Source organism: Collimonas sp. GW821-FHT02H07, from assembly GCF_059421505.1.
Genome location: NZ_JBWKVC010000003.1, coordinates 115343 through 230685, shown reverse-complemented (window position 1 = coordinate 230685; position 115343 = coordinate 115343). Strand labels below are relative to the sequence as shown.

At 60.1% G+C, this 115343-nt stretch carries 99 protein-coding genes, 1 other RNA gene and 1 pseudogene (2 of these 101 running past the window's edge); 55 read left to right on the top strand and 46 right to left on the bottom strand.

All coding sequences use genetic code 11. The features are described 5' to 3' along the window. The 3 genes from AC07V8_RS07140 to AC07V8_RS07130 form a co-directional block, all read right to left on the bottom strand. A protein-coding gene (locus AC07V8_RS07140; RefSeq protein ID WP_494679047.1) for an MdtB/MuxB family multidrug efflux RND transporter permease subunit crosses the window boundary here: on the bottom strand, positions 1-562 show its 5' end (the start). 2582 nt of this gene lie to the left of the window's left edge; the window shows 562 of its 3144 coding nt (coding positions 1-562); the start codon lies at positions 560-562; the stop codon falls past the left edge of the window. Positions 563-584: 22 nt separating this feature from the next. After that, positions 585-2003 carry an MdtA/MuxA family multidrug efflux RND transporter periplasmic adaptor subunit gene (locus tag AC07V8_RS07135; RefSeq protein ID WP_494679048.1) on the bottom strand — a complete coding sequence of 473 codons (1419 nt, stop codon included), beginning with the start codon at positions 2001-2003 and terminating at the stop codon, positions 585-587. Between the two features lie 378 nt (positions 2004-2381). Continuing rightward, positions 2382-2888 (bottom strand): Spy/CpxP family protein refolding chaperone, encoded by a 507-nt coding sequence (locus AC07V8_RS07130; RefSeq protein ID WP_494679049.1) that lies wholly within the window; start codon positions 2886-2888, stop codon positions 2382-2384. A 355-nt stretch (positions 2889-3243) separates the two neighbouring features. Here AC07V8_RS07130 and AC07V8_RS07125 point away from each other — a divergent pair, with 355 nt between their 5' ends. Both AC07V8_RS07125 and AC07V8_RS07120 read left to right on the top strand, forming a co-directional pair. Then, positions 3244-3966: a response regulator gene (locus AC07V8_RS07125; RefSeq protein ID WP_199110733.1), complete on the top strand. Its 723-nt coding sequence runs from the start codon at positions 3244-3246 to the stop codon at positions 3964-3966. Positions 3967-4021: 55 nt separating this feature from the next. Further along, a complete protein-coding gene (locus AC07V8_RS07120; protein WP_494679050.1) occupies positions 4022-5371 on the top strand; it encodes an ATP-binding protein in 1350 nt (449 codons plus the stop codon). A 187-nt stretch (positions 5372-5558) separates the two neighbouring features. Here AC07V8_RS07120 and AC07V8_RS07115 read toward each other — a convergent pair whose 3' ends face one another. From AC07V8_RS07115 to AC07V8_RS07105, 3 genes are all read right to left on the bottom strand, one after another. Beyond that, a complete protein-coding gene (locus AC07V8_RS07115) occupies positions 5559-6950 on the bottom strand; it encodes a GntP family permease (RefSeq protein ID WP_494679051.1) in 1392 nt (463 codons plus the stop codon). 241 nt (positions 6951-7191) lie between these two features. Continuing rightward, on the bottom strand, positions 7192-7761 hold the full coding sequence (locus AC07V8_RS07110) for a glycine zipper family protein (RefSeq protein ID WP_494679052.1): 570 nt from the start codon (positions 7759-7761) through the stop codon (positions 7192-7194). 12 nt (positions 7762-7773) lie between these two features. Then, complete coding sequence (locus AC07V8_RS07105; protein WP_494679053.1) at positions 7774-8118, bottom strand: hypothetical protein; 345 nt, start codon at positions 8116-8118, stop codon at positions 7774-7776. Between the two features lie 268 nt (positions 8119-8386). Between AC07V8_RS07105 and AC07V8_RS07100 the strand changes: the two genes are divergently transcribed. Further along, positions 8387-9610 carry a CaiB/BaiF CoA transferase family protein gene (locus AC07V8_RS07100; RefSeq protein ID WP_494679054.1) on the top strand — a complete coding sequence of 408 codons (1224 nt, stop codon included), beginning with the start codon at positions 8387-8389 and terminating at the stop codon, positions 9608-9610. An 18-nt stretch (positions 9611-9628) separates the two neighbouring features. Here the strand turns inward: AC07V8_RS07100 and AC07V8_RS07095 are convergent, their stop codons facing one another. From AC07V8_RS07095 to AC07V8_RS07080, 4 genes are all read right to left on the bottom strand, one after another. Next, positions 9629-10225 (bottom strand): phosphatase PAP2 family protein, encoded by a 597-nt coding sequence (locus AC07V8_RS07095; RefSeq protein WP_494679055.1) that lies wholly within the window; start codon positions 10223-10225, stop codon positions 9629-9631. Positions 10226-10474: 249 nt separating this feature from the next. After that, positions 10475-11608, bottom strand: a complete 1134-nt coding sequence (locus tag AC07V8_RS07090) for a porin (protein WP_494679056.1) — start codon at positions 11606-11608, stop codon at positions 10475-10477. A gap of 191 nt (positions 11609-11799) precedes the next feature. Beyond that, a complete protein-coding gene (locus tag AC07V8_RS07085; protein ID WP_494679057.1) occupies positions 11800-13224 on the bottom strand; it encodes a sensor histidine kinase in 1425 nt (474 codons plus the stop codon). Beyond that, positions 13214-13888 carry a response regulator gene (locus AC07V8_RS07080; RefSeq protein WP_211445033.1) on the bottom strand — a complete coding sequence of 225 codons (675 nt, stop codon included), beginning with the start codon at positions 13886-13888 and terminating at the stop codon, positions 13214-13216. Before AC07V8_RS07080 ends, AC07V8_RS07085 begins: the two co-directional genes overlap by 11 nt. Before the next feature lie 292 nt (positions 13889-14180). On the opposite strand from AC07V8_RS07080, the gene AC07V8_RS07075 reads away from it, so the two are divergent. Next, positions 14181-15035, top strand: coding sequence for an amidohydrolase family protein (locus AC07V8_RS07075; RefSeq protein ID WP_494679058.1), 855 nt, complete (start codon positions 14181-14183; stop codon positions 15033-15035). Here the strand turns inward: AC07V8_RS07075 and AC07V8_RS07070 are convergent. Continuing rightward, positions 15032-15859, bottom strand: a complete 828-nt coding sequence (locus AC07V8_RS07070) for a ferritin-like domain-containing protein (protein WP_494679059.1) — start codon at positions 15857-15859, stop codon at positions 15032-15034. The genes AC07V8_RS07075 and AC07V8_RS07070 overlap by 4 nt on opposite strands. Before the next feature lie 139 nt (positions 15860-15998). On the opposite strand from AC07V8_RS07070, the gene AC07V8_RS07065 reads away from it, so the two are divergent. Both AC07V8_RS07065 and AC07V8_RS07060 read left to right on the top strand, forming a co-directional pair. Further along, positions 15999-16232, top strand: coding sequence for a hypothetical protein (locus tag AC07V8_RS07065; RefSeq protein ID WP_494679060.1), 234 nt, complete (start codon positions 15999-16001; stop codon positions 16230-16232). Positions 16233-16303: 71 nt separating this feature from the next. Beyond that, entirely contained in the window at positions 16304-18733 is a 2430-nt protein-coding gene (locus tag AC07V8_RS07060; protein ID WP_494679061.1) for a penicillin acylase family protein, read from the top strand. A 34-nt stretch (positions 18734-18767) separates the two neighbouring features. Here the strand turns inward: AC07V8_RS07060 and AC07V8_RS07055 are convergent, their stop codons facing one another. From AC07V8_RS07055 to ugpB, 4 genes are all read right to left on the bottom strand, one after another. Further along, on the bottom strand, positions 18768-19847 hold the full coding sequence (locus AC07V8_RS07055) for a sn-glycerol-3-phosphate import ATP-binding protein UgpC (RefSeq protein WP_494679062.1): 1080 nt from the start codon (positions 19845-19847) through the stop codon (positions 18768-18770). Position 19848: 1 nt separating this feature from the next. After that, the gene (gene ugpE / locus AC07V8_RS07050) at positions 19849-20700 is read right to left on the bottom strand and encodes a sn-glycerol-3-phosphate ABC transporter permease UgpE (protein WP_494679063.1); all 852 of its coding nucleotides are present in this window, start codon (positions 20698-20700) and stop codon (positions 19849-19851) included. Between the two features lie 42 nt (positions 20701-20742). Continuing rightward, positions 20743-21627, bottom strand: a complete 885-nt coding sequence (ugpA, locus tag AC07V8_RS07045) for a sn-glycerol-3-phosphate ABC transporter permease UgpA (protein ID WP_494679064.1) — start codon at positions 21625-21627, stop codon at positions 20743-20745. A gap of 154 nt (positions 21628-21781) precedes the next feature. After that, complete coding sequence (gene ugpB, locus AC07V8_RS07040) at positions 21782-23095, bottom strand: sn-glycerol-3-phosphate ABC transporter substrate-binding protein UgpB (RefSeq protein WP_494679065.1); 1314 nt, start codon at positions 23093-23095, stop codon at positions 21782-21784. 370 nt (positions 23096-23465) lie between these two features. Between ugpB and AC07V8_RS07035 the strand changes: the two genes are divergently transcribed. The 5 genes from AC07V8_RS07035 to AC07V8_RS07015 all read left to right on the top strand — a co-directional run bounded on the left by AC07V8_RS07035 (position 23466) and on the right by AC07V8_RS07015 (position 28907). Next, positions 23466-24605 carry an acyl-CoA dehydrogenase family protein gene (locus tag AC07V8_RS07035; RefSeq protein ID WP_494679066.1) on the top strand — a complete coding sequence of 380 codons (1140 nt, stop codon included), beginning with the start codon at positions 23466-23468 and terminating at the stop codon, positions 24603-24605. A 59-nt stretch (positions 24606-24664) separates the two neighbouring features. After that, entirely contained in the window at positions 24665-25594 is a 930-nt protein-coding gene (locus AC07V8_RS07030) for an SDR family oxidoreductase (RefSeq protein WP_494679067.1), read from the top strand. 17 nt (positions 25595-25611) lie between these two features. Beyond that, positions 25612-26763, top strand: a complete 1152-nt coding sequence (locus tag AC07V8_RS07025) for a CaiB/BaiF CoA transferase family protein (RefSeq protein WP_494679068.1) — start codon at positions 25612-25614, stop codon at positions 26761-26763. Positions 26764-26858: 95 nt separating this feature from the next. Next, positions 26859-28517, top strand: a complete 1659-nt coding sequence (locus tag AC07V8_RS07020) for an AMP-binding protein (protein WP_494679069.1) — start codon at positions 26859-26861, stop codon at positions 28515-28517. 72 nt (positions 28518-28589) lie between these two features. Further along, entirely contained in the window at positions 28590-28907 is a 318-nt protein-coding gene (locus tag AC07V8_RS07015) for an SCP2 sterol-binding domain-containing protein (protein ID WP_494679070.1), read from the top strand. A gap of 64 nt (positions 28908-28971) precedes the next feature. Here AC07V8_RS07015 and AC07V8_RS07010 read toward each other — a convergent pair whose 3' ends face one another. Continuing rightward, entirely contained in the window at positions 28972-31104 is a 2133-nt protein-coding gene (locus tag AC07V8_RS07010) for a 3-hydroxyacyl-CoA dehydrogenase NAD-binding domain-containing protein (protein WP_494679071.1), read from the bottom strand. Between the two features lie 106 nt (positions 31105-31210). After that, positions 31211-32416, bottom strand: a complete 1206-nt coding sequence (locus AC07V8_RS07005; RefSeq protein WP_494679072.1) for an acetyl-CoA C-acetyltransferase — start codon at positions 32414-32416, stop codon at positions 31211-31213. 176 nt (positions 32417-32592) lie between these two features. Between AC07V8_RS07005 and AC07V8_RS07000 the strand changes: the two genes are divergently transcribed. Then, complete coding sequence (locus AC07V8_RS07000) at positions 32593-33234, top strand: TetR/AcrR family transcriptional regulator (protein ID WP_494679073.1); 642 nt, start codon at positions 32593-32595, stop codon at positions 33232-33234. 34 nt (positions 33235-33268) lie between these two features. Further along, positions 33269-34675, top strand: coding sequence for a CoA transferase (locus AC07V8_RS06995; protein ID WP_494679074.1), 1407 nt, complete (start codon positions 33269-33271; stop codon positions 34673-34675). Positions 34676-34790: 115 nt separating this feature from the next. On the opposite strand, the gene sodB is transcribed toward AC07V8_RS06995, so the two are convergent. Both sodB and xseA read right to left on the bottom strand, forming a co-directional pair. Next, a complete protein-coding gene (sodB, locus tag AC07V8_RS06990) occupies positions 34791-35378 on the bottom strand; it encodes a superoxide dismutase [Fe] (protein WP_494679075.1) in 588 nt (195 codons plus the stop codon). Positions 35379-35570: 192 nt separating this feature from the next. Then, the gene (xseA, locus tag AC07V8_RS06985; RefSeq protein WP_494679076.1) at positions 35571-36932 is read right to left on the bottom strand and encodes an exodeoxyribonuclease VII large subunit; all 1362 of its coding nucleotides are present in this window, start codon (positions 36930-36932) and stop codon (positions 35571-35573) included. A 119-nt stretch (positions 36933-37051) separates the two neighbouring features. Here xseA and AC07V8_RS06980 point away from each other — a divergent pair, with 119 nt between their 5' ends. The 8 genes from AC07V8_RS06980 (at position 37052) to AC07V8_RS06945 (ending at position 44389) form a co-directional block, all read left to right on the top strand. Further along, a complete protein-coding gene (locus AC07V8_RS06980) occupies positions 37052-37441 on the top strand; it encodes a hypothetical protein (RefSeq protein ID WP_494679077.1) in 390 nt (129 codons plus the stop codon). 219 nt (positions 37442-37660) lie between these two features. Then, the gene (locus AC07V8_RS06975) at positions 37661-38266 is read left to right on the top strand and encodes a MotA/TolQ/ExbB proton channel family protein (protein ID WP_098493474.1); all 606 of its coding nucleotides are present in this window, start codon (positions 37661-37663) and stop codon (positions 38264-38266) included. 111 nt (positions 38267-38377) lie between these two features. Beyond that, positions 38378-38812: an ExbD/TolR family protein gene (locus AC07V8_RS06970; protein ID WP_098493473.1), complete on the top strand. Its 435-nt coding sequence runs from the start codon at positions 38378-38380 to the stop codon at positions 38810-38812. Further along, positions 38799-39842 (top strand): tetraacyldisaccharide 4'-kinase, encoded by a 1044-nt coding sequence (lpxK, locus tag AC07V8_RS06965; protein ID WP_494679078.1) that lies wholly within the window; start codon positions 38799-38801, stop codon positions 39840-39842. The genes AC07V8_RS06970 and lpxK overlap by 14 nt, the downstream gene beginning before the upstream one ends. Continuing rightward, positions 39823-40017, top strand: a complete 195-nt coding sequence (locus tag AC07V8_RS06960; RefSeq protein WP_061942518.1) for a Trm112 family protein — start codon at positions 39823-39825, stop codon at positions 40015-40017. The genes lpxK and AC07V8_RS06960 overlap by 20 nt, the downstream gene beginning before the upstream one ends. A 15-nt stretch (positions 40018-40032) precedes the next feature. Further along, positions 40033-40797, top strand: coding sequence for a 3-deoxy-manno-octulosonate cytidylyltransferase (kdsB, locus tag AC07V8_RS06955; protein ID WP_494679079.1), 765 nt, complete (start codon positions 40033-40035; stop codon positions 40795-40797). Between the two features lie 204 nt (positions 40798-41001). Further along, entirely contained in the window at positions 41002-41658 is a 657-nt protein-coding gene (gene adk, locus AC07V8_RS06950; protein WP_494679080.1) for an adenylate kinase, read from the top strand. 265 nt (positions 41659-41923) lie between these two features. After that, positions 41924-44389: a sodium-translocating pyrophosphatase gene (locus AC07V8_RS06945; RefSeq protein ID WP_494679081.1), complete on the top strand. Its 2466-nt coding sequence runs from the start codon at positions 41924-41926 to the stop codon at positions 44387-44389. Between the two features lie 177 nt (positions 44390-44566). Here AC07V8_RS06945 and AC07V8_RS06940 read toward each other — a convergent pair whose 3' ends face one another. After that, positions 44567-45493 carry a hypothetical protein gene (locus AC07V8_RS06940; protein ID WP_494679082.1) on the bottom strand — a complete coding sequence of 309 codons (927 nt, stop codon included), beginning with the start codon at positions 45491-45493 and terminating at the stop codon, positions 44567-44569. Between the two features lie 153 nt (positions 45494-45646). Here AC07V8_RS06940 and AC07V8_RS06935 point away from each other — a divergent pair, with 153 nt between their 5' ends. From AC07V8_RS06935 to AC07V8_RS06920, 4 genes are all read left to right on the top strand, one after another. Continuing rightward, positions 45647-46483 carry a M15 family metallopeptidase gene (locus tag AC07V8_RS06935; RefSeq protein ID WP_494679083.1) on the top strand — a complete coding sequence of 279 codons (837 nt, stop codon included), beginning with the start codon at positions 45647-45649 and terminating at the stop codon, positions 46481-46483. A gap of 217 nt (positions 46484-46700) precedes the next feature. Beyond that, positions 46701-50639, top strand: coding sequence for a type VI secretion system membrane subunit TssM (gene tssM, locus AC07V8_RS06930; RefSeq protein ID WP_494721452.1), 3939 nt, complete (start codon positions 46701-46703; stop codon positions 50637-50639). Beyond that, on the top strand, positions 50636-51622 hold the full coding sequence (gene tagF / locus AC07V8_RS06925) for a type VI secretion system-associated protein TagF (RefSeq protein ID WP_494679572.1): 987 nt from the start codon (positions 50636-50638) through the stop codon (positions 51620-51622). Before tssM ends, tagF begins: the two co-directional genes overlap by 4 nt. A gap of 3 nt (positions 51623-51625) precedes the next feature. Then, complete coding sequence (locus AC07V8_RS06920; protein WP_494679571.1) at positions 51626-52408, top strand: OmpA family protein; 783 nt, start codon at positions 51626-51628, stop codon at positions 52406-52408. Between the two features lie 23 nt (positions 52409-52431). On the opposite strand, the gene tssA is transcribed toward AC07V8_RS06920, so the two are convergent. Continuing rightward, a complete protein-coding gene (gene tssA, locus AC07V8_RS06915) occupies positions 52432-53547 on the bottom strand; it encodes a type VI secretion system protein TssA (RefSeq protein WP_494679570.1) in 1116 nt (371 codons plus the stop codon). A 550-nt stretch (positions 53548-54097) separates the two neighbouring features. Here tssA and AC07V8_RS06910 point away from each other — a divergent pair. The 6 genes and pseudogenes from AC07V8_RS06910 to AC07V8_RS06885 all read left to right on the top strand — a co-directional run. Continuing rightward, on the top strand, positions 54098-54664 hold the full coding sequence (locus tag AC07V8_RS06910) for a hypothetical protein (RefSeq protein ID WP_494679569.1): 567 nt from the start codon (positions 54098-54100) through the stop codon (positions 54662-54664). A gap of 335 nt (positions 54665-54999) precedes the next feature. Continuing rightward, positions 55000-57243 (top strand): type VI secretion system Vgr family protein, encoded by a 2244-nt coding sequence (locus tag AC07V8_RS06905; protein ID WP_494679568.1) that lies wholly within the window; start codon positions 55000-55002, stop codon positions 57241-57243. A 22-nt stretch (positions 57244-57265) separates the two neighbouring features. Beyond that, entirely contained in the window at positions 57266-58915 is a 1650-nt protein-coding gene (locus tag AC07V8_RS06900) for a hypothetical protein (protein ID WP_494679567.1), read from the top strand. A 13-nt stretch (positions 58916-58928) separates the two neighbouring features. Continuing rightward, complete coding sequence (locus AC07V8_RS06895) at positions 58929-63605, top strand: RHS repeat-associated core domain-containing protein (protein WP_494679566.1); 4677 nt, start codon at positions 58929-58931, stop codon at positions 63603-63605. 9 nt (positions 63606-63614) lie between these two features. Continuing rightward, a complete protein-coding gene (locus AC07V8_RS06890; protein WP_494679565.1) occupies positions 63615-64175 on the top strand; it encodes a hypothetical protein in 561 nt (186 codons plus the stop codon). Positions 64176-64279: 104 nt separating this feature from the next. Next, positions 64280-64467 (top strand): annotated as a pseudogene (locus tag AC07V8_RS06885) (transposase); the annotation flags it as partial. A 58-nt stretch (positions 64468-64525) separates the two neighbouring features. Here the strand turns inward: AC07V8_RS06885 and AC07V8_RS06880 are convergent. From AC07V8_RS06880 to AC07V8_RS06840, 9 genes are all read right to left on the bottom strand, one after another. Continuing rightward, entirely contained in the window at positions 64526-64894 is a 369-nt protein-coding gene (locus tag AC07V8_RS06880) for a hypothetical protein (RefSeq protein ID WP_494679564.1), read from the bottom strand. A gap of 14 nt (positions 64895-64908) precedes the next feature. Beyond that, a complete protein-coding gene (gene tssH / locus AC07V8_RS06875; RefSeq protein ID WP_494679563.1) occupies positions 64909-67611 on the bottom strand; it encodes a type VI secretion system ATPase TssH in 2703 nt (900 codons plus the stop codon). Positions 67612-67635: 24 nt separating this feature from the next. Then, a complete protein-coding gene (gene tssG, locus AC07V8_RS06870; protein ID WP_098493454.1) occupies positions 67636-68718 on the bottom strand; it encodes a type VI secretion system baseplate subunit TssG in 1083 nt (360 codons plus the stop codon). Further along, complete coding sequence (tssF, locus tag AC07V8_RS06865; protein WP_494679562.1) at positions 68682-70526, bottom strand: type VI secretion system baseplate subunit TssF; 1845 nt, start codon at positions 70524-70526, stop codon at positions 68682-68684. Before tssF ends, tssG begins: the two co-directional genes overlap by 37 nt. A 1-nt stretch (position 70527) precedes the next feature. Then, positions 70528-71019: a type VI secretion system baseplate subunit TssE gene (gene tssE / locus AC07V8_RS06860; protein ID WP_494679561.1), complete on the bottom strand. Its 492-nt coding sequence runs from the start codon at positions 71017-71019 to the stop codon at positions 70528-70530. A gap of 66 nt (positions 71020-71085) precedes the next feature. Then, complete coding sequence (locus AC07V8_RS06855; RefSeq protein ID WP_038491337.1) at positions 71086-71577, bottom strand: Hcp family type VI secretion system effector; 492 nt, start codon at positions 71575-71577, stop codon at positions 71086-71088. Between the two features lie 24 nt (positions 71578-71601). Beyond that, positions 71602-73089, bottom strand: coding sequence for a type VI secretion system contractile sheath large subunit (gene tssC / locus AC07V8_RS06850; RefSeq protein ID WP_211445074.1), 1488 nt, complete (start codon positions 73087-73089; stop codon positions 71602-71604). A gap of 1 nt (position 73090) precedes the next feature. Then, positions 73091-73600 (bottom strand): type VI secretion system contractile sheath small subunit, encoded by a 510-nt coding sequence (gene tssB, locus AC07V8_RS06845; RefSeq protein ID WP_211445075.1) that lies wholly within the window; start codon positions 73598-73600, stop codon positions 73091-73093. A 68-nt stretch (positions 73601-73668) separates the two neighbouring features. Further along, entirely contained in the window at positions 73669-74223 is a 555-nt protein-coding gene (locus AC07V8_RS06840; RefSeq protein WP_494679580.1) for a tetratricopeptide repeat protein, read from the bottom strand. A 302-nt stretch (positions 74224-74525) separates the two neighbouring features. On the opposite strand from AC07V8_RS06840, the gene tssJ reads away from it, so the two are divergent. From tssJ to AC07V8_RS06790, 10 genes are all read left to right on the top strand, one after another. Next, positions 74526-75125, top strand: coding sequence for a type VI secretion system lipoprotein TssJ (gene tssJ / locus AC07V8_RS06835; protein WP_494679560.1), 600 nt, complete (start codon positions 74526-74528; stop codon positions 75123-75125). A gap of 58 nt (positions 75126-75183) precedes the next feature. Next, positions 75184-76530, top strand: a complete 1347-nt coding sequence (gene tssK / locus AC07V8_RS06830) for a type VI secretion system baseplate subunit TssK (protein ID WP_494679559.1) — start codon at positions 75184-75186, stop codon at positions 76528-76530. After that, positions 76527-77318, top strand: coding sequence for a type IVB secretion system protein IcmH/DotU (gene icmH / locus AC07V8_RS06825; RefSeq protein WP_494679558.1), 792 nt, complete (start codon positions 76527-76529; stop codon positions 77316-77318). Before tssK ends, icmH begins: the two co-directional genes overlap by 4 nt. Before the next feature lie 143 nt (positions 77319-77461). Beyond that, entirely contained in the window at positions 77462-78670 is a 1209-nt protein-coding gene (locus AC07V8_RS06820; protein WP_494679557.1) for a patatin-like phospholipase family protein, read from the top strand. A gap of 177 nt (positions 78671-78847) precedes the next feature. Then, a complete protein-coding gene (locus AC07V8_RS06815) occupies positions 78848-79210 on the top strand; it encodes a guanyl-specific ribonuclease (RefSeq protein WP_494679579.1) in 363 nt (120 codons plus the stop codon). Then, positions 79211-79669 (top strand): barstar family protein, encoded by a 459-nt coding sequence (locus tag AC07V8_RS06810; protein ID WP_494679578.1) that lies wholly within the window; start codon positions 79211-79213, stop codon positions 79667-79669. It abuts the gene before it with no gap. A 48-nt stretch (positions 79670-79717) separates the two neighbouring features. Continuing rightward, the gene (purN, locus tag AC07V8_RS06805) at positions 79718-80341 is read left to right on the top strand and encodes a phosphoribosylglycinamide formyltransferase (RefSeq protein WP_494679556.1); all 624 of its coding nucleotides are present in this window, start codon (positions 79718-79720) and stop codon (positions 80339-80341) included. A 123-nt stretch (positions 80342-80464) separates the two neighbouring features. Beyond that, complete coding sequence (locus AC07V8_RS06800; RefSeq protein WP_494679555.1) at positions 80465-81718, top strand: RsmB/NOP family class I SAM-dependent RNA methyltransferase; 1254 nt, start codon at positions 80465-80467, stop codon at positions 81716-81718. 94 nt (positions 81719-81812) lie between these two features. Beyond that, positions 81813-83183, top strand: a complete 1371-nt coding sequence (locus AC07V8_RS06795) for a mechanosensitive ion channel family protein (RefSeq protein ID WP_494679554.1) — start codon at positions 81813-81815, stop codon at positions 83181-83183. A 134-nt stretch (positions 83184-83317) separates the two neighbouring features. Then, entirely contained in the window at positions 83318-84511 is a 1194-nt protein-coding gene (locus tag AC07V8_RS06790) for a DesA family fatty acid desaturase (RefSeq protein WP_199110726.1), read from the top strand. Positions 84512-84717: 206 nt separating this feature from the next. Here AC07V8_RS06790 and rpmG read toward each other — a convergent pair whose 3' ends face one another. The 3 genes from rpmG to radC form a co-directional block, all read right to left on the bottom strand. Beyond that, the gene (gene rpmG, locus AC07V8_RS06785) at positions 84718-84885 is read right to left on the bottom strand and encodes a 50S ribosomal protein L33 (RefSeq protein ID WP_009667251.1); all 168 of its coding nucleotides are present in this window, start codon (positions 84883-84885) and stop codon (positions 84718-84720) included. Positions 84886-84907: 22 nt separating this feature from the next. Next, positions 84908-85144 (bottom strand): 50S ribosomal protein L28, encoded by a 237-nt coding sequence (gene rpmB, locus AC07V8_RS06780; protein WP_006463730.1) that lies wholly within the window; start codon positions 85142-85144, stop codon positions 84908-84910. A 136-nt stretch (positions 85145-85280) separates the two neighbouring features. Continuing rightward, positions 85281-85955 (bottom strand): RadC family protein, encoded by a 675-nt coding sequence (gene radC, locus AC07V8_RS06775; RefSeq protein ID WP_494679553.1) that lies wholly within the window; start codon positions 85953-85955, stop codon positions 85281-85283. A gap of 98 nt (positions 85956-86053) precedes the next feature. On the opposite strand from radC, the gene AC07V8_RS06770 reads away from it, so the two are divergent. From AC07V8_RS06770 to AC07V8_RS06745, 6 genes are all read left to right on the top strand, one after another. Continuing rightward, the gene (locus AC07V8_RS06770) at positions 86054-86509 is read left to right on the top strand and encodes an FKBP-type peptidyl-prolyl cis-trans isomerase (protein ID WP_061942446.1); all 456 of its coding nucleotides are present in this window, start codon (positions 86054-86056) and stop codon (positions 86507-86509) included. Positions 86510-86534: 25 nt separating this feature from the next. Continuing rightward, a complete protein-coding gene (ispH, locus tag AC07V8_RS06765; protein ID WP_494679552.1) occupies positions 86535-87467 on the top strand; it encodes a 4-hydroxy-3-methylbut-2-enyl diphosphate reductase in 933 nt (310 codons plus the stop codon). 599 nt (positions 87468-88066) lie between these two features. Further along, positions 88067-88996 carry a branched-chain amino acid ABC transporter permease gene (locus tag AC07V8_RS06760; protein WP_325670816.1) on the top strand — a complete coding sequence of 310 codons (930 nt, stop codon included), beginning with the start codon at positions 88067-88069 and terminating at the stop codon, positions 88994-88996. Positions 88997-89009: 13 nt separating this feature from the next. Continuing rightward, positions 89010-90224, top strand: a complete 1215-nt coding sequence (locus AC07V8_RS06755) for an ABC transporter permease subunit (RefSeq protein ID WP_494679551.1) — start codon at positions 89010-89012, stop codon at positions 90222-90224. A gap of 9 nt (positions 90225-90233) precedes the next feature. Then, positions 90234-91004 carry an ABC transporter ATP-binding protein gene (locus tag AC07V8_RS06750; protein WP_211445090.1) on the top strand — a complete coding sequence of 257 codons (771 nt, stop codon included), beginning with the start codon at positions 90234-90236 and terminating at the stop codon, positions 91002-91004. After that, on the top strand, positions 91004-91726 hold the full coding sequence (locus tag AC07V8_RS06745) for an ABC transporter ATP-binding protein (protein ID WP_494679550.1): 723 nt from the start codon (positions 91004-91006) through the stop codon (positions 91724-91726). Before AC07V8_RS06750 ends, AC07V8_RS06745 begins: the two co-directional genes overlap by 1 nt. Positions 91727-91945: 219 nt before the next feature. On the opposite strand, the gene AC07V8_RS06740 is transcribed toward AC07V8_RS06745, so the two are convergent. Beyond that, complete coding sequence (locus tag AC07V8_RS06740; RefSeq protein WP_494679549.1) at positions 91946-92992, bottom strand: transglycosylase SLT domain-containing protein; 1047 nt, start codon at positions 92990-92992, stop codon at positions 91946-91948. Between the two features lie 491 nt (positions 92993-93483). Here AC07V8_RS06740 and ubiD point away from each other — a divergent pair, with 491 nt between their 5' ends. Both ubiD and ffs read left to right on the top strand, forming a co-directional pair. Continuing rightward, complete coding sequence (gene ubiD / locus AC07V8_RS06735) at positions 93484-94968, top strand: 4-hydroxy-3-polyprenylbenzoate decarboxylase (protein ID WP_494679548.1); 1485 nt, start codon at positions 93484-93486, stop codon at positions 94966-94968. A gap of 111 nt (positions 94969-95079) precedes the next feature. Further along, an RNA gene (gene ffs / locus AC07V8_RS06730) (signal recognition particle sRNA small type) lies at positions 95080-95178 on the top strand. A gap of 117 nt (positions 95179-95295) precedes the next feature. Here ffs and AC07V8_RS06725 read toward each other — a convergent pair. From AC07V8_RS06725 to AC07V8_RS06700, 6 genes are all read right to left on the bottom strand, one after another. Further along, positions 95296-96693, bottom strand: a complete 1398-nt coding sequence (locus tag AC07V8_RS06725; RefSeq protein ID WP_494679547.1) for a heavy metal sensor histidine kinase — start codon at positions 96691-96693, stop codon at positions 95296-95298. Then, positions 96690-97403, bottom strand: a complete 714-nt coding sequence (locus AC07V8_RS06720) for a heavy metal response regulator transcription factor (RefSeq protein ID WP_211470360.1) — start codon at positions 97401-97403, stop codon at positions 96690-96692. Before AC07V8_RS06720 ends, AC07V8_RS06725 begins: the two co-directional genes overlap by 4 nt. Before the next feature lie 78 nt (positions 97404-97481). Continuing rightward, on the bottom strand, positions 97482-100667 hold the full coding sequence (locus tag AC07V8_RS06715; RefSeq protein WP_494679546.1) for an efflux RND transporter permease subunit: 3186 nt from the start codon (positions 100665-100667) through the stop codon (positions 97482-97484). Continuing rightward, entirely contained in the window at positions 100664-101884 is a 1221-nt protein-coding gene (locus AC07V8_RS06710) for an efflux RND transporter periplasmic adaptor subunit (protein ID WP_494679545.1), read from the bottom strand. Before AC07V8_RS06710 ends, AC07V8_RS06715 begins: the two co-directional genes overlap by 4 nt. Positions 101885-101904: 20 nt before the next feature. Next, positions 101905-103392 (bottom strand): efflux transporter outer membrane subunit, encoded by a 1488-nt coding sequence (locus AC07V8_RS06705; protein WP_494679544.1) that lies wholly within the window; start codon positions 103390-103392, stop codon positions 101905-101907. Between the two features lie 166 nt (positions 103393-103558). Further along, positions 103559-104986: an MFS transporter gene (locus AC07V8_RS06700; RefSeq protein ID WP_494679543.1), complete on the bottom strand. Its 1428-nt coding sequence runs from the start codon at positions 104984-104986 to the stop codon at positions 103559-103561. A 268-nt stretch (positions 104987-105254) separates the two neighbouring features. Here AC07V8_RS06700 and pyrG point away from each other — a divergent pair, with 268 nt between their 5' ends. The 4 genes from pyrG to ftsB all read left to right on the top strand — a co-directional run bounded on the left by pyrG (position 105255) and on the right by ftsB (position 109625). Further along, complete coding sequence (pyrG, locus tag AC07V8_RS06695) at positions 105255-106907, top strand: CTP synthase (RefSeq protein WP_494679542.1); 1653 nt, start codon at positions 105255-105257, stop codon at positions 106905-106907. A 9-nt stretch (positions 106908-106916) separates the two neighbouring features. Next, complete coding sequence (gene kdsA / locus AC07V8_RS06690; protein WP_211445099.1) at positions 106917-107771, top strand: 3-deoxy-8-phosphooctulonate synthase; 855 nt, start codon at positions 106917-106919, stop codon at positions 107769-107771. A 121-nt stretch (positions 107772-107892) separates the two neighbouring features. Next, positions 107893-109176, top strand: coding sequence for a phosphopyruvate hydratase (gene eno / locus AC07V8_RS06685; RefSeq protein WP_211445100.1), 1284 nt, complete (start codon positions 107893-107895; stop codon positions 109174-109176). 68 nt (positions 109177-109244) lie between these two features. After that, the gene (gene ftsB, locus AC07V8_RS06680) at positions 109245-109625 is read left to right on the top strand and encodes a cell division protein FtsB (RefSeq protein ID WP_098493421.1); all 381 of its coding nucleotides are present in this window, start codon (positions 109245-109247) and stop codon (positions 109623-109625) included. 91 nt (positions 109626-109716) lie between these two features. Here ftsB and hslO read toward each other — a convergent pair whose 3' ends face one another. Both hslO and AC07V8_RS06670 read right to left on the bottom strand, forming a co-directional pair. Then, on the bottom strand, positions 109717-110679 hold the full coding sequence (gene hslO, locus AC07V8_RS06675; protein ID WP_494679541.1) for an Hsp33 family molecular chaperone HslO: 963 nt from the start codon (positions 110677-110679) through the stop codon (positions 109717-109719). 49 nt (positions 110680-110728) lie between these two features. After that, complete coding sequence (locus tag AC07V8_RS06670) at positions 110729-111253, bottom strand: gamma carbonic anhydrase family protein (RefSeq protein ID WP_494679540.1); 525 nt, start codon at positions 111251-111253, stop codon at positions 110729-110731. Between the two features lie 108 nt (positions 111254-111361). Here AC07V8_RS06670 and AC07V8_RS06665 point away from each other — a divergent pair, with 108 nt between their 5' ends. Beyond that, a complete protein-coding gene (locus AC07V8_RS06665) occupies positions 111362-112207 on the top strand; it encodes a ferritin-like domain-containing protein (RefSeq protein WP_494679539.1) in 846 nt (281 codons plus the stop codon). A gap of 39 nt (positions 112208-112246) precedes the next feature. Here the strand turns inward: AC07V8_RS06665 and AC07V8_RS06660 are convergent, their stop codons facing one another. From AC07V8_RS06660 to AC07V8_RS06645, 4 genes are all read right to left on the bottom strand, one after another. Then, a complete protein-coding gene (locus tag AC07V8_RS06660; protein ID WP_494679538.1) occupies positions 112247-112744 on the bottom strand; it encodes an RDD family protein in 498 nt (165 codons plus the stop codon). A gap of 65 nt (positions 112745-112809) precedes the next feature. Beyond that, on the bottom strand, positions 112810-113544 hold the full coding sequence (locus tag AC07V8_RS06655; RefSeq protein WP_494679537.1) for a DUF3106 domain-containing protein: 735 nt from the start codon (positions 113542-113544) through the stop codon (positions 112810-112812). Then, entirely contained in the window at positions 113541-113975 is a 435-nt protein-coding gene (locus AC07V8_RS06650) for a DUF3619 family protein (protein WP_494679536.1), read from the bottom strand. Before AC07V8_RS06650 ends, AC07V8_RS06655 begins: the two co-directional genes overlap by 4 nt. Beyond that, on the bottom strand, positions 113972-114541 hold the full coding sequence (locus AC07V8_RS06645) for an RNA polymerase sigma factor (RefSeq protein WP_061942403.1): 570 nt from the start codon (positions 114539-114541) through the stop codon (positions 113972-113974). Before AC07V8_RS06645 ends, AC07V8_RS06650 begins: the two co-directional genes overlap by 4 nt. Before the next feature lie 647 nt (positions 114542-115188). Here AC07V8_RS06645 and AC07V8_RS06640 point away from each other — a divergent pair. After that, positions 115189-115343, top strand: the 5' end (the start) of a protein-coding gene (locus tag AC07V8_RS06640) for an acetolactate synthase 3 catalytic subunit (protein ID WP_494679535.1). Its footprint extends 1573 nt past the window's final position; 155 of the gene's 1728 nt are visible here — the first part of the coding sequence; its start codon is at positions 115189-115191; the stop codon falls past the right edge of the window.

Below are 115343 nucleotides of genomic sequence, written 5' to 3'. Positions count from 1 at the left end.
GCAGCCGCACGGCAGGCCGCTGGCCGCCCGACAGGCTGACCAGGCCCACGCCCGGCACTTGCGAAATCTTTTGCGCCAGGCGAGTGTCGATCAGATCCTGCACCTTCGGCAGCGGCAGGGTCTTGGAGGTGATCGCCAGCGACAGGATAGGGGTGTCGGCCGGATTGACCTTGTTGTAGATCGGCGGCGTCGGCAGGTCGGACGGCAGCAGGTTGCCGCCGGCGTTGATTGCCGCCTGCACTTCCTGCTCGGCGATATCCAGGCTCAGGTCCAGGCTGAACTGCAGCGTGATGACCGAAGCGCCGCCGGAACTGGTCGACGACATCTGGTTAAGGCCGGGCATCTGGCCGAACTGCCGCTCCAGCGGCGCCGTCACAGAGGAAGTCATGACGTCAGGGCTGGCGCCGGGATACAGCGTCACCACCTGGATGGTCGGATAATCGACTTCCGGCAGGGCCGAAAGCGGCAGCTGCTTGTAGGCGACGATGCCGGCCAGGAAAATCGCCAGCATCAACAGGGATGTGGCGACCGGCCGGAGAATAAACTGGCGTGAGGGATTCATGCGTTCCGTTCTTTACAGCCGGTTATTGGCTGTTGCTCTTGTTGGCGGCGGCGGGTGCGGCAGGCGCATCGCCAGCGGCAGCGGCGTCCTGGCGATGGCGGTGGCCGCCCTTGTGGGCGCCGGCGCCGGAGGCGTCGGCAGAGGCTGTCGCCGCGGCAGGAGCGCCGCGCACCACAGGTTCCACTTTGGCGCCTTCCTTGAGTTTGTCGATGCCGTCGATGACCACGGTTTCGCCAATGGCGATGCCTTGTTCGATGGCGGTCGATTCGCCTTCGGTCGGACCGGCCGTTACCTGGCGGATGGTGACGCTATGGTCGGGCTTGACGACATACACGAAAGTGCCTTTGGAACCGCGCTGGATGGCGGCGTTCGGAATCACGATGGCGTCCTTGCGGGTATCAAGCAGCATGCGGGCGTTGACGAACTGGCTGGGAAACAGGGCGTAATCGGCGTTCGGCGTTTCCGCCTTCAGCTTGACGGTGCCGGTCGTGCTGTCGACCTGGTTGTCGATGGTCAGCAGGTGGCCGCTGTCGAGCTTGTTCTTCTGGTCGCGGTCCCAGACGTCGGTCGGCAGTTTCTTGCCGGCCTGGATCTGCTTCATGACGCTGGGAATATTATCTTCCGGGATGCTGAACACGGTCGTGATCGGCTGCAGCTGGGTGATGATGACGATGCCGTTGGCGTCGCTGGAGTGCACTACGTTGCCAAGATCGACCTGGCGCAGGCCGAGGCGGCCGCCGATCGGCGCGGTGACGCGCGAATAGGTCAGCTGCAAGCGGGCGCTTTCGAGCGAACCCTGGTCCGACTTGACCGTGCCTTCATACTGCTTGACCAGCGCCGCCTGGGTGTCGACCTGCTGGCTGGCGATAGAGTCCTGGGCCAGCAAGGTGCGGTAGCGCTGCAGGTCGATTTGGGCTGCCTTCAGCAGGGCGGTGTCCTTGGCCAGTTGGCCTTCGGCCTGCATCACGGCCACCTGGTAAGGGCGCGGATCCAGTTCGGCCAGCAAGGCGCCGGCTTTCACCACCTGGCCCTCCTGGAAATGCAATTTCATCAATTGGCCGTCGACCCGGCTCTTGACCACGGCCGTGGCTTCGGGAGTGACGCTGCCCAGGCCAGAAATATAGATATTGATATCGCCGCTCTTGGCGGCCGCAACGCCGACCGGCAATGGTCCGCCGGCGCCGGCGAAGGCGCCGCGCTTGCCGCCCTTGCCGCCGCCTTTGGCGCGGCCGTTTGCGGCTTGCCCTGCCTGGTCCGGCTTTCCTGCGGCATCTGCGGCCGGATGAGTGCGGCCCCAGATCAGGTAGGCTGCCAGGGCCAGCACCGCGACGGCAACCAGCCACAGCCAGCCGCGCTGAAATCCGCCCTGGCGCTGGTTGGGAAGCCGGGCAGGCCGGCGCTGGCTGGGTTGGTCGATTTTTGGAGTCGGTGTAGTAGTCATCGCAGGCAGGAGGTCAGTCAGAGTGTGGTCGGATGCAATGCATGGATCCGCTGGAATCAGGAATCAGGAATCAGGAATCAGGAATCAGGAATCAGGAATCAGGAATCAGGAATCAGGAATCAGGAATCAGCAGATTGTTGAAGTGTAATTACATGAGTTTAGCGAGTAAATTTTACCGCCGTGTGTATTTATTAGAAATTGTTTCAATTTAATGAACGGCTTCCGGCAGTGTATCGGCATGCGATGCCAACGGCAATTGGCGCTGCCGCGCGCCAAAAGCAGGGCGGCAAATGATGAAGCCGCAGGGTTGCGCACTTGTGATGCGCGCAACGTCTACGGCTTCGCCATTTGCCCGGCAGGCGGGATCCGGCTCACGCGTTATGGGCGGCCTTCCGGAGCGCCGTCAGGGCCGCCGCGGTGCCCGCCGTGATGGCCAAAACGGCGTTTTTCCAACTGCTTGAAGTGCTCGTCAAAGACCTTTTGCTGCGCTGGCGTCAGGACGGCATAGAATTCCTTGACCGCGGCGGTATGCTCGGCCAGGCGGGTTTCAGCGCGTTTCAGGAATTCCATCCGGTGCTCCAGGCGTTCAGGGGCTGTCAGTTTGTCCCACTCTTCCTTGCTTGGGCGCTTTGGCGGCTCGGCTGGCCTGACCGGTTTGATCTTGCCGATGAAAGTTTGCCAGGCGGGTTCCTGCGCCGCGGTGATCTTCAGGTCGTCATGCCATTTGGCCTGCATTTTTGCCATGTGGTCGGCAAATTTGGCTTGCTGTTCCGGTGTCGGCGGGCCCTTCCTGGCGCCGTCGGTCTGGGCGTGGGCGGTCAGGCCCATGGCGGCGATGCTCAATGCGGTCACGCCGATCAGTAATTGTTTGCGAAGCTTGAACATGGTGGAGTCCTTCTATGAATGTGAGTGCAATCCGCACAGTTCGCATTGGAACGCGCTGGTGTATCGCCGGTTTTTCATAGAGCCCAAGCTTTGTATCCGCGTGTATGGCCTCAAGTTTGCTTTGTATCCTAAAGTGTCGAGGGGCGAGGCGGATATGCCAATATACAAATTACTATCGTCTTTCTTGCGCCGGCTTGCCATAATCCTGAAAACGGCAAATACTTGCTGCCGTTGCGTATCGGCTATAGTTTGTCTTGAATGCATCGTTATCAACGACGATGACCGGCATGGATAGCCTGAATTTTGGATTGGCCGTACTTCCGGTCTTACTGCAGCTACTAGGATAATCAAGCACATGGAAACCGCTGCTCATATATTGGTGGTCGACGACGACCACGAAATCCGGACTTTGCTGGCCGAATACCTGGATGCCAACGGCTTCCGCACCCTGATGGCAACCAACGGCAGCGACATGCGCAAAGTGCTGGCGGAAACACGGGTCGACCTGGTGGTGCTGGATCTCACCTTGCCGGGCGAAGACGGCTTGACGCTGTGCCGCAACCTGCGCGCCGATTCGAATATCCCGGTGATCATGCTGACCGCGCGCGGCGAGCCGCTGGACCGCATCCTGGGCCTGGAAATGGGCGCCGACGACTATCTGTCGAAGCCGTTCGAGCCGCGCGAGCTGTTTGCCCGCATCCGCAGCGTGTTGCGCCGTACACAAGCCTTGCCGCCGAATATGGCGTCGCCGGAAGCCCAGCAGATCCAGTTCGGCCACTGGACGCTGGACCTGATCGCGCGTCACCTGGTCAACCACGACGGCCTGGTGGTGGCTCTGTCGGGCGCGGAATATCGCATTCTCAAGGTGTTCCTCGATCATCCGAACCGGGTGCTGAACCGCGACCAGCTGCTGGAACTGACCCAGGGCCGCGAATCCGATCCTTTCGACCGATCGGTCGACATCCAGATCAGCCGCCTGCGCCAGAAGCTGGGCGACGATGCCCGCACGCCGGTGATCATCAAGACTGTGCGCAACGAAGGCTATGTCCTGGCCACCGCAGTGACAGTAGAGTCGTGATGCGGCTGCGTGATCCAATCGCGACGGCCGCGTGGTAGAAAAAGGAATACTGTCAGTGAGAAATTTCTTTGGCTCGGTGGCGAACCGGGTATTCCTGATTCTGCTGGCGGGGATCCTGGTTGCGGTCGGCAGCACCGGCTGGCTGGCCGATAGCGAGCGGCGCAAGAATTTCAAGGAATGGTACGAGTCGCGGATTGCCGACCGCATCGAACAGATCGTCATTTCAATCGATAATGTCGGTCCCGATACGCGCAGCATCGTGCTGCAGACCAGTGAAAAATTCGGCCTCGAATCGAGCCTGGTCAACGAAACCGAACCGACGGTCAACGACAATCCCTCGCTGACGAGCGCGATAAAATCCAAACTGGGCAGCGAACGCCGCGTGACGGTCGTCAAGCAGAAGGATTGCAAGCTGCGTGAGCGCAGGGGCCAGGATCCACGCCATTTCGATGAATGCCAGGCGGTGTATGTCGCCCTCAAGGACGGCGCCGTCCTGAAGGTCAAGCTGCGCGTGATGCGCGAGCCTGGCGCGCCTGGCGGCCGTCCACCCGGTATGCCCTTTCCTTCGCTGTATTTTGCCTTGTTCATGGTGCTGATCGCGGTGCTGGCGTTTGTCGTCGCCAAGATGACGGCGCGGCCGATCCAGCTGCTGGCGAATGCCGCCGGCGAACTGGGCAGCGATATCGACCGGCCGCCGCTGGATGAAAGCGGACCGACCGAAGTGCGGCAGGCTGCGACCGCTTTCAATGCCATGCAGGCGCGCATCAAGCGGCAGATCCAGCATCGTACTCACATGCTGGCGGCGATCACGCATGATTTGCAGACGCCTTTGACGCGCTTGCGCCTGCGCCTGGAAAAAGTGGGCGACGGCGAGTTGCGCCAGAAATTGCTGGAGGACCTGGCGGTCATGCAGAGCATGGTGCGCGAGGGACTGGATCTGGCGCGCAGCATGGATTCGGCGGAGGCGATGCAGAAGCTGGATATCGATTCCTTGCTTGACAGCGTCTGTGCCGATGCGGTGGATGCGCGGCAGGATGTCACGCTGGAGGGGCGCACCCGGGCTTCGATCGTGGCGCAGCCTAACGCTTTGCGGCGTTGCCTGACTAACCTGGTGGATAACGCGACCAAGTACGGGCGTTATGCCCGTTTGCAGCTGGGGCGGGAGGGTTCTGATATCGTGATCCGGATCCGGGATGGCGGGGCGGGGATTCCTGCGGAATTGCTGGAGACGGTGTTTGATCCATTCTTCCGCCTGGAGACTTCGCGGTCGCGGGATACTGGCGGCACGGGCCTTGGGTTGACGATTGCGCGCAATATCGCGGAGAATCACCGGGCCACTTTGCAGTTGCGGAACCACCCTGCCGGCGGCCTGGAAGCAACCTTGCGTTTGCCCGCTCTGAACTAGCATTTCCGCCAAGCCAGCGCTGTAAATCACCCGCTAAGCAGTCAAATGGGGTCAGTTTTTTTTCGCGGCTTTTTGCGAAAATTACTCTGACCCCAGTTGACGAGCTACGGAGTGCGTGCGGTGGCAGACATGCACTTTCTTTTGCTTGCGCGTTAAGTCAAAACAACATCTACGGCAGTGCGCCTTTTTAGACTATCCCCGTCAGATAGTAAGTCCCAATCACCACAAACACCGCCGCCGTCTTGATCAGGGTCACTACGAAAATATCCTTGTACGACTGCCGGTGCGACAATCCTGTTACTGCCAGCAAGGTAATCACTGCGCCATTGTGCGGCAAGGTGTCCATGCCGCCGCTGGCCATGGCGGCGACGCGGTGCAGGACTTCCATGGGGATGCCGGCGGCCTGGGCGTTTTCTATGAAGGTGTGCGACATGGCGGCGAGGGCGATGCTGAGGCCGCCGGAGGCGGAGCCGGTGACGCCGGCCAGGGTGGTGACGGTGACGGCTTCGTTGACCAGCGGATTGGGGATGCTTTTCAAAGCGTTGGCGATTACCACAAAGCCTGGCAGGCCGGCGATGACGGCGCCGAAGCCGTATTCGGAGGCGGTGTTCATCGATGCCAGCAAGGCGCCGCTGACGGCGGCCTTGCTGCCTTCTGCGAATTTTTCCTTGACGGTTTTAAAAGCGAACAGCAGCACTGAAAAAATCCCTATCAGCAGGGCGGCCTCCACTGCCCAGATCGCCACCACGCCCGACACCTGGGTGATGATCGGCTTGCTGGCGCCGGCCAGCGTCATTTCATGGCTGGCGCCGTAGACCGTGGGGATCCAGCTAGTGAATAATTTGTTCATGACGCCGACCAGCACCAGCGGCAGCAGGGCGATCAAGGGATGCGGCAGCTTGCCGTCGGCTACCGGCTCCGGCTCGTTCAGCAGTTCGGTGCCATAGCCTTCGCCATTGGCGGCGGCCTTGCGGCGGCACCACTCCAGGTACAGCAGGCCGGTGACCAGGATGAAGACGGCGCCGATCACGCCCAGCCAAGGCGCGGCCCAGGTCGTGGTATTGAAAAAGGTGGTGGGAATGATGTTCTGGATCTGCGGCGTGCCTGGCAGGGAATCCATGGTGAAGGTAAACGCGCCGAGGGCGATGGTGCCAGGAATCAGGCGCTTCGGGATGCCGCCCTGGCGGAACATTTCCGCGGCAAACGGATAGACCGCAAACACCACTACAAACAGCGATACGCCGCCGTAGGTCAGCAGTCCGCATACCAGCACGATGGATAGCATGGCACGCTGCCGTCCGACCACCTGGATCACGCTGGAGACGATGGACTTGGAAAATCCGGAAAGTTCGATCACCTTGCCGAATACCGCGCCGAGCAGGAACACCGGGAAGTAGAGCTTGACGAAGCCCACCATCTTTTCCATGAAGACGCTGGTGAACATCGGCGCCACCATGCCGGGGTCGGTCAGCAGCACTGCGCCGAGAGCGGCGACCGGCGCAAACAGGATAACGCTGTAGCCGCGGTAAGCGACAAACATCAGGAACAGCAAAGCCAGAATAACTACGATGAAACTCATCCTCTATCTCCTTGGGATTGAAACAGGTCGGCGCCACGGGATGGCATATTGCCATGGACTGAATGGCGGCGTGTCATTGTCAATATTGTAACTTGAGGCAGGGCCGGGCCGAAGGCAAAAGTCGCGTTGCTTCTGAGCCGCTGGAGGAGGAATTCGAGGCGGGCAGCTGCAGAAATGCGTGCCCCGGAATGCACAAAGACATGCCGCAGCATGTCTTTGTGGTGGTCGCGATCAGCCAGGATCAGTAGGGCGCGTAGTCTGGCGGAGGGCCGTAGTTGCCGCGTTGCGGCGGGTAGTAGTCGGGCGGCACCGAGTACTGCGGCGCCGGTGCGTATTGCGGCGGCGCATACTGGCGGCGGCTGTTGGCATAGCCGCCGGAGACTGGCACCTGGTTGCCCTTGGCGTACATGCATTGGGTGTACACATTGTTGTACTCACGCTGCATGCCGTAGCTGCTGCGCGCAGCCGAGTCGCCGGCGACCGAGCTGCCAGCCAGCAAACCGACACCGCCGCCGATCGCCGCACCGGCGCCGGCGCGGCCGGTTGCCGCACCGATCAGGGCGCCAGCTGCTGCGCCGATGACGGTGCCGGCTGCCGCCGTGCCGACGGCATTATCTGCCGCCGCCTGCGGTGCATATGGACCGATGCGGTCTTGCGCTGCGCGCTGGCAGGCTGCTTCGTCATTGCGGAACTGTTCGTAGCTCTTGCCGGCGCCAGGCAGCGCCATCACATTGGGACCGGTCGGCGCGGTCACGCAGCCGGACAGCAGGACGGCCATCGAGACCGCGAATATCTTGATTGTACTGTTCATCGTCACACCGCCTTATCGAGGTTGAGCTTCATCCGGCAATACTTTCATCCAGCCTTTGGGGCAGCGCGGGATCTGCGGATAATAGCCCGCCGGACTCGGGCAGTAATAAGCGTAGTTAGGGGCTTTTTCTATATAGGTTTGCGGTTCAGGCTGGACATACACCGGGGGCGGTGCGTAATAGACCGGCGGCGGCGCGTAGTACACCGGCGGCGGGCCCCAGTACAGCGGTCCGCCTATGGTGACGCCGAAGCGCGGGCCGTAGAAGCCGCCATGTCCGTAATAGCCGTATGCAAAGCTGGCCGAACTGGTCGCCATCAGGGCCGCTGCAGCCAGTACCATCAGAACAATTTTCTTCATGATATATCCCACGCATTTCTTAGTGATTAAATAGTAGACCGGGCGCCTGCAGCAGCAAAAAGGAGTTACTTCTGGTTGCACATGTTGCGTGGCGCTACATGCTATTCTAACCCGTAGGCGGCGGCCAGCCGCAAGGGGCCTGGCGATGCGCGCGATTGTTGCGTTGCGGCATATGTTTTTCTGCCGAAGCCGGGGCTGGCGCCGTTCTTGTCCGTGCATGCGCGGACATATCCTATAATCGGCGATCCGCAGCCAGCAGATTACAGACATGAACCAGCCATCCGCAGAACAGCAATCCTCCCTCCAGGGCGTCAAGGTGATCGAACTCGGCACCTTGATTGCCGGCCCCTATGCCGCCAGCCTGCTGGGCCAGTTCGGCGCGGAGGTCATCAAGATCGAGTCGCCCGGCGACGGCGATCCGCTGCGCAAGTGGCGCAAGCTGCACAACGGCACCTCGCTGTGGTGGTATTCGCAAAGCCGCAACAAGAAATCGGTGACGTTGAACCTGAAGTCGGAGCAGGGTCAGCAGATCGTGCGCGATCTGGTCAAGGATGCCGATATCGTGATCGAGAATTTCCGCCCCGGTACGCTGGAGGGCTGGGGCCTCGGCTGGGAGCAACTGTCGAAGATCAACCCGAACCTGATCATGGTGCGCGTTTCCGGCTACGGCCAGGACGGTCCCTATCATGCGCGTCCGGGATTTGCCGCGATTGCCGAGTCGATGGGCGGCTTGCGCAACCTGGCCGGCTATCCGGACCGGCCGCCGGTGCGGGTCGGCGTCAGCATCGGCGACACGCTGGCGTCCTTGTATGGCGTGATCGGCGCGCTGCTGGCCATGCATCACCTGAAGGCCAATGGCGGCAAAGGGCAGTTCATCGATATCGCCCTGTATGAAGCGGTGTTCGGCGTGATGGAAAGCCTGATTCCCGAATACGCTGAATTCGGCTTCGTACGCGAACGCACCGGCGCCAGCTTCCCCGGAATTTCGCCGTCCAGCACCTATCCTTGCCTGAGCGATGAGCGGGGCGAACATTATGTGATCATCGCCGGCAACGGCGACAGCATCTTCAAGCGCCTGATGCATGCCATCGGCCGCGGCGACCTGGCCGAAGATCCGCGCCTGGCGCGCAATGACGGCCGCGCGCAGAACAACGATATGCTCGACGCCGCCATCGCCGAATGGACTTCACGACATGCGCTGGAGCACGTGCTGCAGGTGCTGGAGCAGGCGGAAGTGCCGAGCAGCAAAGTCTATACCGCGGCCGACATTCACCAGGATCCGCATTTCCGTGCGCGCGGCATGATCCAGCAGCATACGCTGCCGGATGGCCAGCCGATCGACCTGCCGGGCATCGTGCCCAAGCTGTCGGCGACGCCGGGCCAGACTAACTGGGTCGGTCCCGAGCTGGGCCAGCATACCGCCGAGGTATTGGCGGGTATCGGCAGAAGTCCGGAGCAGATCGCCGCGCTGCGCGAGCAGGGTGTGATCTGAACCGGGTTTGGGGAAGCGTTACTTCATCATCCAGCCGCGCCGGATCAGCGGCGCAAACAGGAAGCCGTAGATGGCGGAAGCGCAGCGGAACAGCGGCGCCATGAACCAAGGCGCGCAGCGATGGCAGATGATGGCGCTGACCGCGGCGACCGCGGCGGCGCCCGCCATGTCGAATGGATAGTGGACGCCCAGATACATGCGCGCCCACGCCATCGGCAAGCCGAGCAGGCTGTACGCCAGGCCGAGAGTGCGCAATCGCTTGTGCAGCAGGAAGCTGAAAGCGACGCTCCACTGCAGCGTCAGGTGATCGCTGGGAAACGACGAGTCCGGGCTGTGCGCCAGGAAGTTGGTGCCGAGGCCGATCGCGAAAGGCCGCGGATGCTGCCAAAGCATGCCGCACAGCATGCTGATAGAGAGGCCGACGATGCCGGCCACGACTGCTTCCAGCATCAGCTTGCGGGTGGCTTCGGAGCCGCGCAGCCAGCCGGCCAGCAGCGAAACCGGAATCAGGTAAATGAGCAGTTCTGCGGCAAACATCGCAATGCTCAAGGTAATCGGATTGGGGTGTGCGCTGGCGTTGAACAATAGAAACAGCGATTGATTGAATTCTTCCATGGGGCCTTTAAGTTTCAGGATCCAGCGAGATGCCGCTGCGTCAATTTGGTCGTTTGAGACTTGCTGGCGACAGGATAGTTGCAAATACTTAGCGCTGGCTGAGGAGGCGGAATGGATAGTTCTGTACGGGAAATCGTGCCTGAAGCCGGCAACAGTTGCCGGCAATAAAAAAACTGGCAAGACCGTGGAGTCCTTGCCAGCTTCAAGTTTTACGGCAGTCCCGGCTAATTGCACCGGGTTCAAACAGGGTTAGAAACGGGTGCGCATGCCCATCGCGAATTCAGTCTGGTTCTTGAAGCCGTTGGCCGAACCGACGCGATAGCCGTCGCTAAGTTTCATATAGTCGGCAGCCACATACAGTTCGGTACGCTTCGACAGATGATAGAAGGTCGAACCGTACAGGGTTTTCTTGTTGCCGCTGCCGGTGGCGGTCGAACCGCTGGCGTCGGCGTAGGCGTTCAGGGTGCTGGTGCCGGCTGCGTTGTAGGCAGCGTTGTCAGCCTTCATCACCTGGTAACCGATTTCATAGTCAAACGAACCTTGCGGCGTGAACTTGGCCGATACGGTATACGCATTGTCCTTGCGCTGGCCCAGTGCGCCCTGGTCGGCGGTGTAATGGAAATAGCCGGCGTTCAAGCGCACCAGATCGAAAATGTAGCTGCCGCCGAGCGAATAGGATTTGTGTTTTTCCAAGCTGGAATCAATGCCGTTGCCAACGTCGGCTTGATTGATAAAGGCGGAAACGATGAAGTTGGGGCCGTTGTAGCCGATGGCTGCAGATTTGGTCGTGTTGTGCGCGAACTGGCCAGCGACGTTACCGAACTGATAGCCCAGGCCGGCCACCACGCCGTTGCTGAATACTTTCTTCCAGACCAGGCCATTATCATAACGGGTGCCGGTGGCGCTGCCCGAGTAGAAAATCAATTGCTTGAAGTTGTTGTTGTTGGTGTAGCCGCCTTCTTCCAGGCCGAGCTTGGAGCCGTAGGCATCGCCGTAGACTTGGGAAAAATCGCGCGCCAATGTGTTTTGGCGGCCCAGTGTGATCTGGCCGAAGGTCTGGTCTTGCAGGCCGACCCAGGCGTCGCGGTTGAACAGCACGCCCGGCGTATCCATCTCACCGGTGCCGACCACGAACTCCGCTTCCAGCTTGAAAATGGCTTTCATGCCGCCGCCCAGATCTTCGGCGCCGCGGAAGCCGAGGCGGTTGCCGCTGAACCATGCGACCGGAATCCCGGTCAGGCGGTCGCCTTGCTTGTCAGCGTGGTTGACGGTGCTGATGGTGGCGTCGATCAAGCCATAGATGGTGACATTGGATTGGGCATGGGCAGCATTCACGGATCCCAGGGTCGCAAGAGCGGCCAGCGCCAGCAGCGATTTTTTCATTTGTGTCTCCAGATATTTATAGTTAAATTTGCCGATCGCGTGGATCGGTCGCCAGACTATAAAATTCGCAAGCTTACTAACTGCTTTCAGAGCGCAAATCAGGATGCATCGACTGTGGAAACCGCGCCACAGCTGAGGTCAAATATATCCCGGATTTGAAAGCTGGCTGTAAGTTTTCTTCCGAAAAAGCCTCACTGTGTTGTTTGCGATCCACCTGCGGCCGCCGGGATAGGGCTGGCCAGGGGCGGAAAGCTGATCGTCACCAGCAAGCCGTTGCCGCAGGGTGGTGTCGATAATGCAACTTCAGCCTTGCTGGCCGCTGCAATTTCGCGGACGATCGCCAGGCCCAGGCCGCTGCCGTCGGAACGGTCTTCCTGCAGGCGATAGAAGCGTTCGAAAACACGTTCCCGTTCAGCTTCGGGAATGCCGGGACCGTTGTCTTCCACCCGCAGCAGCGTCCCGTGCTCGCTGCCGTCGACGGCAAGCGTCACGATGCCGCCGGCCGGCGTGTAGCGCAACGCATTGTCGAGCAGATTGGCCACCAGCTCTTCCAGCATGGATGGGGTGGCCCGCACCATGACCGGATTGTCGCGGAATTCGAAACCGAGATCGATGCCTTTGCTCTGCGCCAGGGTGGCCAGTTCTTCGATCACTCTTTGCACCACCTCGATCAGGTTGACGTCGCTTTGGCGCAAGGGATGGCCGGTGCCGGTTTCGGCGTTGGACAGGGTCAGCAGCTGGTTCACCAGCCGGATGCCGTGCTGTATGCCCTTGTTGATCGCGCGCAGCGCGGCATCCTTGCTGGCGCTGTCGCTGCTGCGCAAGCCATAGTCGACCTGGGTGTTGAGCACTGTCAGCGGCGTGCGCAGCTGATGCGATGCATTGGCCAGGAAGCGTCCCTGCGCCGACATATGCTCGTCCAGCCTCTGTACATAGTCATTGATGGCGTGCACCAGCGGCACCAGTTCGGAAGGCACCGGCGCGGTGTCGAGCTCTTCCAGGGCGCCCGGCTTGCGACGCTGCACGCGGTCGCGCAAGCGCATCATCGGCGCCAGTCCATGGCGCAAGCCCAGCAGCAGCAGCAGGCCCACCAGCAGCAGGATGACCAGCTGCTCCTGCACCGTGTGTTCCCACATGCGGTCCGACAGCGCGTTGTAGGAATGCTGGGTTTGCGCGACTTCGATGATGACCGGCGCGCGTTCCGGGTTGCCGACCACTTGCTGGAAAAAAGCGACGATGCGCACCGGTTCATCGCGGAACGTCGCATTGAAATAGACGGCCTCCTCGTTATGGCTGGCTTTCGGCGGCTCCGGCAAATCGGGTTGTCCGGCCAGCAGTGCGCCATGCGCCGTCACCACGCGGTAGTAGATCAGGTCATGCGAATCGGACTGGAACAGTTCCAGCGCCGCCGGCGGAATCGTCACCTGCAAGGTCTCGTCTTCATAGCGTATCTGTTCGGCGATGATGCGCGCCGAACCCAGCAGCATGCGGTCGTGCACCACAGTCGCCATCTCGATGGCGTTGTTGTAAGTGACCCAGGCATTAAAGCCGACGAACAGCACCAGCGGCACCAGCAGCCACAGCAGCAGCTGGGTGCGCAGGCTGTTAAACCACATGCTGGTGCTGCAGCAGGTAGCCGAGTCCGCGCAAGGTGATGATGGCGGCGTCGCCGTGCTCCAGTTTCTTGCGGATGCGGTGGATATAGACTTCGATGGCGTCTTGCGACACTTCTTCATCCATGGCGTACAGGCTTTCCGCCAGCGCTTGCTTGCTGACGGTCTTGCCCATTTTCATGATGAGGGTCTCCAGCACGGCGTGCTCGCGCCGCGTCAGGGTGAGCGCGACGCCGTCTATCGAAAAGATCAAGCTGTTGCTGTCGTAGCTGAGCGAACCGCATTGCAGGACCGGGTTCTTTTGCTGGCTGGCGCGCCGCAGCAGGGCGCGGATGCGCGCCTCCAGTTCGTGCACATCGAACGGCTTGGCCATGTAGTCGTCGGCGCCGCTGTCGAGGCTGCCGATGCGGCCTTCGACCGAATTGTTGGCGGTCAGGATCAGCACCGGCACATTGTTGTGGCGCGCACGCAGCCGCCTGAGCACCTCGCTGCCTTGCAGCTTGGGCAGGGACAAGTCAAGGATGACCAGTTCATATTGCTGGGTCAGCAGCAGGTGATCGGCGTCGGCGCCGTTATACACGCAGTCGACTGCATATTTGTTTCGGTGCAAAGTAAGCGCTAGCCATTCGGACAGTGGCCTGTTGTCTTCTACCAGCAAAATTCGCATATTCGTTTCCGCCAAGGGGATGCCGCATGTTTATCGCCATGCGATCACGCGAATTATAAGTCCGCAAGTGCGGCTGCGGGGCATGCCGCTTGGCAGGGCGAAGATTTAGCGGGATTCCAGGAGGTTTTCAATTGCCCGGTCAAAATTGTGCATGCTATTATTGGTCCAGCCAATAGACCTTTTTGGGCGGCCGCAACGAAACCCGATCAGCGGCTTAATATAGCAAACCAGCCGTTACCGGCGGAAAGCCGGAAACGTGCTGCATTGATTGTCGCAGGAAGGATGAAACGCAATGGTTCTTGAAAACGGCGGCGCCATGCGCATCGATGCCCATCAGCATTTCTGGCTGCTGGCCAACCGGGCAGGGCAATGGCCGCCTCCTGAGCTGGCGGCTATCCACCGCGATTTCCTGCCGCCCGACCTGGCGCCGCTGCTGCAACAGCACGGCATAGGCGGCAGCGTGCTGGTGCAATCCTTGCCGAGCATGAGCGATACCTTGTTCATGCTCGGCCTGGCGGAACAGAACCCGTTTATCCGCGCCGTGGTCGGTTGGACCGACTTGAAGTCAGCGCATGCCACGCAGCAGATCGCTGTGCTGGCGAGCCATTCGAAAATGCGCGGCCTGCGGCCCATGCTGCAGGATCTGGCCGACGACTGGATAGACGATCCGCAGCTGGCACCGGCGATCGCGGCCATGCAGCGTCATCGGCTGAGCCTGGATGCGCTGGTCTTGCCGCGTCATTTGCCGTCCTTGCTGGCGTTTGCCAAGCGCTATCCGGAACTGCCGCTGGTCATCGACCATGCTGCCAAGCCGCACATCGCGGACGGCCGGATGGAGCCGTGGCGCTCGCTGATCAGTCAGCTGGCGGCCATGCCGCAGGTGTACTGCAAATTATCCGGCCTGGTGACGGAGGCGGCTGCCGGCTGGCGAATCTCCCAGCTGCAGCCCTATGCTGCGCATGTGCTGGAAGTTTTCGGGGCGGAGCGGGTGATCTGGGGCAGCGACTGGCCGGTGCTCAATCTGGCGGCGGACTACGGCCGCTGGCTGGAGGTTACCGAGGCGCTGCTGGCGAGCCTGGAGCCCTGGCAAAAGCAACAGGTCATGGGAGGAAATGCACAACGCTTCTATCGTTTGCAGCGGCGCTAGCGCAGGAACACTTTGTTCATGATCTGCGTCACCGGATAGGCCACCATCGTCTGCACGGTTGGCGGCAAATCCAGCGGCCGCATGATCATCTTGATGGTCATGTCGGCGGACAGGTGAGCGCGGATGGTCGTGTTCATTTTGCTGTGTATCCGCTGCAGCATGGCCTGGTCATCGGCATGCGACGGCGCCCTGGTGCCGAGCACGTGGCGCAAGGCGCAGGCGGCGTCTTCGTTTTTCATTTCCATGGTGCGGCGGCGCAAGGCGCCAAAGATGCGGTGCCGGCGCAAGCCCTCGTTCTGGCGGAAGCGCCGGAAGTAGCGGAAGAAATGCTTGTAGTGATTCACTTCGTCCTTGGCGATGCGCGACGCCAGGTCTTTCAATACCGGCTCGCTGGTGCTGCGCGACAGCGCACTATAGAAGGTGGCGGTGCCGGCTTCCACCACGCAACGCGCTACCATTTCCAGTCCCTTGCTGGGTTCCAGCAACTCAACCTTGCAATAGCTGGAATACTCGCTCAGGAAATTGGCGTAGGCGGCCGGCCAGTCGAATTCCGGCCAGATATGCTCAACGTAGGCACGCAGAGCCTGGCCGTGCTGCAATTCTTCGACTTCCCATTGTTCGCGCAGCCAGCTGGAAATTTCCGGCTCGTCGCCATAATAATCAACCAGATTCTGCGTATAGAGATCTGAACCGCTCTCCACAAACGAGGCGCAGGCAACCAGGTAAAACAGGTTTTCATCGGGGCGTACTTGCGCGATATCGATTTTTGAAAAATCCAGATCGGCGATTTTCCAATGCGTACTCTCTTCGCGACCTTTGTGCATGATCAATCTCTCCAGTTGGTTGTGACTGATGAAGGTATGACGCATTCCTCGGCAATAGGTTCAAGGTACACGATTTTTCAGCAATGTGCGTATTTGCGGCTCATGCTAGCATTACCCTTATTTGTAGCGAGGTGAATGTATGAGCGATCAAAGCAGCCAGAACGTCGAATATCGCGGCTACGTCATTGTGCCGAAACCTGTGCAGGGCCATGACGATCTGTGGCACGACGGCTATCAGATAGTGAAAGGCGGCGCCAGCGTTTCCAGCCGCACCAATACCGAAAGCGCGCACAGCACCCTGCATGCGGCATTTGACAGCAGCGTCGAATTTGCCAAGATCGAGGTCGATAACCTGGTCGCCCTGACCGGGTAAGGCTGCGGCCGCCGTGCCGCGCATTTTTGTCTGCCTGTGGATATTTTATAAATAAATTATAAAAACTGCTTATGCGACCAGCTTTGTCCTTGCCCACTCCTTATGCGCTGGCTTTGCTGGCAGTACTCGCAAGCGTGCCCGTCCACGCCCGCGAGCCCGTTGCGCCGCCTGTAGCGAGCCAAGTTTTCCATGCCGCCGGCTTGAAAAAGCCGGCGGAAATATTGGTCGACCAATGGGGCGTACCGCACATGTATGCGGCGAATCAGGACGATGCCTTTTTCGTCCAGGGCTTCAACGCCGCGCGCGACCGTCTGTTCCAGATCGATTTATGGCGCCGCCGCGGCCTCGGCCAGCTGGCGCAGGTGTTCGGTCCGGCCTATGTGCAGCAAGACCGCGCCACCCGGCTGTTCCTGTACCGCGGCGACATGCAGCGCGAATGGCAGTCCTACGGCCCGCATGCGCAGCAGGTGGCGACTTCTTTCGTGGCCGGCATCAATGCCTATGTCGCCTACCTCAAGGCTAATCCGGACCAGCTGCCCTTTGAATTCAAGAAGCTCGGCTATGCGCCGGCCAAATGGCAGGCGGAAGACGTGGTGCGCATCCGCAGCCACGGCCTGACGCGCAACCTGGATAGCGAAGTGGCGCGCGCCAATGTCGCTTGCAAGGCCGATCTCAAATCCGATGAAATCCGCGTCGGCCTGACGCCGCAGTGGCAAACCTCGCTGCCTGACGGTCTCGATCCCTGCCTGCCCAAAGATCTGCTGAACGTATTCAAGCTGGCGACCCAGGGCGTGAAGATCAGCAAGGACAGCCTGGCTGAGGGCGGCAAGGCCGATGCAGTGGTCATGGCCGCCGCCGAAAATCCGGAAGAAGTCGCAGAAGGCAGCAACAACTGGGTGATTGCGCCGGCCAAATCCGCCACCGGCCGCGCCATCATGGCCAACGATCCGCACCGCGCCTACTCGACGCCGTCCCTGCGCTACATCGCCCATCTCCATGCACCGGGGCTGGACGTGATCGGCGCCGGCGAACCGGCGCTGCCGGGGATTTCGATCGGCCATAACGGCAGCGTCGCCTTCGGCCTGACGATTTTCAATATCGACCAGGAAGATTTATACGTTTACCAGCTCAATCCCGAGCATGAAAACCAGTACAAATACCAGGGCAAGTGGGAGCCGTTCAATATTATCAAGGAGCAGATCGAGGTCAAGGGTGCCAAGCCGGTCGAAGTCGAGCTGACGTTCAGCCGGCACGGCCCGGTGATCTTTGTCGAACCGGGCAAGAATCGCGCCTTCGCGGTGCGCTCCGGCTGGCTGCAGCCAGGCATGGCGCCGTATTTCGGCAGCATAGAATACATGCGCGCCACCAGCTTCGCCCAGTTCAAGCAAGCGCTGCTGCATTGGGGCGCGCCGACCGAGAACCAGGTCTATGCCGACACCAAGGGCAATATCGGCTGGGTGCCGGGCGGACTGGCGCCGATCCGGCCCAACTGGGACGGCTTGCTGCCGGTGCCGGGAGATGGACGCTATGAGTGGGCCGGCTTCTGGCCGGGCGACCAGCTGCCCTCCAGCTACAATCCGAAACAAGGCTGGTTCGCCTCGGCCAACCAGATGAACCTGCCGGCCGGTTATCCTTACCGCGAGCGCAAGCTGGGTTTCGAGTGGACCAATAATGCGCGTTTTACCCGCATCAGCGAAGTGCTGTCATCGCTCAACAAGGTTTCGCTGGAAGACTCCATGCGCCTGCAAAACGACGATCTGTCGATACCGGCGCGGCGCCTGGTTGCCCTGCTCAAGCCTTTGTCCTCCGGCGATGCGCAGACGCAGGCCGCCCTCAAGCTGCTGGCCGGCTGGGATGCGGTGGAGCGCGCCGATTCGGCACAGGCTGCCTTGTTCGAAGTGTGGCTGTCGCGCCATCTGGGCAAGGCCTTCAAGGCTGCGGTGCTGAGTCCGGCTGCGGCCGAAGCCATGGGCGCACCGGATACCGCGGTGCTGCTGGATACGCTGGAGCAGCCGCAGGCGCGCTTCGGCCAGGATGCGCTGCAAAAGCGCAACCAGGTTTTGCTGGCGAGCCTGACGGCGGCCTATGCTGAAATGGAGAAATTGCAGGGCAGCGACAGTGCCCAATGGCAGTGGGGCAAGCTGCACCACAATCTGATGGAGCACCCGCTGGCAGCGGCCGTGGATGAGGCGACGCGGGCCAAGCTGAATGTCGGACCGATGTCAACCCATGGCGGCGCCTATTCGCCCAACCAGTCGACTTACCGCAGCAGCGATTTCCAGCAAACCAACGGCCCTTCGTTCCGGGTGGTGGTCGACGTCGGCAATTGGGACAACTCGCGTGCAGTCAACTCGCCCGGACAGTCGGGCGATCCGGACAGCCCGCATTATCGCGACCTGGCCGACAAGTGGCTGAAAGGCGAATATTTCCCGCTGCTATATTCGCGCGCAGCGGTGGAGAAGGCCACGGTCGAGCGCATCAGTCTGCAACCGGCTGATTGAAGGCGGCCCGGACAGTGTCCAGCCGGGCTGCCTGTCAGCCAAATTCGATGCGCTGGGTGGTCTCAGGATTAAACCAATGCAAGGCCGCGGCATCGAAGCCCGCCGTGATTGCCTGTCCGGCTTCGACCGCAGTCGCCGCCGGCACCCGCATCACCAGCAGCTGGTCGCCGATGGAGGCGTGCACCAGCAAGTCGGCGCCCAGCGCTTCCACCAGTTCCGCCCGCAGGCTCAAACCGGGCTGGCCAAAGATCAGCTGCTCCGGACGCAGGCCCATGATGCAGTCGTGGCCGGCGATCGGATGGCAGCTGAACGGCAGGCTGACGGCCGCGGCATTGTCGATGGCGAAGCTGTTGCCGTCATCCGCCACGCGGCCGCGCAGCAGGTTCATCGGCGGCGAGCCGATAAAGCTGGCGACAAAGGTGGTGGCCGGGCGCGCATAGACTTCCGCCGGCGTGCCGATCTGCTCGGCGCGGCCGCCGTTCATGACGATCATGCGCTGGCCCAGGGTCATGGCTTCGACCTGGTCGTGCGTCACATACAGGCTGGTGGTGCCGAGGGTGCGGTGCAGCTTCTGGATTTCCAGGCGCATCTGCACGCGCAGCTTGGCGTCCAGGTTGGAGAGCGGCTCGTCGAACAGGAATACCGCCGGCTCGCGCACGATGGCGCGTCCCATCGCCACCCGCTGGCGCTGGCCGCCCGACAGCTGGCGCGGGGTACGCTGCAGCAGCGCGCCCAGTTCCAGGATCTTGGCCGCCTTTTGCACGCGCGTTTCGATGTCGTCCTTGCCGAGTCCGCGTATCTTCAGGCCGTAAGCCATATTCTCGTAGACGCTCATGTGTGGATACAGCGCATAGTTCTGGAACACCATGGCGATGTCGCGGTCCTTCGGCTCCAGCTTGTTGACCACGCGCTCGCCGATCACGATATCGCCCGAGGTGATATCTTCCAGCCCGGCCACCATGCGCAGCAAGGTCGACTTGCCGCAGCCGGAAGGGCCGACCATGACGATGAATTCGCCGTCGGCGATATCGATCGAGATGCCGTGGATGACATCGACGGCCTTGGGCGCCTTGCCGTAGGTTTTCTTGACGTTCTTCAGATGTACTTGTGCCATATCACTTCTCGGAATCAACCAGACCTTTAACAAACCATTTTTGCATCACGACGACCACCAGGCCCGGCGGCAGCATCGCCAGCACCAGGGTGGCCATCACCATATTCCACTCCACCGCGGAATCGCCGCCGACAATCAGGGTCTTGATGCCGATACCGATCGGATACATGTCCTGGTTGGTGGCGATCATCAGCGGCCACAGGTACTGGTTCCAGCCGTAGATGAACATGATCACGAACAGCGCGATGATATTGGTGCGCGACAGCGGCCAGATCACGTCCTTGAAGAAACGCAGGGGGCCGGCGCCGTCGATGCGGGCCGCTTCCGCCAGTTCATCCGGTATGGTCAGGAAGAACTGGCGAAACAGGAAGGTCGCGGTAGCCGAGGCGATCAGCGGGATGGTCAGGCCGGCGTAGGTGTTGAGCATATGGAAGTCCGACACCACCTGGTAGGTCGGCGTGATGCGCACTTCCACCGGCAGCATCAGGGTCATGAAAATCATCCAGAAGAACAGCGAGCGTCCCGGGAAGCGGAAGTAGGTCATGGCAAACGCCGACAGCATCGAGATCGAGATCTTGCCGATGGCGATCGCCAGCGCCGACACCAGGCTCACCACCAGCATGCGGCCTACCGGCGGCGCCGAGACGTTGCCGGAGCTGCCCTTGGTCAGCAGCGCGCTGTAGTTTTCGATGAAATGGCTGCCGGGCAGCAGCGACAGCGGCGCGGCAGCTGCCTGTTCCGCGCTCTGCGTGCTGGCGACGAACGCCACGTAGAGCGGGAAGGCGATGATGATCACGCCCAGGATCAGCACCAGGTGGCTGACCATGTCGAGGATGGGGCGGCGCTCAATCATGGGCGCCTTTCATTGCATTGTTGATGATGATCTTCATGCTCTTCATGCGTATTGGACTTTCTTTTCAACATACTTGAACTGCACCACGGTGAGGACGATGACGATGGTCATCAGGATCACCGACTGCGCGGCCGCGCCGCCCAGATCGCCGCCCTTGAAACCGTCGTTGAAGACCTTGTAGACCAGGATCTCGGTGTCCTTGCCGGGGCCGCCCTGGGTGGTGGCTTCGATGATCGCGAAGGTGTCGAAAAAGGCGTAGACGATATTCACCACCAGCAGGAAGAAGGTGGTCGGCGACAACAGCGGGAAAACGATGGTGGCGAAGCGCTTGACCGGCCCGGCGCCGTCGATGGCGGCAGCCTCGATCAGCGATTTCGGAATCGATTGCAAGCCGGCCAGGAAGAACAGGAAGTTGTAGCTGACCTGTTTCCAGACCGCGGCGATGACGATCAGGATCATGGCGTGGCGGCCGTTGAGCACATGATTCCAGTCGATGCCGATGTAATGCAGCCAGTGGGAGACGATCCCCAGCGTCGGGCTCAGCATGAACATCCACAGCACGCCAACCACCACCGGCGACACCGCATACGGCCAGATCAGGAAGGTTTTGTAGACGGCGGCGCCTTTCGCCACGCGATCGGCAAACGCGGCCAGGATCAGCGACAGCGACAGGCCGAGCACCGCGACCAGCACCGAGAATATAGCCGTGGTCTTGAACGCGCCGAGGTAATTGCTGTCGGCGAACAGGGTGCGGAAGTTGTCGAACCAGACGAATTCCGAATAGCCGCCGAAGGCGTCCTGCAGCAGCATCGACTGGTACAGGGCCTGCACCGCCGGCCAGACGAAAAACAAGAGGGTGACGACGATCTGCGGCGCTACCAGCGCATAGGGCAGCCAGGCAGATTTGAAGCGAGCGCGTTTTTCCACGATGGGACTTTCTATCGTCCGCGGCGATGCGGGGTATCAGGGTAAGACGGAGCTGCAATTCCCGCAGTGTAGGTGAACGCTGCGGGAAAGACCAACTATTCCAATGTTGCTGAAACCGAAGCCGTGCGCGGCTCCGGGTCAGCGTGCGAGACGGTTACTTGTTGGTTTTTTCAAAACGTTCCAGCAACAGGTTGCCGCGTTCCACTGCGGTGTCCAGCGCCTGCTTGGCCGTGATTTTGCCAGTCCAGACATTTTCCAGTTCTTCATCGATGATGGTGCGGATCTGCGGCATGTTGCCGAGGCGGATGCCGCGCGACTTGTCGGTCGTCTTGGTGATCATCTGCTTGACCGGGACGTCGGTGCCGGGATTGCGGTCGTAGAAGCCGGATTTACGGGTAATGTCGTAAGCGGCCAGCGTGGTCGGCAGGTAGCCGGTCTCCTGGTGCCACTTGGCTTGCACTTCAGGCTTAGACAGGAACTTGAAGAACTTGGCCACGCCCTTGTAGTCCTCGGTTTTCTTGCCGCCCATGACCCACAGCGAAGCGCCGCCGATCATGGTGTTTTGCGGCGCGCCCGCGACGTCGTTGTAGTACGGCAGGGTGGCGATGCCAAACTTGAACTTGGAATTCTTCGCGATATCCGCATAGCTGGAAGACGAGCCGGTCAGCAGGCCGCATTCGCCGGAATAGAATTTCGAGGTCGCCTCGTCCTTGCGGCCGGCATAGGTGAACAAGCCTTGCTTGGCCCAGTTGGCCAGGTTCTCGATATGCTTGACGTGCAGCGGGCTGTTGAACTTCAGGCGCGTATCCAAGCCGTCGAAGCCGTTGTTCTTCGATGCGAACTCGACGTTATGCCAGGTCGAGAACGATTCCAGCTCTACCCACGACTGCCAGGTCGTGGTGTAGCCGCACTTGGCGCCGCTGGCTTTCAGCTTGGCCGCATCGGCCGCCAGCTCGGTCCAGGTGACCGGCGGCTTGTTCGGATCGAGGCCGGCCTTGGTGAACATGTCCTTGTTATAGAACATCACCGTGGTTGAGCTGTTGAAGGGCAGCGACAGCAGGCCGGCGCCCTTGGGTGCGGCATAGTAGCCGCCGATGGCCGGTACGTAGGAGGCCGGATCGAAAGGTTCGCCGGCCAGCTTCATGACTTCAGAGACCGGCTTGATGGCGCCCTTGGAATACATCATGGTGGCAGTGCCGACTTCGAATACCTGCAGGATGTCGGGAGCGTTGCCGGCGCGATAGGCAGCGGTTGCCGCGGCCATCGCTTCGTCGTAGGCGCCCTTGTAGACCGGCACTACCTTGAATTCCGTCTGGCTCTTGTTGAACTCGTCGGCCAGGCCGTTGACGCGGTCGCCGAGGGCGCCTGCCATCGAGTGCCACCACGATATCTCGGTAACGGCATGCGCCGACACGCTCGCGGTCGCGAGCGCGCAGGCAATGGCTAGTGCGTTGAATTTGAATTTCATGGGGCCCCCGTAAAATTTTTGATGGTAGCGAATCGTTATGACGACCGCATGACTTTGCTGACTGGTCCTGGATCGGGACTCTGTAAAGCCGGATTCTATAGGTGACTTTATGGGCGGCGCAATGTTTGTTTTACCAATTAGCAATGACAGCCTGAATATGCACGCTTTCGGTCGCCAGCCTTTGCCGGTCGTCGTTTGGGCTAAAGCAAATCCTATGTGTAATAAATATTACCTTATGGTCGAGGCGCAGTACTAGCTTTAAGATTGACAAGCGATAAATCCTTAAATACCATCGATTGGGTGTTTTTTTCATCCGAAATCAATTTAAGTGTAAAAAAAATTACACGCAATAAGAATATCAGGAGAGTCAATGATCCCGCGTCAGTTGTTCAATGCCGACCACGAAGAATTCCGTCAAAACCTGCGCCGCTTCCTCCATGCCGAGGTCCTGCCGCGCCACGCCGCCTGGGAAGAGCAGGGCTTTGTCGACCGCGATATCTGGCAACGCGCCGGCGAGTTGGGTTTCCTGTGCACCAACATGCCTGAAAACTACGGCGGTTCCGGCGTCGATCGCAAGTTCAGCACCATCGTGCTGGAAGAGCTGGCCAGCAGCAACGCCTCCGGCATCGGCTGGCCGCTGCATTCGGACATCGTGGCGCCTTATTTGCTGCGCTACGGCAGCGAACAGCTGAAACAGGCCTGGCTGCCGAAGATGGCGGCGGGCACGGCGATTACCGCGATCGCGATGTCGGAGCCGGGCACCGGCTCGGATCTGCAGGCGATACAGACTACCGCCGTTGAAGACGGCGATGACTATATCGTCAACGGTTCCAAGATTTTCATCACCAACGGCTATAACAGCGACATGGTGATAGTGGCGCTCAAGGTGGGCGACAAGGCGCGCGGCGCCAAGAATGTCTCGCTGCTGGTGATCGAGGCCGATCGGCCTGGTTTCAGCAAGGGCAAGCCGCTGAAGAAGATCGGCATGAAAGCGCAGGATACCTGCGAGCTGTTCTTTGACAACGTGCGGGTGCCGAAGACCAATATCGTCGGTGAGGTCGGGGCCGGCTTCAGCATGCTGATGCAGGAGCTGGCCTGGGAGCGCCTGCTGATCGCCATCACTTCGGTGGCCAACGCGGAAGCGATGCTCGATGTCACCATCGAATACACGCGCGAGCGCCAGGCCTTCGGCCGTTCGGTGTCGTCGTTCCAGAATACCCGCTTCAAGCTGGCCGAGATGAAGACCGAATTGCAGATTGCCCGCGTGTTCGTCGACCGCTGCGTCGAGCTGGAAGTCAAGGGCGAACTGCAAGTGGACGCTGCCGCGGCCGCCAAGTACTGGTGCTCGGATCTGCAAGGCAAGGTGCTGGATCAATGTTTGCAACTGCACGGCGGATATGGTTTCATGCAGGAGTACCCGATTGCGCGCGCCTTTATCGATGCGCGCGCTCAGCGCATCTATGGCGGCACCAATGAAATCATGAAAGAGATCATTTCCCGCACCATCTGATTGCAGGATGGCCGGAGCAGTTTTTTTAGTTGAATAAAAATTGAATAAAGATAGAAATCATGGCAAATGAATTACGAAATGAATTGCGCTATGACGGCCGCGTGGCGATTGTCACCGGCGCCGGCAATGGCCTCGGCCGCGTGCATGCCTTGCTGCTGGGAGCGCGCGGCGCCATGGTCGTGGTGAACGACCTTGGCGGCGACGTCCATGGCGGCGGCAAGTCCAGCGCCGCTGCCGACCAGGTGGTGGCGGAGATCGTCGCCGCCGGCGGCACGGCGGTAGCCAATTATGATTCGGTGGAAGCCGGCGGCCAGATCGTGCAGACCGCGCTCGATCATTTCGGCGGCATCGACATCGTCATCAACAATGCCGGCATCCTACGCGACAGCAGCTTCGCCAAGATGAGCGAGGACGACTGGGATCTGATCTACCGCGTCCACGTGCTGGGCGCCTTCCGCGTCACCCACGCGGCCTGGCCGCACATGCGCAACAAGGGCTACGGCCGCATCGTCATGACCACTTCGGCCGCCGGCATCTACGGCAATTTCGGCCAGGCCAACTACAGCATGGCCAAGATGGGTTTGATCGGCATGGCCAATACGCTGGCGGTGGAAGGCGCATCCAAGAATGTGCTGGTCAACACCATCGCGCCGCTGGCCGGTTCGCGCATCTCCGAAACCGTGATGCCGCCGCAGATGCTGGAAGCGCTCAAGCCGGAATACGTTGCCCCGCTGGCAGCCTATCTGTGCCACGACAGCTGCAAGGAAAGCGGCAGCCTGTTCGAGGTCGGCGCCGGTTTCCATGCCAAGCTGCGCTGGGAGCGCACCCAGGGCCATCATTTCCGCGGCCAGGCTTTCGGTCCCGAGGAAGTGGCGGAGCGATGGGCCGAGATCGGCGATTTCAGCGAGGCTACTTACCCCAAGACCATCGGCGAATCGCTGATGTCGATACTGCAAGGCGTCAACTCGCCGTTCGGCCAGAGCAAGTAGCGAAAACCTGACCCGCCATGGCTAACCCGCTCCTGTCCGGCATCCGGGTGCTCGACCTGACCCGTTTGCTGCCCGGTCCTTTTTGCAGCTTTTACCTGGCGCAACTAGGCGCCGAGGTGATCAAGCTGGAAGAACCTCAGGGCGGCGATTATGCCCGCTTGCTGGCGCCGGAACTGTTCACGCTGGTCAACCGCGGCAAGCAATCGGTCACCCTCGACCTGCGGCAACCGCAGGCGGTGGAGCTGCTGAAGCAGCTGGTGGCCGAGGCGGATGTCCTGATCGAATCGTTCCGGCCCGGCGTGATGGACAAGCTGGGTTGCGGTTATCAAGTTCTGAAACAGATCAATCCACGCCTGGTCTACGCGGCGCTGACCGGCTACGGCCAGACCGGTCCCTATAAAGACCGCGCCGGCCACGACATGAATTACTGCGCCTATGCCGGCTTGCTGGACCAGACCGGCGCTGCCGATGGCGCGCCGGTGCTGTCGAATTTCCAAAGCGCCGACCTGGCCGGCGGCGCACTCACTTGCGCCCTCGGCATCCTGGCCGCTGTGATCGGCGCGCGCGCGTCGGGGCAGGGCACGCTGGTCGACGTCGGCATGCTGGACGGCACGCTGGCGCTGCAGGCGCTCTCGCTGGCCACCATCCGTACGCTCGGCGAGAGCAAGGCGCGCGGCAGCGATGTGCTGAGCGGCGCCCTGCCCAACTACAGCATCTATGCCTGCGCCGATGGCAAGCACGTGGCGCTGGCGGCGCTCGAACCGAAATTCTTTTTCAATTTCTGCCAGGCAGTCGAGCGGCCCGACCTGGCCGTCTTGCCGCTGGCGGCCGGACCGGATGGGGCAGCGTTACGCCAAGCCCTGGCCGATCTGTTCAAGACACGCAGCCGCGATGAGTGGGAGCTGCTGCTGGCGGAGCGCGACTGCTGCGTGTCCGGCATCTACAGCCCGGACGAAGCGCTCGCCAATCCGCAGGTCAAGGCCCGCGGCCTGATCCGGATGGAAGGCGGCAAGCCTTTGTCCGACCTGCCGATCCGCTTCAGCGATACTGCTGTCGCGGCGGCTGGCGCCTGTCCGGCCTTGGGAGCGGATACCGCCGATGTGCTGGCGAGGCTGGCCGGCATCGATGACAAGCAGCTGGCTGCCTTGGCGGCGCGCGGCGCAATCTGATATAGACGAAATCAATGCAAGGCGATTACCGGCAAGATCGAAGAAAATATAAAAACCAGCAGCAATTTTCCTGAACTTCGTGCGAGGAGACACCCGTGGACGAACAAAAGAATTCGGTGCAAATGATGTTGCAATGGGCCGCCGCCAAGCCCAATGCGCCCTGGCTGTTCCAGCCGGTTCTCGGTGAATGGGAAGTCACTGCCTGGGCGCAGGGCAGCGACCAGGTAAGGCGCATGGCGGCAGCGCTGAAGGCGATGGACTGGGAACCTGGCAGCCGCATCTGCATCTCCGGCCGCAACACCGCGCATTGGATCATGGCCGACCTAGCGATTTCCATGGCCGGCCACGTCAGCGTCGGCATGTATCCGAAACAGGCGGCGGCCACCACCCGCTATATCTTCGAGCATAGCGAAGCCAAGGCGGTGTTCCTCGGGCCGATGCCGGACGCGGACGATTTCACGGGAGCGATCCCGGCCTCGATGCTCACCATTTCCTTTCCGTATCGGGATGCTCCGGCAGGGCAGCTCAGCTGGGATGAATTGGTCACAGCCAACGCGCCCATGGCCATCGAAGACTATCAGGCGCCGCCGCCCGAGGCGCTGATGACCCTGATCTACACCTCGGGCACCACCGGCAAGCCGAAGGGCGTGATGCTCAGCTACGGCAACGTGCAGTTTGCGGTGTACAGCATCATGAACCTGGCGCCCTCGCTCGGCCAGGAGCGTTATTTTTCATACATGCCGCTGGCGCACGCCTTCGAGCGTTTCGCGATTGCGCTGCCGAGCTGCTACAACGGCGGCGAAGTGCACTTCCTCGAAAACGTCGACAAGATGGGCGAGCAGCTGGCGCAGGTCGCGCCCACCCGTTTCTTCGGCGTGCCGCTGGTCTATGGCCGCATCCAGACCGCGATCCTGCACAAGATGCCGCAGCAGAAGCTGGACCGCCTGATGAAGATACCGCTGTTGCGCACCATCGTCCGGCGCAAGATCCGGGTCGCGGTCGGCCTGCAGCATGTGCGCTTCTGCCTGTCGGGAGCGGCGCCGATACCGGCGGCATTGCTGGACTGGTACCAGCGCAATCTCGGCCTGACGGTGCTGCAGGGTTATGCGCCCACTGAGGCCTCGGTCTATTCCAGCGCCTGCCTGCCCGACCAGAACCGCGTCGGCTCGGTCGGCAAGCCGCCGCAGAACGCCGGCTTCAAGCTGTCCGGCGACGGCGAAATCCTGTTCAAGCATCCCGGCCTGATGATGGGCTATTACAAGGATCCGGAGAGCACGCGCGCCGCCTTCACCGAGGATGGCTATTTGCGTACCGGCGACCAGGGCAGGGTGGACGAGGACGGTTACCTGTATATTACCGGCCGCGTGAAAGACATCTTCAAGACCGCCAAGGGAAAATACGTGGCGCCGGCGCCCATCGAATGTTCGCTGGCGCGCAATGCCGATGTGGAAAACCTGCTGTTCATCGGCAGCGGCATGAATCAGCCGGTGATGGCGGTGACCCTGAACGCGGCGGCGCGCAGCAAGCCGCGGGCCGAAGTGGAGCAAGGGCTGATCGACGACATGGCGGCGGTCAATGCGACGCTGGAGCCGCATGAAAAGATCGCCAAATGCGTGGTGCTGAAAGATGCCTGGAGCATAGACAACGGCTTGATGACGCCGACCATGAAGGTCAAGCGCAGCGAAGTGGAAAGGCGCTACGCCGGCCTGATGGAGCGGGAACTGCTGGTGCGCAGCGCGGTCGGATGGGAATGACGGGGCAATCCCGAGCCTGGTCAACTATAGCAATAGTAGCAACAGATTTTTAAAAACAACCCGAGGATAAAAATGACCGTTAACGACATCATCAAACTCATGCCGAGCGCGCTGGATGCAGCCGCCACGCTGAACATGAAGAACAGCATCCAGTTCGATATCTCGAAGCCGATGTACCTGCTGATCGATCACGGAAAATGTACTGCCCACGAAGGCGTGATTGATGAGCCAGATGTCGCGCTGACGATGGCGGATGACGACCTGAAGGCATTGCTGAAAGGCGAGCTGAACGGCGCCATGGCCTTCATGAGCGGCAAGCTGAAGCTGAAAGGCGACATGATGCTGGCGCAGCGCATTCCTTCCCTGTTCGACGCCAGCAGGATCTCCTGATCGGATTGTGCGGATCCAGCCTGGATTGCGTTGCCCGCATCCAGGCTGTTTTTTTATGCCCGGCTTATTCGAACTGCTTGTCTTGTTCCGCCATCTGCACCAGGATTGCAGCCGGCGCAAAGTAACTGCCGAACTGCTCCGCCAGCTGCCGCGCCCGCTTGACGAAATTGGCGACGCCGTAAGCATTGATGTACTGTAGCGCGCCGCCCTGGAACGGTGCAAAGCCCCAGCCGAAAATGCTGCCGATATTGGTGTCGGCCACGGTCAGCACGACCTTCTCTTCATAGCACTTGGCCGCTTCATTGGCCTGCACGAACATCATCCGTTCGATCAAATCCTTTTGCGGCAGCTGCGCGGCTGCCAGCGGAAATGCTTGCTGCAAGCCTGGCCACAGGTGTTTGCTTTCATTTTCCGGATAATCGTAAAAACCCTTGCCGGCTTTCTTGCCCTTACGGTCCAGCTCGGTCACCATTTTTTCCAGTCCGGCATCGGCCGGGTGGCCTGCAAAAGGCTTGCCGGCTTCGGCAAAGTCCTTGCGCGTCTGTTGCAGTATGTGCAGCGACAGCGACAGGCTGACTTCATCGTGCACCGCCAGCGGTCCTACCGGCATGCCGGCCTGCAAGCCGGCCATTTCGATGGCGCGCGGATGCTGGCCTTCCATCAGCAGCTGCAAACCTTCCATCACATAGGTGCCGAACACCCGCGAGGTGTAGAAGCCGCGCGAGTCGTTGACCACGATGGGTGTCTTCTTGATCTGCTGCACATAGTCGAAGCCGCGCGCCAGGGTTTGCGGGCTGGTATGTTCGCCGACAATGATTTCCACCAGCGGCATCTTGTCTACCGGCGAAAAGAAGTGCAGGCCGATGAAGTTGGCAGGCCGCACGCTGGCCTGCGCCAGGCCGGTGATCGGCAGGGTTGACGTATTGGAAGCGAAGACGGCGTCGGCGCTGATCAGCGCTTCGGTCTTGCGGGTCACGTCGGCCTTGATGGCGCGGTCTTCAAACACCGCCTCGATGATCAGGTCGCAGCCGGCCAGGTCGTTGAAGTCGGTGGTGGGCTGGATGCGCGCCAGCAGGGCGTTCTTGCTGTCTTCGGTTTGCTGCTTGCGGCGGATGGCCTTGTCGAGCAGCTTGGCGGAGTAGCTCTTGCCGTTTTCCGCATTTTCCAGGCTGCTGTCCAGCAGCACCACGCCGATGCCGGCTTTCGCCGATGCGTAGGCAATCCCAGCGCCCATCATGCCCGCGCCCAGAATGCCGACCTTGCTGACTTTGGACGGCGCAAAGCCCTCCGGACGCGACTTGCCCTTGTTGATGGCGTTGAGCTGGAACCACAGCGTGCCGATCATGTTCTTGGCCACCGGCGACAGGGCGCAATTGACGAAGTAGCGCGATTCGATTTCGCAGGCAGTATCGAAATCGACAATCCCGCCTTCGAACACGCAGCTCATGATGTTGGTGGCGGCCGGATAGTTGCCGAAAGTCTTGGCGCTTGCCATCGACGGCGCAACCGACCACAGCTGGCCGTTGCCCGGGCTGCGCGAATCGCCGCCGGGCCAGCGGAATTTCTTGTCGTCCCAAGGCTGCTTCGCCTTCGGGTTAGCCAGGCACCAGGCCTTGGCTTTGGCCAGCAGGTCTTCCTTGTCGCTGGCCAGCTCCTGGATGATTCCTTGTTGCAGCGCTTCTTCCGCGCGCAGTTCCTTGCCTTCCAGGATCAGCTGCAGCGCGCTCTGGATGCCGATCATGCGCGGCAGGCGCTGGGTGCCGCCGCCGCCCGGCAGCAGTCCTAGCTTGACTTCCGGCAGGCCGAACTTGGCTTTCGGATTGTTGATGGCGATGCGGTGATGGCAAGCCAGCGCCAGCTCCAAGCCACCGCCCAGCGCCGTGCCGTTGAGCGCAGCCACCACCGGCCGGCCGCATAGTTCCAAGCGACGCATGAAGCCTTTGAATTCCTGCACCAGGTCGAAGGCCGCTTGCGCTTCGGTGATCTGGTACAGCTTTTCGATATCGGCGCCGGCCACGAAATCGGCCTTGCCGGAGGTGATGATGACGCCGGCGATAGTGGCATCCGCTTCGATGGCGGCAATCGCCTGCATGAACGGCGCCGTCAGCGCCTCGTTCAGCACATTCATCGAACGGCCCGGCATGTCCAGGGTCAGGGTGACGATGTTGTCGCTGTCTTTGTGAAAATTCACACTCATGATCTGTACCTCTGAAGTGTTGATATCTAGTCAGTTGGGGACAGAGCCGCACGGGGAGTGTAATTCGCCACGCTGCGGTGGCTCTTAAACTCTGTCCCACAATAAATTAAACTCGTTCAATAATAGTGGCGATACCCATGCCGCCGCCGACGCACAGCGAGATCAGGGCCGTCTGCTTGCCGCTGCGCTCCAGTTCGTCGAGCGCGGTGCCTAATATCATGGCGCCGGTGGCGCCCAGCGGATGGCCCATGGCGATCGAACCGCCATTGACATTGACCCGCGCCGGGTCGATATCGAGGTCGCGGATGGCGCGCATGACCACGGCGGCGAACGCCTCATTGATTTCAAACAGGTCGATATCCTTGACCGACATTTTTGCCTTGGCCAGCGCCTTGCGCGCCGCCGGGGCGATTCCGGTCAGCATGATGGTCGGCTCGGAGCCGGTGACGGCGGTGGCGACGATGCGGGCGCGCGGTTTCAGTCCCAGCTTCTGGCCCATCTCCTTGCTGCCGACCAGCACCAGCGCGGCGCCGTCGACGATGCCGGAGGAATTGCCGGCGTGATGCACATGGTTGATTTTTTCGACCGTGGTGTACTTGCGCAGCGCAGTCGCATCGAAACCCATCTGGCCGATCTGCTCGAAAGCCGGATTCAAGGCGGCCAGGTTTTCGATGGTGGTCTGGGCGCGGATGTATTCATCGTGATCCAGCACCACCAGGCCGTTCAGGTCGGTCACCGGCACCAGCGATTTACTGAAGTAACCTTCGGCGCGCGCATGGGCCGCCTTTTTCTGCGATTGCAGGGCGAAGTGGTCGACGTCGCTGCGCGAGAAATTTTCCAGCGTGGCGATCAGGTCGGCGCCTATGCCCTGCGGCGCAAAGCCGGTGCTCTGGTTGACGCGCGGATCCATGAACCAGGCGCCGCCGTCCGAGCCAATGGCCCAGCGCGACATGCTCTCGACGCCGCCGGCCACCACCAGCTGCTCCTGGCCGGACATGACCTTCATCGCCGCCAGGTTGACCGATTCCAGGCCGGAAGCGCAAAAGCGCGATTGCGTCACGCCCGCGACCGACTGGTCCCAGCCGGCGTACAGCACGGCGGTGCGGGCGATGTCGGCGCCTTGTTCGCCGACCGGCGTCACGCAGCCGAGCACGACGTCGTCCACTTGCGAGGTATCGAGCCGGTTGCGTTGCTCCAGCGCGTGCAGCAGCTGCGCCAGCAGATTGACCGGCGTCACCTGGTGCAGGCTGCCATCCTTCTTGCCCCTGCCGCGCGGCGTGCGTACGGAATCGAAAATATAAGCTTCAGTCATAGCGTCTCCGGCTTGTATGTTTGCGTAATAATTATTACACTTTGCGTGTGTCTGATTGCAGCTGAATACTTACTTTATTGAAAGCGGTGACAAGCGTCAATTGGTAAGGCACTCTAAATCAGGCAATTACGGTGCAGGTGGATGTGCTGGTAATTTTAATTACACGTATGACAAAAATGACAAAGATGACAAAAACCATGGCTGTGGAAAAACAGAAAATCCTCCTCGACCGTGCCTTGCTCAAACCGGTGATACGGCAAAGGATAGAAAGCGCGGTGCTGGATTTGTTTTCGGAACGCGAATTCCACAGCGTCAGCTTTGGTGAAATCGCCGCTGCCGCCAATGTCTCCTTGCAGACCATTTATAAATACTACGGTGGCAAGGAAGCGCTGCTGTTTGCTTGCCTGGAAACCTGGCTTGGCGCGCTGGCCTCGCGCATGCTCGATCACTTGCAAGGCATAGAAAGCTGCCAGGACAAGCTGCGCAAGGTGTTCTGGGTAGTATTGGAATTCTTCGACCGCAATCCCAAGGTGAGCCAGCTCATCATGAGCTCGCTGCAGATCAGCGCATGGGGCCGCGACCGCACTTTCCGCCAGCCGGAAATGATGGAAGTCCTGATGAAGACTTTGACTGACGGCAGGGCGGAAGGCGTCCTGACGGATGAGGTGGATGAAAAAATCCTGCTGGATTATTTCATCGGCATCCTGGAGCGGCTGGTGCACATGCATACCATGCGCGGCGAGAAAGAGCCGCTGGCGCTGCAGGCAAATGCGCTGTTCAGGATGCTGTGGCGGGCGATCGCCAGGCCCGCGAATTAATCCGGGAAATCGAAGGACACTAATAAGGACGATCATGCAAGCCGATTCCACAGTCGATCAATTGATCAACACGCTCTGGCATCTCGCCGGCCAAGCGCCGGACGCCCTGGGGCAGCTCAGTTTTTCCAATCTGGCGCGGCAATTGCCTTCGCAGTTCCAGGTCGGCGCGCTGGCGTCCGCCACCATCGGCGCACAGGCGCTGGCGGCGGCCGAGTTCTGGCGTTTGCGCGGCGGCCCCCGGCAAAGCGTGACGCTCGACCAGCGCCATGCGCTCGCCATCTTCCGCAGCGAGCGCTATCTGCTGATAGACGGCAAGCCGCCGGCCGATCCCTGGAGTCCTATCGCCGGTTACTACCAGGCCGGCGACGGCCGCTGGATACAGCTGCATACCAATTTCCCGCATCACCGCGACGGCGTGCTGCGGGTCCTGCAATGCGCCGGCAACCGCGCCGCCGTGGCTGCCGCCATCGCCGGCTGGCAGGCCAGCGAACTCGATGTGCGCCTGGCGCAAGAGGGCATGTGCGCAGCGCTGATACGCAGTCCCGCCGAGTGGCTGGCCCATCCGCAGGCGGCCGCCATCGCCGGCTTGCCGTTGTTCGAAATCGAACGCATCGCCGACAGCGCTCCCGAACTGCCGCGCGGAAGCTTGCAACGTCCGCTCAGCGGCGTGCGGGTGCTCGATTTGTCGCGCGTGATTGCAGCGCCGGTGGCGGGGCGCACGCTGGCCCAGCATGGCGCTGAAGTGCTGGCGATAGGCGCCGCGCACTTGCCGAACATCCCGACGCTGGTGATCGACAACGGCCGCGGCAAGCGTGCCGCCCAGCTGGATTTGCGCAATGAGGCGGGGCGCCAGCGCCTGCGCGAACTGATACGCGGCGCCGATGTTTTCCTGCACGCATACCGCCCCGGTGCGCTCGCCGCGCTTGGCTTCAGCAGCGAAGAATTGCAGGCGCTGCGGCCCGGTTTGGTCGAGGTGCGCCTTTCTGCCTACGGCCATGCCGGTCCATGGGCCGAGCGACGCGGCTTCGACAGCCTGGTGCAGTCGGCTACCGGCATCGCCAGGGAAGAGGGACAGGCCGCAAGCAGCGACCAGCCTGGCAAGCTGCCTTGCCAGGCGCTGGATCATGCCACCGGTTACCTGGCGGCCTTCTGCGCCATCACTGCGCTGCAAAGGCGGGCGACAGAGGGCGGCGGTTGGCGGGCGCAGGTATCGCTGGCGCAGACCGGCCGCTGGCTGCAGTCCATGCCGCGCCTTGCCGACGGCTTGCAGCATGCCGATCTCAGCGCGGCCGAAGTCGATCAGTGGCGGCAGACGATGACGTCTACCTATGGCGAAATCAGTGCGGTCGCGCCGGCTGAACAAATGTCGGAGACGCCGCCGCATTTCGACCTCCCGCCTTCGGCCCTGGATGCCTATGAGGCGAGCTGGCAGCAAGGCTGACAAGAGGCCGTTAACAAAAAAAAGCGCTTACCGTGAAGTAAGCGCTTTTCAGATGCGTGCCGCCCAGTCTTTTATTCCTGAGCGGCCAGGACCAATGGTTTGTTATGCGAAATTGTTATGCGAAGTTCTTCGAAGCAAATTCCCAATTCGCCAATGCCCAGAATGCTTCCAGGTATTTTGGACGGGCGTTGCGGTAGTCGATGTAGTAAGCATGTTCCCAGACATCGACGGTGATCAAAGGCTTAGCGTCGGTGGTCAGTGGAGTAGCTGCGTTGGAAGTCGACACCAGGCCGAGCGAACCGTCGGCATTTTTCACCAGCCAGGCCCAGCCAGAACCGAAAGTGCCGACTGCAGTCTTGGTCAGTTCAACCTTGAAGTTGTCGAACGAACCCCACTTGGCGTTGATCGCATCTGCCAATGCGCCGGTTGGTGCGCTGCCGCCGCCCTGTGCTACCGGCGACAGGCTGTGCCAGTAGAAAGTGTGGTTCCAGATTTGCGCTGCGTTGTTGAAGACGCCGCCGGACGATTTCTTGACGATGTCTTCCAGGGATGCGTTTTCGAATTCTGTGCCTGGGATCAGGTTGTTCAGGTTGGTCACATAGGTCTGGTGATGCTTGCCATAGTGGAATTCCAGAGTCTCTTTGGAAATGTGTGGAGTTAATGCATCCAGAGCATACGGCAGGGGCGGGAGAGTGTGTGCCATGTTGTGCGTCCTTCCTATAGTTTTATTGGGATTACAAAGAAGCTGTTGCCTATACAAGTACAAGTGATGAACAGTTTCCAGGAAAGAGCTATTGTAAAGCGCTTAGCTATTCCATGCAGCATGCTTGCGCTTTCCGGCGCCTTTTTATTCGACCCGATATGCGGCTTGCGCCGCTTTCTGTGAAGCCCGTACTCAGTCGAGCGTTGCTTGCACGCTGTCGATGCCGACCCTGGCGCTGCCTTCGGCTAGCTGGACAGTGACGAAATGCCGCGGCTGCAAGGCTTGCGGCGTGCGGATCACATGTCCCTTGGCATCGGAAACGATGGCGTAGCCGCGTTCCAGCGTGCGCTGCGGATTCAGCAGTTCGAGTTGCGCATTGAGCGCGGCCAGCGCCTGCCGCCGGTCCCTGTTTTTTGCCGCCAGCGCGCTGCCGAGACGGCGGCTCTGCTCCAGCAGTGCGCTGCGTGGCGCCGCAGTATCGGGGATCTGTGCCGCCATGCGGGTGCGCAGGTTGAGCAGGGCGTAGCGCGACTGCGTCAGCGGAATGCGGGTGGCGTGCAGCAAGCGGCTGTGCAGGCTTTGCAGCTTGACCCGTTCATGGGCAATGGTGGTGGCCGGGCTGCTCAGGCGGCGTCCCAGCCAGTCGAGCGTCTGGCTGGCTTCTCCCAGCTGCCGGCGCAAGGCGCGGGTGAGGTCGTCGGCGTGCGCTTCCAGCGTCGCCAGCCAGTCGCCGCGCGGTACTGTAGCCAGCTCGGCAGCAGCGGTCGGCGTGGCGGCGCGCAGGTCGGCGGCAAAGTCGGCAATGGTGAAATCGGTTTCGTGGCCGACGCCGGAAATCACCGGCATCGGCGCCGCCACGATCGCGCGCGCCACCGCTTCGTCATTGAACGACCACAGGTCTTCGATGCTGCCGCCGCCGCGGCACACCAGCAGCAGCTCGCATTCGGCGCGCGCCGCCGCGGTGTTGATGGCGCGTGCGATCTTTTCCGCGGCGCCGTCGCCTTGCACCGGCGTCGGGTACAGGATCACGCGCACATGCGGCGCCCGGCGCGCCAATGCGGTCAGGATGTCGCGCAGCGCCGCCGCCTGCAGGCTGGTGACGATGCCGATGGTTCGGGCGAACGGCGGCAGCGGCCGCTTGCGCGCCGGATCGAACAAGCCTTCCGCGTTGAGTTTTTCTTTCAGGCGCAAAAACGCTTCGTACAGATTGCCGACGCCGGCGCGCCGGATCGCTTCGACATTGAGCTGGTAGTCGCCACGCGCGGCGTACAGGGTTACCAGGGCCCGCACTTCCACCTTGTCGCCGTCGCGCGGGGTAAAGCCGGCATGCTGGGCGCGGCCCTTGAACATCACACCGCGCACTTGCGCTGCATCGTCCTTCAGCGTGAAGTACCAGTGGCCGGATGCGTAGCTCTTGAAATTCGAGATTTCGCCTGAGACCCAGGCCAGTGGAAAACTGCGTTCCAGCATCCGCGCAACGGCTTGATTCAAGGCGGAGACCGTCAACATCTGCGGTCCGTCGGAACGATTATCGGGAGGGCTGGAGAGATTCATGCGGGCTTTCGATTCAAATGATTACCTGGTCCGCTGCGGCGAGCGCAGCAGGAGCGCTGACATTGTAAAGCACAGCCGCTGCACAGCAATGGAAAAGCGAAACAAATCAAGGGCTTGTCATGAAAGCAGTGGGCTTGCGCACAAGCTTATCCACATATTCTGTGGGTAACTGTGGATTTCTGCCGGCTTGTGGATATGCGCCGGATATGCGCCAGGCAAGCATGGCAAAACGATCACGGATGATGGTGAAAATCCTTCTCGCCGTCCGCAGATACGCGTTTCAGGCGCATTTGCAGCATTCCTTCACACTGGTGAAAATGCATTTCCAATCAATGACTTCAGATGAACCCAGCGCGCTTGTGCACAAAGTTATCCCCAAAATCTGTGGAAAACTTTGCGCGTGTGCCGCCGGCAAAATCTGCCTGTTTTTTAAGCGGCGGGAAAAATTCCTTTTAAATCATGGACTTCAATATCGAGTTCGCTACTTGTCCACAATCTTGTTCACATAATGTGTGTGAAACTACGAGAAGCGTTTTATCAACATGGAACACAGTGGAAAACACCGCGATAAAAATTTCTGCTCAGCAATGCTTGTCGCGCTTGCCCGCAAGCCGTCAACAAGTTACATTCTGCATCCATGCCGATGAACCCCCTCATCTGCATTTGTCTCGGCGACCCCGTCTCACCGATACGCTCTACTGTATTAGTACCTCACCAAGGAGTTTCTTTTGTTTGCCATTATTCAAGCTGCGGGCTGGCCGATCTGGTTATTGTTAATTGCCTCAGTCATTGCCACCGCATTGATTATCGAACGTCTCGTTTATTTGCGCCGCCCGCGGATTCTGCCGCCGCAACTGTTGCAGGAAGTGATACGGGTTTATCACAACGGCAAGATCAATGACGACGTCTTGACCAACCTGGCTTCCAATTCGCCGCTGGGCCGGGTGCTGGCTGCCGGCCTGCGCAACGTCGATGCGCCGCGCGACCTGATGAAGGAATCGATCGAAGAGGCCGGCCAGGCGACTGCGCATGACCTCGAACGTTTCCTGACCACGCTGGGCACGATTGCCTCGCTGGCGCCGCTGATGGGCTTGTTCGGCACGGTGGTCGGCATGATTGAAATTTTTGGCGCGACAACCGGCGCCGGCGCCGATCCTACGCAGCTGGGCCATGGCATTTCGGTGGCGCTGTATAACACCGGCTTCGGCCTGGCGATCGCCATGCCTGCCTTGATTTTCTATCGCCATTTCCGTGCCCTGGTGGACGGTTTTGTCGTCGATATGGAGCAGCAGGCTGTAAAATTTGTCGATACAGTCCATGGTGCCCGTAAGTAAAATAATTGTGGGACAGAGTTTAAGAGCCACCGTAGCGTGGCGAATTACACTCCCCGTGCGGCTCTGTCCCCAACTGACTAGAAAAACAGTCAAAATCACAAAGAAAAGTATATGAATTTCCGTAAAGGCAAGGGCCGCGAGGACCCTGAAATCAACCTGATTCCGTTCATCGATGTCTTGCTGGTGATCGTGATCTTCCTGATGGTGACCACCAGCTACAGCAAGTTCACCGCGCTGCAGATCACCTTGCCGACTGCCGATGCCGACAAGGCCATGACGCAGCCGCAGGAGATCAACGTCGCGGTCAATCCGCAGGGCCAGTACGCTGTGAACAACGTGCAGGTGTCGTCCAAGGATGCGGCGTCGCTGGCGCTGGACCTGAAGAATGCGGTGCAGGCCGATGGCCAGTCCAAGGCGGATCCGGTAGTGATCATCAATGCCGACGCCATGGCGACCCATCAGACCGTGATCAATGTGCTGGAAGCTGCGCGTCTGGCGGGTTTCGACAAGATCACGTTTGCCGCGCAGACTAGTGGCCACAAGTAAAAGCTCGCTTGAATCGACCCTGAGCGCCGCCTGGCAGCGGCGCGGCTTGCTGGCATGCCTGCTGTGGCCGCTGTCGCTGCTGTTCGGCTTGCTGGCGGCGTTGCGCCGCCGGCTCTATGCCGCCGGCTGGCAGGCCAGCATCCGTCTGCCGGTGCCGGTGATCGTGGTCGGCAACATCTTTGTCGGCGGCACCGGCAAGACGCCGCTGACGATCTGGCTGGTGCAAGCCCTGCGCCAGGCCGGCTACGTGCCGGGCGTGATCTCGCGCGGCTATGCGGCGCAATCTTCCGACGGAAAATCACAGGTACGGCAGGTGAATGCCACTTCGCTGGCGGCCGAAGTCGGCGACGAACCCTTGCTGATCGCCGACCGCGCCCAATGTCCGGTGGTGGTCGGGCGCGACCGGGTGGCGGCGGCGCAAGCCTTGCTGCAGGCGCATCCTGAGGTCAACCTGATCTTGTCCGACGACGGCTTGCAGCATTACCGTTTGCAGCGCGATATCGAAATCGTCCTGTTCGATTCCCGCGGCGCCGGCAACGGCTGGCTGCTGCCGGCCGGGCCCTTGCGCGAACCGGCTTCGCGCCGGCGCGACTTTACCGTGGTCAATGCCCCCGCGATTCCTGCCTCCATGCCGGCCGATTCGATCCGCATGCAGCTGGTGGGTGAGCAAGCCGAACGCCTGGCCGATCCGGCGCAGACGCGGGCGCTGGCCAGCTTGCGCGATCCGGCGCTGAAGATTGCCGCGGCGGCCGGGATAGGCAATCCGCAACGCTTTTTCAGCATGCTGAGCGCGGCCGGCCTGAAGTTCGAGACGCTGGCCTTGCCCGATCATCATGATTTTTCCGACAACCCGTTTACCGCCCTGCAGGCAGAGCTGATCCTGATCACGGAAAAGGATGCAGTAAAATGTCGGCAAATAGCTTCTATTAAAAACGACCCGCGCATCTGGGTCGTTCCGGTGACGGCGCAGATTGACGCCGCACTGTCACATCAAATTCTGGAGAAACTCCGTGGACACTCAACTGCTTGACATCCTGGTCTGCCCGATCTGCAAAGGGCCGCTGCATCACGACAAGAAAGCCCAGGAACTGATTTGCAACGCTGACAAGCTGGCTTATCCGATCCGCGACGGCATCCCCATCATGTGGGCCGACCAGGCGCGCGACCTCAACGCTCCGGCCGCCGGCGCGGCTCCTGCAGCCTGAGTGGCGGGAGACACTGTGAGTCATAGCAAGCCTTTCACGGTCATCATTCCGGCGCGGCTGGCTTCCACCCGCCTGCCCAATAAGCCGCTGGCCGATATCGGCGGCAAGCCGATGATCGTGCGCACCGCCGAGCGCGCTGCGCAGTCCGGCGCGGCGCAGGTGATCGTGGCCACCGACCATGCGGAAATCCTGGCGGTTTGCGCGCAACATGGGATTGCCGCGCGCCTGACGCGCGCCGACCATCCCTCCGGCACCGACCGCATCGCGGAAGTGGCGGCGGCGCTGGGCTTGGCGGCCGATGCCGTGGTGGTCAACGTGCAGGGCGACGAACCGATGATCGATCCGGCCCTGATCGCGGCCACTGCCGCCCAGATCAGCGCCGAAGTGCCGATGGCGACCGCGGCGCACGCCATCGATGCTGTCGCCGACGTATTCAATCCGAATGTGGTCAAGGTCGTCCTGAACCAGGCCGGGCGCGCCCTGTATTTTTCACGGGCGACGATTCCCTGGCACCGGGACGGTTTTGCGCAAACGCAGCAGAGCCTGCCGGCCGGCTACCAGCCCTTGCGCCATATCGGCCTGTACGCCTACAGCAATGGTTTTTTGCAAACCTATCCGACTTTAGCTGTGTCGCCGCTGGAACAGATTGAAGCGCTGGAACAGCTGCGGGTGCTGTGGCACGGCTATCCGATCGCGGTGCATATTGCGCCGGCGGCGCCGGCGCCCGGCGTCGATACGGCGGAAGACCTGGAGCGGGTGCGCCGTTTTTTCACTGCATGAAATACCAGGAAATGATAGAAAATCATCGTTGAGCCAACAGAAATCGTGCCCAAATCATGGGCAAAGCGCGCTGTTTGGTAAAATTGTATGGTAAGTTTCATGCAAAGATAGCGTGATATAAATAAGCATCTCAGGAGACGTCGCTGCCAGTTCGCTGTGCGCCGTCGCCACAATCAATTCACAAACTCACCTTAGGACTTCAACATGCGCCTCATCCTTTTAGGAGCGCCTGGTGCCGGTAAAGGCACGCAAGCGACTTTCATTAAAGAGAAATTCAACATTCCGCAGATTTCCACGGGCGACATGTTGCGCGCAGCAGTCAAGGCTGGCACTCCGCTAGGCATTGAAGCGAAGAAGGTGATGGACGCAGGCGGCCTGGTCTCCGACGACATCATCATCGGCCTGGTCAAGGACCGCCTGAAACAGTCGGATTGCGCCAACGGCTACCTGTTCGACGGCTTCCCGCGCACCATTCCGCAGGCGGACGCGATGAAAGAGGCGGGAGTGGCTATCGACTACGTGCTGGAAATCGATGTTCCCGACAGCGCCATCATCGAACGCATGAGCGGCCGCCGTGTGCATCTGTCCTCGGGCCGCACTTACCACGCCAAGTTCAATCCGCCGAAAGTGGAGGGCAAGGACGACGTCACCGGGGAAGACCTGATCCAGCGCGACGACGACAAGGAAGCAACCGTCAAGAAGCGTTTGTCCGTGTATCACGAACAGACCGAGGTGCTGGTCAATTACTACGGCGACTGGGCCAAGGCCGGCTTGCCGGGCGCGCCCAAGTATCGCAAGATCGCCGGCGTCGGTCCGGTCGAGCAGATACGCGATAGCGCGTTTGCGGCATTGGAAGCATAAAGAAAGCGGACTTCGGTCCGCTTTTTCTTTTAATCAATACTTTCCGGCAAAGTCATTTAGAATAAATCCAAGCGCCAATCTTCAGGCAGCAACCTGTCAAAGCCAGCCCAAGCATCTCACTGAAAATAAAAGGGCAACGAAAAATTTTGCATTACGCGGTATCGGCCGGGAATCGCAGGCGCCAGGTTGGCGTCGCGCAGACCGGTGAAATGGTGTGATTGTCTTATTTTGTCGTGCAGCCGTTCGAAAAACAGGAGGAGTCAACATGGCATCAAGTCTATGGTTTGCCGTTGCTTGCGGCATCATTGCCGTTATCTACGGGCTGGTTTCACGCAGTTGGATATTGAAGCAGGATCCCGGCAATCCACGCATGCAGGAAATCGCCGCCGCGATCCAGCAGGGCGCCGCTGCTTACCTGGCGCGCCAGTACCGCACCATCGCCATCGTCGGCGCGGTGCTGTTTATCGTGATTGCCATACTGCCGGGACTGGGGCTGGTGACCGCCGCCGGCTTTCTGATCGGCGCGGTGCTGTCGGGCGCCTGCGGCTTCATCGGCATGAATGTCTCGGTGCGCGCCAATGTGCGCACCGCCCAAGCCGCCACCAAGGGCATGGGGCCGGCGCTGAACGTCGCCTTCCGCGGCGGCGCCATCACCGGGATGCTGGTGGTGGGCCTTGGCTTGCTCGGCGTAACCTTGTTTTTCCTGTGGCTGCTGGCTTTCACCGGCCCTGCCAGCGCGTCGCTGCATGATGTCATCCGGCCGCTGATCGGGCTGGCCTTCGGCGCTTCGCTGATTTCGATTTTCGCCCGTCTCGGCGGCGGCATCTTCACCAAGGGCGCGGACGTCGGCGCCGACCTGGTGGGCAAGGTGGAAGCCGGCATTCCGGAAGACGACCCGCGCAATCCGGCGGTGATCGCCGATAACGTCGGCGACAATGTCGGCGACTGCGCCGGCATGGCGGCCGACCTGTTCGAAACCTATGTGGTGACCTTGATCGCCACCATGCTGCTCGGTTCGCTGCTGGTGCATGGCGCTGAATTGCAGGCGGTGCTGTATCCGCTTGCCCTGGGCGGCGTCTCCATCCTGGCCTCGATCATCGGTTGTTCCATGGTCAAGGCCAAGCCTGGGAAGAAAATCATGTCGGCGCTGTATACCGGCCTGTGGTGGGCGGCGATCCTGAGCCTGGCCGGTTTTGCGGTAGTGACCTGGCTGATCCTGCCGGAGCCGATGCGCGTGCCAATGATGAGCTCGGCCTTCATCGGCATTGTCCTCACCGGCTTGATGGTCTATATCACCGAGTATTACACCGGCACCGATTTCAAGCCGGTGCGCCACATTGCGCAAGCTTCCACCACCGGCCACGGCACTAATATCATCGCCGGTCTCGGCGTCTCGATGAAATCGACTGCCTATCCGGTGCTGGCGGTGTGCGTCGCCATCCTCGCGTCTTACTGGCTGGCCGGCCTGTACGGCATCGCCATCGCCGCTACCGCCATGCTGTCGATGGCCGGCATCATCGTGGCGCTGGACGCCTACGGTCCGATCACCGATAACGCCGGCGGCATCGCCGAAATGTCGGGCTTGCCGGATTCGGTGCGGGCGATTACCGATCCGCTGGACGCGGTCGGCAATACCACCAAGGCGGTCACCAAGGGCTATGCCATCGGCTCGGCCGGCCTGGCGGCGCTGGTGCTGTTCGCCGATTACACCCATGCCCTTGATTCGGTCGGCAAGAGCACCGTCTTCGATCTCTCCAATCCGCTGGTGATCGTCGGCCTCTTCATCGGCGGCCTGATCCCTTACCTGTTCGGGGCGATGGCGATGGAAGCCGTGGGCCGCGCCGCCGGCGCGGTGGTGATCGAGGTGCGGCGCCAGTTCCGCGACATCAAAGGCATCATGGACGGCAGCGGCAAGCCGGAGTACGACAAGGCGGTCGACATGCTGACCTCGTCGGCGATCAAGGAAATGATCATCCCGTCGCTGCTGCCGGTGGTGGTGCCTATCCTGGTCGGCCTGATCCTCGGTCCGGCGGCGCTGGGCGGCCTGTTGATGGGCACCATCGTCACCGGCCTGTTCGTGGCGATCTCCATGACCACCGGCGGCGGCGCCTGGGACAATGCCAAGAAATATATCGAGGACGGCAACCATGGCGGCAAGGGTTCGGAGGCGCACAAGGCGGCGGTGACCGGCGACACGGTCGGCGATCCCTACAAGGATACGGCCGGTCCGGCGGTCAATCCGCTGATCAAGATCATCAACATCGTGGCCTTGCTGCTGGTGCCTTTGCTGCCGGGGAGCGGCATGAACCAGGCGGTTGCGGGGCCTGAGGTGATCCTGGTGCCGGCGCCGGTTACGGCGCCCGCAGCTGAAACGGCCAGCCCCGGCAGCGCCGCAGCAGCGGCGACTGCGCCGGCTTCGGCGCCGTCCGCGGTGATTTATTTCGAATCGGGCAAGTCGGAGGCGCCGGCCGACACCAGCGAAAAGCTGGCGCCGGTCATCGAAGCCGCCAAGGCCAAGAGCGACGCCAAAGTGGTGGTGAGCGGCTTCCACGACACCACCGGCGATGCGGCCAAGAATGAAGAAATCTCCAAGGAACGCGCCAAGAGCGTCAAGGCGCTGCTGCTGATCGGCGGCGTGGCGGAAGACGCGATCGTGCTGGAGAAACCGCAGGTGACTACCGGCAGCGGCGACAACGCCGAGGCGCGGCGGGTCGAGGTGAGCGTACGCTGAGGCGGGGCCGGATTGGGCAGGGCGGCAGCGGCAGGCCGCCTTGCGGATTCCTAATCAGGTGTCCGCTCAGATGTGCGCAGCTGACTGCTTGCGCCACGCGTATCAGAATGGGATAGCCACAATGAAAAAGGACATCACGCGATGTCCTTTGGTTTTTTTGATGCGGTTGGCAAGCGCTTAGCGATTGACCTTGCACGCCGTATCGGTATCCCAGCGCCCGGAGCAAATGCGCCAGCGGCACAGTTCGCCTTCGATCATGCCGAGCTGGTGGCAGCGCTGCAGCAGGCCGGCGGTGCTGTCGCCGGCTTTGCGCTCAACGATATCCGGTCCGTCGGCGCTGTTTTGCGCCAGCACCGGTTCGGCAGCTTTCTTTTTGGCTTGCTGCTTGGATTTCGCGGTCTCTTTAGGCTTGGCCGGTTCACTCACGCTGTCGCCGTGCGACACCAGCGCGGTCAATATATTCACGTCGCTGTCGGGCGGCGTGCTGGCGGCTTTTACCGGTTTCTGCGCAACTGCTTTTTTGTCCGGCACATTGCGATTCACCAGCGGCGCGTTCACGCTCTTTGCGACAGGTTTCGCCTTTGCCGGCTTCGGTTCTTCCAGCGCGCTCTTCAGCGAAGTGGCAGTCACCGGCACGCCGGCTTCCAGGCTCTCGGTCAGCTTGGCGCGCGGATCGGCAGGCGCCTGGTCGGCGGCTGCGTCGGATTTGTCAGCGTGGACGGCCGGATCGTTTTCGATGACCGCCGCTTGCGATTCGGCTTTTTCAGGCGCGGACGTATTGGCGGCGAGGATCGGAGTGCTTGACGGCAATTCTTTCGGCGCGGCCGGCGTAGGTGCAGCCGGCGTGCTGGCCGCAGTGGCGTCGGCAAGCTGGCTGCTGCGTTGATTCCAGGCAAAAAAACCGCCGGCCCCGATCGCTGCCAGCAAGGCCAGCACGACAGCGCCGCGCACTACGCCGGATTTCTTTTGCGCAATGCCTTTCGCAGGAGAGTCCTTGCCCTCCAGAGCGTTCAGGATGCTCCCGCTGCGATTGTCTGCCGACGTCGAACCCGATAGCAAATTCGGTTTTACAGAGCCGCGCGCAGTTTCTTCTGATGGTTGCAAGACACAGTTCTCCAAATGTCAGGTATTAAACACAGACCGACGTGACGCCCAGTTTGATAAGGTATACTCTCTGACAACTAAATATGTCAACTGGCAATATATTACCAAAAAAGTACAATTTTTTTTTGGTAATATTAACGAAAGGTATTTGCGTTGGTCTTAGCCGTTGCTCTTTATTTCATACTCGCCTGCGGCATCTCGGGTCTGCTGTTGTTTCCGGCTGCCCGTGAAATTGTATTTTCGGCACTGCTTAGAGGGCGGCAGCAACTCGGCGCCCAGGTCCAGAACTGGAAAGAACGCCGGTCGAGGACAACAAAATCCTTTACGCAAAACCTGCAAGCGTCGAGACTCTCGACTTGGCAGTTTATTAAAAAACATCATTTGATTCTACTCGCAGGAACGGCGGTTGTGCTGATTCCACCGTTGATTGCCTGGATGTTGAGTGGAAAAGCGATGCTGGGCAGCTATGATGATTCAGGGCAAGTTGTGAACCAGCAGATCGCCGCGCTGCTGGAAGGAGAGCAATTAGTACCGCCGCCACCGTTGCCGCCTGAGGTCTTTACTACCCAGGAAGTGGCGCAGGTGCGGCCGATGCTGGATAGCGCCAGCCGCAACTGGCAGCAGCTGGATGCCGATTTCACCCAGCGCCTGCTGATGACTTTCAAGATCATGAAAGAGCAGCATGGTTATGACATGGTGATTATCGAAGGGTACCGCAGTCCGGAACGGCAGAATGCGCTGGCGCAGATGGGGGGCAGCGTGACCAATGCCAAGGCATTCCAGAGTTACCACCAGTATGGCCTGGCCGCCGATTCGGCGTTCATGCGCAACGGCAAGCTGGTGATTACGGAGAAAGATCCGTGGGCCATGCGCGGTTATCAGCTGTATGGCGAAGTGGCTGAATCGGTGGGGCTGACCTGGGGCGGCCGCTGGAAAATGATGGACCTGGGGCACGTGGAGTTCCGCAAGCCGGGTGTAATGAAAAAATGAAACAGCTGTTTTGCAGTGCAATCCAGATTTACCGTTTAGGTTGATGCAGTCAGGCGCGGATGTCCGTGTCGAACAGGGCAGATTTGCTGTTGCGTAAAAGCAACAGCGAGCAACAACCTGCAGTCGTGACGCTGAATCGGCTATCGTCATGGCTGCCGGTGGAAATTGCCGTTTTGCATCACTTTCAAAAGAATCAATTACTTAATTACTGATACCTATGCAACGAATTTGGCAATTTTTGACGAATGCACGCACTCTGGCAATCGTCGGTTTTGTGGCCCTGGCCTGTTTTCTCTTTCTTGCCGCGGATGCCCTGCAGGTCGACGGCATCTGGGTTGTGATTTTCCTGGTCGCGGTCCTGCTGGTCTGGGGCCTGGTCTGGCTGTACCGCAAGCAGCGTACTAAAAAGGCGTCGCAAAACCTGAGCGACATGCTGGAAGGGCAGGCTGAGAAAGCCGCCGACAAGCCTAGCGCTGTCGGCCGCGACGAGACTGAGACCATCCGCAAGCGGATGCTGGAAGCCATTTCCACCATCAAGAATTCCAAGCTTGGTGAAAAATCCGGCGCCACCGCGCTGTATGAATTGCCGTGGTACATGATCATCGGCAATCCTGCCGCCGGCAAAAGCACGGCGGTCGCCAACTCCGGCCTGCAGTTCCCGCTGGCCGACAAGAACAGCAACATCGTGCAGGGCATAGGCGGCACCCGCAATTGCGACTGGTTCTTTACCACCGACGGCATCCTGCTGGATACCGCAGGACGCTATTCCGTCCATGAGGAAGATCGCGCCGAATGGTTCAGCTTCCTCGGCCTGCTGAAAAAACACCGCAGCCGCGCGCCTATCAACGGCATCATCATCGCCGTCAGCGTCGCCGAGCTGGCCGGCAACCGTCCCGAGTTCGGCATCAACCTGGCCAAGAATCTGCGCCAGCGCGTGCAGGAGCTGACCGAGAAACTGGAAGTCTTTGCGCCGGTCTACGTGATGTTCACCAAGGCCGACCTGATCACCGGCTTTACCGAATTCTTCGTCGACATGGACCGCGGCGAAAAGGACCGCGTATGGGGCGCCACGCTGCCGTACAACAGAAAGACCAGCAGCCAGGATGTGCTGGCGCATTTCGATGAACGCTTTGACGAATTGTTTGACGGCCTGAAGGAAATCAGCCTGGCCAACATGGCCCTGAACCGCGGCGACCGCCTGCCGCCGGGCGTGCTGACTTTCCCGCTCGAATTCGCTGCGGTGAAGAGCTCCCTGCGCGCGTTCATTGCCACCCTGTTTGAAGAAAACCCGTTCCAGTTCAAGCCGGTATTCCGCGGCTTCTATTTCACCAGCGCCTTGCAGGAAGGCAGCGGCATCAGCAGTTCCTCAGAACGGATCGCCGACCGTTTCGATCTCAAGCTGCAAGCGCTCGAGCGTCCGGAAATCCACTCCAAGCATGGCTTCTTCCTGCTCAATCTGTTCCGCAAAGTCATTTTTGCCGACAAGGACCTGGTGTCGCAATACGCCAGCCGCCACAAGACGCGCCTGCGCTACACCATGTTCTTCGCCGCGACCGCCTTCGTCGGCCTGGCATTGGCAGGCTGGAGCTGGTCCTACATCGGCAACCGCCAGTTGACCGCCAACGTCCAGGCGGACCTGGACAAGGCCATCAAGCTGCAGGAAAAACGGATCGACCTGCAATCGCGCTTTGAAGCGATGGAAATCCTGCAAGACCGTATCGAGCAATTGCAAAAGTATGACCACGGTCGTCCGCTGTCACTGGGCTTCGGCCTGTATCAGGGCGACCTGCTGCAGCAGAAGCTGCGGGAAGAATACTTCGCCGGCGTCAAGGACATCATGCTCAAGCCGGTCACGGCGAATATCGAATCCTTCCTGTCTGAAATGAATGCGCATGCCGGGCAGCTGGAACCGATGTCGCATCCGGTGCAGCTGACCAGCGCGACGGCGCCGGCGGCGGGCGCAGCAGCCGGGCAGCCGGGCCAGCCCGCGGCTGGCGGCGCCGCGCCGGGTGCCAGCGCCCAGACAGCGGCTGCGACAGGCAGCAGCGGCGCTACCCAGCAATACAAGGATTCCTCGCCGACCAATGTCGAAGACGGCTACAACGCCCTCAAAACCTATCTGATGCTGAGCGACCGCCAGCGTGCCGAGTCGAGCCATCTGAACGATCAGCTGACCCGCTTCTGGCGCGGCTGGCTGGAAAGCAACCGCGGCAACATGACGCGTGAACAGATGATCCGCAGCGCCGAGCGCCTGATGAGTTTCTACCTGTCGCAAATCAGCGATCCGTCCTGGCCGACCATCGAAAGCAAGCTGACCCTGGTCGACCAGTCGCGCGACAACCTGCGCCGCGTGGTGCGCGGCATGGCGGCAAGGGATCGCGTGTATGCCGATATCAAGGCGCGCGCCTCGACCCGTTTCCCTTCGATCACTGTGGCCAGCATCGTCGGCGACCAGGACAAGGAACTGATCGTCGGCAGCTATGCGATTCCAGGGACTTTCACACGCGACGCCTGGGAGAAGTTCGTCCAGGGCGCGTTCAAGGAAGCTGCCAACAAGGAACTGCAAAGCGCGGATTGGGTGCTGAAGACCGCCTCCAGCGACGACCTGACGCTGGAAGGCAGCCCGGAGCAGATCCAGAAGGCGCTGGTCACGCAGTACAAGACCGAGTACGCCAAGGAATGGCAGAAGTTCATGCAAGGCGCGAATATCGCCGACCTCGGCGGCTTCGACAACGCGGTCAAGGCCATGAACCGTTTCGGCGATCCGTCCACTTCGCCGATCAACAAGTTCGTCAGCGCGGTGTATGAACAGACCTCGTGGGATAACCCTTCGCTGATCAACAGCAGCCTGGGACGCGCGCAAAGCGGCGTGGTCGCCTGGTTCAAGCAAACCATCCTGCGACAGGCGCCGTCCGGGGTTAACGTGAATGTCAACGTCAATGCCAGCCCCGACGCCGCTGCAATGCCGATGGGACCGGTCGGCAAGGAGTTCGCCGGCGTGGCGCGCATGGTAAGCGCCAAGGACAATAACGCCACGCTGATGCGCGGCTACATGGAAACCTTGTCGAAACTGCGTACCCGCTTCAACCAGATCAAGAACCAGGGCGATACCGGTCCGGGCGCCAATCAGCTGATGCAGCAGACCTTGAACGGCAGCGGCTCGGAACTGGCGGATGCGCTCAAATATGTCGATGAGCAAATGCTGGTCGGCATGAGCGATTCACAGAAACAGGCGATCCGTCCGATCCTGGTGCGGCCGCTGATCCAGGCTTTCGCCGTCACCATCAAGCCGACCGAGGCTGAGATGAACCGTACCTGGGCGGCGCAGGTGTACGCGCCGTTCGAGAAAACCCTGGCCGAGAAATATCCGTTTGCCGCCAATTCGAAGATCGAGGCGACCAGCGCCGAGATCGGCCAGACCTTCGGCCCGGACGGCAGCATCGCGAAATTCGTGAATGCCTCGATGGGACCGTTGGTGGTACGCCGCGGCGATACGCTGGCGGCCAAGACCTGGGCCGACATGGGCATCACCTTGTCGCCGACCATGGTGTCGAGCTTCGCGCGCTGGGTTGCGCCGCTGGGCGCCAGCAGCGCCGCGGCGGCTGGCGGCGGCGGGGCTGCGGCCGATGCGCAAACCGTGTTCCAGATCCAGGCGCTGCCGGCTGCCGGCACCACCGAGTACACCATCGAAATCGATGGCCAGCAACTGCGCTACCGCAATACCCAGGCGCAGTGGACCAACTTTGTCTGGCCTAATCCGCAAGGCGTGGCAGGCGCCCGCATCACGGCGGTGACGTTTGACGGCCGCACCGTCGAAATCGCCAACCAGCCTGGCCGTTTCGGCCTGGAACGCCTGATCAACACGGCGGTGCGCAAGCGCAAGGACGGTAACTTCGAACTCAGCTGGACCAATGAAAATATTACCGTGCCGATCAACCTGAAGATCATCAGCAGCCCGCAAGTCAGCGCCAAGGCGCCGGACGGCGGCGCCCAGCAAGGGCAGGGCTTCCGTGGCCTGAAACTGCCGGAGACCATCGTCGGCAGCGCCGCCAGCCCGGCCGGCAATCCGGCTGCGGCGTCACCGGCGGGAGCGGCAGGAGCAGCAACGGCGGCCACTGCGGCAGGCGTAGCAACTGCAGGAGGGGCAGCACAATGAGCGTTGGAGAAAAGTTGGCGAATATCGGTTATTTCGGAAAAATCCCCAGCCGCGGCGATTTCATCAAGGCTACCGACAACATGCCGCTGGTATCGATTCTCGACGAGTGGCTGGCGCAAGCCATGGACCTGCTGTCGGCCGAGCCGCGCTGGAAGATCGCATACGACGCCGTCAGTCCGCTGCACTTCGCGTTCATCGGCCCGCGCAGCCGGCGCGCCATCGCCGGCCATCTGATCGCCAGCAACGACCAGGCCAACCGGCGCTTTCCCTTCCTCGCCGTCAGCACCATGGAAATCGACGAGCCGCAGGATTTCACGGCGAAGAGTCCGATGGCCTTTTCGCGTCTGTGGAACCGCATGGAGAGCCAGGCATCCGAAGTGGTGGCGGCAACCGATCCGGCGATTTCCCTGCAAAACCTGACCGCTACCGGCATTCCTTTGCAGCTGGGCAGCGGCGCTTATCACGCGGCGTTCACCGATTTCATGGAAATCCAGACCGTTGGCGGACTGGAGAACATGTTGCGCAGCACCGGCTTCAAGGGTTCTTTGCGGCACCTGATCCTGGCGCTCGGCATCCTGTTGCAGCCCGTGATGGCGAGCGCTTCCTCGCGCCTGGAAAAGAGCCTGGTGATGCCCTTGCCCGAGGATCCGCTGTACCGCAACCTGGTGGCGTCCTACTGGCTGCACCTGATCACGCCTTTCCTGTTGCGCGGCAATTTCGAGCTGGCGACCTTCGTCACCCGTTTCAACGACCGGCCAGCGATGGTGATCGGCTTCAGCGGCGCTTCGCCGCGCACCCTGCAAGCCATCATGGATCCGCAAGTGGCGCTGGAGCATCACATCTCTTTCGAGGACGCCAACTGGGTCGAAGAACAGGTCAGCACGGACTACAGCATCACCAAAATCGCCAGCTACCTGGCGCAACCCACCTTATCGTTAAAATCGGCTCATGACTCGTTTCGTGAAGCATTTATTGGAGCCTGACGCATGCGTTATCTGAGCATTGCCCTGACATCGTTATTGCTGTCGAACCTGGCGCTGGCACAAAATGTCGCGCCCCCGGTGGCGACACCCAAACCCGGCCAGATCCTGGTCAGCGGCACCGTGCCGGACGAAGCCAGCAAACAGAGCGCGCTGAGCAAGTTGCAGGAACTGTACGGCGCCGACCGCGTGGTCGACCAGATCTCGGTCGGTTCAGTAGTGGCGCCGGCCAACTGGAACGGCTATGTGCAAAAGCTGATCAATCCCAGCCTGAAACAGGTCAGCCGCGGCCAGCTGAAAATCGACGGCAATACTGTCAGCATCAACGGTGAAGTCAGCAACGAAGCGCAGCGCCAGCAGATCGCCAGCGAAATCGCCGGCAATTTGAATCCGACCTACACGGTCAAGAACGGCTTGCGGGTCTCGGCTTCGGAACAGGGATTGCTGGACCAGACGCTGGCCAACCGCACCATCGAATTCGAAAGCGGACAAGCGACGCTGACGCCTTCCGGCATGCGCATCCTCGACGAAATGTCGGCGGCGCTGTCGACGCTGAAGGACAAGAAGGTGGAAGTGATCGGCCATACCGACAACCAGGGCCTGCGCGCGCGCAATATCGCGCTGAGCAAGGCGCGCGCCGATGCGGTCAAGGATTATCTGGCGCAGAAGGGCATCAATGGCGACCTGATCGTCACCTCGGGGCAGGGACCGGACCGGCCGATCATGACCAACGATACCGCCGACGGCCGCTCGCGCAACCGCCGGATCGAGTTCCGGGTATCTCAGTAAATAAAGAGGCTGGGTTCGGGGCCTCAGTTCTGGTCGTGCGACTGGTTGTCGCCCTGCAGTCCCAGCAGTTCTTCCACATGCGCCAGCGATCCCGGATCCTTGATGACCGTGCGCAACCAGTGATGCAGCGGCAGCTCGCCCCAGTGGGCGGCCTTTTCCGCGAGATAGGCGACCGGGCTGTGCGGCTCGGTGCGGCGGAAGAAATCCGCCACGTGGCGTAGTTGCATCAAGGCCTGGGTGCGGTTCTGGATCGGGCCGTTGAGGCTGTTTGCTTGCGGTTCCTGCTGCTCCACCTTATTCACCTCCGGTTGTACCTTGGCTGCGTTCTGTCCTGCATTTTGTCCATTCGCGGCATGCGTGTCGGCGCCATTCGCCTGGGGCGCAGGGCGGGTATTGATCCCGGCTTCCTGGGCGAAACGGGTAATGGTCGAAATCACGCTTTCCAGCGCTTCCTTGACCGCGGAAAAAGCGGGGCCGTCCTGGCCTACCCGGAAATCGATCGACTTTTCCAGCTGCAGCAGCGCCTGCTGGCAGGCGTTGGCGTCGGCCAGCAGTTTTTCGTAGTAAGCGGGAGAGGATTTGCGCCGTGCCGACTCCACATCCGCCAGCTTGACGCCGTCGCCGCCATCGCTGTTGCCGCGTTCTTCATTGGCGGCGCGGATGCGCGCGGATTCGAAATCGATGGTGGAAAATGCCGTGCCGCGGCCTTCGGTGAGCGGGATTTCGCGCACCAGCTGCACCGAGCGCGACAGCAGCCAGCCGACATTGCCGATGCGCAGTTCCTGGTCGTCATCGTCCGGTATCGGATACAGCATGTCCCAAAAGCGGTCGCTCAAGCCGGCCAGCAGCAGATAGCCATCGGCCAGCCCGCGGAAATGGCGCACCTTGGCGTTGGCTTCGCTCAGCCAGACCGCCAGGCGCAAATCCTTGCTCTGGGTTTCGATCAGGCGCGCGCAGTTGTCGACGACAAATCCCCAGTCGGCTTCTTTCAGTTCGGTGATCCACTCGCCCTGGTCCAGCGACGGGTCGTCGAAACGGCGTGCATGGGCGATGGCGTCGAGGTCGCTGGAAAAGGACAGGTCGGCGCCGCAAGGTGCGGAGTCACTGATTGGATTAAGTAATTGTTCGACAGAAAACATAAAAGAAAACCCACAAAAATAATTCAAGCTAAGAAAGGTCGCGGCCGCAGGATCGAGGAGAAACCCGCTGCCGCTCCTGACCGGGAATATATCGGAACGGTAAATAAAATCTTGCCAATACATTACATGAAACGCCGGGCAAATGTTGGCATTTCCTTGGTGCAATCATACTCCAGTGTTTCCCCGGAGCTCCAAAAACGATAGGTAAATTGCCAATGTCGCCAGTTGTGGTTTTTCTGCAGTTTGCTTTCGATGCAGGTGTCAAAAAGGAAAAGGATATGTTTCCGTAGTAACATGTGTCCCCAGAGCATGCATTGATAAGTTGCCGTTGCCCGCCATGCGATGCCGGTGCCCGGATTGTTATCGGCAGGTGAAAACGATGGCCCCATATTGAAAAAATGATCGTTTCATCTGCGTGAATTGTCATTATTTGTTAATTAGACGGCAATAGCCGTAGCGGCGGTTGATAGCCGATTATGATTGTCATATGAGAAACGGCTGTGCCGTGCTGCCCCGGTTTTAATATTTTTAAGAAAGTGAGTAAGGGACTATGAATCATTGGAAAAACAAACTGATCTGCAGCGTTGCCATGAGCTGCCTGATGCTGCCGCTCGCCGCATCGGCCGCTGCCACAGCGCCTGCCGTGGCGGATACAGCGCAGAAGAACAGCGCAGCCGACCAGGAAATCAAAGTGCTCAAGGATGTGGCGCAGGCCCGTCCAACCGAAAAAACGCCATGGTTGCGCATGACCCAGATCAAATACGATGCCGGCAGCTATGGCGACGCGGTTGCCTACGCACTGGAAGTGCTGCAACGCGATCCGGCCGACAAATATGCGCGCGGCGTGGTCGCCCTGGGCAGCCTCAAGCTGTCGATCAAGGCCTTGAATGACCTGAACGCGCAGAGCGATTTGAACGGCACGGTGCTGACGGACGCGCAAAGTCAGACAAAACTGCTGCGCGAAAGCCTGGGAGAAACCGTGGTTGATCCGTCGGCGGTGGCGGAAGCCAAGCCTAAGGCCAATCATCCATTGCGCAAGAAAGTCGTGCGTGCCGCCAAAGCCGCAGCGCCGGCCGATGCCGGCGGCGATGCCAAGCCGTTTGGCGCGCTGCAATAACGCACGGCAATAACGTACTGCAGTAATTCACACAGGGCGATGCCAGGCATCGCCATTCGGCTTTTCCCCCGCAAGTATCTTTCCGCAGCCGGCTACCGGCTGGCTGCGCAATTACCCGGCGTCATCCGCCGCTAATTCCACCAATGTAAATTATTGTCGCGGAATGTCGCATCGTCCTCAAATCCCGATATAATTGCATTCCGGCAATAGTGTTGCCACTCGGTAATTCAATGAAGTGTCCACGCGCGCCAGTGTCCGCGCCTAACTCATTCGGGATCGTGGCTTGAATAGCTATCCTCAGCAGAGCCATTCCTTTTGCGAAACGGAGAATGTCAATGTATCCAAACGCCTCTGCGATGCTGGCCCGCGTCGGCCGCTTCAACCAGGATCGCCGCCTGGTCCGTATCAAGACGCCGCTGGATGCCGACCTGCTGCTGGTGCACCGTTTGCACGGCACGGAAGCGCTATCTAAACCCTTCGACCTGACGCTGGAATTATTGTCGCCTTACGAGCAGCTTGAGCTAAAGCAATTGGTTGGCCAGCCGCTGCTGCTGACCATGCAGACCAAGTCCAGCGAACGGCATTTCCATGGTTTCGTGCGCGAATTTGCGCGCACCGGCAGCGACGGCGGCATGGCCACTTACCAGGCGCAGCTGGCGCCCTGGTTTTCCTTCCTCGACTACGCCAGCAACTGCCGCGTGTTCCAGGACCTGTCTGTGCTCGACATCGCCCAGGAAGTGTTCCACAAGTACGGCCAGCTGGCCGACTATCGCTTCGACCTGATCGCCAGCCGCTATCCGAAACTGTCTTACTGCGTGCAATACAACGAATCCGATTTCAGCTTCGTCTCGCGGCTGCTGGAGGATGCCGGCATCTACTATAGTTTCGAGCACAGCGAGAGCGGCCATAAGCTGGTGCTGGCCGACGATTCCACCCAATCCCTGCCGTTGGAAAACGATGCGACGGTGCGCTTCCAGCCGAACCCGGAACTGCAGGCCAGCGACGTGCTGGACGACTGGCGGCCGCGGCGCCGGGTCGGCGCCACCGTGCACAGCATCAAGAGTTTCGATTTCAAGCAGCCGCGCAACCCGCTGGCGGTGGAGCAGAAAACCGATGTCCCGCGCGGCAACCTGCCGCAGTTCGAACGCTATGCCTACGACGGTTCCGCCAGCTATGGCAATAGCGCGGTCGGCGAACAGCTGAGCGCGGTGCGCGCCGAGGAGGCGGGCTGGCAGACCAAGCTGTTCGAAGGCTCCGGCACTTATCGCCAACTGGTGGTCGGCCGTTATTTCGATCTGCAAGGCCATTTCGAACATGAGAGCGACGACGCCACCGAGCACCGTTTCATCGCCTTGCAGATCACGCATGATGCACGGAATAATTTCGCCAGCGATTTCAGCACGGCGCAGGATTGCATCTACCGTGTCGAAGTCACCGCCTTGCGCCGCAAGATTCCTTTCCGTCCCTTGCGCGATACAGCCAGGCCGCGGATGCCCGGACCGCAGACCGCGACCGTGGTGGGACCGAAAGGCGAAGAGATCTGGCACGACAAATACGGCCGCGTCAAATTGCAGTTCCACTGGGACCGGCTGGGCCAGTTCAACGACCAGAGCTCTTGCTGGGTGCGGGTCGCCAGCCCGTGGGCCGGGGCCGGCATGGGCGGGGTATCGGCGCCGCGCATCGGCCAGGAAGTGGTGGTCGATTTCCTCGATGGCAATCCGGACCGGCCCATCATCACCGGCCGCGTCTACAACGCCGACAACATGCCACCGTTCGGCCAGGAAGTCAGCGGCATGCGCTCCAAGACCGTGCGCGGCGGCGGCTTCAACGAAGTCACCATGCACGATACGGCCGGCGGCGAACTGCTCAACATGCACGCCCAGAAGGATATGGCGGTGACGGTGCTGAACGATCACAACAGCACGGTCAAGAACAACAAGGCGACCACGGTCGCCGTCAACCACAGCCTGAATGTCGGCGCCAACCAGGATATCTCGGTGGGCGGCAACCGCGGCGCGACGGTGACCGGTACCGATACCCGCACGGTGACCGGTGCCTCGACCGCCACGGTGACCGGCGCGGTGACACAAACCTATCACGCCGGCCAGACGCGGACCATCACTGCGGCGGGCTATACCGAAAACATCACCGGCAATCACAGCAACACGCTGATCGGCAACTATAGCGGCAATACCAACGGCGACTGGAAACACGATATCAGCGGCACGCTCACGCACACCGTTACCGGCGCCGTCAGCCAGACCATGCATACCGGCCGCGAAGTGACGGTGACCGGGCTCGATAAGCGTACGGTCAATGGCGAGATAAAGGATAGCAATATAGGCCATCGTTTGCTGTCGGTGGACGGCGATATGCAGCATGAAGTCTCCGGCACCCACACCGTGTATTCCGGCGCCAATCAGAAAATGAGCTCCGCCACAAAGGTCGAACTGGTCGTCGACGAGGCAGGCATCAGCATCGACGGCGGCGAAATCACGATCAAAGCAGGCGGTTCGATCATCAAGGTCAACGGCAGCGGCGTGTCGATCAACGGCAGCAAGATCAACCTGAACAGCTAAGCATTATTGAGAGGGGGCCAGCATGGCTAAGAATCCTGTCGAAAAAAGAGTTGCGACCCTGCGCGATCTGTGGCTGGAACACACCCAGGATCCGCGCATGAGAGTGCTGGTATGGCGCATTCCCGCCAATGCCGACCGCATGCTGCAAGCTTTCTTTGAAATACAGCAGCACCCGGGGGACTGGACCACGCCGGACCTGTTCCTGCGTTTTGATGCTGCTTTCGACACCGGCTTCGGCTACAGCCGCGCACTGCGCCAGTCGTTGGCGGAAAACTATATCGACAGCAAGGACAGCCTGCGCGAGCAAGGCGTGAGCACCGACTGGTCTGTTGCGCAGACGCCGCAGCACGATTCGGCCGCCGGCGTGATGGCTACGCTGGCGTCGTTTGCGCGCTACCATCAGGCCCAGCTGGAACATCTGCGCTACGTGGCGGCAGTGCTGGCGCCGCATCCGGTCACCAGCCAGGAAGCGTGGGAAGCTTGGCTGGATGCCGCGCTGCGCAGCCCCGCATTGACGGCGGATGGCGCCGGCGTGCGGCTGGTGCTGGTCGATACGGTCACCGATCAGCGCTGGCAAGCGCTGGCGCAACGCCATGGCGACCGCGTGCGCGTGGTCGAAGCACCCATCGACATGTTCGACATCGCCCGCGAAACCGTGGCCCAGGCCGGCGGTGCAGGCCCCACCGTGGCTTACCGCCAGTTGCTCACCGACGTCATCACCCTGGTGGAAAAGGGCAGCGCCGCGCAAACCGCTGCGCGCGCCGAAAAAGCGATGGAGATCGCGCAGCGCGAGCAATGGCCGGACCAGCAGGTCGTGCTGCAGATGGCGGTCGCCGGCGCCTACCTCAAGGAAAAGAATTATGCCGACGCCATCAAGCGCTATCGCGACGCCCGCGCATGCGCGACTCAGGCCGAGCAAAGCAAGCATCCGATGGGCGCCGACCTGATCATGCAAACCTGGTTCGGCGAAGCCGGCGTATGGCTGGTGGCAAAAGAACCCGAGCGCGCGGCGCAAGCCTATCGCAGCGCGGCCGAACAGGCGCAGCGCGTGCCCAATCCCATGTTTGAAATCGAAGGCTTCCGCATGGCCGCATACTGCTATGCGCAGAACGGCCAGCTGCAACCGGCACGCGACCACGGCGCATTGGCCTTGCGTGCCGCCAAGGCAGTGAGCCCGGCCGAACGCCCGCTCACCACCATGGCGCTGGCGCTGCACGATCTGCTGCGCGTGCAGGACCCGGCGCGCACCGCAAAACTGGAACGCAGCGCGACCGATTACCAAGCCGCCATCTCCACCGCGCATTTGCACGCCGAACAGCAAGCTGCCAAGCTGGGCGCACAGCCGCAAGCCAGCGATCTGGAAAAGATCGAAAACGCCATGCATATACGTTTTGAAAGCAGCTTCCAGCGCCAGCGCCAGGAGCGCGAACAACTGATCGCTGGCGGCGACGAATATTTCCGTAAAGTCGTGGCATTGGCGCGCGAGCTGCTCAATCCGCTCTGGAACGGACTGCCCGAGGTCAAGCATCCGCTCGACAAGGATGTCCCGCAATGGAGCGAGCCGCCGCAATTCACCAAGCTGCCCGATTCCTCAGGCGTGATCGATGGCCCGCTTGCCGCCAATCCAAACGCGCATGCCGCGGAGCCGCTGGGCGCCGCCGCTACAGCCTGACAGGAAAGCGCCCATGACCAACGCCGCCAAACATTTCGATCCGCAGATCGGCATCGATATCCACATGTACGAGATGCCGCCGGGGCCGCTGCCGACCGCGCATATTTCGATTGTGCTGGATCCGTTCGATTACCTGCCGTTCATCGGCGCCACGGTACAGGTGGCCGGCGTCAAGCGCGCCACGGCAGGCACCCAAGGATTGTCGGTCCACATCCCCCTGGGAATGTGGATGCCGCCGTTGCGCGCTCCCGAAGGGCCGCAGTTTGACGACCAGATCTTCATGGGCAGCAAGACCGTGCTGGCCGATGGCTCGCCATTTTCGCGCCTGGGCATGCCGGTGCTCGATTGCAGCGTGGTCGGCATGGTGCCGCCGTTCCGGCTCAAGAAATCGGCCGAGCCGCATATGTCGATGACCCTGCCGACGTCGGTCAACCTGGCGATACCCGACACCGTCTTCATCGGCGGCCCGCCGAGTATCATGGAGGCATTGGAGGGAATCGCCGCCCAGCTGGCGCTGGCTGGTTTGGCCAAAGGCCTGGGCAAGGGTTTAAAGGCTCTGCGCGGGACCAAAGCTTTCAAGCGCGCTGCCGATGCCTTAAAAAAGAAATACAAGAAGCTGTTCGAGAACATGGAGTCGGGCTTCCTGAAGTGCAAGATACTGCGCGCCGAACCGGTGGATATTCGCGATGGCAGCGTCGCCGTATCGCATAAAGATTTTTCGATACCGGGTCGCTTGCCGTTGAGCTGGAGCCGCGACTATTCATCGGCTAATAACCATGACGGCATGTGCGGCCACGGCTGGCAGAGCCCGGCCGACTTCCGCCTGGAAATCGACGCTGACGGCACTGTCCTGTTCTTCGAAGCTAACGGTGCCGCGGTCTTTCCGCAGCTGCCCGCCGCCATCGGCGCCGAACATGCCGTGACCGAATTTGTCGACGGCGCAAGGCTGATCTGGGCGCAGGAGGGCGGCGCTGATGTATTGCAAGTGCTGACCAAGGACGATCTGCGCTACGTCTTTGGCAAGCCAGCCGCCAACATCACGCCACTGCATCAAGCCCTGCACCTGCAGATCGAACGGATCGAAGGCCTGTGCGGTAATCACTGGCGCTTCGAACGTGCCGACGGCCATCTGACCCGCATCGTGGAAAGCGGCATCGACGGCTTGCCGGGCCGCTTCATCGAAGTGCATGAACTCGATGGGAAAATTCATCAATTAAGCTTGCATGATCCCGCCACCGGCCTGACCCACCCGCTGGTGACGTACAAATATCAGAACCGGGACCTGGTCGCCGCGCTCGATGCGCTCAACGCCGCCCGTACTTTTGAATACGACCGTCACCACATGGTGCGTCATGCAGACCGTTTGGGCCTGTCGTTTTACTACGCCTACGACTGCGAATGGCGGGTGGTGCACGCCTGGGGCGATCGGGGATTGCACGATTACCGGTTCGCCTATAACGAGCTGCTGCGCGAAACCGAAGTGACCGATTCCCTAGGCCACACCTCGCTGATCAAGTTCGATGAGAACAATCTGCCCTTGTGCGAAATCGACCCGTTGGGCGGCGTCACGATATTTGAGTATGACGAGGTGGGACGCACTACCGCGGTAGTCGATCCGGTCGGCGCGCGCACCGAGTTTGACTATGACGAGCGCGGCAATCTGCTCAAGGTAGTGCAAGCTGACGGCACCGCCACCGTCATGGCCTTCGATGAAGCCAATCACATGATCGAGGTGGTCGACCCGCTTGGCCAGCACTGGCGGCGCAGCTGGGACGAGCGCGGCTTGCTGCGAGAACAAAGCACCCCGATGGGTGCGCGATCGCGCTTTACCTATGATGCCAATGGTCAACTGGCAACCCACATCAACCCCCGTGGCGCTACAACGGCACTGGCTTTCGATCGCTACGGCAACCTGGCGCAGCTGACCGATGCCCTAGGTCATCGCATTCATTTCGCGTATGACGCCCTTGGTTACCTGAAGCGCCGTACCGATCCTACCGGTGACGTCACCGAATATCACTACGACGCCAAAGGCCACCTGCTGCAGACCCGCCAGGCCGACGGCGCCAGCGTCTATTACGACTACGACGCGGAAGGCCAGTTGATCAGCTACGCCGACCAGAACGGCACCCGGACGAAGCTGGAATATGTCGGTACCGGCCGGCTCGCCAAGCGCGTGCAGGCGGACGGCCATGTCATGCAATATCTTTATGATACCGAGGAACAACTGATTGGCTTGGTCAACCAGCGCAAGGAAAGCTACCGGCTCAAGCGTGACGCGCTGGGCCGCATCGTTGAAGAAGTCGATTATTGGGAGCAGTCGCGCCATTATCGCTACGACGCCGCTGGTAATCTGTTAAGCGCCGTCGATCCGCTGGGTCGCATCATCACCTACACTACCGACAAGCTGGGTCGCATCACCCAAAAGACCTTGCCTGATGACGACAATCCGACTCAGCAGATCCACGAAACCTTCAGTTATGCCAAGAGCGGCGCCCTGATCGAGATGCGCAATCCGAATCGGCACATCTTGCGCAAGTTCGACGCCGACTGGCGTCTTTGTGAAGAAGTGCAGGATGGCTTCCAGATCGCATGCCGCTACGACGAAGTCGGCAACCGCTTGTCGCGACAAACCAGCGCCGGCAACCAGGTCGTCGCCACCTACGATCTGTGCGATCAGGTGGCGACCATCGCCATCAACGACGAGCCGCCGATCCTGATCGAGCGCGATGCATTGGGGCGCGTTGTCAAAGAGCAATTGAGCAACAGTGTCCGGCGTCAGATGCGCTATGACACGGCAGACCAACTGACTGCCCAGACCGTGCTGCGCGATCAGATACCGTTGTTCGCCACCAGCTACGAATACGACCGCGCCGGCAACCAGACCCGGCGCAGCGACAGTGAACATGGCAGCGACCTGTACCACTACGATCCGCTGGGCAACCTCCTGCGCCACACCGATACCGCCGGACGTGTCACGGACTTCCTCAACGACCCGGCCGGCGACCGCTTGCACACGCGGGTCCGCCAGATGGAGATGAAACAGGCCGCAGGCGCTGAAAGCCAAGCTGAGGTCATGTGGAGCCGCGAAGGCAGCCATGAAGGGACGAACTACGTATTCGATCGCGCCGGCAACCTGATCCGGCGCGGTCCAAGCGAAGCGCCATCGGAAAAACAATCGGCCACCGATCCCACCTTGCAATTGCGCTGGGACGCCAACCAGCGCCTGGTCGAAAGCAGTCAGGCCGGACAGACGACCCGCTACGGCTACGATCCGCTCGGGCGGCGGGTGTTCAAGCGCAACTTAACTCACACCACCTGGTTCTTCTGGGATGGCGACGCCTTGCTGGGAGAAGTGCAGCAAGCCAACCAGTCCCAGAGCGCCGATATCTGGACGGCCGGCAATATGGCCGATTTCATGGCGGCGCGCAAGCGGCTTGCTGCGCTGAAGACGCTGCATGCACAGGCAAAGGAGTATGTCTATTATCCAGGCGCGTTCGTGCCGCTTGTATTGATTGATCGGCAGGCCAAAGTCGCCAAACGGCCTGCACGTGTCGCGGCAAAACAAGTGGCATCCCATCCTGTTGCGCAGATGCAGGTAACAGCTGTTCCTGTAGCAAGACCGCAACCCCAGTTTTCACCAGACTCAAGGGCAGTTGCTACCGGGGGTATCGGCGGCATGGGTGCGTTAGGCAGCCTGGGCGGGTTAGGTGGCATGGGAGGATTGGGCGGTGTCAGGCTCGGCCCGCAAGGCGAAGCAGCTCCGTTGATCTCAGAGGGCAATAGTCAAGCCAGTCTTGCCGATACCCGTGGATCGGGCCATGCTAGTTTGGGAGTAGGGATGCAGTTGGGTGGCAGTTCCAGCGCATCGCCACCCATGTTTACTCCAGCAATCGTTGCGCCAAGAGTAGTGGCAAGCATTCCACCGGAGATCACCACCAGCGATGCGGAGCCGATCGTTGAAGATGAAGAGACTGGCAGCGGCGTTTTTCATTATCACAACGACCGCAATGGGTGTCCGATCAGATTGACCGATAGTTGCGGACAGATTGTATGGTCTGTCAGCCATATGCCATGGGGAAAGATACAGCGACTGCATGTAGATGCGGTAGATAATCCGATCCGGCTTCAGGGGCAGTATTTTGATGTTGAGACCGGATTGCATTACAACCGATACCGCTATTATGATCCTGCTATCGGGCAGTTTGTTGGGCAGGATCCAATTGGATTAGCGGGAGGGGAAAACCCTTACCAATATGCGCCTAATCCAATGGGGTGGCTTGATCCATTGGGGTTGGCAGGATATGAAGTTACTTCTAACTCGGCTGGAGCAGATACCGTAGGTAGAGGCGTTCATGCTAATGTGACCGGTCCTGGCTTGCCTAAAAAAAGTGGACATGTCGGGCTTGTACCAAATTCCAGTAGCACTGGTTTAGATCTCGTTCCCTCAGATCCAGGAACTAGAGCTTTGGCAAATTCGAATAGTGCCAAGGAAAAAGCGCAATGGGCACAAATTCAAGAGGCTGTTAGAGCTCACCTTGACGATCCAACCAACAGAAATACATTAGCATTGCAAGCAAAAAGTGGGGTAGATCATTACCCTGACAAACATAGAACGCCCGAGTTGAAGGCAGTCGGAAGAATCTTTAGACAACGTAAAAACACCAACCCGTGCAGGCCAAAGGAATAACATTAACCCATGCAGATCAAAGAAGATGAATTTAGCTGCCAGCTAGTGGCAGTTGCAGAAAAATATCCGAAAAATATTTTTTCTCCAGGACTCTGTGCGCTCGATTCCGAGGATGAATCATTCGCCAGATATTTCATAGAAAATAGTCTGTCGCTTGACAAAAAAAACGCGAATTTAGAGATTGTTTTCACAAAAGAACCTACTGTAAAAATATACGGGCATTACATCAGATATTACAATCTGCATAAGAGAGTAGGGGGCATATTGCGGGAAATTGAATGTAAACTTGGAACGCCCACGATATATCTTTCTCGGAACTTCGCTGAAGGGGCAATAATTAGTTCTGACGAGAGATTTTTTCTTCGTTTGCAAAGAAGAGAATTAAATTTCTATCTCACACATCTTTCAATACTTTTTGACGATAACGAAAATACGCATGCCTCGTTTATTAAAGAGGCAAAAAATAATTTTTCCCCAATAATAAAAATTCCAAAAAATGACAAAAATAGTGAAAAGGCGACGAGAAAATTGCTTGATAAAATAAATAAAAAAAATGCCAAATGCTCTTGATATTTCTTGGGAGGGGAATTTGCCGGCGCGTACAATCAAGGGTGGTTTTGTTGCATAAATCAACCCACCTGCCGCTCGAAAGCTCCATCAGGCAAGCTGGCGGCATGACCAAACCTGCTTGCCTGAGATACCGAACGACGAATTGGAAAGAGTACAACGCAGCGCTCAAGACGCATGGCTCGCTGCTGATCTGGCTGGACAAAGAAATGCACTGGCATGGCAGCGCGAATGGCAAGCAGGGCCGAGGCCGAAGTTGAGTGACGCCGCCAACCAGTTTTGCCTGACGATCAAGTGCTGTTGCATGCGCTGGTGCAAATAACTAAGGTGGTATTTACTGGACCGTTGTTGAGTTATCCTGTGATCTGAATAACATGCAACCCCGGCTGCTCCTTGCACCGCAAGTGATAACTCTTATTCCCCACCTTCAGCGTAATGTGCAGATTGTTATCCACCCCGCGCTGATCCCCAATCCCACCCTCATGCGCCGTCGCTGAAGGCAGCCAAGGCCACCCTTGCATCAGCTGCAGCAAACGCCGCGCCGGTGCACGCGCAGCCGCCGACGCCGTATCCAGCAAGTCGACGATATCCGCCGGCGTCAGCTTGACGTAGTTGCGCACATCGGTCGCCTTGTCCTGGTACTGGTGCCTGCGGCTGTATTTCTCGTCGAAGCGCTTCGAATAGCACTGCTTCAAAATTTTCTGTTTGGTTGCTGCATCCATGATTTCTCCTGGTCTTATTTGATTGCGTACTTGAATTGTCCCTGCTTGTTGGCAGTGACCTTGATTTTGGCGATGCTGCCGCCTTCGGCCATCCGGGCCAGCACGGTTTCGGCAATTTCCGGCAACAGCGTGCCGTTGAGGATATTGTCGACGTTGCGGGCGCCGGAATCGACTTCTGTGCAGCGCGCCAGCACGGCTTCGACCAGCGGCTCGTCGTAGCTGAATTCGGCCTTGTGGTTGATGGCGATGCGTTTCTGGATACGTCCCAGCTTGAGGTTGATGATCTCCGCCAGCACGTCGTCCGAGATCGGGTAGTAGGGGATTACTTTCAGGCGGCCGAGGAAGGCCGGCTTGAAGGCTTTCACCAGCTGCGGCCGGATCGCTTGTTCGAGGTCGTCGGTGCTCGGAAGTTCCGCTGCGGCCTTGTTCAGGCAGCTTTGCATGATGAGGCTGGAGGCGACATTGCTGGTCAGGATGATGATGGTGTTCTTGAAGTCGATTTCGCGGCCTTCGGCATCATCCAGCACGCCCTTGTCGAAGACCTGGAAGAACAGTTCGAGCACGTCCGGATGGGCTTTTTCGACTTCGTCGAGCAGCACCACGCTGTACGGATTGCGCCGTACTGCTTCGGTCAGGACGCCGCCTTCGCCGTAGCCGACGTAGCCCGGCGGCGAGCCTTTCAGGCCGGAGACGCTGTGCGCTTCCTGGTATTCGCTCATGTTGATGGTGACCAGCTTGCGTTCGCCGCCGTACAGCACGTCGGCCAGCGCCAGCGCGGTTTCGGTCTTGCCGACGCCGGACGGACCGACGAACAGGAACACGCCCTTGGGTTTGTTCGGATCGTCCAGGTTGGCGCGCGAAGTACGCACCCGCTGCGCCACGGCTTCGATCGCATGCGGCTGGCCGAGCACGCGTTCGTGCAGCAGCGAACCGAGGTTGATCACGGTCTTGATTTCATCTTTGACCATCTTGCCGAGCGGGATGCCGGTCCAGCTGGCGACGATTTCCGCTACCACCAGGCCGTCGACCTGCACCGGCACCATCGGCGTTTCGCCTTGCAGCTGCTTCAGTTCTTCGATCAGCTTGGCCAGTTCCTGGCTTTCCTTGCTGTCCTTGGGGGCTTTCTTGGACGGCTTGGCGCCTTCTTCCGGCGCGGTCTGTTCGGCCACCGGGACTGCTTCCAGCTCGGTGCGCGCGGCCTTGATGCGGTCGGTCAGGGCTTTTTCCTTTTCCCAGCGCTCGCGGTGAACTGCCAGTTCCGCATTCAGCGTGGCTTGCAGTCCGCGCAATTCCTTCAGGCGCTCGGCATGCTTGCCGCCGGCGTTCGATTCGCGTTCCAGCGAGTTCAGTTCGGCCACCAGGCGGTCCAGTTTCTTGACGATGTTCTCGATCAGGGCCGGCGTTGCATTCTGGCCCAGCGCGACCTTGGCGCAGGCAGTGTCGAGCACGCTGATGGCTTTGTCCGGCAGTTGGCGGCCGCTGATGTAGCGATGCGACAGGCGCACTGCCTCAGTGATCGCTTCGTCGAAGACGCGCACGCCGAAATGCTTTTCCATCAGCGGCGCCATGCCGCGCAGCATGGCGCAGGCCAGTTCTTCGCTCGGTTCTTCGACTTTGACGACCTGGAAACGGCGCGCCAGGGCGGCGTCTTTTTCGAAATATTTCTTGTACTCGCTCCAGGTGGTGGCGGCGATGGTGCGCAGCTCGCCGCGCGCCAGCGCCGGTTTCAGCAGGTTGGCGGCGTCGTTCTGGCCAGCCTGGCCGCCGGCGCCGATCATGGTGTGGGCTTCGTCGATGAAGAGGATGATGGCGTGCGAGCTTTTCTTGACTTCGTCGATCACGCTCTTCAGGCGGTTCTCGAACTCGCCCTTGACGCTGGCGCCGGCTTGCAGCAGGCCCATGTCGAGCGTGTGCACTTCCACGCCTTGCAAGACGTCAGGCACGTCTTTTTGCGCGATGCGCAGCGCCAGGCCTTCCACCACTGCGGTTTTGCCGACGCCGGCCTCGCCGGTCAGGATAGGATTGTTTTGCCGGCGCCGCATCAGGATGTCGATGGTCTGGCGGATTTCGGTGTCGCGGCCGATCACCGGATCGACCTTGCCTTCGCGTGCGCGCTGCGTCAGGTTGGTGGTGAACTTGTCCAGCGACGGCGTTTTCGAAGCTCCGTCCTTGTTGGTCAGGTCCTGCACCGGATCGCCGCCTTCGTCTTCGCTTGCAGTTGCGCCGCCGTTGATCGCCGCACTTTCCTGCGAGCCTTCGGTCAGCTTTTCCAGGTCGTGCTTGAGGTCGTCCAGCTTGAACTTGATGAACAGCTTGGATCCGCGGTAGGCCAGCTGCACCAGGTCCGGCTCGGTCAGCAGCGCCAGCAGCAGGTGGCCGCTGCGGATGCGGCCGGACTGGTTGTCCAGCGAGGCGATCAGCCAAGCGTGCTCGAACAGCTTTGGCAGGTGAGGGGAGAATACCGGGGTGCGGGCATTGCCGTTCTTGAAGCGGTCGATCTCATGCTGCAGGTCGCTTTCCAGCGCTGCGATGCTGATGCCGCATTTGCGCGCGATCACGGCAAAGTCGCTCTTCGGCTGCTCCAGCAGGGCCAGGAACAGATGCTCGATATCCACTTCATACTGGCCGCGACCGACGCAGATGTTTGCAGCGCGTTCCGCCGCGAGGCGCGAGGTGTCGTTCAGTTTGCTGATTAAGGTTTTGAGATTAATGCTCATTGAAGCCTTCCCATCCATGCATGGTCAAAGTGAGTGAATTTCGTAACAAACGTCGGTGCGGTCATGCTGTTCAGGCTTGCTGGTGACAAAGGTGTCCCAGCCCAGCTGGCCGCCTTCGCGGTCGGAGTTCAAGGTCACGCTGCGCACCTCGTCCGCCCGCAGGATCAGCTGTACTTCGTATTCCAGGAAAACGCTGGTAAACATCGCCAGTATCTTTTGCAAGCCGACGGCGGCAGAACCGCCCGGCAAGAAGCTTTCGAATTTCTTGCGGCGCAGCGGGCCTATCCTCAGGCGCATGCGCAAGTCGCGCTGCCAGACCCGCTCGCCGACCATGGCGACGCTGCCCAGCGTCGCGTTGGTGGCGCCCAGCACGGTTTGCTGGTCGAGCGGGACGTCGTACCAGTGGCCGACAAACTGCTCGATCGCGATCGGCACCGCAAAATATTCGCACAGCACCCGCTGCATGTACGCGGCCGACGGCGGCCGGTGCCGGATCGCCGCGGCGAAATGGCCGATCGATTCGTCCAGCAAGCCTTCGCCTTCTTCCGACATGCGGTCGCGCAAGGTGCGGTGGCCGAGGCCGGCCAGCGCCATCAGCAGCGGCAGGAAGCTGTCCTTGCCGTCGATCTGGTACTTGAACTCCAGCCGGTATTTGCGCCAGGCTTTAAAGAACAGCGCCACGCCGCGATTCGAAAAGACATCGAGGAAGGCGCGCGGGCCGTGATCCTTTTCATACAGCTGATGCGCGGCAATTCGTTCCGAATAGTGGCTGGGAAGCGTGCCGTTGCTGCCTAAAAAGCCGATGAACGCCGGCGTCAGCGCGATGTTGTCGAGCCGGTTGCTCTGCAAGGCTTCCAGCAGTTCTTCCACCGTCTGGCTGGTCAGCTTGGGCGTCACGTGCAGCGCTTCAATCTCGCTCGGCGGGAAGTTGAGCGACACCGTGTTCTGGAAACGCAGGAAATCGCTGACGGCCTCTTCATGCGGGACGCCATTCTGCTTCAGCCACAGCTCCAGCATCATCACAGCCTGGAAAAACTGGAAACGATGCGGCTTGTCGAGCAGGCGCTGGATTACACTAGGTTCGAATCTCCGCTGCGCGGTAAGCATCGCAGTATCTCCTCACCTGTTCGTTTTGAAGCTATCACCAATTGCGTAAAGCTGTTGGCATGCACATACAGGCCGAGAAAGCGGTCCAGGATGTTGGCAAACACATGGATGCCGCTACCTACAAAGCCTTCCTCGTCCAGGGTCACCCGGATTTCGATGCCGCGTACCAGCGAGGCGAACGGATTGCCCGGCAGCCACGCGGTCGCGGCCTTGTGATCGATGCCGACCACGCTGCCGATCTGGCGCTGCGAGATGGCCGAGCGCGGCAGGTCGTACAGGCTGAGGGTTTCCTGCAGCGCTTCCAGGCCGCCCTTGGCCAGCGACAGATGGTTCAAGGCCAGATGCGAAATCAGGCGCCAGTGGGCGCCGCGGCCGCGTTCGAAGCGGCAGGGCTCGGAAGGCTTGCGCAAGAAACTGACCTCGTTCACCAGCGAGCCGCCTTCCAGGAACAGGTCGCCGCCCTCCAGGCCGTAGGACAGCGAAGAGGGCAGGTTGCGGTTGCAGCAAGTCAGTTCGATGCTCAGCGTGTCGGTTTCTATGGCGGCCGGATCGAAGTCGATGTCGACGATGGAAATCTCGGTTTCGTAGCCGGGACTGCGGGCCGCCACCATTTCGTCGCGCCGCATGGCCCAGTAGTGGCCGGCCTTGTCCGCGCTTTCGCCATGGCGCAGCGAATAGAAGGGACGAAATTCGGTAATCGATTCGCCTTCCGGCGTTTGCCGCACCAGCTGCACGGAATCGATGGAATGCACTTCGTAGGCGTAGGCGCGGCGCGAGTCGCCGACCACTGGATAGTAGGCGCTGGTGTGGGTCAGGCGGATCGGGTCGCCGCGCTGCTTGAACAGGTTGATGACCGGGGTGCAGCCCAGCAGCAGGTTGTTGGTCGACATGGTGCCCAGCATGCGCGCGGTGTTGGAATCGGCGCGCAGACCCGACAGCACCAGGTGCAGGGTGAATTTCTTGCATCCCGGCGGCAGCAGCCTGGTGAGATCGGCTACATTCACATCGAAGAAATTGAATTTCTCGGGATAGGAAAAATATTCGGTCAGCAGGCGGTAGGCCGGATGCGAGCGCGCCGGAAAATCAATCAGCGATTCGTCTTCTTCAAAGCCGACCGGCGTCACCGGAATCTTGCTGACGGCATGCCATTTGCCGCTCTTGCCGGCTTCCACATAGGCGCGCACGGTGCGCATGAAAAGCGTATCGCGCAAGGCCGCGCAAAACGACGGTTCGCCGTCGATGAATACGCGCAGGCTGGTGACGCCGAGCTCGGCAAAGCCGGCTTGCTCGGCGGTGCTTTCGAAAGTGATGCCGATGCGCGAGCTGGCGGCCGGCGGCAACTGCACGGCATCCGGCGGTTCGATGATGGGATCGAAGATCGCGTGCGATAGCTGCACCGGCGCTACCGTGACGTCATAGCTGGTCTTGAATTTGCAGGCCACGCCCTTGACCTGGCGCGTAGTCAGCTCGGCGCCGCGCGGCACCGGCATGGCGATGGTCAGCTGCGCGGCAGCAGCGGCATAGTCCATGCGCGCGATCGAGCAGGAGGGGAACGGGCGCAGATAGTGCGGATACAGCACCTCGAACAGGGCTTCGGTGAATTCGGGATAGTCGTCGTCCAGGCGCTTCGAGGTGCGGGCGTTGATCAGCGCAAAGGACTGGATCATGCGCTCGATGTGCGGATCTTCCGACACCTCGCCGGACATCAGCAGGCGGCCGGCGATCTTCGGGTAGCGTTCGGAAAACTCGCGCGAATAGCGCCTCAGGAAACCGAGCTCGCGCTCATAATAGGGGAGTAGTTCGTCCACGTTAACCGTCCATGCGCGCTGTGCGGCGTGCTTTGCTGATTGAGTATTGCAAGGTCGATGGCTGCAGCACGGCGTCGAAGCTGACGGCTTCCTTGGCCGGGCCGACCACCAGCATGGCTGCAATCGCAAAATTCAAGCGGTTGATCGATCCTTCGCGCAGTTCGAGCGACGCCCGGACATTCCTCAGGCGCGGCTCGTGGCGCGCAATGCCTTGTTCCAGGCATTCGCAGATGTACGCGCGGTCATCCATGCTGGCCAGGCTCATGCCGGAAAAATCGTTCAAGCCGTAGGTCAGTATCGACTTGCTGCATTCGGGGAAATTCTTCAGTATTTCTTCGGGAATCACGGTGCGCGTATTCAGCATCGCTTCCAGGTCGCGGGCGACCGCGTCTTTCAAGGAATCCATGGACAGCCGCACCACCAGATCGGATTGCGCAGGCGTACTGTCGCCGCCCATCAGTCTGTCAAACAATCCCGGCGTGAAACCTTTCATCGCATACCATTCAAAGAAAAAAAGAGCCGCAGCATGCCGCGGCTCCCATTACTGGTGCAAAAAAAATTACACGACTTTATTGGTCGACAGATCCCAGCCGCCGGAAGTATTGCCGCCGGAGCCGCCGCCGATTTTTTGCTGGGTGTACTTCCATTTGACCTTGGAGTACTTCAGGCTGACACTTTCGCTCAGCACGTCGCCTTCCTGGACGGATGGCGTGACGTCGGAGATCAGCAGGTTCGACAGTTCGATTTCGAAGTACTTGATGCGGTCGCCCTTGCCGTCGGCGCGCAGGAATTCGAACTTGGCGCTGTCGATGGTCTTGCCGGACGAGCAGTTCTGCAGCAGCAAAGGCGTAGCCAGGTCAGCGATCTTGGTGATCACGATGTCCTTGTGCTCGCAGCGCTCGGCTGTGTGGCCGCCGCCGGTCGATGCCGTAGCCGACTTCGGCTGCAGCACTTCCCATTGCACCGATTTGCATTCGATCCAATCCTTGTGGGCGCTGTCGGTCGACTCGCCCTTGATGCCGTTAATTTGCAGATATACGTCGATTGCCATGGTAATACCCCTTATTCAATAAAATTAAGACTTGGTTGACGCCGGTAATTCTGCGACCAAGCGGAGTGAAACTGAAAGTTCGTCAAGCTGGAAGTGAGGGCGCAGGAAAGACACTGCACGATAGACACCCGGACGTCCTGGTACTTCGGATACCTGCACTGAGGCTTCACGCAACGGGAATTGCGCCTTTTGCTCCTGGCTGGCATTGTCATCGAGCAGCACATACTGGGTCAGCCAACGGTTGAGGAAATCTTCCACGTTGCCTGCCGAAGCAAAGCTGCCGATCTTGTCGCGCATCATCGACTTCATGTAATGCGCAATACGCGATACCGCGAAGATGTACTGCAGCTGGGCTGACAGCACCGAGTTCGCATTGGCTGAATCGGTATTGTATTTCTTGGCTTTCTGGGTCGATTGCGCGCCGAAGAAGGCGGCGTAGTCGGTGTTCTTGCAATGCACCAGCGAGATGAAGCCGAGGTCGCTCAGTTCTTTCTCGCGGCGGTCGGTAATCGCGATCTCGGTAGGGCACTTGAGCGCGACTTCGCCTTCGTCGGTCTTGAAGGTATGGGTCGGCAAGTCTTCCACCAGGCCGCCGCCTTCCACGCCGCGGATCGCCGCGCACCAGCCGAAGTCTTCAAACGCCTTGGTCAGCTTGGTGCCGAAAGCATAGGCTGCGTTGCACCACAGGTATTTGGAGTGATCGGTGCCGTCGACATCTTCCACGAAGTTGAAGCCGTCGACAGTCTGGCCGTCTTTCGGATTGAACGGCAAACGTCCCAGGAAGCGCGGCAAGGTCAAGCCGACATAGCGGGAATCTTCCGACTCGCGGAAAGACTTCCATTTTGCGTATTCGACCGTCTCGAACACCTTGGCCAGGTCGCGCGGCTTGCCGAGTTCGCTGTAGGTTTCCAGTCCGAACAGTTCCGGCGATGCGGCGCTGATGAAAGGCGCGTGGGCGGAAGCGGCGATGTGCGACATCTGCTCGACGAAATACATGTCTTCCGGTTGCCGCGTGATTTCAAAATCGCCCAGCAGGGCGCCGAACGGCGAACCGCCGAAAGTGCCGAACTCTTCTTCGTAGACTTTCTTGAAAATGGCGCTCTGGTCGAAGTCCAGGGCTGCCTGGAAGTCTTTTACCAGCTCGCGCTTGGTGGCGTTCAGGACCTTGATCTTGATGTTCTGGCCGGTGGTCGAGTTGAACACCAGGTAGTGCAGGCCGGTCCAGCTGCTTTCCAGCTTCTGGAATTCAGGCGCATGCATGACGGCGCTGACCTGCTCGGAAATCAGGCGGTCCAGTTCAGCCACGCGGGCATCGATGGTTGCCGACAGGTTGGGCGAGACCACCACGGTGCCTTGCATGACCTGGTTCACGAGTTCCGAAATGATGTCCTTGGCGCGGTCATGCTCGGCGCCGGATTTGGCGACTTTGCTCTGTTCTACGATCTGGTCGAGCAAGCCGGATTCTTCTGCCACCGGGCTGGCTGCCGCCGCAGAGTTGTGCTGAAAGGACATCTCAGTCTCCTTGTTTCTTGGTTTGCTTGCTCAACGCCGTCAGCTTCTCGGTGCTGTTGAGCACATCGTTCAGGATGTCTTCCAGCTTGTCGTTGCCGGCCAGCTTGTTGCGCAGATCCGCCAGCTTGGTGCGGGCTTCCAGCAACTGCTTGAGCGGTTCGATCTGCTGCACCACGGCTTCCGGACGGAAATCGTCGATCGACTTGAATTTCAGTTCGACGCCGAATTCGCCGCCGCCATCGCTCAGATGATTCGGTACGCGGAAAGTGGCTTTCGGCTCAATGCCCTTCATCACTTCGTCGAAGTTGTCATTGTCGATGTTGACGAACTTGCGGTCTTTCAGCTTGGCCTGGGCCACATCTGATTTGCCGCTGAAGTCGCCGACCACGCCCATCACGAACGGCAATTCCTTTTGCTCGATGGCGTCGCCGATTTCAACGTCGTAAGTCATTTGCACCCGTGGTGGACGGACTTTCTGCAAACGTTTTTGAGTACTCTCTTTTTTGGCCATAAAACCCCCGCTGATGCTTACCGGATAATCAAGCCCTGGCCCCGTGGCGGGGCGCAGGATTCATGTAGTTACTGCAACGATCCGAATGGATTGGCGCCGTCGCCGCTAGGTTCAGGCGTGGCGCCAGGTTTGGCCGCCACGGCACTCTTCTTGGGGGCGGCGGCAGGACGCGCCACGACCTTGGGACGGGCCGGCACCAGTACTGTCTCGCCCAGGCTTTCGCGCAGGATCTTCGCCAGGCCCTGGGCTTCGGTACGGACATTGCCGTTCAAATCGTTTTGCGTGCGCAGGTCGTTCAAGGCCTTGGTCGACAATCTCAGGCCGCCCACCGCGACGATGCTGTTGGCGACCTTGTCTTTCGGATCGCGGTTCAAGCCTTCCAGCGCATAGGAAATGGCGTCGCCATAATTTTCCGCATCGAAACGGATTTGCGCCAAACGTACCCATGGACCCTTGTCTGCAGGAAATGCGCTGGTCGCGTCTTTCAGCAATTTGACGGCCTTGTCGGTCTGGCCGGCTTTCTGGGCCGCATCCGCTTCAGCCACGATGGCGTCCAGTTTGGCGGCCGGGTCTACTGGCGGCGGCGTTGTTGCACAGGCGCTTACCAAACATGTCAATGCCATGCCGTAGATAAATTTACTCTTCCATTGACTCATCTTAAACTCGCTTTCTATGTGGCAACTTTTAAATAGCCCAAATCTTAACAAAACCAGGCAGATGCAGATATCATATTGCCAATCTACATCAAAATTTGTTAACTTTGGTTACACCATTGCAACAAGTTTAGTCCAGACCCATACTATATGTCTAGGCGGCAACTAGTGTAGTGTTGTTGTTTTGTATAAATAAGTAATAAAATGTTAATCCTGACAGTATTGTCTATTCAGCATTTTTGCAACTCAAATAAAGACGATAATTAATGTTAATGCGACCACTTTATCTCTTGGCTTCGCTTGCCGCCGTATTGAGCCTGGCCGGCTGCGCTGCCGGCGCCGTCTCGGCGGTCGGTTCGATTGCCAGCTCGGTATTGCAGATGTCAGGCATCACCAAGCCCGAAGTTCCGGATGCCCAAAAGCCGCCCAGGACCGTTGCCATCAAGCTGCACGCCGGGTCCAACCTGAATGCCGACAGTGGCGGTGCGCCGCTGGCGCTGGTGGCCAGAGTATATAAGTTAAGACAAAATGGTGCATTCCAACAGGCAACTTACGATACATTTACTAATCCGCAGAAAGAAAAGGATGTGCTGGGCGCGGATCTGATCGAAGTCAAGGAAATCACCCTGGTGCCTGGACAGCGTTATGAAGTCAGCGAAAAGGTCACTAGGGAAGCCGGTTTCGTCGGCGTTGTCGCCTTGTTCCGTAAACCGGCTGCGCAGCGCTGGAAACTGACTTTCCCGGCGGAACAGGCTGAGAAATCCGGTATAACCTTGGGCGCGCACGCGTGCGCGTTGACGGTCGGCACCGGCGTCACGGTGGCGGAAGACGTCGGCGCCAGCAAGTTTTTAACTCCGGCTCCGTGCGGTTAGTTCTTTGCCTGCAACTGCATGATGGTGGTTTGAATAAATTTACATGTGAGTCAAATACGTGAATCGAACATCGAAAATCTTATGGGGCGAGGGCTTGTTCCTGCGTCCCCAGCATTTCCAGCAGCAGGACCGCTATCACGAGAATCGCCTGCATGAAACCACCAATGCCTTGCATCCGTATGCCTGGGGCGTGCTGTCGGTGCAACTGGACCGCGATGCGCTGGCCAACAACACCTTGCGGCTGTCAGAGTTGTCGGTGATTTTCCAGGATGGCGAAATCTACAAGGCGCCCGAGGCCGACGATCTGCCGGAAGTGGTCGACCTGACCAATATCCCGCACGCCCAGCAAACCATTACCTATTACGCGGCGCTGCCTTACATGAAGGGCTTCGGCGGCAATTTCTCGCCGCTGGGCCAGACCAGCAACGCCACCCGTTATGCGCAGAACAATGCGGCCACCGCCGACCTCTTTACGCAGGCGGCGGAAGCGGAGCTGACCTATTTGAAGAAATCGGTGCGGCTGGTGTCGGAAATGGAGCCGCGCGACTCCCTCATCAGTTTTCCGTTGATCAAGCTGCGCCGCATCTCTACCGGCGGCTTTGAGCCGGATCCGACTTTCGTGGCGCCCAGCCTGACCATCCGCAGCGCTCCTGCGCTGTACATCCAGCTGCGGCGCCTGATGGATGCATTGCAAGCCAAGGTCAGCGCCTTGTACGGCCATCACCGTGAGCCGAGCAAGAATGTCATCGAATTCCGTTCCGGCGATATTTCTTCATTCTGGCTGCTGCATACGGCCAGTTCGGCATTTGCCGGACTGACGCACTATTTCCATAATCCGGCGTTTCATCCGGAGCGCCTGTACGAGCAATTGCTGAGCCTGGCCGGCGCGCTGATGACGTTTTCCAAGAGCTACGCGCTGTCCGACCTGCCGGTTTACCAGCATCAGGACCCGGGCCCATGTTTCGCCAAGCTGGACGCCATCATCCGCGAGTTGCTGGACACCGTGATTTCATCGCGCTATTTCTCCATCGCGCTGTCGGAAAACAAGCCGTCGCATCATCACGGCATGCTCGACTCCGGCAAGATCGACGACAAGACTGCGTTCTACCTGGCGGTCAACGCCAGCATGCCGGCCATCGAACTGGTCGACATCGTACCGCTGCGCTTCAAGATCGGCGCACCTGACGACGTCGATAAATTCGTGCTGTCAGCGATGCCCGGCGTCAAGCTGTCGCATTCGCCGCAAGTTCCGGCGGCGCTGCCGGTGCGTCCGGACACCTATTATTTTGCATTGGAAAACAAGGGCGCCTTGTACGACCGCATGTTGCAGGCGCAATCGATTTCGATCTACGTGCCATCCGGCATCAACGACCTTAAACTTGAGCTCTTAGCGGTTACATCATGAATAGAACTTCAGCCCCATCCCTGCTTGGCGACATGGCTTCCGGCCAGGGCCAAGGCCCGTATGCAGCGCCGGACAGCAGCAGCTCGGCCAATTCCTTGCTGGACCTGATGTACGACGGTTTCTACGCCCTGTTCCTGCTGAAGAACCGTTGCTCGCCGGTCGACGAAGCCGGCTTCACGGCCAAGATGCAGCGCTTCCTGAGCGACTTTGAACGCGGCGCAAAAAAGCTGGATGTTTCGGCGGAAGACGTGCACGCGGCGAAGTACGCGTTTTGCGCGGCGGTCGATGAAAACATCCTGCATTCGCAATTCAGCATCCGCGAATCGTGGGCGCGGCGGCCGCTGCAGCTGATCCTGTTCGGCGACCAGCTGGCCGGCGAACACTTCTTCACGCGCCTGGAAGACTTGCGCGCGAAGGGCGCCTTGCACCTGCAGGCGCTGGAAGTTTTCCACATGTGCCTGCTGCTCGGTTTCCAGGGGAAATACATCATCGAAGGCCCGGAAAAACTGAACTACCTGACCGCGCGCCTGGGCGACGAAATCGCCCGCATGAAAGGCAAAAGCGCCGGTTTCGCGCCGCACTGGGAACGGCCGGACCAGATCAGCCACAAGCTGCGCAATGAAGTGCCGCTGTGGGCGCTGTGTTCGGTGTTTGCACTGATCGGACTGGGCGGCTATTTCGGCTTGAACACCATGCTGTCGCGCGCCACCGCATCAAGCATCGCCGGCTACAGCGACATCGTCAAACTGGCGCCGCGGGCGGCGAATCTGACTATTACCTTGCCTTGACGGTTGCCTGGTTTTTATGTGTCCGTGGCTTTGGCCGGTTGCGCAAACGGGGGCGCCGGTGTTTTCCGGTTTGCTGTCCAGGCGTTCGATGGACATCAATTGGATAGAGCGGTAATACATTTCTGCTGGTAATCTTCTGTCTCATGGAGACAAAACAAAAAACCGGCCTCATCCTCACCGGCGGCGGCGCCCGCGCAGCCTATCAGATCGGCGTGATGGACGCGGTAGCGTCGATTTTGCGCGAACATGGCTGGGCGTCGGAGCAGAATCCTTTCAATATCATTTGCGGCACCTCGGCCGGCGCGATCAACGCGACGGCGCTGGCGTGCCGGGTCGACAACTTCGGCCTCGGCGTGCAAAAGCTGAAGGATGTCTGGGAGCACTTCACGGTGGAGCAGGTGTACCGCGCCGATTCGCTGGGCGTGCTGCGCTCGGGCGCGCGCTGGCTGTCGCTGCTGTCTTTCGGCTGGCTGCTGCGCAAATGGCATGCCCATCCGCCTAATTCCCTGCTTGACAATACGCCCCTGATCACCTTGCTGCACCGCTTGCTCGACCTGGAACGGCTCGACACGGCGCTGGCCAATGGCAGCCTGGACGCGCTGGCGATCACGGCATCGTCGTATAGCGGCGGCCAGCACATTACTTTTTATCAAAGCGCCATCGAGATTCAGGGCTGGACCCGCAGCCAGCGCCGTGCAGTGCGGGACCAGATCGGCGTCGGCCATCTGCTGGCGTCCTCGGCGATCCCTTTCATTTTTCCTGCGATCCCGATCTTCTGCGAAGGCCGCCGCCAGTTTTTCGGCGATGGCTCGATGCGCCAGCTGGCGCCGATTTCTCCCGCGATTCATCTTGGCGCCAGCAAAGTCATGGTGGTCGGCGCCGGCCGCCGCCAGGAAGCGCCGACCGATTCTCCCACTTTTGCCAGTTATCCGAGCCTGGCGCAGATCGCCAGCCATGCGTTGTCCAGCATTTTCCTCGACGGGCTGGCGGTGGATATCGAACGGCTGGAACGCATCAATCACACGCTTTCCTTTCTAACCGAGGAGCAGCGCCAGCGCACCCCGCTGAAGCCGGTGGAAATGCTGATTATTTCGCCCTCGGAACAAATCGACGATATCGCCACCAAGCACTTCGGCAGCCTGCCGCTGCCTATTCGCACCTTGCTGGGCGGCCTTGGCGCCAAGGATATCCAGGGCGGAGGATTGGCCTCGTATCTGCTGTTCGAATCCGGCTATACCCGTGAGCTGATCCGCATGGGGCAGAAAGATACCCTGGCGCGACGCGATGAAGTGGCGGCTTTTTTCGGGCCGGCAGAGAGCGCTGCCCTTGCCGCGCTGGGCAGCGCAGCCTAACAGTTGTTCTGTATTGTCAAATATTGCAACACTTGATTGCGCCGCAAGTATACGGGTTGATTCGTTTTCAGCAACACGTTACCCTACGGTATCGCATATACAAGAAATATGAAATTTATGAAAAGCCACGCAACCCAGCACCATTTCCCTGGTCTAAATGCCGGTTTCGCTGCTGCCATGTTGCGTAACGGCATATTGTTGCTGCTTGGCTTGCTGCTGTCTTTTCAGGTATTTGCCCGTGAATCCTTGCCGCAGGACACTGTTGCGCTGGACCAGCTGCCTTCGGAAGCACAGACGACATTGATGTTGATCAAGCAGGGCGGGCCTTTTCCTTATGCCAAGGACGGTGTGATATTTGGCAATTATGAGGGGGCGTTGCCCAGGCAGCGGCGTGGTTATTACCATGAATATACTGTAAAGACGCCGCGTGCCCGCAACCGTGGCGCGCGCCGGATCATTGCGGGCGGCAATCCGCAGTCTTCCGGTGAATATTATTACACGGACAATCATTATCAAACCTTCAGACGCATCCAGGAGTGACTGAGACGAGTGAACCAGATATCACAACAGCAACCCATCATTGCTCTAGCTGAGGGAAAAATGAGCTTGTTTAAAACCGTGCCGCCAAATGTAGTGCAGTCTATCCGCGCCTTCCGTGTGACCGACCTGCAGGCGGAAGCTCAGCGCTTGGGGCAGCATTTCCTGTATGCCTACTGTGCGGAAGCGACGACTAAACAGCAAGTTCTGGGCAAAATCGCGCATGCTTTCCTGTTTCCCAAGCATTTCGGCAAGAATTTCGATGCGCTGCACGACTGCCTGACCGACCTGGCGCACAAGGCTGGTCCGCAACCCGGTTTTATTGTGGTAATCGAACAACTGCCGAATACGCAGAAATTCGACAAGGAAGCGCGCGAAACCCTGCTCGACGTATTTCGCGACAGCGCCGATTTCTGGGCTGACAAGAAAGTTGCCTTCCGCGTCTTTTATTCATTCCAATAACAATATTTGCCGCCGGTTTTACTCAAAAACTGCGTTGCAACGGGTACAATGCGCGCCATGAGAAGCATTGTTATCCTGATTTCCGGGCGTGGCAGCAATATGCAAGCCATCGTCCGCGCCGCTCAAGCCGAACAATGGCCTGCCCGCATCGCTGCAGTGATCAGCAACCGCGCAGACGCCGAAGGTTTGAAATTTGCTGCCGCCCAAGGTATTCCAACGGCGGTGGTAGCGAATAAAGACTATCCTGATCGTGAACAGTTCGATGCCGCCTTGCGCGTCGTGATCGACGGCTTTGCACCGGATCTGGTGGTGCTGGCCGGTTTCATGCGCATCCTGACGGCGCCCCTGGTGGAACACTACACCGGCCGCATGCTGAACATCCATCCTTCGCTGCTGCCAAGCTTTACCGGCATGGCGACGCACCGGCAAGCGCTGGCGGCTGGCGTCAAGGTGCATGGGGTGACCGTGCATTTCGTCACGCCGACGCTGGACCATGGCCCGATCGTGGCGCAGGTTGCAGTGCCGGTGCTGGAGGGGGATACCGAGCAGTCGCTGGAGCAGCGGGTGCTGATCGAAGAGCATCAGCTATATCCGCGTGCGGTGCGCTGGTTCATCGAAGAGCGCCTGGCTATCGAGGACGGCCGGGTGCATGTCAGCGCGCAGTCAGACTAGCGCTAACCCGATTCACATTCTTAGTTGCGTTATTTGGTTGCGTTACTTAATCACGTGATTCACTACACATCACCATCGTTTGCCGTACGGGCACGATAAACAGATTTTTAAGAAAGAATCATTATGAGATTGCCTCCCGCGATCATCGGTCACACCGAAGAAGTCCTGCGCGAAATTTTACGTTTTACCGGCCCGGCCGACGGCACCTTGTCGCACTATTTCCGCGAGCACCCGAAGCTGGGTTCGCGCGAGCGCGGCGTGGTCGCCGAAGCGGTGTACGGCCTGCTGCGCAACAAGTCGATCTACACCAGCTTCGCCGAATCGGGCAACGGTCCGACCATGCGCCGCATGACCTTGCTGGGGCTGGCCGATGCGGTCGGCGTCGACTCGCTGGGCGGTCTGTCGGAAGAGGAAACCGAATGGCTGACGCGGGTCGGCGAAATCGACCGCACGCTGATGCCGGCGCTGATGCGCTCCAACCTGCCGCAATGGCTGTTCGACAAGCTGGTGGCGCGCGATGGCGAAGCCGCCACGCTGGAGCTGGCGTACGCGATGAACCAGCCGGCGCCGCTGGATTTGCGCGTCAATACGATCAAGTCGAACCGCGAAGATGTCAGCGCCGCCCTGGCGGAAGCGCCTATCCTGTGCGAGCCGACCCCTTATGCGCCGCTGGGCCTGCGCGTCATCAAGAAGCCGGCCCTGCAAAACCTGCCGCTGTTCAAGAGCGGTGCGATTGAAGTGCAGGACGAAGGCAGCCAGTTGCTGGCGCAAATCGTCGGCGCCAAGCGTGGCGAAATGGTGGTCGATTTCTGCGCCGGCGCCGGCGGCAAGACACTGGCCCTGGGCGCCACCATGCGCAATACCGGCCGCCTGTATGCTTTCGATATTTCCGAGAAGCGCCTGGCGAAACTGAAGCCGCGCATGGCGCGCAGCGGTTTGTCCAATATCCATCCGGTCTTGATCGCCCATGAGAACGACGGCAAGGTCAAGCGCCTGGCCGGCAAGATCGATCGCGTGCTGGTCGATGCGCCGTGCAGCGGCCTCGGTACGCTGCGCCGCAATCCCGACGTCAAATGGCGCCAGACGCCGGCGGCGATCGTCGAGATGAACACCAAGCAGATCGCGATTCTGTCGAGCGCCGCGCGGCTGGTGAAATCGGGCGGGCGCCTGGTGTACGGCACCTGCAGCCTGCTGGACGAAGAAAACGAAGCGATTGCAGCGCAATTCCTGGCCAGCCACGAAGATTTTTCGCTGGTGCCGATGAAAGACGTGCTGGCCGAACAGAAAATTCCCCTGGAAATGGGCGACTACCTCAAACTGCTGCCGCATCAGCACCAGACCGACGGCTTCTTTGCCGCGGTGTTCGTGCGCAAGTAATCATGTCGCTCCGGGCCGGCGGTTTCAAGCTGACCCGGAGTGCGCAGCACGATAGAACGCCGAGACGCTAAGTACTCAACGTCGTATCTAACACATGCCAGATATTTTCACAGAATTGCTCAACGATTTGCTGACCAACCTGGGCGCGCCCGGGCTGGCGCTGCAAGTCGGTTTGCTGCTGCTTTGCATAGCAGTGGGCTGGGTGCTGGCGCGCCTGCTGCGCCGTACTTTCACGCTGAGCGCCGTGCAGCCGCCGGCGATGCAGATCGGCCTGGGCAGCTTCGTCAAGGTGCTCACGCCTATCCTGACTTTCCTGCTGCTGTTGCTGGTCAAGCTGGCTTTGCAGAAGTGGCACCAGCCGGTCAATATCCTGCGCCTGATGGTGCCGCTGGTGGCTTCGCTGGCGCTGATGCGCTTCGTGTTCTACGTGTTGCGCCGGATTTTTGCGCGCAACAGCGGCGTCGGCACCTTCCTGCTGCTGTTTGAAAAGAGCTTCGGCGCCTTGGTCTGGATCGGCCTGCTGCTGTATATCACCGGCTGGTGGCCGGACCTGTTCGATTACCTGGACAGTACGGTGCTGCCGATCGGGCGCTACAAGGTGTCGCTGCTGGCCATCATGCAGGCGCTGGTGTCGGTGCTGGTGACCCTGGTGATCGCATTGTGGGCCGGCGCCACCATTGAAGAGCGCCTGATGCGGGTCAACACCATGCATTCCTCGATCCGCACCGTGGTGGCGCGCATGGCGCGCGCGGTGCTGATCCTGATCGCGGTATTGCTCAGCCTGTCGCTGGTGGGTATCGACCTGACCGTGCTGTCGGTGTTCGGCGGCGCGCTGGGTGTGGCGCTGGGGCTAGGTTTACAGAAAATCGCCAGCAGTTATGTATCGGGCTTCGTGATCCTGCTTGAGCGCAGCCTGGCGATCGGCGACATGGTCGGCGTCAGCACGTTCTACGGCAAGGTGGTGCAGATCAATAGCCGCTATACGGTGCTGCAAGGCCTGGACGGCATCGATACGGTGATCCCGAACGAGATCTTCATGATCAATTCGGTGCAGAACTATTCGCTGACCAACCGCATCCTGCGGCTGGCGACACAAGTGACGATCGTCTATCAGGATGATGTCGAAAGCATACTGACCATGCTGGAGCAGGCGGCGCTGGAGGTGGAGCGCGTCTCGCATGAAGTGTTGCCGCAAGCCTTGTTGCTGAAGATCGGTCCGGACGGGCTAGAGCTAGAGATCGGATTCTGGATCACCGATCCCGAGAACGGGCGCCTGAACGTGTTGTCAGATGTTAACCGGGCGATCTGGCGCGTGCTGCAAGCCCACCAGATTAAGGTTGCTCACGTGAAACGGGAGATCAAGGTGTACGAGGATGAATTGCATAAAAGTAATTTTCACTCAGATACGCAACAGGATTTGCAATTAGATGGCCCGGTTGATTCGCCGAAACCTAAAAACGGCTGATATTCAGGGTACAATTGCAGTCGAATTTCGGGTAATTGGTCGGTAACTACCCGTCAACTTACCCGCATCACACTGCAAATCAGACATTAAAACAAGCAGTGGCGTAATCATTCATTACACATGGAGTACACATAGTGTTCAATGCAATTCTCGATTTCTTGTCGAATGGCGTAACAGGTGCAAGCGCCTGGCAAGTGGTCGTGTTCACGCTGGTCGTGACGCACATTACAATCGCTGCGGTGACTATCTACCTGCACCGCGGCCAGGCGCACCGCGCCCTGGATCTGCATGCGATTCCGAGTCATTTTTTCCGTTTCTGGCTGTGGCTGACGACCGGCATGGTCACCAAGGAGTGGGCGGCGATTCATCGCAAGCATCACGCCAAATGCGACACCGAGGAAGATCCGCACAGCCCGGTCACGCGCGGCATCAAGAAAGTATTCTGGGAAGGCGCCGAGCTGTACCGCGCTGAATCGAAGAACCTGGAAACCATGGAAAAATTCGGCCATGGCACACCGGACGACTGGATCGAGAGAAACCTGTATACCAAGCACAGCGCCTACGGCATCGTCGCCATGCTGTTCATCGACCTGCTGCTGTTCGGCGTCGTCGGCCTGAGCGTCTGGGCAGTGCAGATGGTGTGGATTCCGATCACCGCCGCCGGCATCATCAACGGCATCGGCCACTACTGGGGCTACCGCAATTACGATTGCAATGACGCCGCCACCAACATCATCCCGTTCGGCATCATCATTGGCGGCGAAGAACTGCATAACAACCACCATACTTTCGGCACATCGGCCAAGCTGTCGTCGAAGTGGTACGAGTTCGACATCGGCTGGATGTATATCCGGATCCTGGAAATCTGCGGCCTGGCCAAGGTCAAGAAAGTTGCGCCTGCGCCGAAATTCAACCATGCCAAGCTGGTGCCCGACCTGGATACCTTGCAATCGGTGATCGCCAATCGCTACGACGTCATGGCCAAATATGCCAAGTCGCTGAAGAACGCCTGGCACGAAGAGCGCAGTCACCTGACCGACAAGGCCAAGCTGGGCGCCGGTTTCCTCAAGTCATCGAAGAAATTGCTGCAACGCGAGCCGACCAAGCTGGAAGCGCCGCAAAAGCAGCAGTTGACTGAGCTGTTCCTGCATAGCAAAGCACTGCAAACCATGCACGAAATGCGGGTTGAGCTGGGTGCGATCTGGGAGCGTTCGCATTTCACGCGCGATCAGTTGCTGCATCAGCTGCAAGACTGGTGCGCACGTGCCGAGGCTTCCGGCATCAAGTCGCTGCAGGATTTCTCGCTGCGCCTGCGCAGCTACTCCTGATCTGAAATAAAAGACGGCTCGCCGCTGTCATTGCGACAGCGGTCTTTACCCGTGAAACGGTCCATGCAAATCGGACCGTTTTTTTTCGTCTGGAATTCCTGTGCTGCGGCTGCTCTCCAAAGCTGTTCGCAGCAGGGCGGTTTGCCGCGGACGTAAAAAAGCCCCGCAGGAACATGCCTTGCGGGGCTTTTCGGAGCTCGGATCAATTACTTGATCTTGGTCTCTTTGTATTCAACATGCTTACGAACCTTCGGGTCGAACTTCATGATCGACATTTTTTCCGGCGTTGTACGCTTGTTCTTGGTAGTGGTGTAGAAATGACCTGTACCTGCGGTCGATTCCAGCTTGATTTTGTCGCGGCCTGATTTCGCCATGATTCTTCCTTTATTCTGCTAGTTAGACTTTTTCGCCACGAGCGCGCAAATCGGCCAACACGGCATCAATGCCGATTTTGTCGATCACGCGCAAGCCGGCGTTGGACAAGCGCAGGGAGACCCAGCGATTTTCAGACTCAACGAAAATGCGGCGATTTTGCAAGTTAGGCAAAAAGCGACGTTTCGTCTTGTTGTTTGCATGGGAAACGTTGTTGCCGACCATCGGCCCCTTCCCGGTGACTTGGCAGACACGTGCCATGTTTTTACTCCTAAAAGATTTCCGAAACTGGAAAAAAGGAGAGTATATATAAAAAAATGAGATTTTTCAACGACTTGCAGAAAATAATTGTGTCTTCTGCGCGTTCGAAGATTTAACAATTTGTTTTTGAAGGATTTCACAGCTGGCCGTGCTCGGCAAACGAATGCACCTGGGTGCCGGCGACGATGAAATGATCCAGCACCCTGACGCCGATCAGGTCCAGCGCCTGCTTCAAGGTTTGCGTCAACTTGTGGTCGGCGGCGCTGGGCTCCAACGTGCCGGAGGGATGATTATGCGCCAGCATGACGCTGGCGGCATTGTGCGTCAGCGCCGCCTTGACCACTTCGCGCGGGTAGACGCTGGCGTGGGTGAGGGTGCCGCGGAACAATTCGTCGGCGCAGATCAGGCGGTTCTTGACGTCGAGGAACAATACCAGGAAAGACTCGTAGGGTTTGTTGGTCAGCAACAGCTGCAGGTATTGCTTTACCGCAGCTGGCGCGTCGAAGCTGGTGCCGGATTGCAGCTCCTCTGCCAGCGAACGCCGTCCCAGTTCCAGTATCGCTTGCAACTGAGCGAATTTGGCGGGGCCGAGGCCGTTGATGGCGCAGAATTCGTCCAGAGAGGCGGAGAGCAGCCGGTTGAGCGAGCCGAAATGACTGCTCATCTCGCGCCCCAAGTCGACCGCGCTTTTGCCGGCGGCGCCGACGCGCAGGAATACAGCCAGCAGTTCGGCATCGGAAAGCGCCTGCGGCCCGAATTTGATCAGGCGCTCGCGCGGTCTTTGATCGGCGGGCCAGTCGGTAATTGGCATGGTAAGTCCCTCTAAGCGCGTCAGCTTGTCCAAGGTGGCTTACAATATCATCTTCAGATGAACGATTGCCTTTTTGTTAATGGTGTTTTTACCTAATTATGTCTAACTTGTCCCTGCCGGTTGTCACCGAAGCCTCCTATCTCACCTTGCACTACCGTCTTGCTTCGCAAGAGGGCGAGGATATTGTCAGCACCTTCAAGGAGTCGCCGGCTACTTTGCAGTTCGGCATGGGCCAGCTGGCGCCGTTCTTGGAAACCTGCCTGCTTGGTTTGCCGGAAGGCACGCACCAAACCTTCGACCTGCCGCCGGAGCAGGCTTTCGGCCCGCGCAATCCTGAGCTGATCCAGCGCGTTTCGCGCGCCACACTGCGCCAGAACTCGCAGCTGGGCGAGGAGTATCGCATCGGCGACCTGGTGGAGTTTGCGGCGCCGGGCGGCGGCCAGTTCGCCGGCGTGCTGCGCGAGATCGACGAACAGGGCGCCTTGTTCGATTTCAATCACCCGCTGGCCGGCCAGTCGCTCAAGTTTGAAGTAAAGATCATCGGCATCTTGTAAGTGCGCCGATTGAATGGATATGACTATGAATAAAGAAATTCTGCTGGCGCAGCCGCGCGGCTTTTGCGCCGGCGTCGACCGCGCGATCGAAATCGTCGAACGCGCGCTGGAACAGTTCGGCGCGCCGATCTATGTGCGGCACGAGATCGTTCACAATGCCTACGTGGTGGCGGACTTGCGCAACAAGGGCGCCATTTTCATCGAAGAGCTGGCCGACGTGCCGGCCGGGAATACGGTGATTTTTTCTGCTCACGGCGTTTCCAAGGCGGTGCAGGAAGAAGCCGAAATGCGCGGCCTGAAAGTGTTCGACGCCACTTGCCCGTTGGTCACCAAGGTCCACATGGAAGTCGCCAAGATGCGCCGCGAGGGCCGTGAAATCGTCATGATCGGCCACGAAGGACATCCCGAAGTCGAGGGCACCATGGGCCAGACCGAAGGCGGCATGCATCTGGTCGAGACCGTGGCCGATGTCGACAAGCTGCAGGTGGCGAATCCTGAGCTGCTGGCCTATGTCTCGCAGACCACCTTGTCGGTGGACGACACGGCGGACGTGATTGCCGCCCTCAAGCAGCGCTTCCCCTTGATCACCGAGCCGAAGAAGGGCGATATCTGCTACGCCACCACCAATCGTCAGCAAGCCGTGAAGTTCATGGCGCCGCAGGTCGACGTGGTGATCGTGGTCGGCAGTCCCAACAGCTCCAACTCCAACCGCCTGCGCGAAGTGGCCGAGAAGCGCGGCACCACGGCCTACATGGTGGATAACGCCGAACAGATCGATCCCGGCTGGCTGCAAGGGAAGACTCGCATCGGCGTCACTGCCGGCGCTTCCGCCCCGGAGATCCTGGTGCAGGCGGTAATCGACCGCCTGACAGCCTATGGCGCCAAGAGCGTACGCACGCTCGACGGCGCGGAAGAAAATGTCACTTTTCCGATGCCCAAGGGGCTGGCGCGCGTCTGAGGCGAAACTGGCGGCTTGCATGATTACCCATGAGAATCTGCCGATTGTCATGGGCGATTGCAGCCTTGCAGCGGTTTGTTACCGTGTCAAACGTCCCCGGAAAATCGTTGCGCAAAGGCCCTGATGCCTCATTCTGGCGCGAAATTATATTCCGAATAAATCCCACTTTTCCATCGATAGTTTTTTGTTTTCCTCGCTATCATTGCGGCGCTGAAGTTTGATTGTAAAAGGCTGTGCCGAACCGCCTTCAGCGAGGTAATATTGTAGTGCCGTCGGAGTTGCTTATCGCTTAACGTTAGCTATAATCTGCACGGTCATGGTGCATTTGTCCACCGAGACAAGGCGCTTTAAGATAAAAACGTTTTTACATAAAGACGTATAAGGAGACAAATAATATGTGTACCCCGTTCATCCTTCATATTCCGGCTATTCACGCAATGCCAGATTACCTTTCCAGCTAGGCGGAAGGGCGCATCCCCACGGCACCAGGACTTCTCCAGGGTGCCGTTTTTGTATCGGGAATGATTTTTGCTGTGCAGCCTCTGAGATGGTCGCAATAGTGTTCTGACCGATTTGAACCGAAACACACAAAGGAAATTATGGATATCTTTATCCAACAAGTTATCAATGGCTTGGTGCTGGGAAGCATGTACGCGTTGATTGCCCTCGGTTATACGATGGTATATGGCGTGCTGAACCTGATTAACTTCGCCCACGGCGATATCCTGATGATAGGCGCGATGGTTGGCTTGTCCATCCTCAAGCTGCTGCAGCATGTCGCTCCCGGCCTGCCTGGCATCGTCCAGCTGGCGATTGCCATCATCGGCGCCATTCCGGTCTGCGTCATTGTCAGCCTGATCATCGAGCGGGTTGCCTACCGGCCGTTGCGCAATGCGCCGCGCCTGGCGCCGCTGATTACTGCGATCGGCGTTTCCATCCTGCTGCAGACTTTCGCCATGATGATCTGGGGCCGCAGCCCGCTGCCGGTGCCGCAAGTCATGCCGTCCGATCCGGTGCATATCTTCGGCGCGCTGATCTCGCCGACGCAGATCATGCTGCTGGTGCTGGCTGCCGCTTCGATGTTCGGCCTGGTGATGCTGGTTGAAAAAACCAAGATGGGCCGCGCCATGCGCGCCACCGCGGAAAATCCGCGGGTCGCCGGCCTGATGGGGGTCGATTCCAACCGCGTCATCGTCATGACCTTTGCCATCGGCGCCGCACTGGCTGCCGTCGCCGGCGTGATGTGGGGCGCCAACTACTCTTCCGCGCAGTTCGCGATGGGCTTCGTGCCCGGCTTGAAAGCATTCTCCGCCGCGGTGCTGGGCGGTATCGGCAATATCTACGGCGCCATGCTGGGCGGTATCCTGCTGGGCCTGATCGAGAGCCTGGGAGCTGGCTATATCGGCGACCTGACCGGCAACTTCTTCGGTAGTAACTACCAGGATATCTTTGCCTTCATCGTGCTGATCATTGTGTTGACCTTGCGTCCGTCCGGCATCATGGGCGAACGTGTGGCTGACCGCGCTTGATCGGGGAGGATATATGGCAAGTTTCTTCGACACCAAAAAGAATCCGACCAAGGCTTACACCAGCTTGGTTGCCCTCGCTATCCTGTTCGTGATCTTCCCGTTCATTGCCGCCAATTTCGGTAATTCCTGGGTCCGCATCATGGACTTCGCGCTGCTCTACATCATGCTGGCGCTAGGTTTGAACATCGTGGTCGGTTTTGCCGGCCTGCTCGATCTCGGCTACATCGCGTTCTATGCGATCGGCGCTTACATGACCGGCTTGCTGGCATCGCCGCAGTTTGCTTCGGTGCTGGAGTCGTTTGTCAATACCTATCCGGCCATCGGCAATTTCCTGGTGATGATCTGCGGCCCGGAAATTGTCCAGAACGGCATTCACTTGTCGCTGTGGGTGATCGTGCCGCTGGGAGCGGCGCTGGCAGGGATGTTCGGCGCCATTCTCGGCGCTCCGACACTCAAGCTGCGGGGCGATTATCTGGCGATCGTGACACTCGGTTTCGGTGAAATCATCCGGATTTTCATGAATAACCTGAATGCGCCGGTGAACATCACCAACGGTCCGCAGGGCATCAACCTGATCGATCCTATCCGCATCTTCGGCGTCTCGCTGGCAGGGGAGCGCGGTTCCAATGCCACGGTCCAGCTGGGCAGTTTCAGCCTGCCATCGGTGAATGCCTACTACTTCCTGTTCCTCATCCTGTGCATCGCAATCATCACTATTTCGATCCGCTTGCAGAACTCGCGCCTGGGCCGTGCCTGGGTGGCGATACGTGAAGACGAAATCGCGGCCAAGGCAATGGGCATCAATACCCGCAACATGAAGCTGCTGGCGTTTACGATGGGCGCCTCGTTTGGCGGCGTCGCTGGCGCCATGTTTGCCTCGTTCCAGGGCTTCGTCTCGCCGGAATCGTTCTCTTTGACCGAGTCGATCGCGGTACTGGCGATGGTGGTGCTGGGCGGCATGGGGCATATCCCGGGCGTGGTGTTGGGCGGCATATTGCTGGCGGCATTGCCTGAAGTGCTGCGGCACACCGTGGAGCCGATGCAGATGGCTGTTTTCGGCAAGGTGCTGATCGATGCCGAAGTGCTGCGCCAGCTGTTGTACGGCCTGGCGATGGTAGTCATCATGTTGACCCGTCCAGCCGGTTTGTGGCCTGCGCCTAAGCACGAGGATCGGCCGGATGCCGATATCGATAAACCTACGCTGGCGACCGGCGTGGTAGAGGCTTAAGGAGATCACATGAGCGCACAAACTATTTTAAATATCTCCGGCGTCAATAAACGATTCGGCGGCTTGCAGGCCTTGTCCGAAGTCAACGTCAAGATCCTGAAGGGCCAGATCTATGGCCTGATCGGTCCTAACGGCGCCGGCAAGACGACGTTCTTTAACGTCATCACGGGCTTGTACCAGGCCGATACCGGCTCTTTCGAGCTGGCCGGCAAGCCATACTCGCCTTCGGCGCCGCATGAAGTCGCCAAGGCCGGGATTGCCCGTACTTTCCAGAACATCCGCCTGTTTGGCGAGATGACCGTGCTGGAAAACGTCATGGTGGGTTGCCACGTGCGTACCAAGCAGGGCCTGTTCGGCGCTGTGTTCCGCCACAAGGCGGCGCGCACGGAAGAGCTGGCTATCCGCAAGCGTTCGCAGGAATTGCTGGATTTCGTCGGCATCGGCCGTTTCGGCGAGCGTACCGCGCGGCATTTGTCCTACGGCGATCAACGCCGCCTCGAAATCGCCCGGGCGCTGGCTACCGATCCGCAATTGCTGGCGTTGGACGAGCCGGCAGCCGGCATGAACGCCACCGAAAAACTGGCGCTGCGCGAGCTGCTGGTGAAAATCAAGAATGAAGGAAAGACCATTTTGCTGATCGAACATGATGTCAAGCTGATGATGGGCTTGTGCGACCGCCTGACCGTGCTGGACTACGGCAAGCCGATTGCTGAAGGATTGCCTGCCGAAATCCAGAAGAACCCGGCCGTGATTGAAGCCTATCTGGGAGGTGGTCACTAATGGCAACCAATATCCTGAAAGTCAGCAACCTGAAAGTCGCCTACGGCGGCATCCAGGCGGTCAAGGGCATCAACCTGGACGTCAACGAAGGCGAACTGGTGACGCTGATCGGCGCCAACGGCGCCGGCAAGACCACCACGCTGAAAGCCATCACCGGGACTTTGCCGCAATGTAAAGTCGAAGGCGAGATGCACTACCTGGGAGAGCACACCAAGGGTACGACCTCGTTCAACCTGGTCAAGCAAAAGCTGGCGATGGTGCCGGAAGGGCGTGGCGTGTTCACCCGCATGAGCATCCAGGAAAACCTGCTGATGGGCGCGTATACCCGTGACGACAAGGCTGGCATCGCGGCCGATATCGAAAAATGGTTTACCGTCTTCCCGCGTCTGAAAGAGCGTGCCGCCCAAATGGCCGGCACCTTGTCCGGCGGGGAGCAGCAGATGCTGGCGATGGCGCGCGCATTGATGAGCCATCCCAAGCTGCTGCTGCTGGATGAGCCGTCGATGGGTTTGTCGCCGATCATGGTGGAAAAGATCTTTGAAGTCATCCGCAACGTTTCCGCGCAAGGAATCACGATCCTGTTGGTCGAGCAGAACGCCAAGCTGGCGCTGGAAGCGGCGCACCGCGCCTATGTGATGGATTCAGGCCTGGTGACCATGAGCGGCAACGCCAAGGATATGCTGGACGATCCTAAGGTGAAGGCGGCCTATCTGGGCGAATAAGCTCGGGTTGCCTGATTTGCAAAAAGAGGGGGACTAGGCATTCGTGCCAGTCCCCCTTTTTCTTGTTGCTATCAATTTATTCATGCGTCACTGTATTTTCAGGCTGGCGAGATCGTGGAAGGAGAGGCGGGCGGCGCTAAGCACGAAAAAAAGCCCGCCTGGGGAAGAGGCGGGCTTGGTTTGCGATGCCGAAGCCGAAGCTTGCCGTCGCCGGAGTGCTTAGGTCAGAGGCAGCGGATTGTGCTGGTTGTCAGATTGCTGGATACGATGTTCGATGGCGTCCGGCACGCTGACCGCAGCTTCGGCCGGAGTCGATGTGGCGGCGTCGCCAGGCGCAACGGCTTGTATCGGACGCGCCTTAGGCGTCGCGATTGGCGCTGTCGAACCGGTCGAAGGCACGTTCTTGCCGATGGCGACGTCTTGCAGGCGGCGATATTCAGCCAATACCTTGTAGCCGTAGCCGCCGTCGTTGGCGAAGGCTGCGGCGCCGACATAGCGCTTCAGGCCTGCTTCGACCGAACCGCCCTGGGTCACGTAGTCCTTGAGGATCATGGAGCCGACCTTGATGTTGGCAGTCGGATTCAGCGCCGCCTTGATGCCGCCCATGCTTTCAAACTTGTCTTCATGCACTTTCGACATGACCTGCATCAGGCCTTGCGCGCCAACCGGGCTTTCGGCAAACGGATTCAAGCCCGACTCGATCGCCATCACGGCCAGGATCAGGAGCGGATCCAGCTTGGTTTCGCGTGCGGTCTTGTAGGCGGTCGTCACGAACATGTTGGTGGCGTCGCCGGCGACGCGATAACGCTTGGACAGCCAGTTGGTGACCCATTGCTGCTGGCGCGAGTTGTCGAGCGGTTTGACTGCCTTGGGCAAGCCATCCATGTGCAGCAGGTGATTCATGTTTGCGCTGGGCACCGGCACGGTCAGGCTGGCGACATTCTTGCCGGCCGCTGGAGCGGTTGCCTGAACGGTAACAGCCGCAGCCGCTTGCGGCGCTGCCGGCTGCGGAGCGCTACTGGCGAACAGCGGCAGGCTTTGCAGCTTGAGGGCCAGATCCGGCTTGATCAGCATGGTGCTGAATCCGATCAGGGCCAGGATGCCGCTGAACAGGATAGTGACGCGTGTGGTGGCGATAAGACCGCCGACGGTGTCGCGGGCGAACAGCGCACTGTTGATAGCGCCGTTGATCGATTCGCTGCTGAGTTTTCTTAAATATCCGGGCGTAGCCCAACTAGATAATACCTTGGTAGATCTTGCTAACAATTGAACCTCCAGAATCGTCGCGGCGCATGCAGCCCCCTTGGAACAGCGGGGGCGAAGATACTGAAGCTGCGTGCACCGTAATCAATATCGCCTGGCTTCGCATGCCGTGTGCGTCATGCCAGACGTCGTTGCTGTTTGCGCTTATGCAGCTCCAAGCTGGTCGGCTGCAGAAATGCGCCGTGCCGCTGGCAAACAACTTGTTCGGGGGAGAAGGCTGACGCCTTTTGAAAACACTCCTTAAAATGTCATGTGGGACCCCGATCCCGTGAGTATTGAGAGCCGTCATGAAAGCGCTTTTTGGGCGCTGCGACTGCTTCAAGCTGGGCGCATTGTAGGGGGCTGTTTATATCAAGTCAATACTATAAAAAATAAAATACATAACTTTTATGTATAAAGAATATGCCGGTTTACCGCTGCGAGCCAATAAAATCAAGCACTTCGCTGGGAAGCCTTAATTGTCGAATCAACATTCATAAAGATTGTAAGAATCCATGAAATATTCAGATTTACGTGATTTTGTTATCAAATTGGAACAAATCGGCGAGCTAAAACGGATTTCAACGCCGATTTCACCTTATTTGGAGATGACGGAGATCTGCGATCGCACTTTGCGCGCCGGCGGTCCGGCGCTGCTTTTTGAGAATCCGACAGGACATTCGATACCTGTGCTAGGCAATCTGTTCGGTACGCCGCGCCGCGTCGCGCTAGGCATGGGAGCCGACGACGTCAGCGAATTGCGGCGCATCGGCCACGTGCTGGCGTCGCTGAAAGAACCGGAACCGCCGAAGGGCTTTAAAGATATCCTCGGCCTCGGCACGCTGGTGAAGTCGTTGTGGGACATGGCGCCCAAGGAGCAGCGCTCGGCGCCATGCCAGGACATCGTCTGGGAAGGCAACGACGTCGACCTGGCGAAGCTGCCGATCCAGCACTGCTGGCCAGGCGACGTCGCGCCGCTGATCACCTGGGGCCTGGTGATCACCAAAGGGCCGCACAAGAAGCGCCAGAACCTCGGCATCTACCGCCAGCAGGTACTGAGCCGCAACAAGGTCATCATGCGCTGGCTGGCGCATCGCGGCGGCGCGCTGGATTTCCGCGAGCACGCGATCGCCACCGGCGGCAAGCCGTATCCGGTGGCGGTAGCGCTGGGCGCCGATCCCGCTACTATATTAGGTGCGGTGACGCCGGTGCCGGACAGCTTGTCCGAATACCAGTTCGCCGGCCTGCTGCGCGGCAGCCGTACCGAGCTGGTCAAGGCCATCGGCAGCGAGCTGCGGGTGCCGGCCTCGGCCGAGATCGTGCTGGAAGGGCATATCAATCCCGATCCTTCGCATCCGTCCGGTTACGAGATGGCGCTGGAGGGGCCTTATGGCGACCACACCGGCTACTACAATGAGCAGGACTGGTTTCCGGTATTCACCATCGACCGCATCACGATGCGCAAATCGCCTATCTATCACTCTACGTATACAGGCAAGCCGCCGGACGAGCCGGCGGTGCTGGGGGTAGCGCTGAACGAAGTGTTCATCCCCTTGCTGCAAAAGCAGTTTTCCGAAATCACCGATTTCTACCTGCCGCCGGAAGGATGCAGCTACCGCATGGCGGTGGTGCAGATGAAGAAGGCGTATGCCGGCCATGCCAAGCGGGTGATGTTCGGCGTCTGGAGCTTTTTGCGCCAGTTCATGTATACCAAGTTCATCGTGGTGGTCGACGAGGACGTCAATATCCGCGACTGGAATGAAGTGATCTGGGCCATCACCACCCGCGTCGATCCGATCCGCGACACCACCATCGTGGATAACACGCCGATCGACTATCTCGACTTCGCCTCGCCGGTGAGCGGCCTCGGCAGCAAGATGGGGATAGACGCCACCAACAAGTGGCCGGGGGAAACCAGCCGCGAGTGGGGCCGCACCATCAGCATGACGGACGAGGTGAAGACGCGGGTAGACCAGATCTGGCAGGAGCTGGGCCTGTAAATCCGGATTGGCAGGAAAGTTTGCATATAAATAGTGTGGAAAACGGCAGCGCCTGCCAAAAAGCTGTGAAAAGCGCTGCCGCCAATGACGCAATGCGGTATAATTCACCCCGGCGGGCCCCTGCGCATTGTGGCGTGGTCAACCTGGTCAGGTCGGGAACGAAGCAGCCACAGCCATTTCCTGCAAGTGCCGCAGACAAGGCTCGCCTCTATCCTCAGTATTATTCCGCACGGTTTTTCTCAGCAACACCTCCCCAACGTTGGGCCATCGGTTGATTGCCAGTTTGTCAGCCGCGACCGTTATCGCCCAGGCAAGCCTCAGGCTGGCTCAGTGCGCTGCTGGGTCCGCGGCAGGGATGCTGAAGCCGATAGTCGTCATGCCTGCCACGCTGTCGGCAAACACGCCGCCGCCGTGCATCTTGGCGATCGCCTTGACGATCGCCAGCCCCAGGCCGTGGCCGTGCAGCTGGCTTTGATCCTTGTCGTTGCGGGCGGCATCGACGCGATAGAAGCGGTCGAACAGCCGCGGCAAATGGTTCTCGGCAATCGGCTTGCCGGGGTTGGAAACGGCAATTCCGATCGCTGCCGGCTCCTGCGTGATGGTGACCACAATCGCCGCACCGGGCGTCGAATGCTGGATCGCGTTATGCAGCAGATTGCTCATGGCGCGCTTGAACAGCGAGGTTTCGATCGAGGCTTCGGCGCCGATGTCGCCATCCACCTTGACCGTCATTTTCGACTCATCCAGCACAAACTCGAAGAACTCCACGGTCTTGTTGATTTCCTGCGCGATCGAGGTGCGCATCAGGCTGGTGGCGGCTTCGCCCTGATCGGCGCGGGCCAGGAACAGCATGTCGTTGATGATCGAGCGCAAACGCTCCAGCTCTTCCAGGTTGGATTGCAGCACTTCCTCGAATTGCGGTGCGGTGCGCTGGCGCGACAAGGCCACCTGGGTCTCGCCGATCAGGTTGGCTAGCGGTGTGCGCAGTTCGTGGGCGACGTCGGCATTGAACGCCTCCAGCTGGTTGTAGGCGGCTTCCATACGCTCCAGCACGCCATTGAACGCGGCGGTCAGGTCCGACAGTTCGCCCGGCAGCGGCGCAATCTGCAAGCGTTGCGACAGCGTCTTGGGGCCGAGCGACTGCGCCGCGCTGGACAACTGCTTCAACGGCCGCAATCCCACTTGCGCAATCCAGTAGCCGAGCAGCATCACCAGCATCACGCCCAGCAGCGACAGGCCGACCAGTGCGATCATGAAGGCGCGCAGAGTATGCATGTAAGGCGCTGCATCCACCGCCACGATCAGCCTGACCGCGGGCCTTTCGCCGAACGGCGGCAGAGCCTTGGTCAAGGTACGCAGCGGATATTCGCGGCCGCGCAGCATCAGGTTGCCCATGCCGTCAGGATTGCGGTCTATCTTTTCGATGTCGGCCAAATCCTTGCCATACTGGAAGCGCGGATCGTCGCTCAGCACCCAGTAGCGGAAACTGCCGTCGGCCGGCGTCAGCGTGTCCAGCTTGGCCTGCACCCGGGGCCAGCGCGCGGGATCGCCGTTGTGCTGGATCATGTACTGGGTGTCGAGAAAGCGGGTGCTGAGCTCATCGTGCTGATGGCGCGCCAGTTCGCGCTGCAGCACGCCGTACAGGGCGCTGCCGATCAGCGAGAAAATCAGCAATGCGGCCAGTGCGAACATCGCCACCAGGCGGACTTTGATGGAGCGTCTCATCCCTGGCTCTCGTGATGGTGCGTTTCGTGCGTTTCGCGTGGCTCGCGCGGTTCCAGCACATAGCCCATGCCGCGTATGGTGTGCAGCAGCTTAAGGCTGAACGGCGCATCGATCTTGGCGCGCAAGCGCTTGATGGCGACCTCGACCACATTCGTGTTGCTGTCGAAGTTCATGTCCCACACCAGTTCGGCGATGGCTGTCTTCGACAGGATTTCGCCTTGCCGCCGCGCCAGCACCGCCAGCAGGGAAAACTCCTTGGCGGTGAGGTCGATGCGGACATTGGCGCGATAGGCCTTGCGGCTGATCAGGTCGATCTGCAGATCGGCAATCCGCAGCTGCGCCGGCTCCAGCGCACGCCCGCGCCGGGTCAGCGCCTGCAGGCGCGCCAGCAGTTCGAGGAAAGAAAACGGCTTGACCAGGTAATCGTCGGCGCCGCCCTGCAGGCCCTTGATGCGGTCTTCCACGCGGTCGCGCGCGGTCAGCATGATGACCGGGGTCTGCTTGATTTCACGCAGCGCATGCAAGACCGAAAAGCCGTCGACGCCGGGCAGCATGACATCCAGCACGATCACATCGTAATCGTGCTGCAGCGCCAGGTGCTGGCCATCGATCCCGTCATGGGCGACGTCGACCGCGCAGCCTTGCTCGGTCAGTCCCTTGCATAGGTAGTCAGCGGTCTTCAGTTCATCTTCGACGATCAGGATTTTCATGTGCTGCGGGTCTCCTGTTCTGTCCTGCTCAGCGCCAGCAACATGGCGCCGTGCAGGATTGAGCAATTTCTGTTTTGATTATTTCGAATCTATCACGGCCGGAGCGTTTGCAACCGTCGTGCCAGCCTTACGCGCCGCCTTGCGCGCGCGCCGCGCTTCCTTGCGACGCTCATACCAGTAATGGGCGCGGTCCAGGTATAGATAGACCACCGGCGTGGTGAACAAGGTCAGCGCCTGCGACAGCACCAGGCCGCCGACCATGGCATAGCCCAGCGGACGGCGCAGTTCCGAACCGGCGCCATGTCCTAGCATCAGCGGCAAGCCGCTCAGCAGCGCGCACATGGTGGTCATCATGATCGGCCGGAAGCGCAGCAGGCAAGCCTGGTAGATGGCTTCTTCCGGCTTCATGCCGTGCTGCCGCTCGGCGGTCAGGGCGAAGTCGATCATCATGATGCCGTTCTTCTTGACGATGCCGATCAGCAGGATGATGCCGATCAACGCAATCACGCTCAGGTCATAACCGCCCATCATCAGGATCAGCAGGGCGCCGACGCCGGCCGAAGGCAGGGTCGACAGGATCGTCAGCGGATGGATGTAGCTTTCATACAGCAGGCCCAGCACAATGTATACCGCAACGAGGGCGGCGGCGATCAGGTAAGGCTGCGACGACAGCGAATCGCCGAAAGCCTTGGCGGTGCCCTGGAAGGCGCCGCTCAGGGTCGACGGCACGCCCATCTGGTTCTGCGCCTTGGTGATGGCGTCGACCGCTTCGCCCAGCGCCACGCCGGGCGCCAGGTTGAAGGAAATCGTCACCGCCGGGAACTGGCCCTGGTGGCTGATCGACAGATAGGACGTCTTGTTGGTGTCGATGGTGACGAAGGTCGACAGCGGCACCTGCTGGCCGGTGACCGGCGAAGTCAGGTAGAGCTTGCTGAACAGGTCGGGATCCTGCTGCAGCTTGGGCGTCACTTCCAGGATCACGTGGTAGCTGTTGATCTGCGTGAAGTACTGCGCGACCTGGCGCTGGCCGATGGCATCGTAGATGGTAGCGTCGATCAGCGCCGGCGTGATGCCGAAGCTGGAGGCGCGCGCACGGTCGATGGTCAGGCTGGCCGAGGCGGCGGCATTCTGCTGGTCGGAGGCGACATCGGTCAGCTCTGGCAGCTGGCGGAAGCGGCCCAGCAGTTTCGGCGCCCAGACGTTCAGTTCATCCAGATTGGAGTCGGTCACAGTGTACTGGTACTGGGTGCGCGACAAGCGGCCGCCGACGTTGATATCCTGGCCGGCCTGGAGGAACAGGTTGACCCCTTGCACCTTGGCCAGCTGCGGCCGCAGGCGGGTGATGATCTGGTCGGCGCTGGCGGTGCGTCCCTCATCCTTCGGCTTCAGGCTGATGAAAAAATTGCCGGTATTGAAGGTGTTCTGGCCGCCGCTCATGCCGAAGCCGGTGACGTCCGGATCCTTGCGCACGATATCGGCCAGCGCCAGCATGCGCTTGTTCATCGCGGAAAACGAAGAGTCCTGTCCGGATTCGGCAAAGCCGTAAACGAAGCCGGTATCCTGCTGCGGAAAGAAGCCTTTCGGAATCACGACGAACAGCGCCACGGTGGCGATCATGGTGGCGAAGAACACCATCAAGGTGATGAACTGGTGGCGCAGCACCACATGCAAGCCGCGCTTGTAGGCGTTCAGCATGGCATCGAAACCGCGCTCGAACATCTGATACATGCGGCCATGCGATTCGGCAGAGTGCGGCTTGAGGAAGCGCGAGCACAGCATCGGCGTCAGCGTCAGCGAAATCACCACCGAGACCGCAATCGTCAGCGTCACGGTGATCGCAAATTCACGGAACAAACGGCCGACGATGCCGCCCATCAGCAGCAGCGGAATGAACACCGCCACCAGCGATACCGAGATCGAGATGATCGTGAAACTGATCTCCCCGGCGCCCTTGTAGGCCGCTTCCATCGGCGACATGCCTTCTTCCACATAGCGGTAGATATTTTCCAGCATGACGATGGCGTCGTCGACCACGAAGCCGACTGCAATGGTCAGCGCCATCAGCGACAGGTTGTCCAGGCTGAAGCCCAGCAGGTACATGACGCCGGCGGTGCCGAGCAGCGCCAGCGGCACCGTCACGCTAGGGATCAGGGTTGCCGGCACGTTGCGCAGGAACAGGAAAATCACCAGCACCACCAGGGCAATGGTCAGCACCAGCGTGAACTCGACGTCGGCCACCGAGGCGCGGATGGTCTGGGTGCGGTCGATCAGGGTGTTGATATGCACGGTCGGCGGGATTGCAGCCTGCAGGCGCGGCATGGCGGCCTTGATGCGGTCCACGGTTTCGATCACGTTGGCGCCCGGCTGCTTGGTGACCGCCAGCACGATCGAACGGCCGTTGATGATGGTGTTGGCGGCCGGCGCGGCGGCGCCGGCATAGGCCCAGCCCGCAACCTTGACGTTCTCCGGCGCGTCTACTGCGACGCCGATATCGCGCACGCGGATCGGCGCGCCGTTCTTGTAGGCCAGCACCATGTCGTTCCATGGCTCGGCGCTCAGCAGCTGGTCATTGGTGTAGACGGTGAAGCTTTGCTTGGCGCCGTCGACCGTGCCCTTAGGCTGGTTGACGGTAGTGCTGGCGATCACGCCCCGGATATCTTCCAGGCTGATGCCGATGGCGGACAGCTTGGTCGGATCGACCTGAATCCGCACCGCCGGTTTTTGCACGCCGCCGATATTCACCAGGCCGACGCCGGGAATCTGTGAAATCTGCTGCGCCAGGATGTTGTCGGCGAAATCGTTCACCTGGATCAGCGGCAGGGCATCCGACTGCACCGCGATCACCAGGATGGGCGAATCGGCCGGATTGACCTTGCGGAAGGTCGGCGGACTCGGCAGGTTGGCCGGCAACTGGCCGCTGGCGGCGGTGATTGCCGCCTGGACGTCGAGGGCGGCGGCGTCGATGTTGCGGTTGAGGTCGAACTGCAGCGTGATTTGCGAGGAGCCGAGCGAGCTGCTGGAAGTCATCTGCGACAAGCCGGCGATCAGCGAGAATTGCCGTTCCAGCGGCTGCGCCACGCTAGACGCCATGGTTTCCGGACTGCCGCCGGGCAAGTTGGCGGAGACCTGGATGGTCGGGAAATCTACCTGCGGCAGCGGCGCCACCGGCAGCAGCGGCCACACCGCGGCGCCCACCAGGAAAATCGCAAGCGCCAGCAGGGTGGTGCCGATAGGGCGTTTAATGAAGGTGGCGGAGATGCTCAATTGCTTGTCCCCTTAATTGCGGATGCTGCTGCCGCTGCACTGGAAGCGCTGCTGTTGCCATTGCTGTTGCCGCGCACCGCGGCATCCTCGCTCACCTTGATGCCCGGCTTCAGCTTGTACTGGCCGTCGACCACCACCCGTTGTCCGGCGCTCAGGCCCTTGTCGATGACGGCGATGCCGTCCTGGATATTCGCCACCTGGATGGTCTGGATCTGCGCCTTGCCGCCGGCGTCGATCACATAGGCGTAAGTGCCGTCCTGGCTGCGCTGCACGGCGCTGGCGGGAATCGTCAAGGCTTGCTTGCGGTCGCCCAGCACCAGCCGCACGTTGACATACTGGCCCGGCCATAGCACATGCGACGGGTTCTGGAAAATCCCTTTCAGCTGCACGGTGCCGGTGCTGGTGTCGATCTGGTTGTTCAGCAGGGTCAGGCTGCCTTGCGACAGCATGGTGCTGCTGTTGCGGGCAAAGGCCTGCACCGCGAGCGGCTTCTGGCTGCTGTGCAGGGCGGCGTTGATATTCTGGAAGCTCTCTTCCGGCAAGGTGAACACCACCGCGATCGGATCGATCTGGTTGATCACCACCAGGCCGTTGGTGTCGGCAGCGTGGACGATGTTGCCGGGGTCGACCAGACGGGCGCCGACGCGGCCGCTGATCGGCGCCACGATGCTGGTGAAGCTGAGCTGCACCTTGGCGTAGTTGATTTGCGCATCGTCGGCTTGCACCGCGGCTTGCAGCTGGTTGACCTGGGCGTGTTGCGCATCCAGGGTTTGCTGCGTGGCGGCGTCTTGCTGCACCAGCGTGGTGTAGCGTTGCAGGTCGAGCCTGGCGTTGACCAGCGTCGCCTGGTCCTTGGCTTTTTGCGCCACCGCTTGCGCCAGCTGCGCCTGCAAGGTGCGCGGATCGATTTGCGCCAGCAGCTGGCCGGCCTTGACGTCCTGGCCTTCGACGAAGCCGACCTTGTCGAGCTGGCCGTCGATGCGCGCCTTGACTGTCACGCTGGCGTTGGAGGTGACGGTGCCGACGCCGGACAGGTACATCGGCATATCTTGTTGCTTCACCGGCGTGGTGCTCACCGATACCGCCGGCGCCGCGGCAGCCGGCGGCGCGGCAGCGTCAGCTTTGTGGCTCAGGTCCCAGCCGGCGGCGCCGATCAGGACCAGTATCGCGGCAGTGATCAGCAGCGTCGAACGGGTTTTGGAAAGTGTGGTGGTCATGTCGTTGTCGGTTCGGAAAATTAATTGGCGGTATTGTTGTTCTTCGCTTGGGCGGCGTTATCGGCCTGGCTCAGCCGGGACGCATCCCAGCCGCCGCCGACCGCCTTGATCAGCGCCACGCTGGCGACCAGCTGGCGGCCCACCAGCTGCACCAGGGTGCGCTCATTGCTCAGCGCCAGCGTTTGCGCGGTGACTACCGCCAGGTAGGTGGCGGTGCCGGCGCGGTACTGGCTGAGCGCCAGCTGCTCGGCCAGCTGCGAGGCTTTCACGGCTTGCCCTTGGGCCACCGATTCCTGGTCGAGCACATTCAGCGTCGCCAGGTTGTCCTCCACTTCCTGGAAGCCGCCCAGCACCGTTTGCTTGTACTGCGCCACTGCTGCGTCATACGCTGCGACCGCCTGCGCCGTATGGGCGCGGCGCAGGCCGCCGTCGAAAATCGTTTCGGCCAGCGCCGCTCCCAGCGACCACACCCGGCTTGGCGTATTGAACCATTGCGCCAGGCTGCTACTGTTGAAGCCGCCGCTGGCGCTCAGCGTCAGCGCCGGGAAATAAGCCGCCTTGGCGACGCCGATATTGGCGTTCGCCACCGCCACATTGCGTTCGGCGTTGGAGATATCCGGCCGCCGTTCCAGCAGCTCCGACGGCAGTCCGGCCGGGATCGCCGGCAAGCCTGCCTGCATCCTGGCCACCATTTGCGGATCGGCCGGCGCCGCCGCCAGCGTGAATCCGGCTGGCGCCTGGCCTGTCAGGATGGCGATGGCATGTTCCAGCTGGCTGCGCTGCGCCTGCAGATCGATGGCTTGCGCCTCGGCAGTCTTCAGCTGGCTTTCCGCCAACGCCACATCCGAGCGCAGCGCGACGCCGACGGCGTACTGGCTTTGCGTCAGCTTGAGCGAGCGGGCGTAGGCCGCGGTGGTGCGCGCGTACAAGTCTTTCAGCAGGTCGGTAATGCGCAATTGCAGGTAGTCTTGCGCCAGGGTCGCCTGGATGCTAAGACGGGCAGCCGCCAGGTTGGCCGCGCTGGCCTGGCTGCCGGCATCGCCGGCTTCCACCGAGCGCCGCACGGCGCCCCAGACATCCGGTTCCCAGCTGCCTTGAAGTCCGGCGCTGTAGTTGTTGCCGAGGCGGACGCCATTGCTGTTGCTGAGCGAGCGGCTGGCGCCGGCGCTGACGCCGACCGTCGGCCAGAAGCCTGAGCGCGCGGCATCCGCCGCGGCGCGCGCCTGGCGGTACTGGGCTTCGGCCTGGGCGATATTCTGGTTGGCCCGGTTGGCTTGCTGCATCAGCGTGTTCAGCGTGCTGTCGCCATACGCTTCCCACCAGTTGTGGCTGCTGTCGATCTGCTGCGGTTCCGCCTGTTTCCAGGGGCCGTTTTCCTTGTAGTGGGCGGGCAGGTCCATCGTAGGACGTACATAGTCTGGACCGACTGCGCATCCGGCCAGCGCTAGCGCGACCGCGGCAGCCAGGATGGCGCCGGAGAGGTTTCTTGAGGGAGGTGGGAAATTCATGAGTCTGATTAGGCTGGCGTCCGGAACTTCGAATAGAACGTCCGGGCAGCCCGCAGCGAGAAATGCTCATTCGCGCCGTGCGCAGCATCGGACAGTATTTGAAACACTTTAAATCCTGCTGCGGTACCCGATGCTGTCGCTAATATGACAATTCTGTCAGTTTCGCTTACACCGGGGTTTCCTGCATGCGCCCGTGACGGATGCGCAGCGCGCTGATGATGGTGGCAAGCAAGGTTGCGCTGGCGGCAAGCCAGAGCGACAGATGCACTGCGCTGGCGTCGAGCTGGGCGGTGCTGGCGCTGGCCTGGGCGATGCTGGTGGCGGCCAGCACCACGGCAACCAGCGCCGCGCCCAGCGACTGCCCGAAAGTGCGGGCAATCGCCAGCACGCCGGAGGCGGTGCCGCTGCGCGCGCGCGGCGCGTTGCTCAGCATTTCACGGTTGTTGGGACTTTGAAAGAAGCCGAAGCCGAGCCCGCAGACGAAGGCGCGCCACAGGATGTCCGGGATCGAGGCGTGTTCGCCGAGGCAGGCCAGCAGCACCAGGCCGATGGTCAGCACCAGCAGGCCGCAAGTCGACAGCAGCGCCGCCGAGTAGCGATCGGCCAAGCGGCCGGCAATCGGCGCCGTGATGGCGATGGCCACCGGCCAAGGGGTGAACAGGGCGGCGGAGAGCAGCGGTGTGAAGCCGTAGGCGCCCTGGAACAGGAAGGGTAATGCAATAAAGGCAATGCCCTGGCCAACGAAGGAGCAGAGCGAGGTGGCGACCGCCATCGAAAAGCGTTGTGATGCAAAAATATCAAGCGGCAGCAGCGGCGCTGAATATTTCCGTTGTCGGATAATAAACAGAATGATCGCAGCCAGCGCAATGCCGCCTAATAACAGTTCCTTGGCCCGGCTGTCGTGGCGCGACAAGCCGTCCACCGCCATCACGAAAGTACCCAGGGCGACCGCCGAGAGCAGTGCGCCGGTGGCGTCGAACTTGCCGCCGCGGCCGGGATCGCGCGGCAGCACGCGCCGCGCCAGCAGCAAGGTAACAATCCCGATTGGCACGTTGACAGCGAACAGCCAGGGCCAGCTCAGCACTGACAGCATCAGGCCGCCGATAGCCGGCCCGGCGGCGGTGGAGGAGGCTACCACCAGCGCATTGACGCCCAGCGCCGTGCCCAGCAGCCGGGTCGGGAAGATGTTGCGGTACAGCGCCGGGCCGATGCTCATGGCGGCAGCGCCGCCCAGGCCTTGCAGGAAGCGCATGCCGTTGAGGACGGGCAGCGACGGCGCCAGGGCGCAGCCCAGCGACGCCAGGGTAAATACCAGGATCCCGCTCATATATAGCCGGCGGAAGCCGAACACTTCGCCGATCGAGGCGAACGCCACCATGGTCATGGCGCCAGCCAGGATATAGGCATTGGCTATCCAGACCGCCGCCGCCGGATCCACCTCCAGGCTGCGCGCGATCATCGGCAGCGCGACGTTGACAATAGAGCCGTCCAGCACGGTCATGCTGGTGCCCAGGATCATGACGATAATCGCCACCCGCCGCGCCGCGCCGGGCAGGCCGTCGTCTTCCGGCATGTCGCCGAACAGCTGGCTCATAGAGGCAGAACGCGCGGCATAGCCGCAACACTTGATTGGAGGAGAGGCAAGATAAGCACGTTCGGATGGGAGAATAGGGAGAGACAGATAGGCCGGGGCCGAAGCCGGGAATTATTACATGAAGCGCAATTTCATGCAGGCGGCCAGCCGGCCGTTTGCCGATGGAGAAACACAACAGGCAGTATTTTTCCGCGCACCGGCGGCTGCCGGGAGCGCTGTTTGATGTATAATTCGAATTTCCCGCATGTGCCGTTCGGCACCTTCTGTAATGACTAAGTTTGTATTTGTTACCGGTGGCGTTGTCTCATCCCTTGGTAAAGGGATTGCAGCCGCCTCACTCGCCGCGATTTTAGAATCACGCGGCCTTAAAGTCACCCTTCTTAAACTCGATCCGTACATCAACGTCGATCCAGGCACCATGAGCCCGTTCCAGCACGGCGAAGTGTTTGTGACCGATGATGGCGCAGAGACCGACCTCGACCTCGGCCACTATGAGCGCTTCATTACGGCCAAGATGAAGAAGGTGAATAACTTCACCACAGGCCAGATCTACGAATCGGTGATCCGCAAGGAACGCCGCGGCGAGTACCTGGGCAAGACGGTGCAGGTCATTCCGCACATCACCAACGAAATCCAGGATTACATCTACCGCGGCGCCGAAGGCTTCGACGTGGCGCTGGTGGAAATCGGCGGCACCGTCGGCGATATCGAATCCCTGCCGTTCCTGGAAGCGGCGCGTCAGCTGAGCTTGCGCGCCGGCCGCAAGGCGGCGGCTTTCGTTCACCTGACGCTGGTGCCGTACCTGGTGTCGGCCGGTGAGCTGAAGACCAAGCCGACCCAGCACAGCGTGCAAAAGCTGCGCGAAATCGGTATTTCACCGGATGCCTTGCTGTGCCGCGCCGACCGTCCGATTCCTGACGACGAACGCGCCAAGATTTCGCTGTTCTCGAACGTCCAGGGCGACGCCGTGATCTCGGTGTGGGACGCTGACACCATCTACAAGATCCCGCAAATGCTGCACGACCAGGGCCTGGACGCGATCGTCTGCGAAAAGCTGGGCCTGTCGCCGAAGCCGGCCGATCTCTCGGTCTGGACCAAGCTGGTGCACGCGCTGGAAAATCCAACCTACGAAGTCACCATCGGCATGGTCGGCAAATACGTCGACCTGACCGAATCGTACAAGTCGCTGACGGAAGCCTTGCGCCACGCCGGCATCCATACCGGCAGCCGGGTCAACATCGAATACCTGGATTCGGAAGAAATCGAAGCCACCGGCACCGGTCCGCTGGCCAAGTACGATGCGATCCTGGTGCCTGGCGGTTTCGGCAAGCGTGGCGTGGAAGGCAAGATTGCCGCTGCCCGCTTTGCCCGCGAAAACAAGATCCCTTACCTCGGCATCTGCCTCGGCATGCAAGTTGCGCTGCTGGAGTACGCCCGTAACAAGGCCGACCTGCCGCACGCCAATTCGACCGAATTCGATGCCCAGACCGACCAGCCGGTAGTGGCCCTGATCACCGAATGGCAGAACCACGACGGCAAGGTGGAGCTGCGCGACGTCAACTCCGACCTGGGCGGCACCATGCGCCTGGGCGCGCAAACCTGCGACATCAAGCCGGACACCCTGGCCGCGGAAATCTACGGCCCGACCGTGACCGAACGTCATCGTCATCGCTATGAAGCCAACAACCATTACCTGGAGCGCATCGAAGCGGCCGGGCTGGTGGTGTCGGCCCGCACGCCGACGGAAGACCTGTGTGAAATCATGGAACTGCCGCGCACTGGCGACAACGCCCATCCTTGGTATGTCGGCGTCCAGTATCACCCGGAATTCAAGTCGACCCCGCGCGATGGCCATCCTTTGTTTATTTCGTTCATCAAGGCTGCGCTGGCGCACAAGCAAGCCAACACCGCAGCTGCGTAAGGAAAGAACATGAAACTTTGTGGTTTTGATATCGGTCTGGATCAGCCGTTTTTCCTGATCGCCGGTCCGTGCGTGATCGAATCGCGCCAGATGGCGCTCGATACCGCCGGCACATTGAAAGAGATCACCAGCGCGCTGGGCATCAATTTCATTTACAAATCGTCCTTCGACAAGGCGAACCGCTCATCCGGTTCGTCGTTCCGCGGCCTCGGCATGGAAAAAGGGCTGGAGATCCTGGCCGACGTCAAAGCGCAAATCGGCGTGCCGGTGCTGACCGATATCCATGAAATCGATGAAATCAAGCCGGTGGCGGCGGTGGTCGACGTCTTGCAGACGCCGGCTTTCCTGTGTCGCCAGACCGACTTCATCAATGCTTGCGCGCAGTCCGGCAAGCCGGTGAATATCAAGAAGGGCCAGTTCCTGGCGCCGCACGACATGATCAACGTCATCGCCAAGGCGCGTGCCGCGGCGCGCGAAGCCGGCCTGCCGGAAGATAATTTCATGGCCTGCGAACGCGGCGCCTCGTTCGGCTACAACAACCTGGTGTCCGACATGCGCTCGCTGGCGATCATGCGCGAAACCGGTTGCCCGGTGGTGTTCGATGCTACCCACTCGGTGCAGTTGCCGGGCGGCCAGGGCAGCACCTCCGGCGGCCAGCGCGAATTCGTGCCGGTGCTGGCGCGTGCGGCGATCGCCGTGGGCGTCTCGGGCGTGTTCATGGAAACCCATCCGAATCCAGCCGAAGCCAAGTCGGACGGCCCCAATGCGGTGCCGCTGGGACGCATCAAAGAATTGTTGTCGACCATGATAGACCTGGACCGGGTCGTCAAAAAGAATGGCTTTATCGAAAGCAATTTCGGTTGATTGCTTGGGGGGACGGTATGGGACTATATAGCTGCCGCTATACAAGTAAGTGGTGAAGCTTGAACCTTGTCCCCGCAAATGGTTTTAATATCGCGCATATTTTTATTTGATAGGGAAATACATGAGTGCAATCGTTGACATCATTGGCCGCGAAATTATTGATTCGCGCGGTAATCCGACTGTAGAGTGCGACGTCCTGCTGGAATCCGGCGTGATGGGCCGCGCGGCTGTGCCGTCCGGCGCATCCACCGGTTCGCGCGAAGCGATCGAGCTGCGCGACGGCGACAAGAGCCGTTACGGCGGCAAGGGCGTCCTCAAAGCCTGCGAGCATATCAACACTGAAATTTCCGAAGCCATCATGGGCCTGGATGCCAGCGAACAAGCGTTCCTGGATCGCACCCTGATCGATCTCGACGGCACTGAAAACAAGGGCCGCCTGGGCGCCAACGCCATGCTGGCGGTGTCGATGGCGGTGGCCAAGGCCGCTGCTGAAGAAGCCGGCCTGCCGCTGTACCGCTATTTCGGCGGCAGTGGCGCGATGCAGATGCCGGTGCCGATGATGAACGTCATCAACGGCGGCGAACATGCCGACAACAACCTGGACATCCAGGAATTCATGATCATCCCGGTCGGCGCACCGAGCTTCCGCGAAGCGCTGCGTTACGGCGCCGAAGTGTTCCACGCGCTGAAGAAAATCCTGCACGACAAGGGTCTGTCGACCGCGGTCGGCGATGAAGGCGGCTTTGCGCCTAACCTGGCCAGCCACGAAGAAGCGCTGAAGCTGATCATCCAGGCGATCGAAGCCGCCGGCTATGAGCCAGGCACGCAGATCGCCCTCGGCCTGGATTGCGCCGCCAGCGAATTCTACAAGAACGGCAGCTATGTCCTGGCCGGCGAAAACATGACGCTGACCGGCGCCCAGTTCACCGGCCTGCTGGCGTCGTGGTGCGACAAGTACCCGATCATCAGCATCGAAGACGGCATGGCGGAAAACGACTGGGACGGCTGGAAACTGCTGACCGAAACCCTCGGCAAGAAGATCCAGCTGGTGGGCGACGACCTGTTCGTCACCAACACCAAGATCCTGAAAGAAGGCATCGACAAGGACATCGCCAATTCGATCCTGATCAAGATCAACCAGATCGGCACTTTGACCGAAACTTTCGCTGCGATTGAAATGGCCAAGCGTGCCGGCTACACCGCAGTGATCTCGCACCGTTCGGGCGAGACTGAAGATTCGACCATTGCCGATATCGCGGTTGGCATGAACGCCTTGCAGATCAAGACCGGCTCGATGTCGCGTTCTGACCGCATGGCCAAGTACAACCAGCTGCTGCGTATCGAAGAAGACCTGGGCGACGTCGCCAGCTATCCTGGCCGTGGCGCGTTTTATAATCTGAAGTAATCAAGCCGGGGTGGGCATCAGTGTCCGCCCCGATTTACATACAAGACAGTAGAGCCAAGCCCGAAACGATGCGCCTGATTGCCATTTTCCTGACTGCCTTGCTGATACTGGTCCAGTACCCACTGTGGCTAGGCAAGGGCGGCTGGCTGCGCGTCTGGGATATGGATCAGCAGGTGCATGCCGCGCATGACAAGCTCGACGAGCTGAAAGCGCGCAACGCCAAGCTGGATTCGGAAGTGCATGATTTGAAAGAAGGCACCGGCGCCGTCGAAGAACGGGCACGCACTGAGCTGGGCATGATCAAGCAGGATGAGATCTTTATCCAGATCCTCGATCCGAACGGCAATCCGGCCGATGCGCCGGCGCCGCCGAATGCGGAACTGACCGCGGTGGAGAAGACGGTGGCGGTTGCCGTGCCGGATGAGCGAGGCAAGAAGCCGCAGCACTGATATATCGAATTTTGCGGGCAGCTCGGCAAGAGCGCCCGCTGCATCAAGCCACGGCGCTGCATTATGTTGAATAATGCAGCGCCGTTTTGTTTTAGTGCTTGCTGGTCCCGGTAGTCAGCAGCGCCTCGACCGGCGCTTCCGTAGCGAACAGGTGAGCGCAGTCCACTTTGTCGAATTCATAATGCTGGCCGCAGAAATCGCAATCCACCGCCAGCTTGCCCAGATCCGCCAGGGCTTCCTCGATTTCGGGCTTGCCCAGCATTTTCAGCATGTTGCCGACTTTCTCGCGCGAACAGTTGCATTGGAAACTAGGCAGCTGCGGCTCGAACACGCGGATATTTTCTTCCCAGAACAGGCGCCGCATCAGGGTCTGGATATCGGTCGTCAGCATTTCTTTCGGCTGCAGGGTGCCGCCCAGCGCCATGAAGCGGTTCCATGTTTCCAGGTCGTCGTTGACCGGCGCATCGATGCCGCCGTGATTCGGCAGTTTTTGCAGCAGCAGGCCGCGCGCCACCTTGCTGTCCGCGGCCAGCCAGAGCTTGGTGTCGAGCTGTTCCGAGCGCAGCATGTAGTTTTCGATGACGGTGGCGACGCTCTCGCCGTCCAGCGGCACGATACCTTGGTAAGGCTTCTGGCCTGGCATCTTGTCTTGCGGATCAAGTGTAATGACGAAACGTCCCTGGCCGTTCAGGTTGACCAGCTGCGACATGCTGGCGTCGTCGTCGATCACCGCATCCGGCGCCAGCTTGGCGGTGGCGCGCATGTGCAGTTGCGAATCGCACTCGGCCACCAGCAGGCGGACCGGGCCGTCGCCGTGGATCTGCATGACGATGACGCCATTGAATTTCAGATTGGCGGACATCAAGGCTGCGGCCGCCATCATTTCACCCAGCAGCGTCGTCACCGGCTGCGGATAATGATGATGGGTCAGCACCTGCTGCCAGGTCGCGGACAACTCTACCAGCTCGCCGCGCACCGCGGCATTCTCCACCATGAATTTCTGCAGCGAGTCGCTGGCAGCGTCGCTTGTTTCCAGCATTGTTGTTACGTCCATATCTTTATCCAGTGTTTTTCTGTTGATTGACTGCTTTATTGCTTGCGGATTATCCGATTTGCTTGAGCCCGGTCTTGTACTCCTGGCCGCGCGCGACATAGTGGCTGGCGTTGCCGGCCAGCGCGGCGACATCCTGTTCGCTGAGGATGCGCACCACTTTGGCCGGGGAACCGATGATCAGCGAATTGTCGGGGAATTCCTTGCCTTCGGTGACCAGCGCGCCGGCGCCCACCAGGCAGTTCTTGCCGATCTTGGCGCCGTTCAGGATCACGGCCTGGATGCCGATCAGGGCGCCGTCGCCAATCGTGCAGCCATGCAACATTGCCTGATGTCCAATGGTAACATTCCTGCCTATCGTCAACGGGAAGCCCATGTCGGTATGCAGCGTACTGCTTTCCTGCACATTGCTGCCCTGGCCAACCGTAATCAATTCATTATCGCCGCGGATGGTGACGCCGAACCAGACGCTGGCGTCGGCTTCAATCTTCACCTTGCCGATCAGGTTGGCGGACGGCGCGATATAGGCCGATGGGGCGATGTCGGGGGCATGCTCGCCCAATTGGTAGATAGCCATAAGTTATGTAAAATACGCTCCGTAAAATGCTGGATGCCGTTAATTAATGTCAGTAGATATGTCCGTAATCCGATTTTTCAACCGTACCGTCATTTTACCGTCCCTGACATGAACCAGCCGTCCGATTCTTGCCTCGCCCTCGCCATTGACGCCAAGGCGGAGCTGCGTACGCTCGCCCTGCAATGCCTGTGCGAGGCAGACGTCGCGGCCAAGGTTGCCGCGGTTGAGGCGATGGCAGCCGCCTGGGACAATGGCGGCATGACACTGGCTGCGGACGCAGTGCTGAGCGCCGTCGCTGCCATACCGGGGCGGCCGTTGCTGCCCGCACTGGTGCCGCCGCGCGAGGTAAAGCATCGCTCCATGGCGACAGTGGAAGGGCGCGCCGCCATGATCCATGCGCTGGCGCATATCGAATTCAACGCCATCAACCTGGCGCTCGACGCCATCTGGCGCTTTGCCGGCATGCCGTCTGAGTATTATGCCGACTGGCTGCGGGTGGCCAGGGAAGAAGCTTATCATTTCAGCCTGCTGGCAAGGCATTTGCAGGCCCTGGGCTATTCCTACGGCGATTTCTCCGCGCACAACAGCCTGTGGGAGCTGACGGAAAAGACCAGTGACGACATCGTCGCCAGGATGGCGCTGGTGCCGCGCATGATGGAAGCGCGCGGGCTGGATGCTTCGCCGCGCACCCGCGCCAAGCTGGCGCAGGCCGGCGACGAACAGGCGGCGGCGATCATCGACATCATCCTGTGCGATGAGATCGGCCACGTGGCCATCGGCAACCGCTGGTACGGCTGGTTGTGCCAGCGCCGCCAGCTGGAGCCGCTGGCAGCTTTTGCTGCCCTGGCCGTGCAATACAAGGCGCCGATCTTGCGCGGCCCCTTCAATCTGGAGGCGAGGAGGGCGGCCGGGTTTTCCGAGCAAGAACTGCTGGCCCTGCAACAGCAGGAATAAAAAAAGCCGCCCAGCTGGACGGCTACTTTTACTTTGTGGTTAGTGGTACCACTTGTGTTTGCCGGCGGGGACGGCGATTTCCGCCATGTTCACCAGCCTGGTGCCGGCGATGCGGTCATGCAGGAACTGGCGTTCGGGATCCAGGTAAATCGTCATGGCCCAGAGGGTGAAATTGGCGGCCGGCACCCAGACCAGCATCCAGGTGTGCGCGCCCAGCGCCCAGGCCAGCGCCAGCCCTGGCAGAAACCAGCACCAGCTCAGCAGGAAGCGCAGCGCCGCGCGCCCGGCCTTGACCGCGCTGCCATCGCGCTTGACCAGCCGGATGCGCCAGGTTTTCATGGCCAGGGTCTGGCCGCCATGGCTCCAGCACCAGACGAAATACACAGTCAGCACCAGGAACAGCCAGGCTTGCTGGGCATGCCGCAGATAGAGGGCGTTACGCTGCTGCAGCAGGGTGGAAAAAATCCAGCCTGAAATGAACAAGATGCCGAATAGCAGCATGGCTTCATACATCATGCTGCCGAAACGGCGTTTCAATGACGGGGTCTGCTGCGCGCTGGCGAGCGCAGGGGTGACGGGCGAAGCGGGCGCGTTCAAAATGCTTATTTGGCGGCGGGCGCAACGGCCGGCGCCGGTGCAGCGATTGCCGCCGGCGTTGCGGCTGCCGGCGCCGGCGGAATCACTGCGGTTTGTTCCGCACCTGCCGGCGGCGCCAGTTTGACCGGGGCGGACGGCTTGTTCTTGTTCAAATTGGCCGGCGGCATGGTGGTCACGCGCTTATGCGGCGGCGTGGCTTGTTCGGCCAGCTCTTTCTTTTTTTCTTCGGAGAGTTGCTGGTATTGCTGCCAGCGCAAGGCTCTCTGTTCGGTATCCAGTTTGTTGGCGCGCGCATAGTTTTCACGCGCAATACGCCGCTGTTCCGGTGTCAGGGTGACCCAGCCGCGCATCCGGGCTTGCAGTCTGTCTTGTTCGGCAGGGGTCATGTTGACGTAGCGGCCACTGATCTCCAGCCACTTTTTGCGGGTGGTCGGCTTCAGTTTGTCCCAGTCGGGGGCCAGCGGCGCCAGGATGTGCTGCTGCACGGCGGTCAGCTCAACCCAGTTGGGCACGGCATTGCCGACCACCTTGGTCATCTTGGGGAGGTTGACGTGCGCCTCGTTGGCGCTGGCAGCGAGCGGGGCGGCATGGGTCGGCGTCACCGGTCCGACCACCGCCAATACGGCGCCGCCAGTGATCAGCAACGCAAACGCAGCGCCGATCAGGCGCTTGGCGCGGCCGCTCAGCTTGCCGGCCGTGGCCTTGCGCTCACTCGGACGGGGAGAAGTGGTCAAAGTCATTGCTCTTGCTGCGTACTGTCTTGCTGCGGTTCCGGCTGCTGCGCCAGGTAGGCACTGAAGCCGCGGTCCAGATAGGCCGATGGCGGCAGTTCATCCGACAACACGGCAGCGTCGATATCGGCTGCGGCGGCAATCCGGTGCTGCTGCTCGAATTGATACAAACCTGCCAACAGCACCACGCCGGCCAGGATGGGCGCAGCGACGCCGATGCGCGTCAGCCAGGACAGCGGATCATTGAAAAAATTACCCGCATGGCCGGCCAGCACGCCCTGGCGCGCCAGGACACGGGTCGGAGCGTCTTTCTTCTTGCGCGCAAGCGCAGCCTGGCGCGCTGCGGCCAGGCGATCGACCGCCGGCGCCGGCAGGTTGTCCAGGTTTTCATTCAGTGCATGCCGCACCTTGAAAGCGAAGTTGATTTGTTTGTGGTTCATAAGCTGATTCCTTTGGCCTTGAGCGACAGCGCCAGAGTGTGCGTTGCGCGAGAGCAGTGCGTTTTTACGCTGCCTTCCGAGCATCCCATTGCGGCCGCGGTCTCGGCAACATCCATGTCCTCCCAATAACGCATCAGGAAGGCTTCCCGTTGACGCGCCGGCAGCTTCTGTACTTCCTGGTCGATGATGTTGAGGATTTGCTCACGTTCCAGCTTGTTGGCGCTGGACTCCGTAGCCTGCGAATCTTCCGGCGATTCGAAGGTTTCCAGCACATCATAGTCCTCATCATTGGCGTTGTTATGCCCCATGCTGGAAAACAGGCTGACCCAGGTGTTGCGGACTTTTTCCCTGCGGAAATAGTCGTGTATGGTGTTCTGCAGGATGCGCTGGAACAGCATCGGCAGCTCGGCGGCCGGCTTGTCGCCGTATTTTTCGGCCAGCTTGATCATGGCGTCCTGGACGATGTCCAGCGCCGATTCATCCTTGCGGACGGCATATACCGCCTGCTTGAAAGCCCGGCGCTCGACATTTTCGAGGAAGTCGGAAAGTTCTTTATCTGTGGCCATGCTGTGCGGCGGATTCGGTCATTGACGGGCTACTTAAGGGCTACTGCTTTGGTTCAAGATACTGTTTCACTACATTGTCATGCTGACGGAATACGGCCACGCCTGGAGCAGGCCCCGGTGTCGACTCGTTGGCGCCAGCCGCCCTTGGCCTGTGTCTGGAATTGTTTCGGCCATTACCTTGATAAACAATGGCTTACGATTAATTTCAAGACTGGCCGAATGCTAGCAAAAAAGGCGGGTGTTGTGGGCAAAACTACAGCAAAAGACATGATTTAAAACGGATTTGATGTAATTGGGCTTGACCGAAATGAAACTACGCATTATGGTAGCTATCCGCCTCAGCATCCTGGGGTGTGACTAAAGCCTTTCGCTGACGACCCAAGATGTTGTTCAACGAACAGGCATGCTGCATATTTGTAAGCTGTTTGCTCTAACCCGTGCCACAAGCGCGAGAATCAGGCGACAACGTAAGCAGGAATTTCGGCCGAACGAGTAGCGTTTAGCGCCATTTTGAATCGTATCTACGGCTACGCAACGGAATGACGTGATCGCACAAAAAAGGGACGCCGTAGCACTGATACGCTTCGCCATTTCGTCAGGAAAGAGCATCCGATCAATTTCCAATGGACCTTGAAAGGATCTAGTAAATGAGCAAAGACACAAACTTGCCTGTCACCGGCGCGGAAATTCTCGTGCGCTGCCTGGCGGAAGAGGGAGTCGAACACGTGTTCGGTTATCCCGGTGGCGCTGTGCTGTATATCTACGACGCCATTTTCCAGCAAGAAAAATTCCAGCATATCCT

What these genes read in the sequence shown, in the direction of transcription:
- AC07V8_RS07135 (WP_494679048.1), bottom strand. Translation starts at nt 2,003, where the DNA reads ATGACTACTACACCGACTCCAAAAATCGACCAACCCAGCCAGCGCCGG.
- AC07V8_RS07130 (WP_494679049.1), bottom strand. Translation starts at nt 2,888, where the DNA reads ATGTTCAAGCTTCGCAAACAATTACTGATCGGCGTGACCGCATTGAGC.
- AC07V8_RS07125 (WP_199110733.1), top strand. Translation starts at nt 3,244, where the DNA reads ATGGAAACCGCTGCTCATATATTGGTGGTCGACGACGACCACGAAATC.
- AC07V8_RS07115 (WP_494679051.1), bottom strand. Translation starts at nt 6,950, where the DNA reads ATGAGTTTCATCGTAGTTATTCTGGCTTTGCTGTTCCTGATGTTTGTC.
- AC07V8_RS07110 (WP_494679052.1), bottom strand. Translation starts at nt 7,761, where the DNA reads ATGAACAGTACAATCAAGATATTCGCGGTCTCGATGGCCGTCCTGCTG.
- AC07V8_RS07105 (WP_494679053.1), bottom strand. Translation starts at nt 8,118, where the DNA reads ATGAAGAAAATTGTTCTGATGGTACTGGCTGCAGCGGCCCTGATGGCG.
- AC07V8_RS07100 (WP_494679054.1), top strand. Translation starts at nt 8,387, where the DNA reads ATGAACCAGCCATCCGCAGAACAGCAATCCTCCCTCCAGGGCGTCAAG.
- AC07V8_RS07095 (WP_494679055.1), bottom strand. Translation starts at nt 10,225, where the DNA reads ATGGAAGAATTCAATCAATCGCTGTTTCTATTGTTCAACGCCAGCGCA.
- AC07V8_RS07090 (WP_494679056.1), bottom strand. Translation starts at nt 11,608, where the DNA reads ATGAAAAAATCGCTGCTGGCGCTGGCCGCTCTTGCGACCCTGGGATCC.
- AC07V8_RS07085 (WP_494679057.1), bottom strand. Translation starts at nt 13,224, where the DNA reads ATGTGGTTTAACAGCCTGCGCACCCAGCTGCTGCTGTGGCTGCTGGTG.
- AC07V8_RS07080 (WP_211445033.1), bottom strand. Translation starts at nt 13,888, where the DNA reads ATGCGAATTTTGCTGGTAGAAGACAACAGGCCACTGTCCGAATGGCTA.
- AC07V8_RS07075 (WP_494679058.1), top strand. Translation starts at nt 14,181, where the DNA reads ATGGTTCTTGAAAACGGCGGCGCCATGCGCATCGATGCCCATCAGCAT.
- AC07V8_RS07070 (WP_494679059.1), bottom strand. Translation starts at nt 15,859, where the DNA reads ATGCACAAAGGTCGCGAAGAGAGTACGCATTGGAAAATCGCCGATCTG.
- AC07V8_RS07065 (WP_494679060.1), top strand. Translation starts at nt 15,999, where the DNA reads ATGAGCGATCAAAGCAGCCAGAACGTCGAATATCGCGGCTACGTCATT.
- AC07V8_RS07060 (WP_494679061.1), top strand. Translation starts at nt 16,304, where the DNA reads ATGCGACCAGCTTTGTCCTTGCCCACTCCTTATGCGCTGGCTTTGCTG.
- AC07V8_RS07055 (WP_494679062.1), bottom strand. Translation starts at nt 19,847, where the DNA reads ATGGCACAAGTACATCTGAAGAACGTCAAGAAAACCTACGGCAAGGCG.
- ugpE (WP_494679063.1), bottom strand. Translation starts at nt 20,700, where the DNA reads ATGATTGAGCGCCGCCCCATCCTCGACATGGTCAGCCACCTGGTGCTG.
- ugpB (WP_494679065.1), bottom strand. Translation starts at nt 23,095, where the DNA reads ATGAAATTCAAATTCAACGCACTAGCCATTGCCTGCGCGCTCGCGACC.
- AC07V8_RS07035 (WP_494679066.1), top strand. Translation starts at nt 23,466, where the DNA reads ATGATCCCGCGTCAGTTGTTCAATGCCGACCACGAAGAATTCCGTCAA.
- AC07V8_RS07030 (WP_494679067.1), top strand. Translation starts at nt 24,665, where the DNA reads ATGGCAAATGAATTACGAAATGAATTGCGCTATGACGGCCGCGTGGCG.
- AC07V8_RS07025 (WP_494679068.1), top strand. Translation starts at nt 25,612, where the DNA reads ATGGCTAACCCGCTCCTGTCCGGCATCCGGGTGCTCGACCTGACCCGT.
- AC07V8_RS07015 (WP_494679070.1), top strand. Translation starts at nt 28,590, where the DNA reads ATGACCGTTAACGACATCATCAAACTCATGCCGAGCGCGCTGGATGCA.
- AC07V8_RS07010 (WP_494679071.1), bottom strand. Translation starts at nt 31,104, where the DNA reads ATGAGTGTGAATTTTCACAAAGACAGCGACAACATCGTCACCCTGACC.
- AC07V8_RS07005 (WP_494679072.1), bottom strand. Translation starts at nt 32,416, where the DNA reads ATGACTGAAGCTTATATTTTCGATTCCGTACGCACGCCGCGCGGCAGG.
- AC07V8_RS07000 (WP_494679073.1), top strand. Translation starts at nt 32,593, where the DNA reads ATGACAAAGATGACAAAAACCATGGCTGTGGAAAAACAGAAAATCCTC.
- AC07V8_RS06995 (WP_494679074.1), top strand. Translation starts at nt 33,269, where the DNA reads ATGCAAGCCGATTCCACAGTCGATCAATTGATCAACACGCTCTGGCAT.
- sodB (WP_494679075.1), bottom strand. Translation starts at nt 35,378, where the DNA reads ATGGCACACACTCTCCCGCCCCTGCCGTATGCTCTGGATGCATTAACT.
- xseA (WP_494679076.1), bottom strand. Translation starts at nt 36,932, where the DNA reads ATGAATCTCTCCAGCCCTCCCGATAATCGTTCCGACGGACCGCAGATG.
- AC07V8_RS06980 (WP_494679077.1), top strand. Translation starts at nt 37,052, where the DNA reads ATGAAAGCAGTGGGCTTGCGCACAAGCTTATCCACATATTCTGTGGGT.
- AC07V8_RS06970 (WP_098493473.1), top strand. Translation starts at nt 38,378, where the DNA reads ATGAATTTCCGTAAAGGCAAGGGCCGCGAGGACCCTGAAATCAACCTG.
- adk (WP_494679080.1), top strand. Translation starts at nt 41,002, where the DNA reads ATGCGCCTCATCCTTTTAGGAGCGCCTGGTGCCGGTAAAGGCACGCAA.
- AC07V8_RS06945 (WP_494679081.1), top strand. Translation starts at nt 41,924, where the DNA reads ATGGCATCAAGTCTATGGTTTGCCGTTGCTTGCGGCATCATTGCCGTT.
- tssM (WP_494721452.1), top strand. Translation starts at nt 46,701, where the DNA reads ATGCAACGAATTTGGCAATTTTTGACGAATGCACGCACTCTGGCAATC.
- tagF (WP_494679572.1), top strand. Translation starts at nt 50,636, where the DNA reads ATGAGCGTTGGAGAAAAGTTGGCGAATATCGGTTATTTCGGAAAAATC.
- AC07V8_RS06920 (WP_494679571.1), top strand. Translation starts at nt 51,626, where the DNA reads ATGCGTTATCTGAGCATTGCCCTGACATCGTTATTGCTGTCGAACCTG.
- tssA (WP_494679570.1), bottom strand. Translation starts at nt 53,547, where the DNA reads ATGTTTTCTGTCGAACAATTACTTAATCCAATCAGTGACTCCGCACCT.
- AC07V8_RS06910 (WP_494679569.1), top strand. Translation starts at nt 54,098, where the DNA reads ATGAATCATTGGAAAAACAAACTGATCTGCAGCGTTGCCATGAGCTGC.
- AC07V8_RS06905 (WP_494679568.1), top strand. Translation starts at nt 55,000, where the DNA reads ATGTATCCAAACGCCTCTGCGATGCTGGCCCGCGTCGGCCGCTTCAAC.
- AC07V8_RS06900 (WP_494679567.1), top strand. Translation starts at nt 57,266, where the DNA reads ATGGCTAAGAATCCTGTCGAAAAAAGAGTTGCGACCCTGCGCGATCTG.
- AC07V8_RS06895 (WP_494679566.1), top strand. Translation starts at nt 58,929, where the DNA reads ATGACCAACGCCGCCAAACATTTCGATCCGCAGATCGGCATCGATATC.
- AC07V8_RS06890 (WP_494679565.1), top strand. Translation starts at nt 63,615, where the DNA reads ATGCAGATCAAAGAAGATGAATTTAGCTGCCAGCTAGTGGCAGTTGCA.
- AC07V8_RS06880 (WP_494679564.1), bottom strand. Translation starts at nt 64,894, where the DNA reads ATGGATGCAGCAACCAAACAGAAAATTTTGAAGCAGTGCTATTCGAAG.
- tssH (WP_494679563.1), bottom strand. Translation starts at nt 67,611, where the DNA reads ATGAGCATTAATCTCAAAACCTTAATCAGCAAACTGAACGACACCTCG.
- tssG (WP_098493454.1), bottom strand. Translation starts at nt 68,718, where the DNA reads ATGCTTACCGCGCAGCGGAGATTCGAACCTAGTGTAATCCAGCGCCTG.
- tssE (WP_494679561.1), bottom strand. Translation starts at nt 71,019, where the DNA reads ATGAAAGGTTTCACGCCGGGATTGTTTGACAGACTGATGGGCGGCGAC.
- AC07V8_RS06855 (WP_038491337.1), bottom strand. Translation starts at nt 71,577, where the DNA reads ATGGCAATCGACGTATATCTGCAAATTAACGGCATCAAGGGCGAGTCG.
- tssC (WP_211445074.1), bottom strand. Translation starts at nt 73,089, where the DNA reads ATGTCCTTTCAGCACAACTCTGCGGCGGCAGCCAGCCCGGTGGCAGAA.
- tssB (WP_211445075.1), bottom strand. Translation starts at nt 73,600, where the DNA reads ATGGCCAAAAAAGAGAGTACTCAAAAACGTTTGCAGAAAGTCCGTCCA.
- AC07V8_RS06840 (WP_494679580.1), bottom strand. Translation starts at nt 74,223, where the DNA reads ATGGCATTGACATGTTTGGTAAGCGCCTGTGCAACAACGCCGCCGCCA.
- tssJ (WP_494679560.1), top strand. Translation starts at nt 74,526, where the DNA reads ATGCGACCACTTTATCTCTTGGCTTCGCTTGCCGCCGTATTGAGCCTG.
- icmH (WP_494679558.1), top strand. Translation starts at nt 76,527, where the DNA reads ATGAATAGAACTTCAGCCCCATCCCTGCTTGGCGACATGGCTTCCGGC.
- AC07V8_RS06820 (WP_494679557.1), top strand. Translation starts at nt 77,462, where the DNA reads ATGGAGACAAAACAAAAAACCGGCCTCATCCTCACCGGCGGCGGCGCC.
- AC07V8_RS06815 (WP_494679579.1), top strand. Translation starts at nt 78,848, where the DNA reads ATGTTGCGTAACGGCATATTGTTGCTGCTTGGCTTGCTGCTGTCTTTT.
- purN (WP_494679556.1), top strand. Translation starts at nt 79,718, where the DNA reads ATGCGCGCCATGAGAAGCATTGTTATCCTGATTTCCGGGCGTGGCAGC.
- AC07V8_RS06800 (WP_494679555.1), top strand. Translation starts at nt 80,465, where the DNA reads ATGAGATTGCCTCCCGCGATCATCGGTCACACCGAAGAAGTCCTGCGC.
- AC07V8_RS06795 (WP_494679554.1), top strand. Translation starts at nt 81,813, where the DNA reads ATGCCAGATATTTTCACAGAATTGCTCAACGATTTGCTGACCAACCTG.
- rpmG (WP_009667251.1), bottom strand. Translation starts at nt 84,885, where the DNA reads ATGGCGAAATCAGGCCGCGACAAAATCAAGCTGGAATCGACCGCAGGT.
- rpmB (WP_006463730.1), bottom strand. Translation starts at nt 85,144, where the DNA reads ATGGCACGTGTCTGCCAAGTCACCGGGAAGGGGCCGATGGTCGGCAAC.
- radC (WP_494679553.1), bottom strand. Translation starts at nt 85,955, where the DNA reads ATGCCAATTACCGACTGGCCCGCCGATCAAAGACCGCGCGAGCGCCTG.
- AC07V8_RS06770 (WP_061942446.1), top strand. Translation starts at nt 86,054, where the DNA reads ATGTCTAACTTGTCCCTGCCGGTTGTCACCGAAGCCTCCTATCTCACC.
- ispH (WP_494679552.1), top strand. Translation starts at nt 86,535, where the DNA reads ATGAATAAAGAAATTCTGCTGGCGCAGCCGCGCGGCTTTTGCGCCGGC.
- AC07V8_RS06760 (WP_325670816.1), top strand. Translation starts at nt 88,067, where the DNA reads ATGGATATCTTTATCCAACAAGTTATCAATGGCTTGGTGCTGGGAAGC.
- AC07V8_RS06755 (WP_494679551.1), top strand. Translation starts at nt 89,010, where the DNA reads ATGGCAAGTTTCTTCGACACCAAAAAGAATCCGACCAAGGCTTACACC.
- AC07V8_RS06750 (WP_211445090.1), top strand. Translation starts at nt 90,234, where the DNA reads ATGAGCGCACAAACTATTTTAAATATCTCCGGCGTCAATAAACGATTC.
- AC07V8_RS06745 (WP_494679550.1), top strand. Translation starts at nt 91,004, where the DNA reads ATGGCAACCAATATCCTGAAAGTCAGCAACCTGAAAGTCGCCTACGGC.
- ubiD (WP_494679548.1), top strand. Translation starts at nt 93,484, where the DNA reads ATGAAATATTCAGATTTACGTGATTTTGTTATCAAATTGGAACAAATC.
- AC07V8_RS06725 (WP_494679547.1), bottom strand. Translation starts at nt 96,693, where the DNA reads ATGAGACGCTCCATCAAAGTCCGCCTGGTGGCGATGTTCGCACTGGCC.
- AC07V8_RS06720 (WP_211470360.1), bottom strand. Translation starts at nt 97,403, where the DNA reads ATGAAAATCCTGATCGTCGAAGATGAACTGAAGACCGCTGACTACCTA.
- AC07V8_RS06710 (WP_494679545.1), bottom strand. Translation starts at nt 101,884, where the DNA reads ATGACCACCACACTTTCCAAAACCCGTTCGACGCTGCTGATCACTGCC.
- AC07V8_RS06705 (WP_494679544.1), bottom strand. Translation starts at nt 103,392, where the DNA reads ATGAATTTCCCACCTCCCTCAAGAAACCTCTCCGGCGCCATCCTGGCT.
- AC07V8_RS06700 (WP_494679543.1), bottom strand. Translation starts at nt 104,986, where the DNA reads ATGAGCCAGCTGTTCGGCGACATGCCGGAAGACGACGGCCTGCCCGGC.
- pyrG (WP_494679542.1), top strand. Translation starts at nt 105,255, where the DNA reads ATGACTAAGTTTGTATTTGTTACCGGTGGCGTTGTCTCATCCCTTGGT.
- kdsA (WP_211445099.1), top strand. Translation starts at nt 106,917, where the DNA reads ATGAAACTTTGTGGTTTTGATATCGGTCTGGATCAGCCGTTTTTCCTG.
- eno (WP_211445100.1), top strand. Translation starts at nt 107,893, where the DNA reads ATGAGTGCAATCGTTGACATCATTGGCCGCGAAATTATTGATTCGCGC.
- ftsB (WP_098493421.1), top strand. Translation starts at nt 109,245, where the DNA reads ATGCGCCTGATTGCCATTTTCCTGACTGCCTTGCTGATACTGGTCCAG.
- hslO (WP_494679541.1), bottom strand. Translation starts at nt 110,679, where the DNA reads ATGGACGTAACAACAATGCTGGAAACAAGCGACGCTGCCAGCGACTCG.
- AC07V8_RS06670 (WP_494679540.1), bottom strand. Translation starts at nt 111,253, where the DNA reads ATGGCTATCTACCAATTGGGCGAGCATGCCCCCGACATCGCCCCATCG.
- AC07V8_RS06665 (WP_494679539.1), top strand. Translation starts at nt 111,362, where the DNA reads ATGAACCAGCCGTCCGATTCTTGCCTCGCCCTCGCCATTGACGCCAAG.
- AC07V8_RS06655 (WP_494679537.1), bottom strand. Translation starts at nt 113,544, where the DNA reads ATGACTTTGACCACTTCTCCCCGTCCGAGTGAGCGCAAGGCCACGGCC.
- AC07V8_RS06650 (WP_494679536.1), bottom strand. Translation starts at nt 113,975, where the DNA reads ATGAACCACAAACAAATCAACTTCGCTTTCAAGGTGCGGCATGCACTG.
- AC07V8_RS06645 (WP_061942403.1), bottom strand. Translation starts at nt 114,541, where the DNA reads ATGGCCACAGATAAAGAACTTTCCGACTTCCTCGAAAATGTCGAGCGC.